102 protein-coding genes, 1 pseudogene and 1 riboswitch are annotated in these 105,788 nt (G+C 44.4%); of the genes and pseudogenes, 56 read left to right on the top strand and 47 right to left on the bottom strand.

What is annotated here, in order from left to right:
* Positions 1–109: 109 nt before the first annotated feature.
* On the bottom strand, positions 110–1,165 hold the full coding sequence (locus FC83_RS15170; protein ID WP_235184328.1) for a dicarboxylate/amino acid:cation symporter: 1,056 nt from the start codon (positions 1,163–1,165) through the stop codon (positions 110–112).
* A 476-nt stretch (positions 1,166–1,641) separates the two neighbouring features.
* Between FC83_RS15170 and FC83_RS15165 the strand changes: the two genes are divergently transcribed.
* The 6 genes from FC83_RS15165 to FC83_RS15140 are packed head-to-tail and all read left to right on the top strand — an operon-like array spanning position 1,642 to position 6,486.
* Positions 1,642–1,953, top strand: coding sequence for a PTS sugar transporter subunit IIB (locus FC83_RS15165; RefSeq protein WP_035454383.1), 312 nt, complete (start codon positions 1,642–1,644; stop codon positions 1,951–1,953).
* Positions 1,954–1,994: 41 nt separating this feature from the next.
* The gene (locus tag FC83_RS15160) at positions 1,995–3,347 is read left to right on the top strand and encodes a PTS sugar transporter subunit IIC (RefSeq protein WP_035454380.1); all 1,353 of its coding nucleotides are present in this window, start codon (positions 1,995–1,997) and stop codon (positions 3,345–3,347) included.
* A 12-nt stretch (positions 3,348–3,359) separates the two neighbouring features.
* Positions 3,360–4,451 carry a DUF871 domain-containing protein gene (locus tag FC83_RS15155; RefSeq protein WP_052004851.1) on the top strand — a complete coding sequence of 364 codons (1,092 nt, stop codon included), beginning with the start codon at positions 3,360–3,362 and terminating at the stop codon, positions 4,449–4,451.
* Positions 4,452–4,467: 16 nt separating this feature from the next.
* Positions 4,468–4,818, top strand: a complete 351-nt coding sequence (locus tag FC83_RS15150; RefSeq protein WP_052004850.1) for a PTS sugar transporter subunit IIA — start codon at positions 4,468–4,470, stop codon at positions 4,816–4,818.
* Between the two features lie 2 nt (positions 4,819–4,820).
* Entirely contained in the window at positions 4,821–5,735 is a 915-nt protein-coding gene (locus FC83_RS15145; RefSeq protein ID WP_035454375.1) for an N-acetylglucosamine kinase, read from the top strand.
* Positions 5,736–5,739: 4 nt separating this feature from the next.
* Positions 5,740–6,486 carry an alpha/beta hydrolase gene (locus tag FC83_RS15140; protein WP_035454373.1) on the top strand — a complete coding sequence of 249 codons (747 nt, stop codon included), beginning with the start codon at positions 5,740–5,742 and terminating at the stop codon, positions 6,484–6,486.
* Between the two features lie 51 nt (positions 6,487–6,537).
* Here the strand turns inward: FC83_RS15140 and FC83_RS15135 are convergent, their stop codons facing one another.
* The 5 genes from FC83_RS15135 to FC83_RS15115 form a co-directional block, all read right to left on the bottom strand.
* A complete protein-coding gene (locus tag FC83_RS15135) occupies positions 6,538–8,010 on the bottom strand; it encodes an ABC transporter substrate-binding protein/permease (protein ID WP_035454371.1) in 1,473 nt (490 codons plus the stop codon).
* Between the two features lie 150 nt (positions 8,011–8,160).
* A complete protein-coding gene (locus FC83_RS15130; RefSeq protein WP_420805639.1) occupies positions 8,161–9,624 on the bottom strand; it encodes a 6-phospho-beta-glucosidase in 1,464 nt (487 codons plus the stop codon).
* 6 nt (positions 9,625–9,630) lie between these two features.
* Positions 9,631–11,637, bottom strand: a complete 2,007-nt coding sequence (locus FC83_RS15125) for a beta-glucoside-specific PTS transporter subunit IIABC (RefSeq protein ID WP_057002960.1) — start codon at positions 11,635–11,637, stop codon at positions 9,631–9,633.
* Between the two features lie 133 nt (positions 11,638–11,770).
* Positions 11,771–12,604: a PRD domain-containing protein gene (locus FC83_RS15120; RefSeq protein WP_035454368.1), complete on the bottom strand. Its 834-nt coding sequence runs from the start codon at positions 12,602–12,604 to the stop codon at positions 11,771–11,773.
* Positions 12,605–12,829: 225 nt separating this feature from the next.
* On the bottom strand, positions 12,830–13,588 hold the full coding sequence (locus FC83_RS15115) for a hypothetical protein (RefSeq protein WP_035454365.1): 759 nt from the start codon (positions 13,586–13,588) through the stop codon (positions 12,830–12,832).
* A gap of 234 nt (positions 13,589–13,822) precedes the next feature.
* Here FC83_RS15115 and FC83_RS15110 point away from each other — a divergent pair, with 234 nt between their 5' ends.
* Positions 13,823–14,815: an ornithine cyclodeaminase gene (locus FC83_RS15110; RefSeq protein ID WP_057002959.1), complete on the top strand. Its 993-nt coding sequence runs from the start codon at positions 13,823–13,825 to the stop codon at positions 14,813–14,815.
* A 58-nt stretch (positions 14,816–14,873) separates the two neighbouring features.
* Here FC83_RS15110 and larE read toward each other — a convergent pair whose 3' ends face one another.
* From larE to larA, 7 genes are read right to left on the bottom strand one after another with little or no spacing between them, the layout of a single operon-like run.
* A complete protein-coding gene (larE, locus tag FC83_RS15105) occupies positions 14,874–15,707 on the bottom strand; it encodes an ATP-dependent sacrificial sulfur transferase LarE (RefSeq protein ID WP_035454362.1) in 834 nt (277 codons plus the stop codon).
* A 23-nt stretch (positions 15,708–15,730) separates the two neighbouring features.
* Positions 15,731–16,024, bottom strand: coding sequence for a hypothetical protein (locus FC83_RS15100; RefSeq protein WP_035454359.1), 294 nt, complete (start codon positions 16,022–16,024; stop codon positions 15,731–15,733).
* An 11-nt stretch (positions 16,025–16,035) separates the two neighbouring features.
* The gene (gene larD / locus FC83_RS15095) at positions 16,036–16,752 is read right to left on the bottom strand and encodes a D/L-lactic acid transporter LarD (RefSeq protein ID WP_035454357.1); all 717 of its coding nucleotides are present in this window, start codon (positions 16,750–16,752) and stop codon (positions 16,036–16,038) included.
* An 18-nt stretch (positions 16,753–16,770) separates the two neighbouring features.
* Positions 16,771–17,247: a nickel pincer cofactor biosynthesis protein LarC2 gene (gene larC2, locus FC83_RS17570; protein WP_081763139.1), complete on the bottom strand. Its 477-nt coding sequence runs from the start codon at positions 17,245–17,247 to the stop codon at positions 16,771–16,773.
* Positions 17,220–18,053 (bottom strand): nickel pincer cofactor biosynthesis protein LarC, encoded by an 834-nt coding sequence (larC, locus tag FC83_RS15085; protein ID WP_035454355.1) that lies wholly within the window; start codon positions 18,051–18,053, stop codon positions 17,220–17,222. Before larC ends, larC2 begins: the two co-directional genes overlap by 28 nt.
* Complete coding sequence (larB, locus tag FC83_RS15080) at positions 18,050–18,811, bottom strand: nickel pincer cofactor biosynthesis protein LarB (protein ID WP_057002958.1); 762 nt, start codon at positions 18,809–18,811, stop codon at positions 18,050–18,052. The genes larC and larB overlap by 4 nt, the downstream gene beginning before the upstream one ends.
* Positions 18,812–18,826: 15 nt before the next feature.
* Entirely contained in the window at positions 18,827–20,101 is a 1,275-nt protein-coding gene (larA, locus tag FC83_RS15075; protein WP_057002957.1) for a nickel-dependent lactate racemase, read from the bottom strand.
* A gap of 219 nt (positions 20,102–20,320) precedes the next feature.
* Between larA and FC83_RS15070 the strand changes: the two genes are divergently transcribed.
* The 5 genes from FC83_RS15070 to FC83_RS15050 all read left to right on the top strand — a co-directional run bounded on the left by FC83_RS15070 (position 20,321) and on the right by FC83_RS15050 (position 25,107).
* Positions 20,321–20,986, top strand: coding sequence for a Crp/Fnr family transcriptional regulator (locus FC83_RS15070; protein WP_035454352.1), 666 nt, complete (start codon positions 20,321–20,323; stop codon positions 20,984–20,986).
* A gap of 96 nt (positions 20,987–21,082) precedes the next feature.
* The gene (cbiM, locus tag FC83_RS15065) at positions 21,083–22,072 is read left to right on the top strand and encodes a cobalt transporter CbiM (protein ID WP_057002956.1); all 990 of its coding nucleotides are present in this window, start codon (positions 21,083–21,085) and stop codon (positions 22,070–22,072) included.
* Entirely contained in the window at positions 22,056–22,871 is an 816-nt protein-coding gene (locus tag FC83_RS15060; protein ID WP_057002955.1) for an energy-coupling factor transporter transmembrane component T family protein, read from the top strand. The genes cbiM and FC83_RS15060 overlap by 17 nt, the downstream gene beginning before the upstream one ends.
* Positions 22,871–23,584 carry an energy-coupling factor ABC transporter ATP-binding protein gene (locus FC83_RS15055; RefSeq protein ID WP_035454343.1) on the top strand — a complete coding sequence of 238 codons (714 nt, stop codon included), beginning with the start codon at positions 22,871–22,873 and terminating at the stop codon, positions 23,582–23,584. The genes FC83_RS15060 and FC83_RS15055 overlap by 1 nt, the downstream gene beginning before the upstream one ends.
* 386 nt (positions 23,585–23,970) lie before the next feature.
* Positions 23,971–25,107, top strand: coding sequence for a vitamin B12 independent methionine synthase (locus FC83_RS15050; protein WP_057002954.1), 1,137 nt, complete (start codon positions 23,971–23,973; stop codon positions 25,105–25,107).
* A gap of 163 nt (positions 25,108–25,270) precedes the next feature.
* On the opposite strand, the gene FC83_RS15045 is transcribed toward FC83_RS15050, so the two are convergent.
* On the bottom strand, positions 25,271–25,654 hold the full coding sequence (locus FC83_RS15045; protein ID WP_035454341.1) for a DUF805 domain-containing protein: 384 nt from the start codon (positions 25,652–25,654) through the stop codon (positions 25,271–25,273).
* A gap of 289 nt (positions 25,655–25,943) precedes the next feature.
* Between FC83_RS15045 and FC83_RS15040 the strand changes: the two genes are divergently transcribed.
* Genes FC83_RS15040 through FC83_RS15030 form a run of 3 tightly spaced genes read left to right on the top strand, consistent with a single transcriptional unit; the run spans position 25,944 to position 28,270 of the window.
* Positions 25,944–26,822, top strand: coding sequence for a DegV family protein (locus tag FC83_RS15040; RefSeq protein ID WP_035454339.1), 879 nt, complete (start codon positions 25,944–25,946; stop codon positions 26,820–26,822).
* Positions 26,823–26,852: 30 nt separating this feature from the next.
* Positions 26,853–27,479, top strand: a complete 627-nt coding sequence (locus FC83_RS15035) for a GNAT family N-acetyltransferase (RefSeq protein ID WP_035454337.1) — start codon at positions 26,853–26,855, stop codon at positions 27,477–27,479.
* 23 nt (positions 27,480–27,502) lie between these two features.
* Entirely contained in the window at positions 27,503–28,270 is a 768-nt protein-coding gene (locus FC83_RS15030; RefSeq protein ID WP_035454334.1) for an amidohydrolase family protein, read from the top strand.
* A gap of 112 nt (positions 28,271–28,382) precedes the next feature.
* Here FC83_RS15030 and FC83_RS15025 read toward each other — a convergent pair whose 3' ends face one another.
* The 7 genes from FC83_RS15025 to FC83_RS14995 form a co-directional block, all read right to left on the bottom strand.
* Positions 28,383–29,498 (bottom strand): PTS fructose transporter subunit IIC, encoded by a 1,116-nt coding sequence (locus tag FC83_RS15025; protein WP_035454331.1) that lies wholly within the window; start codon positions 29,496–29,498, stop codon positions 28,383–28,385.
* A 50-nt stretch (positions 29,499–29,548) separates the two neighbouring features.
* Complete coding sequence (locus FC83_RS15020) at positions 29,549–29,863, bottom strand: PTS fructose-like transporter subunit IIB (RefSeq protein ID WP_035454395.1); 315 nt, start codon at positions 29,861–29,863, stop codon at positions 29,549–29,551.
* A 20-nt stretch (positions 29,864–29,883) separates the two neighbouring features.
* A complete protein-coding gene (locus FC83_RS15015) occupies positions 29,884–30,348 on the bottom strand; it encodes a PTS sugar transporter subunit IIA (protein ID WP_035454329.1) in 465 nt (154 codons plus the stop codon).
* Between the two features lie 244 nt (positions 30,349–30,592).
* Positions 30,593–31,294 (bottom strand): fructose-6-phosphate aldolase, encoded by a 702-nt coding sequence (locus FC83_RS15010; RefSeq protein ID WP_057002953.1) that lies wholly within the window; start codon positions 31,292–31,294, stop codon positions 30,593–30,595.
* Positions 31,295–31,554: 260 nt separating this feature from the next.
* Positions 31,555–32,265 (bottom strand): TIGR00266 family protein, encoded by a 711-nt coding sequence (locus FC83_RS15005; protein WP_035454328.1) that lies wholly within the window; start codon positions 32,263–32,265, stop codon positions 31,555–31,557.
* An 86-nt stretch (positions 32,266–32,351) separates the two neighbouring features.
* Entirely contained in the window at positions 32,352–33,305 is a 954-nt protein-coding gene (locus tag FC83_RS15000; protein ID WP_035454324.1) for a sugar-binding transcriptional regulator, read from the bottom strand.
* A gap of 13 nt (positions 33,306–33,318) precedes the next feature.
* Positions 33,319–34,086, bottom strand: coding sequence for a DeoR/GlpR family DNA-binding transcription regulator (locus tag FC83_RS14995; protein WP_035454321.1), 768 nt, complete (start codon positions 34,084–34,086; stop codon positions 33,319–33,321).
* 185 nt (positions 34,087–34,271) lie between these two features.
* Between FC83_RS14995 and FC83_RS14990 the strand changes: the two genes are divergently transcribed.
* The 11 genes from FC83_RS14990 to phnW all read left to right on the top strand — a co-directional run bounded on the left by FC83_RS14990 (position 34,272) and on the right by phnW (position 46,394).
* Positions 34,272–36,620, top strand: coding sequence for a formate C-acetyltransferase (locus FC83_RS14990; RefSeq protein WP_152537764.1), 2,349 nt, complete (start codon positions 34,272–34,274; stop codon positions 36,618–36,620).
* A gap of 30 nt (positions 36,621–36,650) precedes the next feature.
* Positions 36,651–37,442 (top strand): radical SAM protein, encoded by a 792-nt coding sequence (locus tag FC83_RS14985; protein WP_035454316.1) that lies wholly within the window; start codon positions 36,651–36,653, stop codon positions 37,440–37,442.
* 193 nt (positions 37,443–37,635) lie between these two features.
* A complete protein-coding gene (gene murQ / locus FC83_RS14980; protein WP_035454314.1) occupies positions 37,636–38,532 on the top strand; it encodes an N-acetylmuramic acid 6-phosphate etherase in 897 nt (298 codons plus the stop codon).
* 139 nt (positions 38,533–38,671) lie between these two features.
* Complete coding sequence (locus tag FC83_RS14975) at positions 38,672–39,862, top strand: NADH-dependent flavin oxidoreductase (RefSeq protein ID WP_057002952.1); 1,191 nt, start codon at positions 38,672–38,674, stop codon at positions 39,860–39,862.
* A gap of 107 nt (positions 39,863–39,969) precedes the next feature.
* Positions 39,970–40,782 (top strand): Cof-type HAD-IIB family hydrolase, encoded by an 813-nt coding sequence (locus FC83_RS14970; RefSeq protein WP_057002951.1) that lies wholly within the window; start codon positions 39,970–39,972, stop codon positions 40,780–40,782.
* A gap of 216 nt (positions 40,783–40,998) precedes the next feature.
* Positions 40,999–42,036, top strand: coding sequence for a phosphate/phosphite/phosphonate ABC transporter substrate-binding protein (locus tag FC83_RS14965; protein WP_035454312.1), 1,038 nt, complete (start codon positions 40,999–41,001; stop codon positions 42,034–42,036).
* Positions 42,037–42,051: 15 nt separating this feature from the next.
* On the top strand, positions 42,052–42,783 hold the full coding sequence (gene phnC, locus FC83_RS14960; RefSeq protein ID WP_057002950.1) for a phosphonate ABC transporter ATP-binding protein: 732 nt from the start codon (positions 42,052–42,054) through the stop codon (positions 42,781–42,783).
* 14 nt (positions 42,784–42,797) lie between these two features.
* The gene (locus FC83_RS14955; protein ID WP_057002949.1) at positions 42,798–43,613 is read left to right on the top strand and encodes an ABC transporter permease subunit; all 816 of its coding nucleotides are present in this window, start codon (positions 42,798–42,800) and stop codon (positions 43,611–43,613) included.
* The gene (locus tag FC83_RS14950) at positions 43,600–44,466 is read left to right on the top strand and encodes a PhnE/PtxC family ABC transporter permease (RefSeq protein ID WP_052004844.1); all 867 of its coding nucleotides are present in this window, start codon (positions 43,600–43,602) and stop codon (positions 44,464–44,466) included. The genes FC83_RS14955 and FC83_RS14950 overlap by 14 nt, the downstream gene beginning before the upstream one ends.
* Positions 44,467–44,494: 28 nt before the next feature.
* A complete protein-coding gene (gene phnX / locus FC83_RS14945; RefSeq protein WP_057002948.1) occupies positions 44,495–45,319 on the top strand; it encodes a phosphonoacetaldehyde hydrolase in 825 nt (274 codons plus the stop codon).
* Complete coding sequence (gene phnW, locus FC83_RS14940; RefSeq protein WP_057002947.1) at positions 45,288–46,394, top strand: 2-aminoethylphosphonate--pyruvate transaminase; 1,107 nt, start codon at positions 45,288–45,290, stop codon at positions 46,392–46,394. The genes phnX and phnW overlap by 32 nt, the downstream gene beginning before the upstream one ends.
* A gap of 110 nt (positions 46,395–46,504) precedes the next feature.
* Here phnW and FC83_RS14935 read toward each other — a convergent pair whose 3' ends face one another.
* Positions 46,505–47,053 (bottom strand): TetR/AcrR family transcriptional regulator, encoded by a 549-nt coding sequence (locus FC83_RS14935; protein ID WP_035454310.1) that lies wholly within the window; start codon positions 47,051–47,053, stop codon positions 46,505–46,507.
* 140 nt (positions 47,054–47,193) lie between these two features.
* Here FC83_RS14935 and FC83_RS14930 point away from each other — a divergent pair, with 140 nt between their 5' ends.
* The 5 genes from FC83_RS14930 to FC83_RS14910 all read left to right on the top strand — a co-directional run bounded on the left by FC83_RS14930 (position 47,194) and on the right by FC83_RS14910 (position 51,200).
* The gene (locus FC83_RS14930) at positions 47,194–48,318 is read left to right on the top strand and encodes an alpha/beta fold hydrolase (protein ID WP_035454307.1); all 1,125 of its coding nucleotides are present in this window, start codon (positions 47,194–47,196) and stop codon (positions 48,316–48,318) included.
* A gap of 4 nt (positions 48,319–48,322) precedes the next feature.
* Positions 48,323–49,243: a DMT family transporter gene (locus tag FC83_RS14925; RefSeq protein ID WP_035454305.1), complete on the top strand. Its 921-nt coding sequence runs from the start codon at positions 48,323–48,325 to the stop codon at positions 49,241–49,243.
* Positions 49,244–49,486: 243 nt separating this feature from the next.
* Positions 49,487–49,885: a helix-turn-helix domain-containing protein gene (locus FC83_RS14920; protein WP_035454302.1), complete on the top strand. Its 399-nt coding sequence runs from the start codon at positions 49,487–49,489 to the stop codon at positions 49,883–49,885.
* Positions 49,886–49,896: 11 nt separating this feature from the next.
* Positions 49,897–50,223, top strand: a complete 327-nt coding sequence (locus FC83_RS14915; protein ID WP_035454299.1) for a hypothetical protein — start codon at positions 49,897–49,899, stop codon at positions 50,221–50,223.
* A 77-nt stretch (positions 50,224–50,300) separates the two neighbouring features.
* Positions 50,301–51,200, top strand: coding sequence for an aldo/keto reductase (locus tag FC83_RS14910; protein ID WP_035454296.1), 900 nt, complete (start codon positions 50,301–50,303; stop codon positions 51,198–51,200).
* A gap of 56 nt (positions 51,201–51,256) precedes the next feature.
* Here FC83_RS14910 and FC83_RS14905 read toward each other — a convergent pair whose 3' ends face one another.
* Both FC83_RS14905 and FC83_RS14900 read right to left on the bottom strand, forming a co-directional pair.
* The gene (locus FC83_RS14905) at positions 51,257–51,682 is read right to left on the bottom strand and encodes a flavodoxin family protein (RefSeq protein ID WP_052004840.1); all 426 of its coding nucleotides are present in this window, start codon (positions 51,680–51,682) and stop codon (positions 51,257–51,259) included.
* Positions 51,683–51,729: 47 nt separating this feature from the next.
* A complete protein-coding gene (locus tag FC83_RS14900; RefSeq protein ID WP_035454294.1) occupies positions 51,730–52,338 on the bottom strand; it encodes a TetR/AcrR family transcriptional regulator in 609 nt (202 codons plus the stop codon).
* 93 nt (positions 52,339–52,431) lie between these two features.
* Between FC83_RS14900 and FC83_RS14895 the strand changes: the two genes are divergently transcribed.
* From FC83_RS14895 to ribH, 13 genes are all read left to right on the top strand, one after another.
* Complete coding sequence (locus FC83_RS14895) at positions 52,432–53,838, top strand: MDR family MFS transporter (protein WP_081763137.1); 1,407 nt, start codon at positions 52,432–52,434, stop codon at positions 53,836–53,838.
* Positions 53,839–54,552 carry a DUF4811 domain-containing protein gene (locus tag FC83_RS14890; protein ID WP_057002946.1) on the top strand — a complete coding sequence of 238 codons (714 nt, stop codon included), beginning with the start codon at positions 53,839–53,841 and terminating at the stop codon, positions 54,550–54,552. It abuts the gene before it with no gap.
* A 213-nt stretch (positions 54,553–54,765) separates the two neighbouring features.
* On the top strand, positions 54,766–55,737 hold the full coding sequence (locus tag FC83_RS14885) for an NAD(P)H-dependent flavin oxidoreductase (protein ID WP_052004831.1): 972 nt from the start codon (positions 54,766–54,768) through the stop codon (positions 55,735–55,737).
* 222 nt (positions 55,738–55,959) lie between these two features.
* Positions 55,960–56,901 (top strand): Dyp-type peroxidase, encoded by a 942-nt coding sequence (locus FC83_RS14880; RefSeq protein ID WP_035454289.1) that lies wholly within the window; start codon positions 55,960–55,962, stop codon positions 56,899–56,901.
* A gap of 204 nt (positions 56,902–57,105) precedes the next feature.
* Positions 57,106–59,820 (top strand): HAD-IC family P-type ATPase, encoded by a 2,715-nt coding sequence (locus FC83_RS14875; RefSeq protein ID WP_156405616.1) that lies wholly within the window; start codon positions 57,106–57,108, stop codon positions 59,818–59,820.
* A 158-nt stretch (positions 59,821–59,978) separates the two neighbouring features.
* Positions 59,979–60,347, top strand: a complete 369-nt coding sequence (locus FC83_RS14870; RefSeq protein WP_035454286.1) for a GntR family transcriptional regulator — start codon at positions 59,979–59,981, stop codon at positions 60,345–60,347.
* Positions 60,340–61,209, top strand: coding sequence for an ATP-binding cassette domain-containing protein (locus tag FC83_RS14865; RefSeq protein ID WP_035454283.1), 870 nt, complete (start codon positions 60,340–60,342; stop codon positions 61,207–61,209). The genes FC83_RS14870 and FC83_RS14865 overlap by 8 nt, the downstream gene beginning before the upstream one ends.
* Positions 61,209–61,940 carry a hypothetical protein gene (locus FC83_RS14860; protein ID WP_035454281.1) on the top strand — a complete coding sequence of 244 codons (732 nt, stop codon included), beginning with the start codon at positions 61,209–61,211 and terminating at the stop codon, positions 61,938–61,940. Before FC83_RS14865 ends, FC83_RS14860 begins: the two co-directional genes overlap by 1 nt.
* A gap of 104 nt (positions 61,941–62,044) precedes the next feature.
* A complete protein-coding gene (locus FC83_RS14855) occupies positions 62,045–62,230 on the top strand; it encodes a DUF6440 family protein (protein ID WP_057002945.1) in 186 nt (61 codons plus the stop codon).
* Positions 62,231–62,427: 197 nt separating this feature from the next.
* Positions 62,428–62,560: riboswitch (FMN riboswitch) on the top strand.
* Between the two features lie 144 nt (positions 62,561–62,704).
* Positions 62,705–63,751: a bifunctional diaminohydroxyphosphoribosylaminopyrimidine deaminase/5-amino-6-(5-phosphoribosylamino)uracil reductase RibD gene (gene ribD, locus FC83_RS14850; RefSeq protein WP_200868878.1), complete on the top strand. Its 1,047-nt coding sequence runs from the start codon at positions 62,705–62,707 to the stop codon at positions 63,749–63,751.
* Positions 63,751–64,359: a riboflavin synthase gene (locus FC83_RS14845; RefSeq protein WP_035455772.1), complete on the top strand. Its 609-nt coding sequence runs from the start codon at positions 63,751–63,753 to the stop codon at positions 64,357–64,359. The genes ribD and FC83_RS14845 overlap by 1 nt, the downstream gene beginning before the upstream one ends.
* Positions 64,346–65,560 carry a bifunctional 3,4-dihydroxy-2-butanone-4-phosphate synthase/GTP cyclohydrolase II gene (locus FC83_RS14840; protein ID WP_035455770.1) on the top strand — a complete coding sequence of 405 codons (1,215 nt, stop codon included), beginning with the start codon at positions 64,346–64,348 and terminating at the stop codon, positions 65,558–65,560. The genes FC83_RS14845 and FC83_RS14840 overlap by 14 nt, the downstream gene beginning before the upstream one ends.
* A gap of 1 nt (position 65,561) precedes the next feature.
* A complete protein-coding gene (gene ribH, locus FC83_RS14835; protein WP_035455767.1) occupies positions 65,562–66,029 on the top strand; it encodes a 6,7-dimethyl-8-ribityllumazine synthase in 468 nt (155 codons plus the stop codon).
* 76 nt (positions 66,030–66,105) lie between these two features.
* On the opposite strand, the gene FC83_RS14830 is transcribed toward ribH, so the two are convergent.
* A complete protein-coding gene (locus FC83_RS14830; RefSeq protein ID WP_057002944.1) occupies positions 66,106–68,064 on the bottom strand; it encodes an FAD-dependent oxidoreductase in 1,959 nt (652 codons plus the stop codon).
* A 400-nt stretch (positions 68,065–68,464) separates the two neighbouring features.
* Between FC83_RS14830 and FC83_RS14825 the strand changes: the two genes are divergently transcribed.
* The 4 genes from FC83_RS14825 to FC83_RS14810 all read left to right on the top strand — a co-directional run bounded on the left by FC83_RS14825 (position 68,465) and on the right by FC83_RS14810 (position 72,567).
* On the top strand, positions 68,465–69,238 hold the full coding sequence (locus FC83_RS14825) for a sunset domain-containing protein (RefSeq protein ID WP_052005072.1): 774 nt from the start codon (positions 68,465–68,467) through the stop codon (positions 69,236–69,238).
* Complete coding sequence (locus tag FC83_RS14820; RefSeq protein WP_057002943.1) at positions 69,235–70,080, top strand: DNA/RNA non-specific endonuclease; 846 nt, start codon at positions 69,235–69,237, stop codon at positions 70,078–70,080. Before FC83_RS14825 ends, FC83_RS14820 begins: the two co-directional genes overlap by 4 nt.
* 110 nt (positions 70,081–70,190) lie before the next feature.
* Positions 70,191–71,954, top strand: a complete 1,764-nt coding sequence (recQ, locus tag FC83_RS14815) for a DNA helicase RecQ (protein ID WP_035455761.1) — start codon at positions 70,191–70,193, stop codon at positions 71,952–71,954.
* 43 nt (positions 71,955–71,997) lie between these two features.
* Positions 71,998–72,567, top strand: coding sequence for a hypothetical protein (locus tag FC83_RS14810; protein WP_035455758.1), 570 nt, complete (start codon positions 71,998–72,000; stop codon positions 72,565–72,567).
* 106 nt (positions 72,568–72,673) lie between these two features.
* On the opposite strand, the gene FC83_RS14805 is transcribed toward FC83_RS14810, so the two are convergent.
* The 8 genes from FC83_RS14805 to FC83_RS14770 all read right to left on the bottom strand — a co-directional run bounded on the left by FC83_RS14805 (position 72,674) and on the right by FC83_RS14770 (position 82,350).
* A complete protein-coding gene (locus FC83_RS14805; protein ID WP_057002942.1) occupies positions 72,674–74,503 on the bottom strand; it encodes a sigma-54-dependent Fis family transcriptional regulator in 1,830 nt (609 codons plus the stop codon).
* Positions 74,504–74,772: 269 nt separating this feature from the next.
* On the bottom strand, positions 74,773–76,050 hold the full coding sequence (locus tag FC83_RS14800) for a dihydrolipoamide acetyltransferase family protein (RefSeq protein ID WP_035455755.1): 1,278 nt from the start codon (positions 76,048–76,050) through the stop codon (positions 74,773–74,775).
* Between the two features lie 12 nt (positions 76,051–76,062).
* Positions 76,063–77,106, bottom strand: a complete 1,044-nt coding sequence (locus tag FC83_RS14795) for an alpha-ketoacid dehydrogenase subunit beta (protein WP_035455752.1) — start codon at positions 77,104–77,106, stop codon at positions 76,063–76,065.
* 20 nt (positions 77,107–77,126) lie between these two features.
* Positions 77,127–78,095 carry a thiamine pyrophosphate-dependent dehydrogenase E1 component subunit alpha gene (locus tag FC83_RS14790; RefSeq protein ID WP_057002941.1) on the bottom strand — a complete coding sequence of 323 codons (969 nt, stop codon included), beginning with the start codon at positions 78,093–78,095 and terminating at the stop codon, positions 77,127–77,129.
* Between the two features lie 27 nt (positions 78,096–78,122).
* The gene (gene lpdA, locus FC83_RS14785) at positions 78,123–79,472 is read right to left on the bottom strand and encodes a dihydrolipoyl dehydrogenase (RefSeq protein WP_057002962.1); all 1,350 of its coding nucleotides are present in this window, start codon (positions 79,470–79,472) and stop codon (positions 78,123–78,125) included.
* 228 nt (positions 79,473–79,700) lie between these two features.
* Positions 79,701–80,639 carry a cysteine synthase A gene (gene cysK, locus FC83_RS14780; RefSeq protein WP_035455749.1) on the bottom strand — a complete coding sequence of 313 codons (939 nt, stop codon included), beginning with the start codon at positions 80,637–80,639 and terminating at the stop codon, positions 79,701–79,703.
* A 16-nt stretch (positions 80,640–80,655) separates the two neighbouring features.
* Entirely contained in the window at positions 80,656–81,459 is an 804-nt protein-coding gene (locus FC83_RS14775) for a homoserine O-acetyltransferase/O-succinyltransferase family protein (protein WP_035455775.1), read from the bottom strand.
* 510 nt (positions 81,460–81,969) lie between these two features.
* Entirely contained in the window at positions 81,970–82,350 is a 381-nt protein-coding gene (locus FC83_RS14770) for a hypothetical protein (protein WP_156405614.1), read from the bottom strand.
* A gap of 323 nt (positions 82,351–82,673) precedes the next feature.
* On the opposite strand from FC83_RS14770, the gene FC83_RS14765 reads away from it, so the two are divergent.
* A complete protein-coding gene (locus FC83_RS14765) occupies positions 82,674–84,341 on the top strand; it encodes a DUF2325 domain-containing protein (protein ID WP_057002940.1) in 1,668 nt (555 codons plus the stop codon).
* A 203-nt stretch (positions 84,342–84,544) separates the two neighbouring features.
* On the opposite strand, the gene iscB (FC83_RS14760) is transcribed toward FC83_RS14765, so the two are convergent.
* The 4 genes from iscB (FC83_RS14760) to argJ form a co-directional block, all read right to left on the bottom strand.
* Positions 84,545–85,852, bottom strand: a complete 1,308-nt coding sequence (gene iscB / locus FC83_RS14760) for an RNA-guided endonuclease IscB (protein WP_057002939.1) — start codon at positions 85,850–85,852, stop codon at positions 84,545–84,547.
* 294 nt (positions 85,853–86,146) lie between these two features.
* On the bottom strand, positions 86,147–86,428 hold the full coding sequence (locus tag FC83_RS14755; protein WP_152537729.1) for a hypothetical protein: 282 nt from the start codon (positions 86,426–86,428) through the stop codon (positions 86,147–86,149).
* Entirely contained in the window at positions 86,385–86,621 is a 237-nt protein-coding gene (locus FC83_RS14750) for a hypothetical protein (protein WP_035452643.1), read from the bottom strand. Before FC83_RS14750 ends, FC83_RS14755 begins: the two co-directional genes overlap by 44 nt.
* Before the next feature lie 412 nt (positions 86,622–87,033).
* Positions 87,034–88,194, bottom strand: a complete 1,161-nt coding sequence (gene argJ / locus FC83_RS14745) for a bifunctional glutamate N-acetyltransferase/amino-acid acetyltransferase ArgJ (RefSeq protein WP_035452640.1) — start codon at positions 88,192–88,194, stop codon at positions 87,034–87,036.
* Positions 88,195–88,622: 428 nt separating this feature from the next.
* Here argJ and FC83_RS17510 point away from each other — a divergent pair.
* The 3 genes and pseudogenes from FC83_RS17510 to FC83_RS14735 form a co-directional block, all read left to right on the top strand.
* Positions 88,623–89,372 (top strand): annotated as a pseudogene (locus FC83_RS17510) (transporter substrate-binding domain-containing protein); the annotation flags it as partial.
* A 6-nt stretch (positions 89,373–89,378) separates the two neighbouring features.
* The gene (locus FC83_RS14740) at positions 89,379–90,824 is read left to right on the top strand and encodes an amino acid ABC transporter substrate-binding protein/permease (RefSeq protein WP_236700849.1); all 1,446 of its coding nucleotides are present in this window, start codon (positions 89,379–89,381) and stop codon (positions 90,822–90,824) included.
* Entirely contained in the window at positions 90,821–91,558 is a 738-nt protein-coding gene (locus FC83_RS14735; protein WP_035452639.1) for an amino acid ABC transporter ATP-binding protein, read from the top strand. Before FC83_RS14740 ends, FC83_RS14735 begins: the two co-directional genes overlap by 4 nt.
* A gap of 176 nt (positions 91,559–91,734) precedes the next feature.
* On the opposite strand, the gene FC83_RS14730 is transcribed toward FC83_RS14735, so the two are convergent.
* The 7 genes from FC83_RS14730 to FC83_RS14700 all read right to left on the bottom strand — a co-directional run bounded on the left by FC83_RS14730 (position 91,735) and on the right by FC83_RS14700 (position 99,673).
* On the bottom strand, positions 91,735–92,562 hold the full coding sequence (locus FC83_RS14730) for a carbohydrate ABC transporter permease (RefSeq protein WP_035452636.1): 828 nt from the start codon (positions 92,560–92,562) through the stop codon (positions 91,735–91,737).
* Positions 92,543–93,421 carry a carbohydrate ABC transporter permease gene (locus tag FC83_RS14725; RefSeq protein ID WP_035452635.1) on the bottom strand — a complete coding sequence of 293 codons (879 nt, stop codon included), beginning with the start codon at positions 93,419–93,421 and terminating at the stop codon, positions 92,543–92,545. The genes FC83_RS14730 and FC83_RS14725 overlap by 20 nt, the downstream gene beginning before the upstream one ends.
* Entirely contained in the window at positions 93,421–94,647 is a 1,227-nt protein-coding gene (locus FC83_RS14720) for a sugar ABC transporter substrate-binding protein (protein WP_035452634.1), read from the bottom strand. Before FC83_RS14720 ends, FC83_RS14725 begins: the two co-directional genes overlap by 1 nt.
* Before the next feature lie 299 nt (positions 94,648–94,946).
* Positions 94,947–95,897 carry a zinc-binding dehydrogenase gene (locus tag FC83_RS14715; RefSeq protein ID WP_035452633.1) on the bottom strand — a complete coding sequence of 317 codons (951 nt, stop codon included), beginning with the start codon at positions 95,895–95,897 and terminating at the stop codon, positions 94,947–94,949.
* Positions 95,898–96,225: 328 nt separating this feature from the next.
* Positions 96,226–96,768: a GNAT family N-acetyltransferase gene (locus FC83_RS14710; RefSeq protein ID WP_035452632.1), complete on the bottom strand. Its 543-nt coding sequence runs from the start codon at positions 96,766–96,768 to the stop codon at positions 96,226–96,228.
* Between the two features lie 264 nt (positions 96,769–97,032).
* Complete coding sequence (locus FC83_RS14705) at positions 97,033–99,114, bottom strand: MFS transporter (protein WP_152537728.1); 2,082 nt, start codon at positions 99,112–99,114, stop codon at positions 97,033–97,035.
* Positions 99,115–99,205: 91 nt separating this feature from the next.
* Positions 99,206–99,673, bottom strand: a complete 468-nt coding sequence (locus tag FC83_RS14700; RefSeq protein WP_035452630.1) for a MarR family winged helix-turn-helix transcriptional regulator — start codon at positions 99,671–99,673, stop codon at positions 99,206–99,208.
* 298 nt (positions 99,674–99,971) lie between these two features.
* On the opposite strand from FC83_RS14700, the gene FC83_RS14695 reads away from it, so the two are divergent.
* The 3 genes from FC83_RS14695 to FC83_RS14680 all read left to right on the top strand — a co-directional run bounded on the left by FC83_RS14695 (position 99,972) and on the right by FC83_RS14680 (position 102,382).
* Positions 99,972–100,211, top strand: coding sequence for a helix-turn-helix transcriptional regulator (locus FC83_RS14695; RefSeq protein WP_035452627.1), 240 nt, complete (start codon positions 99,972–99,974; stop codon positions 100,209–100,211).
* Positions 100,208–100,579, top strand: a complete 372-nt coding sequence (locus tag FC83_RS14690) for a hypothetical protein (RefSeq protein ID WP_052004619.1) — start codon at positions 100,208–100,210, stop codon at positions 100,577–100,579. The genes FC83_RS14695 and FC83_RS14690 overlap by 4 nt, the downstream gene beginning before the upstream one ends.
* A gap of 564 nt (positions 100,580–101,143) precedes the next feature.
* Positions 101,144–102,382 (top strand): RNA-guided endonuclease TnpB family protein, encoded by a 1,239-nt coding sequence (locus FC83_RS14680; RefSeq protein ID WP_035452625.1) that lies wholly within the window; start codon positions 101,144–101,146, stop codon positions 102,380–102,382.
* A gap of 590 nt (positions 102,383–102,972) precedes the next feature.
* On the opposite strand, the gene FC83_RS14670 is transcribed toward FC83_RS14680, so the two are convergent.
* From FC83_RS14670 to FC83_RS14660, 3 genes are all read right to left on the bottom strand, one after another.
* Positions 102,973–103,197 carry an ABC transporter ATP-binding protein/permease gene (locus FC83_RS14670; RefSeq protein WP_161633797.1) on the bottom strand — a complete coding sequence of 75 codons (225 nt, stop codon included), beginning with the start codon at positions 103,195–103,197 and terminating at the stop codon, positions 102,973–102,975.
* Between the two features lie 99 nt (positions 103,198–103,296).
* A complete protein-coding gene (locus tag FC83_RS14665) occupies positions 103,297–103,884 on the bottom strand; it encodes a YdeI/OmpD-associated family protein (protein ID WP_035452615.1) in 588 nt (195 codons plus the stop codon).
* Positions 103,885–103,984: 100 nt separating this feature from the next.
* Positions 103,985–104,863: a magnesium transporter CorA family protein gene (locus tag FC83_RS14660; RefSeq protein WP_035452614.1), complete on the bottom strand. Its 879-nt coding sequence runs from the start codon at positions 104,861–104,863 to the stop codon at positions 103,985–103,987.
* Positions 104,864–105,278: 415 nt separating this feature from the next.
* Between FC83_RS14660 and iscB (FC83_RS17505) the strand changes: the two genes are divergently transcribed.
* Positions 105,279–105,788 (top strand): RNA-guided endonuclease IscB (gene iscB / locus FC83_RS17505; RefSeq protein ID WP_236700848.1); only part of this gene is annotated, 510 nt, incomplete at its 3' end.

Raw genomic sequence — 105,788 nt, 5'->3', positions numbered from 1 at the left:
TAGAATTTCTGAGATTTTTGTTTTTCATCGGTGCACTTGACAGGGACCCTATCAGTTAAACACAACTGAGATTGTATTTTTTAACTTCAATATTAATCGTTGAAAATTTTTAATTTGTCACTGGCTTGGCATGATGCACCGATGCCAAAGATCCTTCAGATTTGGCAACCAACGTAGAAGCGACCATAGAGCTGGTGACGTTGGTCATGGTCCGGGCCATATCCACAAAGGCATCGATCCCGGCAAAAATACTGATCAAACCAACTGGGGGTCCTAAAGTCACGAACATTGCAGTAGCTAACATAATACCCCCGCCAGGTACTCCAGCGGTCCCCAAGGAAATGATTGGGCATAACAAGATAATGACAATAGCTTGAGCTAAGGAAACTTGACCGCCCATAGAATGAATGGCATAAACGGCTAATAATGGTGGCCAAACGCCCGCGCAACCGGACATCCCCACAGTGGTACCTAGAGAACCCACAAAGTTGGCGATATTTTCTGGCACGCCCACATTCTTAGTCACACAAGTAACGTATAGTGGCAATGTCCCAGAACTGCTTCTAGAGGAAAAAGCCATGACTTGAGCCGGCATCACACCTTTGAAGAAACGAATTGGTGACAGTTTGCCTACAAAACGCAATAACAAACTGTCGGTCACAAAAACGTGGAAGAAACAGCCAACAAAAGCTAATAGAATAATCGTAACTAATGGTTTCAAGGCGTTCAAATCACTGGTACCCATGGTATCAGCCATCAGGCAAATAATGGAATAAGGTAATAAAGAAATAACAACGCGAATAATAGCATAGACAATGGCATGACAATCATCAATAAATTTCTTGAAAGTTACCATGGCGCCTTCGTGTTTGCCAGACAAGGCGACAACCGCGATTCCCACAATAATTGCAAAGAAGACCACTGGAATAACTTTCCCTTCCGCCATGGATGCAAATAGGTTATTAGAGAATAAATCCGTGATTACTTGGGTAAAAGGTGGAATCTTAGCTGCCTTAAATCCAGCCACAATACTCAAGTGACTACCTTGCCCAATACCCGAAACAACGGCAATGGTCATCCCTACGATTGCTGCTAGTAAAGTCTGGAATAGCAGCCAAAAGATGGATTTACCCCCGATACTCTTTAACTCCGACAAGGACTTCATAGAATATATACTCTTGATCAAGGATACCAATAACCAATGCTAAAACCGACACGAATGTAAAATTAGTACGTTTTTTCACCAAATATATAATGTAACAAGCTATGACGGCAACTAACAAGGTCAATAACTCTAAACTGACACTACCCATGCCCAACACCTCCAAATATGTTTTAATCGCTTTCATGTTACATCTTTCACAATTGTATGTAAATAATTTTTAGAACAAATTAATTTTTGTTAGTCCCCACCACAGAAAAGCCTTGCTTTTTTCTAATTTTTTTGTCTCTCAAATATCTGTAACAACGCTTATCAAATCAACCTGATGGCCGTTAAACCGTGCCTATCCTTATCCTAGGAAAATATAAGCTTGAATTAAATCCTAGACTGACTTAACAATTTTTCTGGCGTTTCCTTGACCAGTTTTAGGCGGTGCCATATACTTTTCTTGTAAGATAATTCTTGGAGGTGTTTAGCTTATGAATATTTTATTATCTTGTAGTGGTGGCATGAGCTCTTCTATTATTGCCCAAGGCCTAGTGGATGCCGCCAAAAAGCGCGGTCAAACAATTACCGTTGACCCCACTGGCACCGATAGTGTCGCTGATGATTTAGACAATAAAAATTATGATATCGTTTTATTAGCGCCGCAGTCCGTTTACCGAAAAGCGGCCATTGAAGCTGAAGCCAAGGAACATGATAAGCAGTTTTTGATGATCCCAAGAACAATGTACAACCCCATTCAAGCCAGCGCACTACTGGACTTAATTGAGCAGTCACTGCACAAATAGGCAATTAAAAAAACAAATAAATTTTTCTGGGGGAATAGCGTATGGCTTTGAATTCAGATAAAATTACCGAGAGTATGGCCAAGGTTGCCGGGAATCGCTACCTGACTGCAATTCGTGATGGGATGGCAGTCATTATTCCTGTGGCAATCGTTGGCTCTTTTTTTACCCTCATTTCACAATTACCCTTTGCCTGGTGGACTAAGCTGATCAAACCTTTGGCCAGCGCTTTAGCCACACCAGTTTCATTTTCTATTGGTTTCATGTCCATTTACGCCTGCTTTGCCATTGCCAGTCATCTGGCCGCGACTTATAAAATCGATCGCACCTCCAGCGGCGTGGTAGCAGTAATGGTCTTTTTGACCCTGGCGATTCAACCGGGGACCCTTACCCCAAAGTTAGCCAAATTGGCCCATATCACGGCCGGTTCCGTCTTTCCAGCCCAAAACTTTGGGGCCTATGGCTTATTTACCTGTATGTTGTCGGCCATTGGCACAGTGGAAATCATTCGTTTCTGTCGGGCTAGAAACTGGGTCATCAAGATGCCCAAAGGGGTTCCTACCGCCGTCTCTGCCTCTTTCGTGGCATTGATTCCAGCAGCAATTGTGATTATTTTAGCTTGGGTAATCCGGGAAGCCTTGCATTTTGACGTGAACCAATTCTTGCTCACCGTCTTATCTCCATTAGGGCACTTTGGTAAGGACAATTTTCCCTCTGTCATCGCCCCAATCTTGTTAAACTCTGTTTTTTGGTTATTTGGGGTCCACGGTTCTGCCATTGCGACGCCCATTTTTTGGCCCTACTGGTATCCAAACCTAAACGCCAACATGGCCGCTGTCGCTCATGGTGCCACGGCTGCAACGGCGCCCCATTATATGACGGAGCAATTTTTCCAGTGGTTCGTTTATATCGGTGGTGCCGGGGCAACGTTAGCCCTTTGTATCTTGCTAACTTTTTTCTCCAAATCTGCCATGGGTAAAATGATGGGTAAAGTTACCATTATCCCGGGCCTATTTAACATCAACGAACCCATTATCTTCGGATTGCCCTTGGTTTTAAATCCTTACTTTGCTATTCCTTTCATTTTGGCACCGCTGGCCATGGGGGTCATCACTTGGCTGGCCACCATCATGCATTTGGTGAACCGAACCATTGCTTTAGTGCCCTGGACCTTGCCGGGACCAATTGGCGCCTTTATGGCCACTGGCTTTGATTGGCGGGCCATTATCTTAGCACTATTCAACATTGGCGTCGCCATCGTGATCTACTGGCCTTTCTTCAAAGCTTGGGATCGCAATCAATTGAAACAAGAACAACAGGCAGCAGCAGCTGATGCTAAAAACAGCAATAGTGCTGCTGCCAATACCACCATAGACACAACATCGGCAACAAATTAGGAGGCCCAAATTTTGGCATTAGGTTTATCAATTTATCCCAACAAAAGTTCATTTGAAGCAAATGCCACCTATCTAAAAAAAGCGGCAGACCTAGGCTATCAACGTATTTTCACCAGCATGTTAGACGTGACCGCCGACAATAAAACTGAAATACTAGCCACTTTTAAAAAAATCATCACTTACGGGAATTCTCTGGGGCTGAAAACCACCATTGACGTGAACCCTCGTCTTTTCAAAGTACTAGGGATGGATTATCATCATTTAGATTTGCTGGCCGACCTTGGTGCCAGCGCCATTCGCTTAGACGCCAATTTTGATGGCTTAACTGAATCTTTGATCAGCTTTGAAGAGCCACAATTAGACTTAGAATTAAATATCAGTGCGGATACGGGTAATATCGCCAATATTTTATCCTACCGACCCAATTTACGGCGTATTTCTGGCTGCCATAACTTTTACCCCCAGCGCTATACGGGCTTGGGCCTAGACTTCTTCACCAAATGTTCCACCATGTACAAACACATGGGTTTAAAGACTGCAGCCTTTGTCACATCCCAAGCAGCTACTTTCGGCCCCCACGTCTTTGCCGATGGCTTACCCACCCTGGAGATGCATCGGGATCTAGACATCGCCATCCAGGCGAAGCATCTATTTGCCACTGGGTTGATCGATGACGTGTTGATTGCAAATGCCTTTGCCAGCGATGATGAACTCAAGGCCTTAGCCGCCGTTAATGAGGACCAATTGACATTAAAAGTCGACACCATCCCAACACTCAGTACCAATGAATATGATATTTTATTCAAATACCAACATTTTAATCGGGGCGATATCAATGATTACGCGATCCGCTCCACCTTTGTGAAATTGGCCTATATTCATCACGCGATTCCCGTCAACCATGCCGTGCCGCAGTTAAAACCGGGCGATATCACCATTGGCAATGATAATTTTGGCCAATATAAAGGCGAATTAAATATCGTTAAACAAGCCATGCCTAACGAGCATCAATTAAAAAATGTGGTGGGCCATGTGACCGCTGCTGAAACGTTTTTAATCGATTACATCAGGCCTTGGTCTAAATTTAGATTTACAAAAAATTAATTAGGGAGTGTGCCTGTTGGAAAGTTCAGAAATTGAAAGTATCGCGTTTGACGTCATCAGTAACGCTGGTGCTGCCAAAACAATTTTAATGAAAGTTATCAGTGACTCAGAAGCTGGTGATTTTGATGATATTGATAACCAACTCAAAGAAGCTAATAAATTATTAAAACAAGCAGCGCAAGCTCATTTTAAAGTAATCACTGCTGAAGCCCAGCAAAAGGGACCAGGTTTTAGTTTGTTGTTGGTCCATGCTGAAGACCAGCTGATGGCCACCGAATCCATTCGAGATTTGGCCCAGAATTTTATCAAAATCAACCGACGCTTAAATCAGCTGGAGTCTAAACAAAATTCAAAAGGTCGTGACTAATTTTGCAAAATCCATATAATTGCATTCTAGGCCTGGATTGCGGCGCCACCCACACCGATGGTTTTATTTTTAATGATCAGGGTCAGGTTTTAGGCTCAGTTCGGGGTAAAGGAGCCAACTTAGTCGTCAATCAACGGCAAGCTACTACCAATCTCCGCGAAGCCACCCGCAAATTATTGGCCCGCATTCCGGCTCAATTTCATTGTCGTTTAATTGTCTATGGCATTGCTGGTATAAATGTCAACGGGGTTCCCAAGAACTTCGCCGCCGATCTGGGTATTACAAACTATCCGCATTACTTTATTTCCGATGCACAACTAGCTTGTCTCAGTGAACTTCAGGGTGAAAACGGGGTTCTGGCGATTGCCGGCACTGGCTCTGTGGTGATGGCCCAAAATCATGGCCAGTATTATCGGGTTGGCGGCTGGGGCCACTTGCTGGGAGATGAGGGCAGTGGTTTTCATATTGGCAAATTAGCTATTTTGCGCTTGACCTATGAATACGACCATGGCGAAACCTCCGATTTTGCTAAAGCCGTCTACCACACCCTCGGTGCCACCACCATTTTTGAAGCAGTTCGCTGTTTTTATAATGTTCAAAAAAGTGATGTAGCTAAGTTGAGTCAGGTTGTCTTTGCTTTAGCTCAAAAAAATGATATCGTTGCTTTACAACTACTCAAAACGGCCGCTAGGGACCTAGCTCAACAAATTAATCTGGCCATTGCCAAATCCAAATTACCAGATCCCGTTCAGCTCGTTCTATCGGGCAGTCCGGTGGAAAACAATCCCCTCTATTTGGATATCCTCATGGATTACCTTAAAGCCGATCACCAGATCGATCTACAGCCAAAAGCCAATTTGAATAATGCCAAGGGTGCTTATTACTACGCCCAAACCTACCATAAGGACGGTGCTTAAACTTATGACTGTTTTAACCGCAAACACCTATTCACAAACCCTCAATGCTTTTTCTAAAACAAATATTATTATCCCGAACGATTATGAAGCTAATCCTGCCGCCACTTTATGGTTATTAAATGGCTACGGCGGTGACGAGCAATCCTGGCTGTTACATACGGCTATTATGGACTTTGCGGAAACTTATCACTTAGCGGTGATCATGCCCAATGGCCAAAATAGTTTTTATGTGAATGCTGGGGTGTTGGCCTACGAGGATTACTTCATCCAAGAATTCATGCCTCGGATACAAAAAATGTTTAGTTTGCCCACAGATCAGGCCAAAAACTATATCATGGGCAACTCCATGGGAGGGTTCGGTGCTTTGCGGTTTGGGTTGACCTATCCAGATAAGTTTCAAAAAATTGCTGCTCTGTCAGGGGTGGTCAATCTGCCCAACTTCTTCAATAATCCCGACTTTCCAGTACCCAAATCAGAAGTTGCGGTATTATTCCCAGATGATACGATGTTTGCGGATCAGAATAACTTAGAATTCTTGTTCAATCAGTTAAGCGCCGCCCAACAAGCCACGCTACAGTTTTATACCAGTTGTGGCACGGGGGATTCCTTATTTAAAGATAATGAATACTTGGCCCACCGCTTTTCTCGGGAACTAAATTACGTTTGGCGCCCGGTTGCTGGCGATCATAGCTGGCCGGTATGGGCGGCGCAACTGGATCAGGTCTTAGCTTGGTTGGTGCAAAATGACTAAGAAAAAAACATTGCCGTTAACCTTTGCAGGTCAGTGGCAATGTTTTTTTGACTAATGAATTCGTTTTTCCACGTGGCGCAATATGCGGGATAACGTGAAAATGATGATGAAGTACAGTAGAATCGTCACTGCAATTGGCGCCACACCCCGATAAGTTTCGGCTTGCACGATCCCCATTTGATAAATCAATTCTGTCACCCCAATAATAGACACGATGGAGGTATCTTTGATCAAGGTAATGAACTGATTGCCCAAGGATGGCCAAATGGACTTCAAGGCCTGGGGGAAAATAATGAAGCGGTACATGTCGGTATTTTTAATCCCTAAACTTTTAGCGGCTTCATATTGCCCATCGGAAACCCCTTGAACCCCACCCCGGACAATTTCGCTGATATAAGCGGAAGTATTCACAGAAATGGCAATGATCCCGGCTAAGAGTGCCGGGATATTTAACAAGGCGCCTAGACCAAAATAGATGAATAATACTTGGGCCATCAAGGGCGTGTCCCGGAGAAATTCTGTATAGATAATGGCGATCCATTTCAACAGCTTGGTTTTACTGATACGCATGGCCGCTACTAAAATACCCAAAATTGCCCCAAAAACAATCCCCACAATGGACATTCCCAAGGTATATTCAATCCCTTTAGCAAAGAACTGCCAATAACTGACCATCGAGGTACTCTTGTCATCACTCTTTAAATACTTCCCGGCGGTCTTTAAGTATTGCCGTTGAATCAAATGACGCTTTTGAATTTTAGTAATGGACTGATTTAAAGCAGTTTTTAAAGAATCCGCGCCTTTAGCCACGGCAATGGCATTCCCGGCTTGGGTTTGATCAGTGGTAAAATCACCGTTGATCGTGGCTAGACTAGGATCACTGGTAGCATAAGCTGTGGCCGAGGCGGTGCCTTTCACCACGCCGTCGACTTTATGGGTCTTTAAAGCCATGATCAAATCCGCTGCACTGCCCATCCCCACTAGCTTGGCGCCAGGCATTTGTTTCTTGATCAAATCATACTGTAGGGTCCCAGTTTCAGCCCCAACGGGTTTGCCGGCAAAGGACGCTTTGTTCTTCAAGGTGGCGGCGTCATTGCGGTTGATGATGATACTTTGGGATTCCGTGTAATAAACATTGGTAAAATCCACACTTTTGGCCCGTTCTGGGGTGGGACTGAGGCCGGAGAGGATCATATCGACTTTGCCAGTCTCCAAAGATACCAATAAAGAACTAAAAGACAGGGGTTTAATTTCCAACTTGACCCCTAAATCCTTGGCGATTTGTTTACCAATCTCAATATCCATCCCCACAATGGTCTGCTTACCGTTGACGTTGGCTTGAAACTCATAGGGCGGATAATTAGGGGATGTCCCCATCACCAGGACCCCTTTTTTCTTGATCTGGGCTAAGGTGTCATCTGGTGTCGTCGCCGCTTGAACTTGGTTAGCGGCTGTTAAATTCAAGCCAATTGTTACCAGCAGAACTGTCACAATCAGCATGATAAATTGTTTTGTTTTAGGCATTATTACGAACTTTCTCCCATCTTTTTAAAATTATTGCGTCTTTATGTAATTACAACCTGTCAATTATACATTTATATACATATTTATTCAAAGCAAAAAAGTCATCTACCACGAGATGACTTTTTAGCTTTAAATTTGCGTGATCATTTACTATTGAACAACTTCTTGATGGTGTTCTAAATCTGCGCCATTGGTGGCAATGACCTGTTTATACCAGTCAAAGGAATCCTTCTTATAGCGCTGATTGGTGCCATTGCCGGCATTGTCCCGGTCCACATAAATATACCCATACCGTTTGGCCATTTCCCCAGTGCTGGCCGATACTAGATCGATGCAGCCCCATGAAGTATAGCCCCAGCAAACCACGCCATCTTTAAGAGCCAGACCCATTTGCTCGATATTCTCGGCTAAATAAGCGATGCGATAATCATCGTGAACTTTAAAATCAGGCGTTAATTCATCCTTTTCCCCTAAACCATTCTCAACCACAAACAATGGCAGTTGATAACGATCCCAAATATTATTCATGGTGATCCGCAAGCCTACGCCGTCAGTTTGCCAACCCCAGCTAGAAGTTGGCAAATATGGATTTTTCAAGCTCTTAAAAACATTACCCTCGCCGGTCTCAACATTCACTGCTGGGTCAGCACTGACCAGACGGGATGAATAGTAACTAAAGGAAATGAAATCCACCGTATGCTTCAAACTGGCTTTATCGTCTTCAGTGATGTCGATATGGATGCCTTTTTCTTTAAATAAAGCCAAGGCGTAGTTTGGATAATAGCCTCTGGCCTGCACATCAATAAAGAAGTAGCCTTCCCGATTAGCCTGTAGGGCTTCTAACACATCGGCTGGATTGGGGGTGTTGGGATAAGTATCCCCGGCAGCTAACATGCAACCCACTTGGAAATCCGGATCAATTTCATGGGCCAGTTTCGTAGCTTTAGCCGAAGCCACCAACTGATGATGGGCCGCTTGATATTTCGCCGTCAATGCGGCTTGATCTGTTAACTCACTGACATCCATACCGCCGCCTAAAAATGGAATATGCAAAATCATATTGATTTCATTGAAAGTTAACCAATAACGTACCAAATGGCGGTATCGCTTGAAGATCACTTCGCAGTAATTGAGATAAAGATCAATTAACCGCCGATCTTGCCAGCCGTTATATTTATCCAATAATGCTAGCGGGGTGTCAAAGTGGTTGATAGTCACTAAAGGTTCAATCCCTAACGCATGGCATTTAGCAAATAAGTGGTCATAAAAAGCAAGCCCTGCTTTATTCGGTTTTTCATCATCCCCATTGGGAAAAATCCGCGGCCAACTAATGGATGTGCGGAAAGTCTTGAAGCCCATTTCCGCCATCAGTTCCAAATCTGATTCAAAATTGTGGTAAAAATCAATTGACTCATGGCTAGGATAATAATCATAGGTTTTTTGTTCAGCTGTCTTAGGATTCATCAATGCATCCCAACGCCCGAAGTCGGCCGTGGGTAAAATATCCACTAAGGATTTACCTTTACCGTCCGTTAAATAAGCCCCTTCACATTGATTGGCAGCAACCGCGCCGCCCCATAAGAAATCATTTGGAAAATTAGTCATTTTAGTGATCCTCCTTTAGCTTAAGTTTAGAATTTCATCATCTGGGGTAACTGTCCCCGTTGTTTTCAGTGGCTGAACCTCATGATATTTGGTCACATTAGTTACCACGATTGGGGTAATGGTATCCAGGCCAGCGGCTTGAATAGTCTCTATCTCAAATTCCAAGAGTAAATCGCCCTTTTGAACATGGTCACCTTCTTGAATATGGGCAGTAAAGCCTTTCCCATCCAGTTGCACCGTATCCATTCCCACGTGGATCAAAATCTCCGCACCGCCATCGCTATTAATACCAATGGCATGTTTGGTTGGGAACAGTAATTGAATATCACCAGACACCGGGGCAAAAATTTTACCAATGGTTGGCTTAATCGCCACCCCAGTTCCCATGGCCCCGGAGGCAAAGACGGGATCATTGATCTCATCCAATGGCATAATAGTCCCGTTTAACGGACTGTGCATCACTTCTGGTTGATTGTACGTAACTTCTGGTTGGGTCACCGCTACGGGTGCTTTGGTTTCGGCCATCATTTCTAAATTGGCCCCTTCTAATTCCGGTCCGGCATCTGTTGTATCCGTCGTATCGGCTTTATCAGTATCTTCAGCTTTTTCTTTGGCTAGGAACAGGGTAAGGAAAAAGGCCACGGCAAAGCCGACGACAGCGGCTAATAAAGCCCCATAGAATGGTAAGCCGATGGTTTCTCCTGGTTTAAAGAAGGTCAAGAGCGCAAAGACGCCTAAGCCCCCCATGTTATAAGCCACGGTATGGAAAATACCTAACAAGGCACCACCCACACCAGCCCCGATCAGACTGGCATAAAATGGTTTTTTACGGGGCAAGGTAACCCCGTAAATAGCGGGCTCGGTAACCCCGAAAATCCCGGAAACGAAGGCGGAAATGCCTAAACCTTTAACTTTTTTATCCTTGGTCCGTAGCACAACAGCTAGCACGGCTCCAATTTGACTCCAAGATGCGGCAAAAGTTAAGGCTAAAATAGAATCCACCCCATTTTGAGCGATGTTATTCATGGCTACTGGGATCAAGCCCCAATGTAGGCCAAACATCACCATCACTTGCCAGAAACCACCCAGCACCACGCCGGCAATAACTGGACTTAATTTCACCAAACTTTGAATGGCAAAGCCTAAACCTTGGGCCACCCAAGTTGTGGTTGGGCCAATGATCAAGAAAATTAACGGAATGGCAATTAAGAGCGTGAACAATGGCACTAAGAAAGCTTTTACCACGGTAGGAATAATCTTTTGTAATCGCCGCTCAATGATAGCGGCAAACCAAACCCCCACGATCACGGGAATCACCGAAGAGGTATAGCTCATCATGATCAACGGAATCCCGGCAAAGGTCTCATATACTGGTGAATTAAAGGGCGTGCCTCCGAATAAGGTGAACAGCGGCGTGGCCTTGCCCATGGCAATGGGCGCCATGGCCACAATGGTGGGATAAACCATCACCGCCCCAATGGTCAACCCTAGAAATTCATTGACTTTAAATTTCTTAGCGGCACTGTAACCCAACATGACTGGTAAGAAATAAAAGAAACTATCCGAAATCGCAAACAACACGCGATACGTCCCTTCTCTTTCAGTGAGCCAGCCAAATTGCAGACATAATGCCAGCAACCCCTTCAGCATACCGGTGGCTGCTAAGTAGCCCAATAGTGGAGAGAAAATACCGGAAATCAAATCCACAAATTTATTGAATAAGTTCGTTTTTTCCCCTTCAGCTTCACTGGGTTCATCAGTCGCTTCATTTTTGTTGATATCACTCACAGCCAGCACCGCATCGAACACATCACCTACGGCGTTACCGATAACCACTTGGTATTGGCCACCGCTTTTGACCACACTGACGACCCCATCTAGGGCTTCAATGGCTGCTGTGTCGGCTTTATCTTCATCTTTGAGTCGAAAACGCAGGCGGGTCACACAGTGGACTAAACTGTTGACGTTCCCTTCGCCCCCCACGTCTTTGACGATTGATTTAGCTAAGTCTTCGTACTTCATGGTTTTTGCCTCCTTTAATGTTTTCAGAAATAAAAATAGCCCAACTAACCCGTCAATATGCACAGTTTGTTTGCATACTGACGGCTTAGCTGGGCTGATGCCTGGTCGAACCAGTGACACGCCGATTGATAAATTACTGTTTTTGCATAAAACGCATGAGATGTAACGTTAAAAAGACTTTTTCCGAATCTCCAATTTGCCAGCCGGTTTCAGCCGTTAAATATTGAACCATACTGCTGGCAACCTGAAAGGCTTGGCCATACTTGTCCTGGGTCAATTTTACAAATGCTGGATCCAATTGGTTAATTTCAGTATCGGTCCCTTTCATATAACGAATCAAAAACAAACGTAAATGCGACACGAAACGATTGTAACTAAATGAGTCTTGATCCAATACAATACGATATTGAAATTGCACAATATTCATTAACTTTTTGATCAGTTTTATTAAGTACAGGGTTTCGTCAATGGTGCTTTGATTCTCGGCATCAATAAAGTGGTAGGTTAGAAAAACAGCTTCATTTTCAGGCAATTTAATTTCAAAAGCCTGTTCAATCTTGGGAACAACTTGCAATGCTAGTTCATATTCCTTAGGAAATAACTTTTGAATCTCCCAACGCACGGCCTCCGTGGGCATCTGAATTTTAGCCTCGGTCCGCTGGAGCATAAACGCTAAGTGATCCGCCAAACTAGCATAATCATTGATGGATACTTCTTGGGTTAAATTAGCCGCGATGAATTCTAAAATATCATTGGTTAAATTTAACACCTGGGTATCCGTCTGGGTCAAAGTGGCCAGCGCTTCGTCGGCAATGGCTTTATAACGATTTTGGATGGCCGCTTCATCCACCACATCGCCCTTCTTACAACCAAAGCCAACCCCTTTACCTAATACGACCCATTCCACTTGATGATCATCAAAGACTAAGGCCGCATTATTTCCAAAACTTTGTAACACCTTTAGCATTAATCTGCCCTCCCCGTAACAACAAAAGCCAACTCAAAACATTGATACCCAAGGCCGACAGTCTCGTGCAGTAGTTTTGAATTGGCTTATGCCTGGTCGAACCAGTAACATGCTCTTTATAGTCTAATATTACCAAGGAAGTGTAAGCGGTGTCAACCTAATCACTCACCTATCATGGAATTCTAACTTTAAGAACCATAAACGTCGTAATATCACCCAGTCTGGCTAGATATCCCGATGGCTTTGGCTTAATTTAGCCCACTGGGTATCGGAACCAAGTCTAATGTAGAATTCATCATTGTGCTTCATGACGCCAAAGGCCCGGTAATAACCATACCCATTACCATCTAGATCAGGCAATGTGCCGGTTTGTTGGCCACTATCATCATAAAGGAGCGTCCCAGCTTTGAAAATATAAACATTATAGATTAAGACAACATCCTTAGCGTTGACCCATTGATTATCCCCTAAATCTAACCGACCCAGACTGCCATCGGGTCCAGTGACCGCATAGCCGGTGACGGCCCAATCCTGAATACTCGTGTCCAGATTGCCGGCAACTTTAGACAATTGTGGGTTGTTGTAAACCTTAACTTGCTTACCATCTGTGTATGCTTCCAGAATATCATAACGGCCACGATCCACTGATATGGGATTCACGTGAAAGAATACCTCTCCATCTTTGACCCATTGATTGTCGCCTAGGTCAAAGGCGCCAAAGAAGTTATTGCTTGGGTATGCAAAGACTTCCCGATTGACTTTCCAAGTGGTGATAGTCTTATCTAGGGTTTGGCCAGTGGGTTTGGTGCAGGCTGGATCACTATAGACCACTGCGGGAAAGCCATTGGAAGTCACTGTGGTTGGATTCATGGGCACCTGAATATCCAGCGCCGCCAGTGCAATATTGGCTTTGAATCCCAGCAACCCCAAAAACAACGCGCCCAGAATAACAAATAATTTAACAAACTGTTTTTCATTTTTCATCTTAATGCACCTCTTTAAGACCAATAATAATCCTATCACGAATAATTTGAAATCCTTTTTAAATTAAATAACTATCAATGCTGGTTAATAGCCAATTCTTACTGGCGTAGACAAAGACCCGGACAAAGTTCTATAGTCATAGCAAGGCAATCAAGTCTGATATGGCCTAGCTATGCTTTTAGAAAAAACCATTTTAATAACTATCGACTTTTACAATAAAGGAGGACTTTATATATGCGCTATCTATCCAAAGCCAACATTCAAAGTCTATTTACCATGACCCAAGCTATTCAAGCAGATAAGTTAGCTTTAAGCCTGTCTACTAAAGGGGATACCACCATCCCCTTGCGAACGAATGTGGATATTCCAAAATATAACGGGCAAAGCCTAACCATGCCCGGTTATGTGGGTGGCGCCAGTCCGGCCCTGGGTATTAAGATCATTTCAATTTATCCTGATAACCTGGCCAAGGACCTGCCCAGTTCGCCGGCGACGATGATTGCCCTGGATGCGAAAACCGGGATAGTCTCAGCTATTTTAGATGGCACTTACTTGACCCAACTACGAACTGGGGCGGTTCAAGGGGCAGCAACGGACCTGTTAGCCCGCCAAGATGCCAAAACAGCTCTGCTCATTGGTCCCGGCGGGCAAGCCATGACCCAGCTGGAAGCCATGCTGACGGTGAGAAATTTAAAATTGGTTTATATTTTTGACCGGGATCAAAAACGGGCTCAAGCTTTTGTACAGCGTGCCAAGACGAATTTTCAGACTAAATTTACCACGGCTTTTGCCACCGTGACTTCCCCCAATGAGGTGGTGGCTAAAGTAGATATCATCACCACTGTGACTACTGCTAAACAGCCCACCTTTGATGGCAGTTTGGTCCAACCGGGTACCCACATTAACGGGGTAGGTGCTTATACGCCAGCGATGCAGGAACTCCCGGTGGCCGCTTTGCAAAAAGCTGACCATATCTTCGTCGATACACTGGCTGGGGCCTTAGCAGAAGCTGGCGATCTAATGATGCCGTTGGCAACTGGTGAACTGGCCAAGTCCGCCATTGATGGGGAATTAGGGGCCTTAGTCAATCAAGACATCCCCGGGCGCCAAAGTCCTACAGATATCACAGTCTTCAAAACCGTCGGCACCGCCGCCTTAGATATCGTGGTGGCTGATCAAATTGTCAAAGCCGCTGAAGCCCAACATATTGGCGTTGAATTGCAATAAAAAATGGTAACCTCCAGGCAAATAAGTCCTGAGATTACCATTTTTTGTTTCAATTCAATTAAGCCATTAAGGCAGCTTTTTGGGCTTCAGATAAACTGTCATTCATCCGACCGCTCTTAAAGCCAGCTAAATCAACGGTTACAAACTTGAAGCCTAATGCTTTTAATTGAGTATCGATGGTCGCTTTTTGGGCCAACAAATCAGCCATCAATTCTGCCGGCACTTCAATACGGGCGATGGTTTCGTGGTAACGCACCCGAACTGTAGGAAAACCGGCATCTCGCAATAACTTTTCAGCCGCCATAACTTGTTGAATCTTAGCCACGGTTAAAGTGGTGTTATAAGGGAAGCGGGAAGATACTGAACAGCTGGCAACTTTATTCCAGTTGTTTAAGCCTAGCGTTTGGGCCAAGGCTCTAACGTCTGCTTTGGTAAATTCAGCAGTTTGTAAAGGGCTCTTGGCACCAGCCTCATTACGGGCCACTAACCCTGGACGGAAATCTTTCATGTCATCCATGATCATGCCATCTAAAACGGCGTCGTATCCTAATTCGGCAGCCAACGCATTCAAGCGGGCATAAAACATCTTTTTACTATAATACCAAGTTTCGGGGGTGTTGTTGGCAATGTGTTCATCTGCTAAGTAATCTAAGGTCACAGCTTTCGTCTTAGCACCCAGATCCTGAGCTAAAACCATAGCTTTATCGAATTCTTCATCGGTAAACAATTCAGAATTGGCCACCACAGCTAAAACGTGGTCAGCCCCTAAGGTTTCTAAAGCTGCTTTTAAAACTAAGGTACTGTCAATACCGCCAGAAAAAGCCACGATAACTTGGTTAAATTGTTGCAAGGATTGACGTAATACTTTTTCTTTAAGACTTACTGTTTTCATAATAAAAACTTCCTTTTAATTTTTTAAATAACCCGTTCCAATTGTTCTATTTGTTTGCGAACTTGATCCACTGGGTATAACGACATGGCATCTAGGCCCTTGAGCAATTGTAAATTGATGTTAAACGCATTTTGAATAAAGTCTGTTAATGCTTCTACCGAGTCAGCTTCAACTTGGTGGACTTGTTGTTGCAAACACGTCAATTGTTGGTTTGCTTCTTGTAAGGCATTGCCGATGGTGGCCGCATTGGTGGCAGTATAAGCCAGTTTCAGTAACAGAATGATCCGTTGTTGAATATCCTTTGTATCGATTGTCATCACCTCATTGATTAACTAATGCCGAAGAATCCGTGCATGAATAAAGCCGCGCATAGACCACCCAAAAATGGGGCAATTCCTGGAACTAAAATGCCATATTGCCAATCAGAATTGGCTTTGTTTTTAATCGGCAAGATAGCGTGGGCAATTCTTGGGCCCATATCCCGGGCTAAATTCATGGCAAACCCAGTGGTGCCCCCCATCCCCATGCCGATGGCCCAAACTAATAAACCAACGGCAATGGGCACGATACCTGGTGTTTTCACTTCACTGATGGCTAAAATAGAAGCGATAAAAACAAAAGTGGCGAAGAATTCCACAAAGAAGTTGCGGGGTAAGTTACGAATCCCCGGCGCTGTTGAGAAAATATTGCGGATCACCACGGGATCAATGTCACCTTCTGAGGCTTTAAAGTGGTCAGCGTGCATGATGTAGACGATGACTGCGCCGATGATGCCCCCTAGCACTTCGGCCAAAGATAGTGGGACAAAATGAGCCCAAGGAATATTGCCTAAGACGCATTGGGCCAGCACCATGGCTGGGTTGATGCAGACATTGCCGAAGATAAATAAGGCGATGGAAATCCCAAATCCCCAAGTGGTAATGGCAAAAATATGCCCAGATCCGCGGTATTTAGTTTCTTTTAAAACTTCGTCACAATGGACACCCACCCCAAAGACGATCATCAGGGCCGTGCCCATAAATTCCGCTAATAATTGATGTATCACGATGAAACCTCCAAATAATTATAAATTCTGATAGACAGCTTGGTAAACTTGTTGTAATGTTAAGTGTTTTGCAACGGCAATTTTTTGACAGTCCTCATACTCTGGGGTTTTCTTCGTAATATCTTGGTAACGCGCCACTTTGATGCGCACTGGTCCTAAAGACGTGGTTAACGTTTCAAAGTGCCGCCGCATAATTCGCCGCTGCCAGGTTTGCAACCGGACCCCCATGGTACTGGTATGTTTTAAAATGGTATAAATCATGGCCTCTTGATCACCAGGATCCACCAAGACATTTAGTTCAATACCGGGACGGTTCTTCTTCATTTGGATCCCTGAAAAGAACACGTCGTAAGCCCCTTGTTCTAGTAATAACGGCATCACTGGTGCCAACATTTCTGGCGTCTGGTCATCAATATTGGCACTGATCATTAAAATATCATCTTGATTGTCAGTGACGACTTTTTGGGTTAATGGCTGGCGTTTTTTTTTTCGCAAATTAAGACCCGCAAGGCATTCAATTGTTTAGTTTGGCGTTTGCCAAAGCCATAACCTATTTTTTGAATAGTCCAATCTGTCGGTACCGGTCCAAAGTCCTGAACTAAGGCCTTCACCACACCCATCCCCGTGGGCGTGATCAACTCAGTGGGCACATCCATTAATTGCCGCACCGGAATCGCGGTCCCCACCCGCATCTGCATCACAGCTGGGACAGGTACGGGCATTTTGCCATGGGCCACTTCAATGAACCCGGTGCCATCCACTAATTCTGAGGCCCGTACTTCATCGATGCCTAGCATTTCTAAGGCCACAAAAATCCCCACAATATCCACAATGGAATCCAAGGCCCCCACTTCATGGAAGTGCACTTCGTCAACTGGCATGGCGTGGACCACCGCTTCAGCCTGAGCAATATCTGCAAAAACTTGATTAGCTTGGGCCTTAACCGTGGTACTGAGCTCACTGGCGTTAATGATAGCTTCAATATCCTTTAAATGACGCACTTCACCATGATGGTGATGACCGGCAGCCTGATGGTGGTGATGCTGATCTTCAGAGTGGTCATGGTGGTGTTTGGTTTCAACAAAACCCTGGTCTTTTGTTCCCTGGTCCAGGACCACATCAAAATCGGTGCCATAAATACTGCTATGGGCAACGCGTTTTGCCGTCAGCTCAAAACCAGTGACTTTCAATTTGGCCAATTGGGCTTTAAAAGCCGCAAAATCCAGGCCCAAATCTAACAATGCTCCCAGCAACATGTCGCCGCTGATGCCGGAAAATGTATCTAAGTATAAAGTTGTCATGCCTTACCTCCTTGGCTCAAATGATTGATCATACTGGCGGAATAAGCGGCGCCAAAACCGTTATCAATATTGACCACCGTGATCCCGGAGGCACAACTATTGAGCATGGTCAGCAAAGCCGTCAAGCCTTCAAAATTCGTGCCATAGCCAATACTCGTGGGCACAGCGATCAAGGGCGTATCAATCAAGCCCCCCACCACACTGGCCAGCGCCCCTTCCATCCCAGCGATAACAATGACCACTTGGGCTTGGCGAATCTCAGTCAAATGGGCAAACAGCCGATGAATCCCCGCAACACCCACATCGTAGATACGTTGGACCCGATTGCCAAAGGCTTCCGCAGTCACAGCAGCTTCTTCAGCCACGGCCATGTCCGAAGTTCCCGCCGTCACAATGGCAATACTGGTGCTGGTAGTCGCCATGACCTGGACGTTTAAGACCACACAGCGCGCTTTAGCATAGTAGACAGCTGCCTTGATAACTTGGTGGATGGCCACAAATTTCTCAGGTGACACCCGGGTGCACAGGACATTTTGCTGATGACTTTGCAAGGAGTACATAATGTCAATAATTTGTTGGGCGGTTTTGCCTTCCCCATAAATCACTTCTGGATAACCGTTACGCTTAGTCCGAGCTAAATCCACTTTCGCGAATCCTAAATCATCCGTGGTGCCACTGGCCAAGAGGGCTTGAGCAGTGGTGGTATCTATTTTTTGATGGGCAACCGCTTCGAGGATCGCCTTTGTATCTGTTGCCATATTTAACGTCATCCTTTATTTAACAATGACCCCTAAACCGTCGGGAATGACGGTCACGTGGGCATCTTTACCTTCAAGGTCATAAGCTTTTTGTAACGCCTCATCAAATGATTTGGCCAAATCCATATGCATGCTGGTAACTAGTTCTGGATCTACTAAATCGGATACCAAAATCACATGGTGGTGTACTAAGATCCGGGCTAGAATTTGCGAAGTCCATTGATCCGGTACTGTTTCTAGGCGCGGTGTATTGATGGCTGCCTGTAAGAACTCGTCAGGATCATTCACGTCTGCAATATTATGATAAAAACCAACCCCGCCGTGGCCGTCGCGACAACCAGCCACCATGATGATGACGCCGCCTTCTTTATTCGTAGCTTCCGCAGCGGTCATCCCTTTAACGGCTTGGTAAATGTTTTGATCCAAGGGATAGCCCCCGTTGGTGGAAATGGCGATATCACAGCCTACTTTATCCACATGGGACAGGGATTCCACAAAATCGCAGCCTTTTTTATGGGCATTGACTAAGTCACCGGCAAAGGATCCGATGATTTTTTTATCTTCATCCAAGACCACATTGATGATGAACTTTAACCCAGCTGTTCTAGCGGCATAAACCATGTCTTTATGAACGGGATTGTGCATTAAATTACCGGTCCGGGAATAATGGGAATCAATAAATTCCCCGGAGTGATTAGCCATGATGGTCTTGTAAGAGGCCACCCCAGGTAAAACGGCTTTACGGCCCCCGGAAAAACCAGCGAAGAAATGGGACTCGATGAAACCTTCAGAAATCAATAAGTCGGCATTGACCGCTACTTTATTGATAATGCAATCGCCCCCGGAAGGCAATTGGCCAATTTTCACCACGGAACTGTCATCTTGGGAATCGTGCATGACGATTTCTTCGTTGTTGACAATATCTTCACCATACTTGTTGACCAGTTCTTCATGGGTCGAAGCCCGGTGAAAACCAGTGGCCACCAAAATTTGGATATGAGCATCCGGTTCAACTGAGCGGATCCGGCGTAATAAAATTGGGGTAATGATGTGGGACGGTACCGGGCGGGTATGGTCAGAACTAATAATGACGATGTTATGTTTACCCTTCACCAAGGTTTCCAGCGTGGGACTGTCAATGGGATTATCTAAAGAGTCCTCCACTGTTTGTTGTTCGGTTTTTGGATTTTGATATGTAGCAGCTTTTGACACAAGTTTGCCAGCAAAATTTTGATCAGCTATGTCAACCGTTAAGGTTTGCTGATCGTAAGGTAACTTAATCGATACCAAGTTAAAACTCCCCTTCATGATTTAATGAAAATAGTTGTGGAAAACACTTTTATATTTATACGCTTATTGCTGAAAACGAACTAGCGCATTTTAGTCCCACAAATATACGCCTGAAATGAGGTTCACAAATGTTAACATTTTCTTTGGTTTTAAGGGTATAATTAAAAACTAATTTTTGAATTACAAAAATTCAAAATATGGGAAGGAAATCTGAGTGCAATGGTCTTATCAGATATTGAATTTTTAATTAATTTTTTAGAAGAGCGTCACGTTACCACTATTAAGAAGCGGCGGCATACTTATTTGACCTATCATGGCCTGGAGGAGCGCTACACATATGTGTTAAAACACGGTATCATCAAAAATTCCATCATTTTGCAAGATGGCCGGGAGTTTAACCTGTCCTATATCACCAAACCCGATGTTATTTCATTATTACGAGATGAGATCTCAAAATTCACCGATCAACCTTTTAACGTGCGCATCGAATCTGAAGAAGCCACGTTTTATCAAATTGATCGGGTTATTTTTTGGGAATATGTGAATTCAACCCCGGAATTACAAAACTATGTCAAAAACTATTATCGTAAAAAACTATCCGAAAACATCTATCGCCTCCAGCGAATGATGATGAATGGTAAAAAAGGCGGTTTGGCCGCTTTTCTTTACAGCCTTATCGACTTATTTGGCATTCAAAATAAAGATGGTATCCTCATTGACTTTGTGGTGACTAATGAAGACATCGCCGGCTTTTGTGGTATCAGTTCCCGCAGTAGTGTGAACCGCATGCTCAGCCAGTTGCGCCAGGACCAAGTGATTGATTTTTCCGGGCATCATATCGTGATCAAAGACGTGAGTTATCTCCTGGATAACATTGCCAATTAAGGTATTTGTTATCATTTGTATACATATTTAGTCACGGCAATATCGGTATTGTCTGTTACAATTTAATGCTGAAAAGATAAATTTTTGGAGGTTACCATGCATATTCCTGATAATTATTTAAGCCCACAAACCTGTGGGGTATTACTGACAGCCATGGCGCCCATCTGGATCGTATCCCTAAAAAAAGTGAAGACGCAAATTGCCGAAAAAAAAGAAACCATCCCCCTGGTTGGTATCTGCGCGGCTTTGGCCTTTTTAGTCATGATGTTTAATGTGCCCATTCCCGGAGGAACCACAGCCCATGCGGTGGGGGGGACAATTTTAGCGATCCTCATAGGGCCCTGGGCGGCGTGTTTAGCGTTATCAGTGACGTTATTTATTCAAGCCTTTCTTTTTGGGGATGGGGGAATTTTAGCCTTTGGGGCTAACGCCTTTAATATGGCTTTTTTAATGCCCTTTATTGGTTATGGCATTTTCAAACTGGGGGCCCAATTGAAACATCCTAAAACCGGCGCTTTTGTAGGGGCTTATGTGGGTATTAACTTTGCGGCCCTCATGGCGGGCATTGAGTTGGGTATTCAACCCTTAATTGCCCATAACAGCGCCGGTCAGCCCTTGTATGCCCCCTATGGTTTGGCTATCACAATTCCAGCCATGTTATTCGCCCACTTAGTGGTGGCTGGTTGGATTGAAAGCTTATTAACGTTATTTATCTATAACTTCGTTGCCAAAAATGCGCCCCAGGAATTATATGAGCATCAAAATCAGGGCGGTTTGGTAAGAAGTTTTTGGATCTATTTATTCAGTGGCTTAGCCCTATTATCGCCGCTGGGATTATTGGCCTCCGGGGATGCTTTTGGGGAATGGGACAATCAAACCTTGCTGCGGCAACTACAAGCCAGTCATATCAGTCAACATTTGCCCAGCGGCATGGCCAAGGGTTTTCATTTTTCAGCGCTGTTTAGCGACTACACCATCAAGGGTCTACCCCTACCAGTGGGCTATATCCTAGCGGCTGTCACGGCCATTATCTTGATCCTTTTACTCACAAAAGCTTGGAGTGGTGCCCATGAACGCCTCAATTGAACTACCAAACTGGCTGCAGCAAAACCAGTCAGTCACAAACCCCAGCACTAAAAAACACGTTTATAATCCCCTTAACAAGAACTTAGGCTGGCTGCAACATTTGTTGACTCAGTTGAACGCCCCTCAAAACATTCACCAAACCCAGCAACAACCTTGGTTACAAGTGGTCAATTTAGGCATCATGATCCTACTGCTTTCTTTGGCCCAAAAGCCCTTATTAATTTGGCTCTTAGCTCTAGTATGGCTGGTACGGCTTTACCGACTATCGGCGCTACAGTTGTATCAATTTGCCAAACGTCTAGGCCAAATGAGTGTATTTTCAGTCCTATTCATTTTACCCAGTTGCTTTTTAAATTCCTGGAGCCTGGGTCTTTGGCTATTATTCAAAACAGTGTTGATCTTGGGCCAGGTGGCTTTGTTTTTGCAAGAGATCACCTGGGTGGACTTTATCAAAGCCCTACGTCAACTCCACGTACCGCCACTTTTTGTATTAGCCTTAAGTATAACCATCAAATATTGTCATATCTTAGCCACTTATTTAGTCCAAGTCTTATGGGCGATTGAATTGCGCCGGGCCACCAGCGTACCCACACCCTTTTACCAAACTGCCAAAATCATGGGGCGGCTATATTTGACCAGTAAACGCTATGTTTTAGCCGTTTATGAAGCCATGACCTTAAGGGGCTACCACGGTCAAACCACCAAGGTGGAACACTTGGCCCTGTCAAAACACGATTGGCGTATATTAGGATTAGATTTAAGTCTGATCATGATGTATTGCCTAGTCTGGAGCTACTAATGTTTAAATTAAAAAATATCTCATTTACATATGATGCCACCCAAGCCCCCAGTTTAGCTGATATCAATTTAACCATCACCCCAGGGGATTTCGTGGCACTGATGGGTCCTAATGGGTCAGGCAAGTCCACTTTGTTCAAAATTCTAACTGGCCTCTTAAAACCCCAAACGGGCACCTATTATTTTGAAGACAAGGTGGTCAATTCAACGGATCGCTGTCAAAATCACTTACATCAACGGATTGGTTTTGTCTTTCAAAATAGCGATGTCCAGCTTTTCAATGATACGGTCTTTGAAGAACTGGCTTTTGGCCCGAAGCAACAAGGTTTAGTCAGTGACGCAGTTAATCAGCGGGTAACGGATATCTTAACGCTCTTAGGCATCGAAGCACTAGCCCAGCGCGTACCCTATCAACTTTCTGGTGGGGAGCAAAAACTAGTGGCTTTGGGCAGTGTTTTAACTATGAATCCTGCCGTCATCATTCTAGATGAGCCTTATAATGGGTTATCCATGGCTTATCAAACCAAATTAACGCAACTGCTCCAATCCTTAAACGCCGCGGGTAAAACAATTTTAGTGGCCAGTCATAATTTCCAGCAAATCGCTGAATTGGCCAATCGGGTCGTGGTTTTTAATGCCCAACACCAATTAGTTTTAGACACCGCGCTAAGTGCTTTAACCGCCCCACAGGAAGCGGATTTACGCCAGCTTTGATCCAGTGACTTCAAACTTTCAATCGGATTTACCCATTGACAAATCACCGTAAATAAATTATATTTTCATTAGAATAAATTAACGATGTCATGAGAAACATTTTGAAGAGTAGAGTAAGCATCGGCCCCAGCAACAGAGACCCTGACTAGTGAAAACAGGGCTGGTTTAAGATGACGAAAATGAGCTCGGAATAGTGCTGTGCCGGTTCACGCTGGTCCAGCGGTCGCAACCGTTAACTTGCCGGAGTATCAATTGGTACTTTGAGCTGTCCTGGGCGACCAGTGACACGAACTAAGGGTGGTAACGCGATGCATTCGCCCCTTGATTGCTAAATATTGGCAGTCAAGGGGTGTTTTTTTTGACATTAAAATCTGGAGGTAAATTATATGACAGCATCAACTTTAACAACAACCAAAGCGCCATTTCGGTATGATTTAGTAGGCAGTTTATTACGCCCAGCAGCTTTAAAACAGGCCCACAGTGATTTTGAGGCCGGCAAAATTGACCAAGCCCAATTAGAAACCGTTCAACATCAGGAAATCAAGCGGGTGGTTGAAAAACAGGCTGCTTTAGGTTTCAAAGATGTGACCGACGGCGAATTCAGCCGGCGCTGGTGGCATTTGGATTTCTTATGGGGCTTAACGGGTGTCAATAAAGTCCCTAAGGGCAATCACTATGGTTTTAAGGGAGAGGCTTTGACCTCCGATGATGTCACTTTAGTTGGCAAAGTTGCTTATAACCCTGAACATCCCTTCTTCAAAGCTTTCCAATATCTAAAAAGTGTGACCCCTAAAGGTATTGTCCCGAAGCAAACCATTCCTTCGCCTTCGTTGATCATCCGGGACAACTTAGTCCACAATGTGACGGATTTTTATGACAATCGCCAAGATTATTTAGATGATTTGGCCAAGGCTTATCATGAGACGGTTTTACATTTCTATGAATTAGGCGCCCGTTATATCCAATTAGACGACACCTCTTGGGCTTACTTGATCGAACAACTAAATGACACCAAAGACAAACCGGCCGAACATGCCAAATATGAAAAATGGGGCGAAGAATTCACGACTGTCCTCCAAGCCATCTTACAAGATCTACCCCAGGACTTAACCGTCACCACCCATATTTGCCGGGGTAATTTCCATTCCACCTTCTTATTCACCGGTGGTTATGCCCCAGTCATTAAATATTTGAAACAACTGCCTTATGCTGGTTTTTTCTTGGAGTACGATAATGAACGTTCTGGGGACTTCTCACCATTGGCTGAACTCCATGCCGGCCAGCCCAATAGTCGCCTGGTTTTAGGCCTGGTTACTTCTAAAACGCCTGAACTAGAAACAGAAGCGACTTTGAAACAACGTATCCAAGAAGCTACCAAATATGTGCCTTTAGAAAACTTAGCCTTATCTACCCAATGCGGCTTTGCATCCACAGCTGAAGGTAATAAGCTGACTGAAGCCCAACAATGGGCTAAATTAACCTTGGTTAAAAAAGTGGCCACGGCTGTTTGGGGTCAAGCTTAATATAATCCACCCCTAATCCATTAAAAATAGCCAATATAAACAGGCACCTAATTTCAATTGACCTGAAATTAGGTGCCTGTTTAAAATTTTCTCACTAGAAAATTAATTTATTAAAATATGTCTGAAACGCTTGGTAACCAGTCCCATTCATAATTTTTCGCTGTTAGTGCACTTCTGATTGATTCTTTGGCCAGCGCGTCTCGGCCTTACTAGGCAGCAAAAGCAAGACTAGATACCAAATGGCCCCGATCAAAGGGACTAATTGGATAAAAATCCACCAATTACTGCGATTGGTATCGTGGAGGCGCCGCGCGGTTAGCGTAAAATTGGCTAACCAGACCACCAGTAAATAGATACCAAAGGTAATTGAGGCTCCCGTCAGCTGCAAATTGAACTTCTCAGTTCGAAGGTATTCAGTACTGCCAGTTGCGTAGGCCATTAAAATCGTGATGATGATAATGCCAAAATACGGCACCCAAAACTGCTTTCGCGTGGCACTGGCGCTAAACACAAACATTTTTGTAAAAAATTCTTTGATTGACTGCATCTATATCATTCCCCCAAATTTTGAATCAGTAGCTTGTCAGACACAGCTACTATACTAATCTTAGCACGTTGCTTAAATAGTTGTCGATTTTTAAGGATTCGCTGTTACGTTGTGCCTTGCACAGTCAGAGCACCCCCGTAAATCCACTATTCAGCGGTCAGCATCATTTTAAGGTTATTTTTCGTCTTAACCACACCCTAACTAGATATTGAGCCCTGCCCGTATCTTTTTTTAAGCGACACTGATAGACTTAATTTAGCGTAATAATATAAGGGAGGAATTTTATCAAATGTCATTCATTTTAAGTTGTGAATCCACAGCTGATCTGAGCCAGGCACACTTCGATGCCCGTCAGATCCATTATGTGCCGTTCCACTTTTCCATTGATGGTAAACAATATCTTGACGACTTGGGGCAATCCATCCCCTTTGATGAGTTTTATGCCGAAATGGCCAATGGGGCCCAGACTGAAACATCACAAGTCAACGTTGCCGAATTCATTCAATATTTCACCCGCTTCCTAGAAGCTGGCCAAGATATTTTGCACGTCTCCTTATCAAGTGGCCTGTCCGGAGTGATGAATGCGGCCATGGTGGCTAAGGAACAATTGGACGCCAAGTATCCCCAGCGCAAAATTGAAATTATCGATTCTCTGGCAGCCTCTTCAGGCTATGGGCTGCTGATGGATAAATTGGCCGATTTACGTGACGCCGGCAAATCCATTGATGCGGTTAAAAGTTGGGCTGAAGAAAATAAACTAAGCGTCCATCACTGGTTCATCTCCACGGATCTCAGCTACTATGTCCGCTTGGGCCGCTTGTCCAAAGTATCCGGCTGGTTCGGCACCCAATTTCATATCGTGCCCTTATTAGATATGGATGCCACCGGTCACTTAACCCCGAGAAAAAAATTACGGGGTAAAAAATTGGCAGAAAAAGCGCTGGTGGATCAAATGGTGGCCCATGCTGAACAAGGCACTGACTACAGTGGTAAATGCTATATTTCTCAATCAGCTTTTTATGATGATGCCAAAAATGTGGCAACCATGATCGAAGCCCGGTTTCCAAAATTAAATGGTCCCGTTGAAATCAATCACATCGGAACAACGATTGGCTCCCATACAGGTCCCGGAACGATTGCCCTGTTTTTCTGGGGTGACAAGCGCTAAATTTTAGTTTAATTGTTAGGGAGGTGTGCTATGGCACTTTCAAATTATCAAATCAAACCCATCCAACCGGCTGACTATCCGGCAATTGAGTACTTGACCCGGGAAGCTTTTTGGAATGTTTATCAGCCTGGGGCCACCGAGCATTACATTGTCCATCAATTTCAAGGCCGGCCGGAATTAATTGCTGATTTGAATCTGGGGCTGTGGGTCAATGATCAGATCATCGGTCATATTATGTATGTAAAAGCCCAAATTAATTTAGATGCCGGCCAAGTCTTACCAATTGTGACCTTTGGGCCTTTGAGTATTGCGCCTAAGTACCAACACCAAGGCTACGGTGGTATTTTACTTCAGAATTCCATGAAACGAGCCACCAACTTAGGCTACGCCGTGATCGCCATTACCGGTAATTTGGATTTTTATGGCCGGTTTGGCTTTGTGGTGGGCAGTCAGCTGGACATCCATTATGCTGCTGAACCCCGAGAGCAAGTTGTGCCTTATTTCTTGATACATGAACTTATTCCTGGCACCTTGAACGGACGCTCTGGGACTTATGAAGACCCGGTTGGCTATACGGTCGATTCCAAGGCTGTGGCCGAATTCGACCGACAATTTCCGCCTAAGCAAAAATTGAGACTACCCGGTCAACTCCAGTAGCACTGGCCTGAAAGGACATCGTGATGCAAAAAATATTTGACAGTCATTTTCATATTATTGATCCCGCCTTCCCTTTAATTGAAAATAATGGCTTTTTACCCGCACCTTATACCACCGAGCAATATCTAACACAGCTCCAGGAATTGGGCTTGACTGCCACAGGTGGTGCCGTGGTGTCGGGTTCCTTTCAAGGCAATGATCAAACTTATTTTGAGCCAGTTCTAAAAGCGCTGGGGAAAAATTTTGTAGGCATCACCCAATTACCCACCGATACCACTGATCAAGCAATCCGCCGTTTAGATGGGATTGGGATCAAGGGGATTCGCTTTAACTTTTACCGGGGGTTAGGCACACCTTTAGCAGATGTACAAACATTAGCTCGGCGGGTTTATGATCTATGCGGCTGGCAAACCGAGTTTTATTTGAATCTGGCTACGGCTGACCCGGCCCTGTTAAAACTAATTTTGGCTTTGCCTAAGGTCTCCATTGATCATTTAGGGATGGCCAAAGTCGCCAACGATGACCTCAAGCGCCTATTAGCCGCGGGTATCCCGTTACGGCTCACTGGCTTTGGTCGGGTTGCTTATAGCCGTGCTGAATTGACCGCGTTAATTCCGGGATTGTATCAGGAAAATCCTGACGGTCTAATTTTCGGCAGTGACTTACCTGGCACCCGGGCTAAATATAGTTTTACCATGGCAGACGTGGATTTGGTTGCTGAAGCTTTACACCATGATCCAAAAGCTATTGAAAAGGTGTTACGATCCAACGGCGAGAATTGGTACTTATGATAGAACAATAGCCAAATAAAAAGAAAGTCCTTTAATAGCAACTTTCTCTTGGCTGATTGTAGAAAAAACGGCGTAACTTCAAATTACGTCGTTTTTTATTGTCCGGATTATTTTATAGTACTTTCAAGTCGTCCAATTGAAAATCATCATTGTCGTCGATTTCTGCCTTAGCATCCGTTGCGACAGTACTCACATTTTTCTTTAAGGCAATGACTATTGTTGCCGTAATTGCCACACCAATTAACGAGGCCAATAGGTAGGCCCATGGTTTTTGTGCAACCAGTGCCACGATCCAACCACCCCAAGGTGCTGGATTACCAGCGGCTAAACCCATAGCCGTTGCACTGGCTACTGAAGCGCCAATAATGTTTGCTGGAATGACCCTTAATGGATCACCCGCTGCAAATGGGATAGCCCCTTCAGAAATACCAACCAGCCCCATGACAATTGCCGCTTTCCCAGATTCACGTTCTTCTGTCGTAAATTTTTTAGGGGCAACAATTGTCGCTACACCCATGGCCAGTGGCGGCACACAGATAGCGACGCCGATTCCTGCCATAATAACCATGGCCGAATGACTTGGTAACCCAGTTGATGCATTGATCGTGCCTACCATGGCAACGCCAAAACTGTAGGCAACTTTGTTAACTGGACCACCCATATCAAAACCAATCATTGCACCTAAAACTAAGCCCAAAATAATTGAATTTCCTGTACCTAAACCGTTCAACCAAGCTGACAAGGCCTTCATCAAATTAGCAATTGGTAACCCAATCACCCATTGCATAAAACCACCAACAATAATTGTACTAACTAAGGGGATAATGAAAATCGGCATCACTGATTGGAGTGCACTGGGCACTTTAATCCGCCGAATAAAGAATACCGTGATACCCGCTAGTAATCCTGAAATAATACCGCCGATAAATCCGGCACCAATTGCATTGGCTAAATAGCCGCCAATGATACCAGGTGCTAACCCTGGTCGATCTGCCATGGAATAGGCAATATAACCAGATAGAATTGGCACCATTAAACCTAATCCAGCTGTTCCAATCCCGGCTAATTTTGCCAAGGCCCCACTAGTTGGTACTGCCGATTTTCCAGAAAATAGCACACTCAATGCCAATAAAACACCACCAGCTACAACAAATGGAATCATATAGGAGACACCTGTCATTAAATGTTTCTTAGTATCTTTCATCAGTTGTCCTAATTCATGCCACATTATTTTCACCTCTTAATAAGACTGACCTGTCTCTTCAATTGTATTAGCAACTACACTTCAGCTAATTTTGCCATGAGTTTTTTAACAATAATTGGAGATTTCCCAATCAAATCACCAGACGATACCCGCAGTACTAATTTGCCTTTGAACCGATCTTCATTTTTGATTCCAATGTCATTGGTTAAAATGACGACATCCGCGGCCTTAATGGCTGCCGTAGATAATTGATTTTCAATGCCAATTTGCCCCTGTGTTTCAACATGTACGTCACAGCCGGCAGCTTTAGCAGCAGTTTCTAAACTTTCAGCGGCCATATACGTATGGGCAACGCCAGAAGGACAAGCTGTAACGCCGACAAGATTAATTGGTTTTACTTCGTTCATGTCTATACCTCCAATGCTTTCGTTAAAGATTGACTAATAAGATCGATAACCTCTTGAGCTGTTTGACTAGTTCTGATTTTATTTCTAAAGTCCTCATGTATTAAATTTCTGGATAATGCTGATAACAGCCTAAGGTGTTCATCGCCCTTACTACTTTCCGGAACGGCTAATTGAAATATCAAATCAACTTTGCCACCATCCAGAGAAGCCCAGTCAATAGGTTCATGCAGCCTTGCAATCGCAACTGAAATATCTTTGACAGCATCCGTTTTGCCATGGGGAATTGCAATGCCGAACCCAATGCCAGTTGTTGTTAATGTTTCGCGTTTAATCACATTTTGAATATATCCTTCAAGATTGTTCAGGCGTCCCGCTTTATTCAATAGTTGACCCAATTGTCGAATTGCATCGTTTTTATCTTGTGTCTTTAAATCAAGATTAATGATATCTTTAGTCACTATTTCCATATTCGAACCCTCCAATACTTTTGCCTCTATGACATTAGCATACTTGATCTGGCAGCAAAGCTAAATAATTCCCAGATATATAAAGCGCTTTCATTTCATGCAATAGCGTTATCTCACGACTTTGCCAACTAATTAGGGACTAACATAATTCATTTTATGCACATATGTGCAATTCTAACTTAAAATTTAATCCTTCAGAACGTTTGGATCTAGCCTGAAGGATTTTGAGAACAATATCGTATTTTTAAATTTGCGGTGTTTCCGTCGGTAAACTTGCTACCGTTTGGTGGGCCCCAAAGTTTTCTTCCCAATCTTGGGTAAAATCAGCAACGGCTTGGCCAATGGCTGGCATCCCCAAACCGGATTTCAAAATGTCTACGCCCATAGTCACGGCTTGGGCCCCACAGGCTAACGCGGTAGTTACCTGGGCAACATTATGAAAACTGGCTGCCAAGATTTTAGTATTCGCTTGATTAGCGTTAATGGCATTGGCAAACGCCTGCACAACTGCAGCAGCATCAATGTTCATATTTGCCATCCGATTATAATAAGGGGCAATATAATCAGCCCCAGCTTGAATTGCCAACAGCCCTTGGAATTCAGTATAAATTGCTGTCGCTGTAATGTGGACACCTTCATGCTTCAACTGTTTAATTGCCGTTAAGCCCGCTTCATTAGTTGGTACTTTAATGAATACCTGGTCATCGATTTCTTTTAAAATCATATGGGCATCAGCAATCATCGCTTCGGCAGTTTGTCCAACAACTTGCACGTGTAAACTTTTATCTGGTCCTAAAATATGCCGAATTTGGCACATGTGATCAAAGAATTCAAAGTGGCCTTCTTTTTTACAAATCGTTGGATTAGATGTCACACCACTCAAAGGTATGATGGCATTATATTTCTCAATATCTGGTATATGCACTGTGTCTAGTAAAAATTCCATGTCCAAACTCCCTCTCGTCTTGTTGATAGTTACACAATAACAGCGACCAACAAATTTTTATATGTTTTCTGAGCCGTTTTTTTACAAATAGGGTTTTAATCCAATGGTTCTGCACCGTTCACTTTTTCGGTACGATTGTATTTGCACATATGTGCAAATACCGAATTGATAATTGTTGAAATTTTAAGACACAAAAACCCGAGCATGATTTTCATTTTCCAAAAATCATGCTCGGGTTTTATTTGGACTTAATCTAATGTTTAGTTGCTACCGCTATTGTCTGGAAAATACGGTTGCAATAAATTAGCCAGGCCTTCAATACTTCGGGTCTGAATCAGAATTGTACCCGTGCCTTGAAAATGGTTCACTAAGCCTTCCCCCGTCTTAAACCCAAAGGTGCCACTGGCAACTTCAATATTATAGTTCAGGCTTTGGCTCCAGGCCACGACGTTGCTGTTGTCCACGACATATTCATCATCACCTTGTAGCTCAACCGATATAATATCAGCATAACCTGACACTAAAAAGGTCCCGCTGCCTTCTGTCTCCATGACGAAAAGCCCACCGGTACCGCCGAAAACCGCGCCACTCAATTTTTGCCGGACCATTTGATAGCCAGTGCCCTCATCTGAGGCTAAATACGCACTAGTATTCAAGCGCCACTGCTGAGATCCATCAGTCTTCAATTCCCGGATCGCCCCCGGGTTAGCTGGTGCAATCAATAACTCACCGTTATCGGAATTACCGGTGGCCGTTGTAATAAAGAAGCTTTCACCACTAGTGACCGAGCGCCCCAATGCGCTCAACACACCACCAAAGCCCTTTTTACCATTGCTATTCATATGGCCCTCCAAGGCAACTTGACCATTATGGGCAATCATCGAGCCCCGCTCAATTTGAACTTGTTCACCCTTATGCAGATGTAATGTCACCGTGGGAAAAGCAGTGTCTTTAGAAATTGTGTAGTCCAATCATTCCAGCTCCTCTTAAAGTTTATTTTAGCTTAGTATAGCAAATAATTTACTAGCCCGCTGATTATGACCACTTGGTAAAACAACTATTTTGATGAGATTTCTAATATACGGGTTGCCGTTTCCTCGTCAGTGATCAAGGTATTTAAAATCCCCATGGCTAACAGAGCCTTGATAGAAGGTGCTTTAGTCAAAGACCGTGCCACCCCTATTGCATTGGGGACTTGGCGCAGATTGTCTAGCGGCACGGCAATGGTCCGATCTAATAAGCTACCCGTCAAAATTTTGCCATGACGATCAAAAAAAGTACAACAACAATCCCCAATAGCCTGACGTTCCCGCAACAATACGCGGTCTTCGTCAGTTAGTAAATCACGCCAACGACTGGCACTATTGGTTAACGGTCCCCCTATCCCCACAAACGCAATATCTAGATGCGCCCATAGCCGGCGAATATCACTGAAATATTGGGAATTGATAATGCCATCCCGAATATACTTTGATTCTTGAACCGCCGCTGCATCTACAAATAAGCTTTTACCACCAAATTGCCTGGCCGCATCATACACAATGCCATTCACATGATATTGAGAATTTGAAGGACTAGGTCCGCCAACTAAGGGGACAAAGGTGGCTTCTGTTTTCACTGGATTTTGTAATTGGCCAATCATCCCCACCAATACAGAGCCCCAGGCAAATCCCACGATATCCTTGGGTTTAATGATCCGTTTCAAGTACAAAGCCGCTGCTAGGGACAGGCGTTGATCTTTACTTTTGTTGCTTTCTTTGGGATAGCTAGGAATAATGAGAATATTTTTAAGCTGAAATTTCTCTTTTAAAGTCATTTCAAGGTCAAACAAGTCTGTATCGAAGTCGTTAATTTTAATACTCACAATCCCTAAATCCTTCGCTTGCTTCAACATACGACTAATCGTGGTCCGATAAATATTCAATTCCTTAGAAATTTCAGCTTGGGTGTAGTCTTCGATAAAATACAAATATGCCACTTTCGCTAATAGGCGTTTCTTATCATTATTCATCCCTATCCTCCCCTCAACGTACGGCAATCACATGGGTTAGTTGACTGATTTTTTGATAGTCTTTTGAATCTGGATCCAAATTGGTAATGACATGGTCCACTTGATCCCAAGTTCCCACCTGAACCAAAGATGAAACTTGAAATTTAGACTTGTCGATCAACAAAACTTTATTGGTGCTATTTTTCATTAATTGGCGTTTCATTTCCGCATCCCCAAAACTAGAAGAGCAAAAACCAGCGCGATCGGCGACCCCACTTGAACCTAAAAAACAATAATCTAGCTGTATCTGGGCGTAAGTTGCTTGGGGGGAAGTCCCTTGAAAGGACATGTCTGAGACATTGTAACGACCCCCGGTACTATAAAGGGTATTCGTTGTGCTCTGCAATGCAATTAAAGACAATAGTGAACTGGTGATAATCGTCAAATCCGGGACAGTGCTTAATAAACGGGCAAAAGTTGACACCGTACTCCCCTGATCTAAGCCAATGGTTAACGGCCGCTTAGGTAATAAATCAAAAGTCGTTGCGGCAATCTTTTCTTTATCAGCCTGATGAATATCGGTTCGTTGTGCCACTGGCGTCAAAGGTATATTTGGCACCAAGACAGCTTTCCCAAATTGTTTGATTACAAGGCCCTGCTGACTTAATATCTCAAGGTCTTTTCGAATCGTTTCGTCAGACACTTTAAACTGGGTAACGAATTCTCGGATTTTTACACTTTTTTTAGCCCGTAACATGGCTAACATCGCTTCACGACGTTGTTGTATCTGATCAGCTTTCATAATGTCTCTCCATTAAATTTATTGATGCTTTCATTATAAGGCAATTCCAATTAATTTCCAAATAAATATTGGCACTTTTGTGCAAAATTAGGCTATTTTTGCCTTAAATCCAAGTTTTTCTTGGAACTTTTGCAAAAATAAGCTATACTAATCTTGAAATTAAGTTACTAGGAGGGCTGATCATCATGGCTTCAACGTTATCCAAAACAATTCCCAGTTTTGAAAGTGTGCGACCGCATTCCCTTTTGCCAGAAATGAAGCAACATCTATTTGCCCAAAAACGTCAGATTTCCTTGGAAAGGGCCAAACTTTATACTGAAAGCTATCAAAAAACTGTTGGCGAACCTACGATTATGCGGCGGGCCAAAGCAACCGTACACATATTAGACAATGTTCAAATTAGCATTCGGCCAGGGGAACTTCTTGTTGGTAACCGAACGATCCGCCCCAGAAGTGGTATTTTGTCTCCGGAAATGGACCCTTATTGGATCATGAAAGAAATTGACACCATTGCCCAGCGACCCCAAGATGAATTTGAATTTACAGCGGCTGATAAGACTTATTATCGGGAAAAACTCCTCCCCTATTGGACCAATCAATCCATGAAAGACTTTATCAACGCCAAAATCCCTGCCGACGTTAAACAAGCTGAAGATGATTTAGTGATTAAATTAAACCAGACTGATAAGGGCCAAGGTCATATCATCATGGACTTCCCCGTGATTTTAAATCATGGTATTCAATATCTCTTGGATTTAGTTCAAACACACATTGATCAACAACCGGCCAATGATTTCTATCAAAGTGCCCAATTAGTATTTCAAGGTATGCAGCGTCACTTTGAACGTTACGCACAATTAGCCGAAACCATGGCGCAAGATCCAGCAACCCCTGCTTATCGCAAGATTGAATTGCAAGAAATGGCGGCCATGTGTCGGCGCTTAAAAACAAAAGCCCCAAAAAGTTTCTATGAGGCCTTACAACTTCTGTGGCTGACTAGCATTGTTGGTCAATACGAATCCAACGCTTCTTCATTATCCTTAGGCCGGATGGATCAGTACCTATATCCTTTTTATCAGATGTCCCAAAAAGCCCAAGTCCCAAAAACATTTCTGCGGGAAGTCTTAGGTGACTTCTACCTGAAAACGAACGATGTGGTCTTGTTAAGAAGTGCTGAAAGTGCTAAATGTTTTGCCGGCTTCCCAACCGGTTATACCGTGGCGTTAGGGGGTCTAGACAAATATGGACAATATGCGGTCAACGACTTATCCTATCAAATGTTAGACCTCTACCAGGCCATCCAACTCCCCCAGCCAAACCTGTCTGTCCGGATCAACACGCAGATCCCCCAGCGCTTCTTGATGAAAACTTGTGAGACCATTCGCTACGGCACCGGAATCCCAATGCTGTTTAATGATGAAGTCTGTGTCCCAGGTTTTCTAAGCAAGGGCGTTTCTTTAGACGATGCCAGAGATTATGCCGTGGTGGGTTGTGTTGAAACTACCATTCCTGGTAAAACCTATGGCCTCCATGATATCGCCCTATTCAACTTATTGCGCATTATGGAATTGGCCCTTTATGATTTGGAAAATGATCCCACTGTGACCTATGCTAAATTACGGCAACATATTCTGGATAAGATTGATGCTTATGTGAAAATCGTGACCACCGGCTCTGATGTGGTGGACTTGGGCCATCGTCAGTTCGCCCCGACGCCTTTTTTATCCGCATTGATCGCAGATTGCCTAAAAAATGGCCAAGATGTCACAGCCGGTGGGGCCCGTTATAACTTCTCTGGGGTGCAGGGTATTGGTGAACCCAACTTAGCGGATGCCTTATATGCCATTAAACAAGTCGTCTTTGAAAATCACGAGTTGACCTTCAAAGAACTCGTGACTCACTTAGCGCATAATTTTGCCGGTGCAACTGGTGAAGCCTTACGGCAACACTTGATTCAAGATGTTGACAAATATGGTAACGACAATCCTGAATTGGACCTGGAATGTGCCAAGTTCTTCCGGCACTATGCCCTGGAACTAGGCAAATACCGTAATATTCGCGGCGGGGAATTTAACGCCGGTGCCTACACGGTTTCCGCCCATATTCCTTTAGGTGAAGATGTGGGTGCCACCCCAGATGGCCGCAAAGCCCATGAGCAATTAGCCGATGGTGGCTTGTCTCCCATGGTGGGCCGTGACAAATTAGGTCCAACCGCCGTCTTAAAATCTGTCAGTAAAATAGATAACACCCTCGCCGTCAACGGCAGCTTATTAAACTTAAAATTTTCACCGAATACCTTAAAAGGCCCCGCTGGCTTGAAAAAGTTCGCTGATTTCTTAATGGCCTTTACCCAGTTGAAAATTCGCCATGTGCAATTTAATGTTCAATCCAAAGAAACGTTGCTTGACGCCCAAAAGCATCCTGAAAACTATGCTGGCCTAGTAGTCCGTGTGGCCGGTTATAGCGCCTTCTTTGTAGATCTGAACAAACGGATTCAAGACGATATCATTCGGCGGGCTGAACACACACTTTAATGATCAGCAATCTTTTGGGAGGTTTTTAAAATGGCGGCAGGTGACCAAGGTTTAGTATTTAACATTCAACGCTACTCGGTGCACGATGGTCCGGGTATTCGTACGATCATATTTCTCCAGGGCTGTCCTCTGCATTGTCCTTGGTGCAGTAATCCTGAATCTCAAGGGGCGGTTAAACCCCTGACTTGGGTTAAAAATGGGCAAACAGAGACCATTACCAAGTGGTTAACCGTGGCTGAAGTCATGGCAGAGATTGAAAAAGATGAAGTCTTCTACCGTAACTCTGGGGGTGGTGTGACCCTTTCTGGAGGTGAATGTCTCATGCAAGCAGATTTTTCAGCTAATATTTTAAAGGCGTCCCAGGCATTGGGGATTAGCACGGCCATTGAAACCACTGGTGCGCTACCACTAACAGCCATCCAAAAGGTCTTGCCCTATACTGATTATGTGTTATTCGACTTAAAAATAATGGCTTTACAAAGATCCAAACAAATCATTGGTGACAATACCGCTTGGGTTAAAGCCAGTTTTGAAGCGGCTTTAGCGGCTGATGACACGACGGTCATCCCTAGAATTCCGCTGATTCCAGGTTTTACCACCCCCTGGGATAACCTTCAACAGATTGCTGACTATGTGACCAGTCTAGGTATTCGAGAAGTTCATATTCTTCCCTTCCATCAATATGGCAGTCAAAAATACGATTACCTTAAATGGCCCTATACTTTAAAAGACACCCCTTTATTAACAGCTGCCGAAGTCAGTCACATCCATGATTTCTTTGCAGCCCGTGAAATCAAAGCGGTGGTCAGTGGTCTAGAATAAGCTAAGTTAAATTAGTTCCTGTCTAAATAAATCAACTAGGTTGTCTGAAGTTGATTTATTTTTTTAGTCATCATTTCCTAAATCCAACCAGTTGATATGCTAGACTTGAAATATCCTCATGATGACTTACGATAAACCTATCACTTATTAACCCAGCATTAACGTCTCGTTCAATGAGACACCGGAGGTTTTTATGTTCGATTTAAATAAATTAATGACTGAATCACGTAATGATAAATCCCAGCATTTAGATGACATGTCCATCGCCGCTATTTTAAAACTAATGAATGCCGAAGATCAGACCGTCCCCCAAAATGTGGCTAAAGCTTTGCCGCAAATTCAAGCTGCCGTTGAAAAAATCGTACACAGCTTTCAACACCAGGGTCGCTTATTTTATATTGGCGCCGGGACTTCGGGGCGCTTGGGCGTGTTAGATGCGGCGGAGTGTGTCCCCACTTTTGGCACCGATCCTGAAATGGTCCAGGGGTTGATTGCTGGGGGGATGCCCGCCATGACGACCGCCGTGGAGGGGGCTGAAGACGACCAAAACTTAGCGGCAACTGCCCTAAAGGCCCGGCAATTAACCCCCCAAGATACGGTGGTGGGTATCGCTGCCAGTGGCCGCACCCCTTATGTGCTGGGCGGCCTAGATTATGCTGCCCAGATTGGCGCCAGTACCATTAGCCTGGCCTGCAACCAAGGGGCTTGCATTAGTCAACACGCCCAAATCGCCATTGAAGTGCCGGTGGGCCCAGAAGTGTTGACCGGATCTACCCGCTTAAAATCCGGGACAGCGCAGAAATTAGTTTTGAATATGTTGTCCACCACGGCCATGATCAAAATTGGTAAAGTTTACCAAAATTTAATGGTGGACGTGCGCCCTACCAATGCCAAATTAATCGAGCGGGCCAAACAGATCATCATGGCCGCTACCGACTGTGACTATGCCACCGCTGAACGCTTTTTTAGCGCCAGTGATCAAAATGTTAAACTTGCCATTGTCATGCTGTTAACGGACTTAACCAAAACAGAGGCCCAAGCCCGCTTGAACAAAGCCCAAGGATTCGTTGGAAAGTCCTTGGAAAAATAACTGTATTTACCCCATCTAGCCAGACTTCTACCCGGAATTTGCCGGTATAACTGGTGCCTGAACCGCCTATACTGATTGTGATTCATTTAACATTTACCTATGCTCAGGTATAATGGGACGTGAAAGGGGCGTTTTTATAATGACAAAATACAAATTTTTAGAACCGTATTCATTTCCGAACAAACCAATCACACTGAAAAATCGGATGGTCATTCCGCCAATGACTGAATGTATGTCTTTTCATGATGGCAACGTGACTCAAGATGAACTAGACTATTATGCCCAACATACTGGTGGTGTGGGGTTATTTATCACGGCGGTAGCTTATGTCAATGAACTGGGCAAGGGTTTTGAAGGCGAATTGAGCATTGCCGATGATAAATATCTCCCTGGTTTGAAGAAACTGGCCAGTGCCATCCAACAAAACGGCACCAAGGCCATCATTCAAATCTTCTCAGCCGGCCGCATGAGCAGTACCGCTATCTTACGGGGCCAACAGCCAGTGAGTGCCAGTGCCGTCAAAGCTTTACGGGCTGGTTCAGAAACACCACGGGCATTAACGGAGCCGGAAATTGAAGAAACCATTGAAGATTTTGGCGCCGCCACAAAAAGAGCCATTGACGCTGGTTTTGATGGGGTGGAGATCCATGGCGCCAACACTTATTTAATCCAACAATTCTTCTCCCCTAACTCCAACCAACGGACGGACCAATGGGGCGGTAGTTTCGAAAATAGAACCAAATTCCCATTGGCAATTATTGCCAAAGTTCACCAAGTTGTTGCTCAATACGCTAAAAAGCCATTTATCGTCGGTTATCGTATTTCCCCAGAGGAAATCGAAAAACCCGGGATTACCTTTGAAGATACCTTGAAATTCGTGGACATTTTAAAGGATCAACCAATTGATTACTTACATGTTTCCATGGGCGACGTTTGGCGTAAATCCCTGAACGATCCTAAGGTCACCACGCCTTTGAACGAAACGATTCAACAACATCTGCAAGGTAAAGTTCCCATGATCGTCGTGGGGGATGTGCAAACACCACAGGATGCGGAAAAAGCAGCTGATGCTAACTTTGAACTCATTGCCCTAGGTCGCCAGATTTTACGGGAACCCCAATGGGTGCAAAAAGTCGAAGCTGACGATGAAAAATCAATTCGCTACGCCATTTCACCAGCTGATCTGGACGAATTAGGTATCAAACCACCATTCCTAGATATCTTGTTAGCCCTCACCGGCCCCAATGGCATCCCGTTAACCACCGCGCAACAAGTGGACCGCCAAGATGCCAATGCTGGCTTGGACCACTTCTTAGGTGGCGGGGAATAACTTAACAATTGCACGGCTAGCTTAGGTTTAAGACCAAGTTAGCCGTTTTATTACGCCCTGAAAACGGCTATACTTATATTATCTTTTTTTCGAAAGGAAGTTCCGCCATGATTAAAGCCATTGCCCTGGATATGGACAACACTTTACTGAATTCGCAAAAACAAATCAGCCCGTTAAATCAACAGGTTTTAAAAAAATTACATCAACAAGGTATTCAAATCATCCTCTGCTCGGGTCGCGCTTTTGGCGCGTTAGAACCCTACTTAAAAACCCTTGACCTATTAAGTCCTGAAGATGTCTGTGTCTGTTTTAATGGCGGGTTAGTTCGAAAAACTGGCATTCATGAGGTGATCGCCGTTCAAAGTCTCAGCAAAAATGAGATTCAACCTCTGTACGACCTGGCCAAAACCCACCATTTTCCTTTAGATATATTGGCAGAAGATTTAGTGTATTCTTTGGTTGAACTGGGTAAATCGGACTATCAAAAGTTCTTGGGTACTTTAATGCCCTTTAAGGATACTAACTTTGCCGCCATTCCTGAGGCTGGTAAATACTTAAAAGTTGTTTCTGAAGCACCAACTAGCACTTTGTCCCAAGCAGCCCAATTAACCGCTGACTTGCCCGTGACCCAGACCCGCTCCCGGGCTACCTTGCTGGAATTCTTACCCCAGGGTGTGAATAAACAAGTGGGGTTAGCAGCGGCTTTAAAACACTTTCACTTGACGTCGGCAGAATTAATGGCCTTTGGGGATGAAGATAATGACAAGGAAATGCTGACCTATGCCGGTATTGGGGTAGCCATGGGTAACGCCGTGCCAGCCATTTTGGCATTGGCCGATCAAGTCACCGCGACCAATGATCAAGATGGGGTAGCAAAGGCATTAATGACAGCATTTCAATTGACGCCACAAGATCTATAACTAATCACCTAGCAACAATCCCTGTTGTTTTGTAAATTTTATGTATTTTTATACAGTCCGGCGCATACGCGCGGGGCTATTTTTGATGGCCACATTACGTCGGCAGCGTTTACAAAATAGTTTGAAAACTTATACCTGCCTTTTACAGAAAATGCGCCGGTGTTTTACATTACCTTGTTATCCTTGTTCTTGTACGAAAAACAAGGAGGAAAAGAAATGAGTCACTTGCAGTCCCACAAATCCAAATTCACCATCTTACTAATGAGTTTTTTGGTGTTAATCGGTAGTTTTATTGGTTTCATCGCCCCAGCCCACCCCGTTAAGGCCGCTTCAAACACCCTGACGGTGGTGTTTATCCCCAATGATTCCGTGAAAGAAGTGGAACCTGCCCGAGAAGCTTTGACCAAAGCCATCAGCAAAGCCACCGGGAAAAAAGTTCAGATTCAAACCACAACTGATTACAACATCGCCATCCAAGCCATTGCTTCCGGTAAAGCGCAATTAGCGTTGCTAGGACCCGATGGCTATATTCAGGCCCGGAGCCAGAACAAAAAAGTTGAACCGATCCTGACTTATTCTGGCAAGTCCGGGACTTTAAAAGACGCCTATTATCACAGTTATATTATGGTGCCGAAAAACAAAGCCGCTGAATATAAAAAAGATGGGCAATATAGTTTAGACAAGATCAAAGGTAAGAAAATGGCTTTTGTGTCCAACACCTCAACTTCCGGTTTTGCGGTACCAGCAGGCGCTATCAAAACCCAATTTAAGTTAAAAGATACTGACCAGTTATCCCAAAATGGCAAGTTCTTCTCTAAAGTCACTTTTGCCGGGTCTCATCAAGGTTCCGCGTTGAGCTTATTCAAAGGTGACGTGGATGTGGCGGCTTTTGATGATATGGATTTGACTCAATATGGCAAATTTATCAATGGTAACGAAAAAGCTGGTTCAATTTTTAAAGTGAACAAAAAAGCCTCTGCGCCTTTCCAATCTGTACCCGGAAAGGAAAGCTTAGCGATTGCCGCTTATGAAGTCCAAAACGAACCCTTAGTTGCCAATGGCAGCCAAATCAGCAAAGGTGATATCGCCAAGATCCAAAAGGCCTTGACCGCCAAAGCTGTTACCAATGATCCCCATTTCTTCGCCCCAGAAAATGCCAAGCAACGGGGTCTGTTCACCAAAGATGGTCAAACCCAATTCGTGAAAGTCACTGATAGCTGGTATAAACCAACTCATAAAGTTTTAGGGAAATAATGGAGGTTATCATCAATGTTAACTGTTAAAAATTTAACCAAAACCTACAATGGCGCCAAACGTTCCCTGGAAATGGTGTCCTTCACCGTGCGTCCGGGAGAAATGACCGCCATCATTGGACCTTCTGGCGCTGGGAAAACAACGATTTTACGCAGCATCAATCAATTGATCCCAGACGATTCAGGAGAAATATTTTTAGATGATCAAGACATTCGCCAACTCAACAAACAAGGTCTGCGCCGGGTACGCCATCGCATCGGGATGATTTTTCAAAATTATAATCTTGTGGACCAATTAACGGCCATCGAAAATGTTTTACACGGCCGCCTAGGGGCTAAATTAGCCCTGGCTGGTATGTTGTCCCTTTATTCCCGGGAAGAAAAACAAGAAGCCTTGGACTTACTGGCGGAAATGGGCTTGGCCGATTTTGCCTATAAGCGCTGCAGCGACCTATCCGGGGGACAAAAACAACGGGTGGGGATCGCCCGGGCCTTGATGCAACATCCCAAGATCATTTTGTGTGATGAGCCCATCGCTTCTTTGGACCCCAAGTCCACCACCCTGGTCATGGATATCTTGAAGAAACTAACCACCACTCAAGACATCAGTATTTTGATCAACTTACACCAAGTGGATATCGCCAAAGCTTATGCCGACCATATCGTGGGCATCAATCAGGGCCTAGTGGTCTTTGATGCCGATGCGGCGGCTTTGTCCAATGAAGCCATTCAAGAAATTTACGCTTAGAAAGGAGATTGGCTATGCTACAAAAGCAAACCACCAGTACCCGCTTCTTTCGAACGAAACTCACCAAGGCCCTGGCTTTGGTGGCCGGCATCATTGTGCTTTACATCGTGACAGCTTTGACCCTGGGATACGACCTCACGTCCTTTGGGGCCATTAGCCAAGGTTTTGCCTGGTTGTTCCATTATTTCATGCCCACCGGTAACGTCTTACAGTTCCTTGGAGCCATCGTCACCCAAATTTTTAGAACTTTCTTAATTGCCGTATGTGCTACCACCGTGGCTTCAGTCTTCGCCATTATTTTAGCCTTAGTGGGGGCCAAAAATGCCGGCCTTATCCCCGTGATTGGGATTTTCATTAAGGGCCTAGCCTCTTTCTTGCGTAACATCCCCCTAGCCGCCTGGGCCTTGATCTTAGTCTTTTCCTTCAAGCAAAATGAACTCACTGGTTTTCTTGCCCTGTTCTTCATGAGCCTCGGCTTTTTGACCCGAGCCTTCATTGAAACCATCGAAGATTACGGTACCGACACCATCAAAGCCTTAGAAGCAACCGGGGCCACTTATCCGCAAATCGTTTGCCAAGCGATTCTACCGGCTTTGGCCGTACCCTTGTGTGAATGGGTCTTGTATATGATCGAAAACAATATTCGTGACGCGGTCCTCGTTGGTTTGATCACCGGATCTGGCATCGGCTTTTTATTCGACCTGTACTTCAAGAGCCTGCGCTATAATGCCGCTGGCCTCGTCGTTTTAGGCGTTGTGGTCCTTGTGATTGCTTGGGAAATCCTGTCCATTCAACTAAAGAAAAGGATTGAACATCATGCGAAAGATTGACGTATTAGAAAATCAAAATTTACCTGGAGATTTCAAAGCCCGGCCAAAAACAATTTCGATTTTAAAAATCAAATTACAAGACCATCAGCGCTTGAGTATTTACTTGATCTTAGGCAGTTTGTTCTTAACCACTGTCTTAGCCCTACCCACCTTGATCCCCGCCAAATTCAATTTGGCTAGCGCCCTGGCTGGCTTTTTCGACAACCTTAAGATCATGTTCTTACAACCTAATTTGGGGGATGACACCTTTCAAGCCCTCTTAAAGGGGCTGGGCCAAAGTATTGCCCTAGCCGTTTTGACCACCATCATCGGGGCGATTTTGGCCTTTGGCTTCGGTCTCATGGCTGCCCGCAACTTGGCACCCGTCTGGTTGTCCACCATTGTTCAAAGTGTCATGGCCTTCATTCGGGCCATCCCCACCATCATTTGGGTATTGATCTACAGTATCACCTTGGGCTTGGGGCCAAATGCCGCTGTCCTAGGCTTGACCTTTCACAGTGTGGCCTATTTAACTAAGGTCTATGCGGACAGTTTTGAAGACATTGCGCCGGAAGTACTCAATGCCTTACGGGCCACAGGGGCTGGTTTTTTAGCCCTGGTCTTCCAAGTACTTGTGCCTTCCAGTATGAAACGCCTGCTCAGTTGGACCTTCATCCGCTTTGAAATCAACTTTGCCGATGCGGTGGCCGTTGGTGCCGCCGCCGGTGCTGGCGGGATTGGTTACCAGTTGTTCATGGCCAGCAATATTTACTTTAACTTCCATGAAGTGGGGACCTTGGTTTACTTAGTGTTAGCCTTTGCGTTGGTCTTGGAATTTGTTTCCTACCAAATGCGGACCCGCTTGATGAAATAACCTCAATCATAAAAAGGATGTGCCCCATATGCGTGTTGAAGCAGTTGTATTTGATTGGGCTGGAACTACCGTAGATTTTGGTAGTTTAGCGCCGATTTTGGCTTTCAAAGCCGCCTTTAAAGACTTTGGCATTGATGTTTCTGATGCCACCATTCGCCAAGATATTGGCTTAAATAAATTAGCCCATGTGCAAAAAATATTAGCCGACTCAGAGGTTCAAAATCTCTGGCAAGAAAAAAATCCTGAAATTGATTTAGAATCCGCCGTAGATGAAGTCTACGCCCGTTTTCAGAAATTGATCGATCACCACATTGCGGCCACGGCCCAATTGACCCCGGGGATGCCCATTGCCTTAGCTTATTTAGCAGCCAACCATATCAAAGTGGCTTCCACTTCTGGGTATACCCAACCGATGATCGCCACTGCCTTGGCCGCTACGGCACCCCAAGGTTACGCCCCCCTAGTGAATATCACCTCTGAATTAACCGCCGGGGTGGGTCGGCCAGCACCGGATATGTTAAACCTGGCCATTCAAGAACTTGGTGTCTCTGATCCCCAGGCCGTCATTAAAGTGGGGGATACCATCAATGATATCTTAGAAGCCAAAAACGCTGGGGCCATTGCGGTTGGTGTCATCAACAGTAGTAATTTAATTGGCTTGTCCGAACCCCAGTGGTTGGCCTTAGATATGGACCGACAAGCGGAACTTGCCACAGAAGCCCGCAAAATCTTCACCCGCACAGGCGCAGACTATGTGATCGCCACCATGGCGGAATTACCTGCACTAATAGACAAAATTAATACATTAGGAGTGACTGATCATGAAAATGTTGTTGACGCCCGGACCAATTAGTACCACTGATACCGTTAAACGGGCTATGTTAGCCGACTATGGCACTTGGGATTCTGACTACTTAAAATTAACCGAAAAAGTTCGCAGCCAATTGGTGGCCGTTGCTAATGGCAATGCTAATTACGCCAGTATTTTATTGCAAGGCAGTGGGACTTATGCCGTGGAAGCTACTTTGGGGTCAGCGATTCCCAAACAAGGGGCAGTTTTACTGTTAGCCATTAACGGTGCCTATGGCCAACGGATGGCTGAAATTGCCGATTATTTAAGCATCCCCCACATCAATGTGGTTTTTGAAGACACAGAAGTGATTGACCCCGCCCAGATTTTAAAAGCGGCCGCCGATCATCCAGAGATCACCCACTTCGCCATGGTCCACTGCGAAACCACGACGGGTATTCTGAATCCCATTGAAGCGATTATCCCTAACTTAGCCGCCCAAGGCATTGTCACCATTGTGGATGCCATGTCTAGTTTTGGCGGGGTACCCCTGAACGTGGTGAATCTGGGCGTGGATTACGTCATCAGTAGCGCCAACAAATGCCTGCAAGGTGAGCCCGGTATTGGCTTTGTCATTGCCAAACAAACCACTATTGCCAAAACCCGGGGCAATGCCCGCTCTTTGGCCTTAGATTTGTTTGATCAATATGATACCTTTGAAAAACATCCGGGCAAATGGCGTTTCACTTCCCCCACCCAAGTTTTAGCAGCCTTGGCAGAGGCTTTGCAGGAATTAAAGGCTGAAGGTGGCGTGCAAGTTCGCTACCAACGCTATATCACCAATCAACGCTCCCTAAGCGCTGGCATGGCAACTTTAGGCTATGAACCCCTGTTAGATGCCACGGCCCAATCGCCAATCATTACCACCTTCAGATATCCGGATGCCGATTTTGATTTCCAAAACTTCTACGATTTCTTGAAAAAACATGATTTCCTGATCTACCCTGGCAAACTCACTGAAATTGATAGTTTCCGGGTAGGTAATATCGGTGCCGTTTATGAGACCGACATCGCCCGCTTCTTGAGCATCGTCAAACAATATGACGGCGCCACCGTGGCAAAAAAACTCGTCAAATAAGTTGAATTTTATTCCTTTTGGCTAAACGTTTCTCTAAAAGATGTCCAGAAAAGAGGCCTCAGAAATATCTGAGGCCTCTTTTCTGTACATTGATACATTCCAAATTCAGTTTATTCATAAAAAATTAGATTTTGGATGTCATTTAAAGACTCAACAATCTTAATATCCAAGCCATTTTTCAACGAATATGATAAAAAAACCATGGATACTGCGACATATAAATCAGTTAAATAATCAAGTGGCAGCTTTTTTATTTGACCTTCAAGATGACTTTTATGGATATAGCTGGAGAATTTATCGTGGAGTATTTTTTTAAATAACTCGGATAAATCGCTTTCCGGCGTATGGACTGCAAAAAGCGCTAAAATTTGAGGGGCATTTTGGGATAAGAATTGTGAAATTTTGATTAAGGCATCTTTAATATCTGCTGCATCTAGTCTTTCCCTTAAAAAGTGGGCTAAGGAATCTGTAAAATATTGGTTGACCTTACTCAGTAATTCGTATTTATCAACATAATGTCGATAAAATGTAGTTCGACTAATTTCAGCAATACTGCAAATTTGATTAATCGTTATCTCTGTAAAAGCTTCTTGTTCAAGTAGTTCAAACAGCGCATTCCAAATATGAGTATCCGTTTTACTGATTTGACGATATGCCATATTGACCGCCCCTTACAATATAAAAGTTACAATTCGCTGTTCTTTGTTGCAAGTGTTACAAATTGCCATTATTTGCAACTCGTATCTATCGGCCCCCGTTGTTAGAATAGCATCATAAATAACAAGGAGGAACTAATCTTATGTTTAAAACATACACTAACAATGAGCAGTTTAATTTTCAAATCAATCGATTCATGGAACCCTATTACAATGATCCTGAAATTCAAGCAACAATTAAAACGGCAGTTGCGCAAATTAAAGATCAGGAAAGTTGGTATCAGGTTTGGGATAAAATGGGCGTTACTGCTGAAAAAAATGCAGAAAATGCCCTTGCTTCAGCCTATTATCAATTAGCTGATTTCTTCTTACCAGAAGCTGACGTCAGAAAAAAAGAAACGTATGCCGCTTTTAAAAGAACATTTTACAATAGTATCGATACCTCAAACATCGAATTTGAAACTGTCCCTTATGAAGAAGGGACTTTACCAGTCGCTAGAATTAAGCAACCCAACGCAACCAAAACACTTTTATTCCATGGCGGATTTGATTCATATTTAGAGGAGATCATTCGCTTAACCCTTGATGAAGGATTGACCAACCTAAAAGATTATAATTTCATCTTATTTGAAGGGCCGGGCCAAGGTAAAGCATTGAAAGATGGTATACCTATGACCTACCAATGGGAAAAACCAGTTTCCGCTATCCTTAACTACTACCATTTAGATCATGCGGACCTGATGGGCATGTCCTTAGGCGGGTATCTAGCAATGAGAGCTGCTGCTTTTGAACCCCGTATTGAAAAAGTAATTGCATTTGACGTTTATTATAGCATGTTAGACTCTTTTACAATGAAACTGCCTAAGCAAGCCTTAGCCATAATCGAAAAAATCAACAATCCAATTATCGCTACTGAAATTAATCATAAGTTAGCCTTAGCTGCGATTAAAAACGTTGATCTTGATTTTAAGATTAGAAAAGGTAACGAAATTATGGCCACTAGCAAGGCTTCAGATTTAATTAAGAGCGTCAAAAAATATACACTAAAAGGTGTCGAAGATAAAATTACTCAAGCTGTCTTATTGCTCGCTGGTGACCATGATATGTACGTGCCTACCCCAACATTAGCCTATGAAGCAAACTTATTAATAAATGCCAAATCCGTTACAAAACAAATGTTTGATGAAAAAAGTGGTGGCGAACGTCATTGCCAAGTTGGCAATAAATCCGTTGCTTTTGATAAAATTATTCAGTTTTTAAAGGGTTAATCTCATGCTTGTCGCCACACTTGGCATTCTTATTGGAATAGGCCTCCCACTGCAAACAGCAATCAATTCAAAGTTAAAAACAGCAACAAAATCCCCATTCATAGCATCTTTTATTTCGTTTACGATTGGCTGCGTGGCTTTATCGTTACTTGTTATCACTATAAAGCCCAATTTAAATTCCGTCCAAATTTCCCACCAACCACTATGGTTATGGATTGGTGGTGTACTAGGTGCGATCTTTTTAACCGGAAATATTTTGTTGCTACCTAAAATTGGTAGTTTTCAGACGGTTTTAATGCCAATTATTGGGCAAGTTGCCATGAGTATGATCATCGACAGCCTCGGCTTATTTGATAGTAAAGTGATACCATTCAATATTCTAAAATTGATTGGTGCAACTGTTGTTTTATTGGGTGCTACAGTCACCATCTATACACCTCAAAACCGTGCCGTCCGTGTTCCTAAAGCAAATAAAAAATGGAGTCTGAGAATTTGTGGCATCCTAACCGGGATATTTAGTGCAATGCAAACAGCCATTAATGGTCATTTAGGAATTGTATATGGTTCGTCCTTATTTGCCGCAACAATTTCTTTTCTCGTGGGTTGGCTCTGCTTATTAGCGCTGATACTCATCAAAGACCATTCTGTGATTTCCGCGTTGAAGTTACACGTCTTTAGACAGCTACCTTTATGGTCTTGGCTAGGAGGCATTATAGGGGCATCCTTTGTTTTGGGAAACGTCGTAATGATGCCTATTCTAGGCACTGGATTATCAATCACCATTGTTTTAACAGGACAACTACTTGGTAGCATTTTGATCGGAAATTTTGGCTGGTTCGATGTCCCCAAATCTGCTATCACCCGTAATGAAATAATTGGTCTACTGCTGATCATTTCCGGGATTCTAATCATGAAATTGTTTTAAAACCTAAGTAATAATTTAACAGCCTATCATAAATGAACAATCCCCCCAAAGTTAAAGTGAAAAGTCTTAACTTTGGGGGGATTTATATTTTCATATAAAATGAGTGCTTTCGGTTATGGTTATTTTCCTACCAAAATATGAATGTAAAAGCTTTTTGACAGCTTTGTCAAAGATTTTTGATTGCATTTACTGTTGAATTTGCTTTAATGGGGTTAAAGACTTCTAGAAATTCGAGGTAACGCCATGGCAATTGGGAAACGTCTGCAAGAACGACGCAACGAATTAGCAATGACTCAAGACTTTGTGGCTGATCAATTAGGTGTTTCACGCCAAACTGTGTCTAACTGGGAAAACGGGCGCAGTTATCCTGATATCGAACGTGTGCTGCAGCTGTCCGAGCTTTACCACCTTTCTTTGGACAATCTATTGAAGGGCGACGCCACAATGGTGCATCACTTAAAAACGCAAACAACGATCAATCACTTTTTGAAATTGTTTATCTTGTTGATGGCCCTAAATATCAGTTTGATGGTTGTCTTGTTGCTGTTAAAAACCACCACCACGCTGCTATATGCCTTGATTTTTGCCTTAATTGGGATTAATACTTTTTCAATCTTCTATTTAATTATTAAAAAAATTTGAAGGTGATTGTTATGAATCTGCTATCCTTATTGCTGATCTGCGTTGGCATCATTGTCATCACCAGTTTCTGTTTGATGTATTATATGTACCATTTGGTCCTAATCGATGCCACAAGTCGCAATATCACCCATCCCAAATTCTGGTCAGTGCTTAGTTCCGCCAATCAAAATGGTGGTGGCTTACTGATTTACCTATTCAAACACCGAAACACTGCTAGCCTACTCAAACCGGTCGACCAACAAAAAATCGCATCAATCAAAAATAAAATTTATTGTTTGTTGGCTGTGGACTTAGCGGTGTTTCTGATACTGATTGCCCTGTTATGCCGCTCAGTTTAAAACTACCGCTTCCTTTGACCATTTTCTGAAAATCATTTATACTAGACTTGTAAAATCAAGAAAGGAGTTTTTTCTCAATGATTGATTTTAAATTAGCGCATACTGTGACCTTTAATGATGGTCGCAAGATACCTCAAATGGGTTTAGGGGTTTGGAAAGAGGACAATGCAGCTGCTAAAAGATCCGTGGAACAAGCACTGCATGCTGGTTATAAAATGATCGACACTGCCAAACAATATGGCAATGAAGCCGGTGTTGGTGCCGGTCTGAAAAGTGGCCTGAAAGCCAATAATTTACAGCGATCAGATATTTTTGTCACCACTAAAATCTTTAACGGTGATCAGGGTTATCAGTCTACCTTAGACAATTTCAAGAAATCTTTGCAACATTTGCAACTGGATTATGTGGATCTGCTGTTGATTCACTGGCCGGTTGACCATAAGTACAAAGACACTTGGCGGGCCCTTGAAGAATTGCAACGCCAAGGTTTGGCTAAATCAATCGGGGTTTCAAACTTTGACGAAGCACGGCTTAAAGATTTGCTCAGCGATGCCAAAGTAATCCCAGTGGTAAATCAGCTGGAATTCAATCCTTTGAATCAACAACAAAAAATTCGCACCATGATGGCTGACTTGAATATTCGCCTAGAGGCTTGGTCCCCATTGGGCGGCGGGGCAGCTTTGAACAATCCTGTGATTGTGCAACTGGCCCAAAAATACCAGAAGACACCTGCCCAAATTATTTTACGCTGGGATATTCAACAACTAGTCATCACTATTCCTAAATCTACCCATGAAAAACGTATGGTAGAAAATAGTGAAATTGATGATTTTAAGTTAACTGATGCGGATATGAAAGCCATTGCTGCGTTAGACCAAGAAAAGAAGAGTCTTTGGTATGATGATTTCAAGTGGCACAATCCCAATATTCCTGAATATGATACCGTTCATTCATGGCCGGATTCACCAAAAGATTAATTTTTTATAAACTAAAAGCGTTACAGCTCGTAATTTTTGCGGGTTGTAACGCTTTTTTAACGGGCCAATTTAGCTACTGTTGCTTTGGCATAAGCAGCGGCAGCAGCACATTCGGCAGCGTTGGGGTGAGATTCATTGATGACCCCCAGGGCACCCCGGCCCATATAGCCCCGGTCCACGATTTTGATGCGGTCATCCCGCAAAGCACGTTTCGTCTGAGGCTCGATGGACATCTTCCAGTTACTGGTACTGAAAACAGCGATTTGCTTGACTTGTTCATAGGACAGCGTATGGATAAAGTCCCGGAGATGTTTATCTAATTGCGAGGCAATATAAGGCGCCCCACCAATAAATAAGAGATCTACTGGTTCTGTGATCGGCGTATCTACAGAATAGGCCTTGGTATCCACCGCTTCTGCCACTGCATCAGCCAACTTCTTCGTACTGCCTGACTTTGAATAATACCGCACTGCAACTTTCATAATGTGTCCTTCCATGTTGCGTATTTAGGTCATGATACCATAAAAAACTAGGGGCGATGGTATTCGTGTTTGCTGAAAACGGGCATCAAGATATCATCTATAATTTCAGCCATCGCGGCCTGGGTTAATTTACCTTGGGCAGTAATGGCAGCATTAATCACCAATAACGCGGGTAAGTTTAAGACGCGGTCTGAAAATGACTGTCCAGTCAATTCTCCACGTTTTTCGGCTTGATGTAATATCTGCGTTACGCTTTTACGAATATAATTATTATCAATTGCATCAAGACGGTACATCATTTTCGCCACCGAAATATCCCGAAGTCGATCAACCCATAACCCCGCCAATTGGTCACTGGTGAGATAAGTCAGATAGTCAACGGCCTGCTCAAAAAACTGGCCTAAATCTGTCCGTAAGTTACCCGTATCCGGTATTTGAATATCTGGTTTCGGCCCGAACTTGGCCAAAGCGCTGACCACCAAACGGGCTTTATCAGCCCAGCGGCGATAAATGGCATTTTTATTGGTACCTGCAATTTTCGCCACCGCTTGGATCGTCAAAACATTATATCCCACTTGATTTAATAGCTGCCAAGTTGCCCTTAAAATAGCATCTTCTAGGACTTTCCCCCGTCGTCTAGTTTGTTTTTTACCCAAAATTATAAAACCGCCTTGCTTTTCTGAAACAATGCGTTTATTATACAGGGTACTCCAGTACCTTAAATAAAAAACTAAGCGAGGTCAAATTTCATGCAAACAACTAGTGCCAAGGATCTTTTAAAAGTGGCCACTATTTTAGTCATCGGTGCCATCGCACCCATGTTAGATACCACCATGACCAACATTGCCATTACCACGATTATGAACGATTTAAATACAACTGTCGACATTGCTCAATGGGTAACCACGGGCTATGTTTTAGCTTTAGGTATCATGGTTTTATTCACCGGCTGGGCGGTGGATAAATATGATGGCAAGCAATTATATGTCTGGGGTCTGATTTTATTTTTACTTGGCTCCATCATGTCTGGCCTAGCCAACAACATTGATATCCTCATGATCGGCCGCGTCATTCAAGGGGCCGGCTCCGGGATGGTGGTCCCCTTGATCACTACCCTATTGGTCCGGGCCGCCAATGGGCAAAACCTGGGCCGGCTCATGTCAACCGTGGGCTTACCCATGGTATTAGTCCCCATCTTAGGCCCCACGGTGGGTGGCTTTATCATCAATCAATTGGACTGGCATTGGATTTTTTACATCAACATCCCCATCGTCTTGATTGCTTTAGGCTTACTTTGGCAGCTCATGCCCAGCTTTCCGCCAGTGGCTACTACTAAAAATTTTGACATCGTGGGGTTTGTGCTGTTAGGCGGCATGTTTAGTGCCTTACTGTTAGGCATCGTCAACCTCAGCAGCAGTGATAGTCTTTCAGCGCTAAACGTCTTATTACCCCTATTCATTGGCTTAGATTTACTAGTGGCTTACGTGGTGTATGCTGCTAAATTCCCAAAACGGGCATTGGTAAGTTTGCGTTTATTTAAAACACCAAATTTCTCCGGTTCCGCCGTCATTTTATTGATGTCCGGCATTGCCGTCAATGGGGCCATGTTCTTGTTGCCCATGTACTTACAAAATATCCGGGGTCTCAGTGTGGTTTGGTCTGGGTTATACCTGGTGTCCCAAGGCTTAGGCATGTTGATCACCAGAACCCAAGTGGGGAAATTCACCGATGCCATCGGCGCCCGCTGGGTGGTCCTGGTATCAATTGCCGTAGCCATTGCCAGCACCCTGCCCTTTGCCTTCTTTGATGCTGATACCAATAAATATTTAGTACTGGTCATCTTATTTGTCCGAGGGATTGGCCAAGGGGGCTTGACCATCCCCGTGATGTCTGATGCGTACATCGGCATCCCCAAAACCCTCATCAGCGAAGCCACAACAGCCTCCAGAATGCTGCAAAACGTGGGCGGCGCCTTTGGATCGGCCATCCTAGCCACCGTTATCCAAAATCAAACCAATGGGCTGGTGCCCACGGTCACCCATTTAACCACTGCCTACCACAGTGCTTTTATCTGGTCCGTGATCCTAACCGCAGCCGCCGCCATACCAGCCTGGTTCCTGACCCATCATAAACCAGTCGCAAAGGAGGCAATCTAAATGCTCATCATTATTAGTCTATTGTGTCTCGTCGGCATTATTGGCCTGGCCGTCAGCACCAAGTTCAAGCACCGCCTGGGCATTGGCGCAGTTTTAACCATTGTTTTATTGCTGGCCCAAACTTTATTACTGCTGGATACCCATACCCATTGGGGGACTAACCTGCAGACGACCCAAAGCCAACAGACCATTGCCTCCTTAGTCAGCTTCCCCGGTGATAATCAAGTGTTGGCCTACCGCAACGTGGGCAGTGGTAAAACACGCAAACAAATTTACATCTACAAACCAAGCTCTAGAAGTAATAAAAAATTGATGACTTATGCCGATAAAGTCACGATTCTTTTAGAACGAAGCCCCCAGGCAACAGCCCACCGTATCAAGGCAGTCACCCGCTATCATTACCATAATACCTGGGCTAAAATATTATACGCCTGCGTCTTGAATGACCAGCAAGTTCAAAAAACCACCATTACCTTCCAATTACCTGCCCACTGGTTTGTCTTATCCACCCAGGATCTCACCAAAGCCGGCAAGCACTTAAAAGCCCAACAGACTCAAATGAAGGCAGCCGTTGCCAGTGAAGTTCAGGCCTACTTGGTAAAACATCCCAATCAAGGGGCTGATCCAGGTGATATTCAAAAAGTCGAAACCCACTTTTTGCAACAATATACTGCCAAAGATTTGACCCGGTACAGCGTCAAAATCAACCATTGATCCGCTCAAAGCCACCTACTAAGCCAATTAGCAAGTGGCTTTTTTCAGTTGTGAAAATCATAGCCCTGATGTCAAAATTTCCATGACGTTAATTTAAAATTTTCGGTCGACATCCCCTTATTTATCGATATAATAAAGTTAGAACATATCAGGAATCGCTTTCATGATTTGTGAGCTAATTCCCAATCCAATATAAGGAGTTCTATGTTTATTATGACAAAAACCGTCACAGAGATTCTAAATACCAAATACCCTTTGATTCAAGGACCCATGGCTTGGTTGACCGATGCCAAATTAGTGGCTGCTGTTTGTAATGCCGGTGGTCTTGGGGTTTTAGGTACCAATGCTGGTCAAAATACTGTTACCCGGGATGCCACTGAAAATGCCGAACGATTGCGGCACCAAATTCATAAGGTGAAAAAACTCACCGATAAGGATTTTGGTGTTAATATCTTGACCGCATCTCCCGATGAAAAAATCGATGATGATCCTTTTATGAAGGGCTTTTTAGATGTGGCCTTTGAAGAACATTTGAAATACTATGTGGTGGTTGGCGCCCCTAATGAAGCGGTCTTTCAAGCCATCAAAGCCCATGATGGCATCATTATCTTCCGCCCCATGACCCCAACCATTGCCACGATGGTTCAAGCCGAAGCTTTAGGCGCTGATATCTTAGTTGCCACCGGTCGCGATGAAGGTGGCATTTTACCTGCCCAAGAATATGGGACTTTTACCGTAGTCCCTACCATGGTAGACGCTGTGAGCATCCCCGTCTTAGCTGCTGGCGGCATCAATGATAAGCGCGGTGTCAATGCCGCTTTGGCCTTAGGGGCGCAGGGGGTCTTTATTGGCACACGCTTTTTAGCCACAAAAGAAGCCCCAACAGCTGAAAATGTGAAAGAATTAATGATCAAATCTACCTATCACGACCTAACCCAAGTCTCCGCGTCACAACGTTCCTTAAAAACTGGTGCGGCGCAAAAATTAGCCCAAGACTATCAGCAAAATCATGATGGCCCTAAGATGGATGAGGCCATCAATGCCTTAGGTGGTCTATTGCCAGCTATGGTCAAAGGTGACGTGAACGCCGGTATCATCACCAGCAATACCGGCATTGATTTAATCCGAGACATCCCAACCGTGGCTGAGCTTATCGATCGCCTCATGGTTGACTATAAAAATTAGTATCGAAAAAAATAAACTGATTCAGGTAGTCGTCCGATATTGTGACAGCTAAATGACCAATTAGCCCACGGTTCACAGGCACTTGATCCCGCCTTAAAAACAAGGATTTTTAATGTGAACCTCTGCGCATATGTGTACCTTTTCCCGTGATTTGGCGTTACAATCATACTCGGCTATGGTAAAATTATTAGGTTAGAATAATTCTAATTTGGAGGCGTAATAATGACCATTGATTTACGTGATGTACAAGATGTTTATAAAGATGCTGGTTCAGATATTATTTTCGCGACCCTAGACTTAAAACGCGCTGATCCTGCCAGTGACAAGGCGGTAATTGCTGATTTAGCTGAGCACTTACCCGCATTCATTAACAGTATGAATATCCGCTATCCGGATGCCAAATTAGCCGTGGCTTTTGGCTTATCTAAAAAAGCCTGGGACTATCTTTTTCCTGATACCCCAGCCCCTAAGGAACTGGAAGAATTCCAGCCAGTAGTTGGACCTAAATACACAGCCCCAGCCACACCAGCTGACCTATTCTTTCACATTCGCTCGCAAAACTCTGCCGTGCCTTTTGAATTAATGTCTGAAATCATGACCATCATTGGCGATAATACGGTGACCCTAGATGAAACCCATGGCTTCCGTTACTTTGAAGGCCGGGCCATCATTGGCTTTGTGGATGGGACTGAAAACCCAAGTGCTTTAGATACCCCAGAATATGCCATCATCGGCGATGAGGACCCAGCTTTTGAAAATGGCTCTTATGCCTTTGCTCAAAAGTATGAACACAATCTAGATGCTTGGAATGATTTGACCACTGAAGACCAAGAAAAAGCCATCGGTCGCCGCAAGTTCACCGACATCGAATTAGACGATAAGAAAAAATTAGACAATGCCCATAATGTGGTCTCTCAAGACAATAAAGATGGCGTTGAACACAAAATCGTCCGGATGAACGTGCCCTTCAGTAATCCTGCCGAAAAACAAAACGGTACATATTTCATCGGTTATGCCCGTCACTGGGACATTACCAAGCGTATGTTAAAAGGCATGTTTGACAACTCTGACCGCCTATTAGACTTTTCTACCCCAACGTCTGGAGAAGTATTCTTCATCCCCGCTAAATCTCTATTGGGTAAAATCGCCGATGACGAGCTTTAAAACACAATTTATTAAATAACCCGTCACGCTTCAATACCGCCAAAAATCATCTGAAATTTCAGGTGACTTTGGCGGTTTTTTTAATGCCCATCAATTGACTCAATACCACCATCCGCCCCAAGTCCCTTGACAGTTTAAGTAGCCTTAAATTAAAATATTTATATAGCTTAACAATATTTTAATTTAAAGAATGGAGAATGATATTTGGAAGATGATATTAGTCAGAGGTCGCCAAAAAGTGTGACTAACGAAACCGTTGACAGTTTGACCGCAGAACTTGAGGTGCCCCCCGGATCCCAGGGCCTAAGTACAGCTCTGTCCCAGGAACGTTTGGCCAAATTTGGGCCCAATCGCCTACAAGGCCACACCACCCCTAAATGGTTGATTTTCCTACGGCAATTCAACAACTTGATCATTTATATTTTGGTGGCCGCCGCTGGCTTAACAGCGGCCATGGGCCATCTCACGGACACGGCCATCATTGGCTTAGTGATCATCATCAACGCCTTGGTGGGGTATTACCAAGAGGCCAACGCCTCAGATGCCCTAGAGAAAATCAAAAATCTTTTGGCACCGATGGCTACCGTTTATCGGGATGGTATTCGCCAAGATGTGCCTTCAGAAGCACTGGTCTTAGGGGACTTAGTTTACCTAGAGGCCGGTGATAATGTGCCCGCTGACTTACGTTTGGTCAGTGCCGATAATCTCCGGTTGCAAGAATCTGCCTTGACCGGCGAAGTTGATGCCGTGGCCAAACAAACCCAAGCCCTTCAAGGGGACATCCCCCTAGCCGAACAAACCAACATGGCCTTTGCCTCCACCGCTGTGGCGGCGGGCAGTGGCTTGGGCTTGGTGGTGGCCACGGCTGACCACACTGAATTGGGTAAAATTTCCCAATCCGTGGCTAACGTTCAGAAGAGTAAGTCTCCCCTCATGCGGGAAATTGACGGTCTGGGCAAGGGTATTTCTTGGGGGATCATGGGCTTTTCCGTCTTGCTGTTTCTACTGGGCATGCTCACCGGCCAATACACCATGGGGACTTTAGCCCTGGCCATTGTCACCATGGTGGTGGGCTCGATTCCTGAAGGCCTGCCTGCTACAACGTCGGTTATCTTAGCCATGGGTGTGGCCAATATGGCTAAAAAACACCAAACTTTGGTGAAGAGTTTACCGGCTGCGGAAACACTAGGCTCCGTAGATGTGATTGCCACGGATAAAACTGGTACCCTGACCAAAAACGAAATGACCATCACCCAAATTATCACGCCACAAACGACTTACCGGGTAACCGGCAGCGGTTATGCCCCTGAAGGCACCTTCAAAGTTGCTGACAAAATCATTACGCCCAGCCAGCACCCCGACTTGCGCCAACTTCTTGAAGCGGGCTTTTTGGCTAACGACACCACTTTGACCCAGACAGCTGGGCAATTCACCATCAATGGTGAACCTACAGACGGCGCGTTTTTAACTGCTTATCACAAAGCTTTTCCGGACAAGCCAGCGGTTCAAGCCTTGGATCTGCTGCCCTTTGACTCGGATTACCGCTACATCGCCCGTTTGGTCAAAACACTCACAGGGGCTACCAAGCTCTATGTCAAAGGCGCCCCGGATAAATTGTTTGCCATGGCTGCAGCAGGTGATCCGCATTTTGATCGCCGCGCCTATGAAGCCTTGACCAAACAGCTCAGCCAGCAGGGTCAGCGGGTGATCGCTGTGGGTGAAAAACCCGTACCGACTAATACCACCGCGGTCAGCCATGACTTATTACAAGCTGGCATCACTTTCCTAGGGTTAGCGGTCATCGTGGACCCGCCTAGAGATGATGTCATTGCCGCCATTCAAGAAATGCGTCAAGCTGGTGTCAAAGTGAAAATGATCACCGGTGACAACCCCGATACTGCGGTGGCCATTGCCAACCAATTGGGCCTAGCCGACAGTCCCCACGCGGTGACCGGCTTAGAGTTAGCCGCCCTGCCGGAAGCAGAACGCCAGCAAGTCATGACCCAAGCCGACGTTTTCGCCCGCACCACTCCCAGCGATAAATTGGCGATTGTCAGTGCCTTACAAGCTGCTGGCAAAGTCACCGCCATGATGGGGGATGGGGTCAATGATGCCCCGGCTCTGAAAAAAGCCGATATTGGCGTGGCCATGGGTATGGGTGGTACCGATGTGGCCAAAGATGCGGGGGATATGATCTTAACAGACGATAAATTCTCCCGGATGCAAACCGCCATCGGTCAAGGCCGCCGCATCTATGCCAATATTAAGAAAAGTATTCTCTTTTTACTGCCCACCAGTTTTGCCGAGGGTTTAATTATCGCCTTCACCATTTTAATGCAGCGGCAAATGCCCCTGCAGCCCAGTCAAATGCTCTGGATCAATATGGTGTCCGCCATCACCATTCAGTTCGCCTTCATTTTCGAACCGGCGGAATCTGGCTTGATGCAGCGCCCACCCCGGACTAGCAATGCCAGTTTGTTGAACAAACACGACATTTTCCAAATGATTTATGTCTCGGTATTGATTGCCGGCATTGGCATCATCGCTTATGACTGGCTCCTCAGTGCGGGGGTGGCCAATGAAATCACGGCTAGTACCATGATGGTCAATATCATTGTCTTGAGTAAAATTTTCTATTTGTTCAATATTCGGACCAATGCTTTGGTGATTTCTAAAAATTTCTTCAGCAATCCCATGGCCTTTGTCATTATTGGCATCATGCTAGGCTTGCAATTGATTTTGAACTACGTGCCTTTCATGCAAGGCATTTTCCATACAGAACCTTTAACCTGGTTAGAATGGGGGATCGCCGTGGCTGTGGGTATCTTGATCTTAGTGATCACCGAGTTTGACAAAGTCATTCGCCTAGCCCACCGGCGTCAAAAAGGTAAAACGCCTCTGGCTGAATTATCTGAATAACCCATTTCGCAACACATTCATCACGAATGTGTTGTTTTTTCTACCATTAGTCAAGAGAAAGTTGCTATTAAAGGACTTTCTTTTTTTATTGTCAAAATAGCAGCTGGGTGTTATAGTTAATTACGTAAGTAACTAACTAACTAAGGAGGCGGCTCAGGATGTTCCATTTTAATGATGAGGAGTCCATTTATCAGCAAATCGCCGATCAACTCATTGCCGCCATTATGACTGGCACCCTGGCAGAAGGGGATCAAGTACCTTCTACAACGGCGATTGCCAAGGGTTATCAAATTAATCCAGCCACGGTATTAAAGGGGATGAATCAATTGGTAGATTTACATTTGATTGAAAAAAAACGGGGTCTGGGGATGTTTGTTCGAACCGGCGCCCAACAACAGGCGCGAGCCATGCGCCAAGCAGCTTTTAGCCGGGATTTCATCAAACCACTGCTGCAAGAAGCCAAGCGCTTAGAGCTGACTAACGACCAATTATTAAAACTCATTCAGGAGGCGACCAGCAGTGACTAAATTAGAATTACAACACGTTCAAAAGCGCTTCAACACTGGGATGGTCCTACAAGATATCAATTTAACCATTGACCAACCACAAATTTATGGCTTGTTTGGCCGCAACCAGGCTGGGAAAACCACCCTTTTTCGCTTAATCACGCAACAGATCTCTCCTGATAGCGGGGCAATCTTACTGGACAATCAATTATTACGGCACAATTCAAATCGGGCTCAAGAAATAACCTTAAGTACACAAAACAGTGTCTTTGCCCCGAATCTCACGTTGGCAGAAATTTTAAAATGGGCCCAAAAATTTCAGCCTACCTTTCAGCATAACGCCGCTAAAAGGGCAGCCATTGCCATGGGTCTAAATTTGAATCAACTTTATGGCCGCCTATCCACTGGTGCCCAAATTATGTTTAAGACAATTTTTGCGCTAATGACCTCGGCGGAAATCGTCTTGCTAGATGAGCCCACCTTGGGCCTGGATGCCGCCGCCCGTGATAAAATCTATCAGTTAATTATCGATAACTTTACCGACCATCCCCGCAGTATCGTGATTGCTTCCCACTTGATCGACGAAATCACCAATTTAATCACGCAGGTTTTAATCTTGAACGATGGGGTCATTAGTGTCGATACGCCGTTAGATACATTGCTGGCCCAAGCCTACATCCTTAGTGGCCCAGAAAACACCATTAAGGCCTTAAGTTTGCCGGATAAATTAAAGGTAACTACTTTATTGGGAACGACAACTGTTTTGGGTCAAGGTACTTTGCCCAAATTACCTGCAGACGTTACCCTGAAACAGCCCAATTTGCAGAATTTATTTATCGGTTTAACCCAACCGGAAAATACCATGAGAGGAGTAATATCATAATGAAAACCAGTCTACAATACTTATGGCGCCGTCAGCGTTCAGCCATTTTGATCTATGTCCTGGCCATCATCGCTTTTTTCGCCTTTAATATCATCTCAATGGCATCAGCCGCCCACAGTTTCCCCCAATCCCTAAGCTTAGCCCAGTACCAGCAACATGCTGTTGGCAATAATTTGTCTAATGCCGCGTTTTGGGAATTATTCGGCTTGATGTGCGTTTGGAGCCTGCCCCAGCGCCACTTAGATCCAGAATTGGCCCAGCTTTTTCAAAACAGTCAACAACGCTTTAAAGCATTTACCTATGGCAGTCTTATTTTGGCCCTGCTGGCTAGTCTGATGTTAAGTCTGTATGCCATTGCCAGCTTTACCCCGTTGACCCAAACGGTAGCCAGGTCCTTAACGCCCTGGTTTCAGCCAATTTTCTTCTTTATTTGGAACACTGTTTTATTTTGGCTCATTTTACTCCTACTAAATCGCATCCGTACTTGGCAAACACGGTCCTGGGGTATTTTGGCAATCGGCTATGTCATTATCTCCATCACCACCGGTTATATCTATCGAAATAACGCCGAAAGTGGCCTTTGGCAGATCCTGAATTTCCCAAATAGCCAGCCCCTATGGACCTTGCTGGGTTTGATCCTGCTAGTGGCACTAACGATTCAGTGGCAAAGTCAGCACCTCATGCTAGTTGGCAATGGCCCCCGCCAAAGAGCCACGGCTGATAAAATTTAAGCCCTGCTTTAAAGACGACCAAACCCAATTGGACTTGTGTCCTTTGCCGATCCTCCATATACTGAAAACATACCTACTATTCAAAATACTTGGAGGGCTTAGCTATGGCAAAAAAAGAAACCCGGTTTCAGGCAGATTCCTTAACTTCTCAAGGTACCATCATGACCCATGTGATCACGGATAAGACGACAGGCGTCCAATATTTGTTGGCGATTTCCCCTAATATGGGTTCTGGCTTGACCGTATTGGTGGATGCCGATGGTAAACCTTTGCTGAATAAAGTCGACTAGGACGAGTTGCCTTGCCTTTTTGGAAGTACCCTATAATTGTTAGACAAGCTGAGCTATACTTTACCAGTCTAATAATCGTAGGATACTTTTTTGATAAACCACTTAATTTTTGATAATAATATAATCATTATAAATTATTAAAATTTCTAACTTGCATCTTTAAAAAAATTGTCGTACACTTGCTTCAACAACTGAATAGATTTCTTCGGGGCAGGGTGTAATTCCCGACCGACGGTGACAACCCTTGGGTTGAAGTCCGTGACCCGCGTGAGCGGTGGACCTGGTGTGAGTCCGGGACCGACAGTAAAGTCTGGATGGTAGAAGAAGAAAAACTAAGTATTTCTCACGACCAGTGGCGTTTTTTTGGCGCATATTCTGGACTTTTTGTGAAATCTTATTTAGTTATTATTTTTGCCCCGCAAATGACTTGCGGGGCTTTTTTTGTACCAAATTGCAGAAAGGTGTTGAATTTTCATGACTGATTTTGAATATATGGCCCTGGCCTATCAACAAGCTGCCAAAGGTCAGGGGCTAACTTGGACCAATCCCTGTGTAGGGGCAATTCTGGTGAAACAAGGGCACCTGCTGGCCATGGGCTACCACCATAGTTTTGGCCAGCCCCATGCAGAAGTCGATGCCCTGCAGCACTTAGCCGATCCCAAAGCCGCAAAAGGCGCCACCATGTACGTGACCTTAGAACCCTGCAGTCATTTTGGTAAAACCCCGCCCTGCGCCAAAAAGTTGGTGGCGGTGGGTATCAAACGGGTGGTGATCGGCCAACAAGACCCCAATCCCCTGGTCAGTGGAAAGGGTATTGCTATCTTAAAAGCAGCGGGGATCCAGGTGACAGTCCTGCAGTATCCCGACCAGTTAAACACGACTTACCATTTCTTTTACCGCCACCAACGACCCTTGATCACGTTAAAATACGCCATGAGTTTGGATGGCAAAATCAATGGCGCCCCGAATCAACGCACTATCCTCACAGGCCAAGCTGCCTATCAAGACAGTCAGCAGCTGCGGGCGGCACACCAAGCCATCCTCATCGGGGAAAATACCTTGACTGTGGATAACCCAGCTTTAACCGTCCGCCACGTCAAAACAGCTCACCCACCCATTCGCATTATCCTAGTTCGCCAGGCCGACACCTTAAGTCACGATTTACAGCTGTTTCAAACCAAAATACCGATTTGGCTGCTAGCCAGCCAGCCTAGTCGGCAGGATTGGCCAGATCACGTCTCGGTTTTTCAAGATGATCACTGGACGCCCCAGGCAATCATGGCCTTTTTATACCGTCAAGGGGTACAAAGTCTACTGGTGGAAGGAGGCAGTCAGATCCAAGCAGCTTTCACCGCCGCCAATCTCAATGATTGCTTAGTGGTTTACTTAGCACCGTTAATGCTGGGAGGCGGCGGTCTACCCGCTGTTTTTGGCACCTCCCAGACCCAGCACACGCCCTTTCAAATCACCACTCGACAATTGGATTCAGACATCCGCATCGATGCAAGGAGGAATTTTTAATGTTCACTGGTATTATTCAAAGTATTGGTACCATCGCCCACATTTCCCAACACCAAGACACCGCCCAACTCCAGATCAAAACCCCCTTAACGCAGCAGTTACATAGCCCGGTGGGGGCCAGCATTGCGGTCAATGGCGTTTGCTTGACCATCACCGCTCTAAAACCAGATGGCTTTGAAACCGAAACCATGCCAGAAACCATGGCCCGTACGAATTTAGGCCATCTGACACAAAATGCCGCCGTTAATTTGGAACCTGCCTTACAGGCTAATGGTCGTTTAGATGGCCATTTCGTCCAGGGCCATGTGGATACCACCGCCACCTTGATTACCAAGACGGCCATTCAAAATGCCCAAGTCCTCACCTTTGACATTGACCCAGCCTTTGCCCCTTATATCGTGGAAAAGGGATCCATTGCCATTGACGGGGTGAGTTTGACCCTCACGGCCGCCACCCGGACCACTTTTAGCGTGAGTTTGATTCCCCACACCTTAGAAGCCACTATCCTGGGACAACTGCAGACTGGGGACTTGGTAAACATTGAAACGGACATCTTGGGAAAATATTTACAACGCCAACAGGAGGTATTAGCTAATGCGTCAAACTAACGTTAATCAACGGGTCGAAATCGCTTTAGCGGCTTTAAAACAAGGCCGGTTGATAATTGTCACCGATTCGGAACACCGGGAAGCTGAAGGGGATATGGTGGGCTTGGCACAATTTGCCAGCCAACCAGCGGTCAATACCATGGTCACCAAGGCCCGGGGCTTATTATGTGTCCCCATGAGTAGCGCCTATGCCCAGCGGCTTGGTTTAGGGCCAATGCTGGCCCAGGGCAACGATGCTTTTGGCACCGCCTTCACGGTGAGTGCCGATGCCGTCCAGACTACCACCGGTATTTCGGCCCAGGATCGGGCCACCACGATTCAAGCCTTGGCCGATTCTGATACTACTTGGGGGGACTTTTACCATCCTGGTCACGTCTTTCCCTTGATTGCTGACGACCAGGGTGTTTTAGCTCGACCAGGCCATACGGAAGCGGCCGTGGATCTGGCTAAATTAGCCGGCGCCAGTCCGGTCGCTTATATTTGTGAAATTCTCAAAAAGGACGGCACCATGGCCCGGCGCAAGGACCTCAAACCTTTTGCCGAGGGGATGCAAATGCCATTACTGTCCATCCAAGACATTCAAACTTACCGCTACACCCACGATGCGGCGGTGGCCGACTTGGTGACCCAAGTCCATTTACCCACGGCCTATGGTGATTTTGAGTTGACTGCCTTTGATACCCACAATGGTCATGAACCCACCCTTTTAATTTCCAAGGGCCAAATTAAAGGTGCCAACCCCTTATTATTGCGGATTCATTCGGAGTGCTTCACCGGAGACGTCTTGGGTTCTAAGCGCTGCGATTGTGGTGAGCAATTAGCTCGGTCGCTGCAGACCATTGAAGCGGCGGGCACTGGTGCAGTCCTTTATTTGCGCCAAGAAGGCCGGGGCATTGGCCTGGCCAATAAATTACGGGCCTATAAACTCCAAGAAGCGGGCTTAGATACCGTGGAAGCCAATGTGCACTTAGGCTTTGATCCCGATCAGCGGGATTACGGTTTAGTAGCGGCCATTTTGCATAAATATGCAGTCCATAGTGTGGCCTTGCTGACCAATAACCCGGATAAAATCCAACAATTAGAGCAGCTGGGGATAGTGACCACACGACAGCCTTTGGAAGTCCCGGCCAATCCCGAAAATCGGGCCTACTTAGTGGCCAAGAAACATAAATTCCATCATTATTTAAAGGAGGTGCAGTAAAATGCCTACTTTTCAAGGTCCTAAAAATGGTGCGGATCAGCGCATTGGTATTGTGGTGGCGCAGTTTAACGAATTGGTCACTGAGCGCTTAAAAGCCGGCGCCCTAGCCGAGTTACAACAACTAGGTGTATCGGCTGACAATATCACTGTGATCTCGGTCCCCGGCGCCTTTGAACTTCCCCGGGCAGCCCAGCAGATGAGTCTTTCCGGCCGTTTTGATGGCATCATTGCTTTAGGTGCTGTGATTCGGGGAGAGACCGACCACTACCAATATGTCTGCAGCCAAACCGCTGGGGGTTTAGCCGCCGTATCTTTAAATGGCCCCATCCCCGTGATGTTTGGTGTGTTGACCACCGATACCTTGGACCAAGCAATTAACCGGGCCGGTGGCAAGGTTGGGAATAAAGGCCGGGACTGTGCAGCTGGTGTATTAGAGATGATCGGACTCACTAAATTATTAAAGGCCTAACAAAAACGCAAGTCCCCTGCTTTGCCAGCGGCGGACTTGCGTTTTTGACATTATTTTATAGAAATAAGTAGTTCGCTTAAACAGGTTGATAGGTGTTAAAAGCAGCCGCTTTGGTAAAGCCATCTTTCATGGCGTCGGCAATGGACCGACCTAAATTGGCATCCCCGATCAACTTCAAATCTGCAAAAGCTTGGACAAACGGTGCCATGGCAGCTTCATCCGGGTGCACGCCTAGGGCCAAGACGACCGTATCTGCAGCCACTGTGGTGGTTTCACCCGTGGTGCCGTTCACCAAAGTCACCCCTGCGGCCGTGACGGCGGTTAGCCGCTCATCGGTCATGATCGTGGGTTCAAAATGACTCAAGCCCGCCATGATACCGGCGATGGCCGCCGAATCAGCACCAGGGCCCACCTTTTGTTGCATTTCAGCAATGGTGATCTGATGACCTTCAGTGGCCAATTTCATGGCGACCTCTAAACCGGTCATCCCGGAGCCAATCACCACCACGGACCCTTTGACAGGTTCTTGGCCAGCCAAGTAGCCTTCAGCAGTAACCACGTGATCACCATGAATGCCTGGCAAGTCAGGAATAATCGATCTCGCCCCAGTGGCTAAAAATACCCCCACCGGACTTAAGCCTTGAATACCCGTGACCGTAGCCTTTTCACCCAGATGGAAATGAATATTATCCCGGATTTGGACTTGATTAATCAATTGTTGCTCAAATAAGGCAATCTTTTCTTTGTGGGCCGGCACACTGGCAATGGTCAAAGCCCCACCTAATTTTGGCCGTTGTTCGAACAATTCCACTTGGAAATTCCGATCCGCCAATGTTTCAGCCGCAGCTAGCCCCCCAGGGCCACCACCGATAATTGCCACCGTTTGGCCAGCCCCATTTTTCGGTAGGTGACTGAATTCCCGTTCGCGACCCAGTCTAGGATTAACCGCACAAACTACATGCTTACCTTGCATCACCGCTTGAATACATAATAGACAACCAATACAAATAGTAATTTGATTAGCTTGGCCGTGTTTAGCTTTCAGGGTCCAATTGGGATCCGCTAAGTTGGCTCGGGCAATGCCTACAAAGTCTGACGCCCCATCCGCTAATAATTGTTCAGCAACCGCTGGGGTTTTAATGTTATCCACGGCAATCACCGGAATTTTGACTTGTTTTTTAATGGCCGTGCCCAGATTGGCTTTCCAGCCTTGGGGATAGTTGCCCGGTTCAATGATGGTTTGCTGACTCTCATAAATACCACTGGAAACATTAATAGCATCAGCCCCATAGTCTTCCAATGCCTGAGCAATGGCAATGGAATCTTCGATTTTCAGGCCACCCTCCACGAATTCATCGGCCGAAATACGCACGCTGATGGGAAGGTCTGCGCCACAGGCTGCTTTGATCCCAGTGATAATCTCGTGAAGTATCCGCAGGCGATTTTCCAAACTACCCCCATATTGATCACTACGCCGGTTGGCATAAGGCGACAGAAATTCATTCAATAAGTACCCATGGGCGGCATGTAATTCCACACCATCGGCGCCAGCAGCTTGGGCAATCGTAGCACCGTTAATAAACTTTTGAATCAAATCTTTGATTTCAGCCACGGTTAAAGCCCGGGGGACTTCTTGTACCTGTTTATCGGCAATGGCCGATGGGGCTACCATTTGCTGGCCGCCTAACAGGCGGGAACTGGTCTCCCGGCCAGGATGGTGTAGCTGGATAAACAGTTTACAGTCATACTTGTGGACCGTATCCACTAAACGTTGCAATTGGGGCAATACGGCCGGTGACGTCACCGATAGCTGCTTTAATGTACCCACACCAGTTTCATCATCGATGCGGGTGATCTCCGTGATGATTAGCCCCACACCGCCTTTGGCCCGTTCTTCATAGTAACGAATGATATCGTTACTGGCCTCACCATTTAGCCGGGCCAAATTAACGCCAATTGCCGGCATGACCACCCGGTTCTTAATGGCCAGCTTACCAATATGGCCCAATGTGAATAATTTATCAAATTCAGGCATTTCTTATCCTCTCCTTATCTAATCAACGACATTGCATGCCCATACAATACCACTTTTCAAGCCAATGGTGAAACCAAAAAGCTCTATTTGAACGAATAAAATGACGACAAATTAAACATTGTGCACAATGTCTCAATTGAGCTTAATTTTATTGACGCACTGCTACTAACTGTTAGATTGTAAGCCGTTAAGGCTTTAAAAAATGATTGCTGGTAAAACGTTGCTAAATTCCCGTTTTCCGCAAGTTTGATAAGTATTTTAATCCCATAAATTAAGTTTATTATTAAGCTATCTTCAGGTAAACTTATGATAGTAGTCAACCAATTGATAGGTCCCTTTCTCGGGAGGACGGGCTGCGACTTTCATTTCGGTTGCATTAAATTAAATGTGGAGGTTTAAAATGAAAAAGAAATCTGGGACAGCCGTTGTATGGAACGGCCTGTTGATCATTGGGGTGTTTGCTATTTTGGTCCGCCTGGGGGCTATCGTTGCTCTGCTGGTGGGCTTAGCCGGCTTTGGGCTATACCTATACCAATATTTAAAACTTCGAAAAACACCACCGGCTCCAACTTTAGTCCGGCCAGCGCCCGGTAAGTCAGCACCAGAAACATCAGAATCTAACCAGTTGGCACCTATTTATAAACAGTGGTGGCTGTATTGTTTGATCCTGGCCGCTATTTTATTTGCCGGGGCACTGCCAAAAAATAATTCGACGGGGTCTAAAACCAGTACACCCACCAGCAAGATGGTCTCTGAAAATAAAGCTGACGCCAAGAAACTGGCGGCGGCCAAGGCCACCTCTAAAAGTCTGGCTGCCGTTGCGGAACAGCAGTCATCTGAAAGTGCATCACTAGCCGCGGCGGCCACAACAGCACAGTCAGCGGCGGCTTCTGAAACGGCAGCTTCTCAAAGTCAGGCAGCTGCCCAAGCCCCTCAAAATGGGCCCACCCAACCGGATCAACAAGCCCAGCAAACCGCCGCAGCGGCCACACCAAATACAGCCAGCCAAAAGGGCAACATGACCACAGCCACGGGGCAAATTATTGGCAACGCCAATTCCAAAATTTATCATGTTCCTGGTCAAGCGGGTTATCGGATGAATTCAGCCAATGCAGTGATTTTCAACAGCGAACAAGATGCCCAAAATGCCGGGTATAGAAAGGCCTTACGATGAGAAAAAAAACCCTATATTTCCTAACTTTACTAGCTAGCCTCAGTATTGGCCTGAGTGCTTGCAACAGTGAGTCTGACAATTCTGCTTCTTCCGATGCAACCAGTAGTAGCCAAACACTAAGTAGTCTAGAAGAAGCAAATTCCCAAAAAGCCTCAGAAATTTCCAAAAATCAGACCAAACTGGACCAAGAAAAGGCTAGCCTGGCTCAAACTACCAGTCAAGCTGACACCCAATCTGAAGCGACCCCAGCGGCAACGCCCACCCAATCGGACTTAGCCAGCTTAGATTTTACGGGTGAACAAGAGATCACGGTAAATAATAATGACCCCGCCTTTTCTACCCAGGACTTATCCCTAGACAAAGGCGCTTGGACAGCCTTTTCAGATTTGGACCACTTGAATCGGGTGGGGGCGGCCAATGCCCTGTTGAATAAAAGTTTAATGCCCACGGCTAAGCGCAGTGCTTTAACCTGGAATCCTACTGGCTGGCATAACAAGCGCACCAATCATGGGTGGCTGTATAATCGCAGTCATTTGATTGGCTATCAGCTTTCTGGGGAAAATAATAATCCTAAGAATCTGATGACCGGCACTACTTCTTTGAACACACCGGAAATGTTGCACCATGAAATGGATATTGCTTATTTCTTGAAACAAAGTCCGGATAATTATGTGCGCTATGAAGTTCATCCAATTTTTCGTGGGGATGAATTGCTGGCCCGGGGAGTACAGATGCGGGCACAATCGGTGGGTAGTGACAAAATTCACTTCAATGTTTATATCTTTAATGTCCAAACCGGGTATACTTTAAATTACAATGATGGTACCAGCCAAAAGCAATAATCCTTAACCATTGTGTTGGTCCGCGAAAATCGTTAGAATTGTGACAGAAGCTTCGGCAGAATTTAACGTATTTATATATAAGTCACAATTTTAGAAAGGTACTTACCCTAATGACCCCTCAAGAACTTTTAAAAACGAAATTTGGTTACGACAGCTTTCGCCCCGGCCAACAGGCAGTGATCGACGCCATTTTGAAGCATGAAAATGTGCTGACTATCATGCCCACTGGGGGTGGTAAATCCCTCTGTTATCAAATCCCAGCATTGTTATTAAAGGGGTTGACCCTGGTGGTCTCGCCATTGATCGCCTTGATGAAGGATCAAGTAGATGCTTTAAATGAAAATGGTATCCCCGCCACCTTTGTCAATAGCAGTTTGGATTTCAGTGAGATCAACGACCGCCTCAACCAAGCCCAAGCTGGCGCCGTTAAGTTGTTATATGTTTCCCCAGAACGTTTAGATTCCGGTGCCTTTGCCCAATTGGCCGCCCTGCCCATTGATCTGGTGGCTGTGGACGAAGCCCATTGTATCTCCCAATGGGGCCATGATTTTCGCCCCAGCTATTTGGCCTTAACGGACCGGTTAAAACAACTGCCCACCCAGCCCACCATTGTGGCCCTCACAGCCACAGCAACCCCCCGGGTGGCTGAAGATATTAAGACCCGCTTAGGCATTACCCAAGAAGTGAAGACCGGTTTTCAGCGGGATAATTTAGCCTTTAAAGTGGTGAAAGATCAAGACAGCGACCGGTATTTACTGGATTATCTGAAATTAAACGCGGATCAATCTGGCATTATTTATGCTAGTACCCGTAAAGAAGTGGAACGGCTTACCAAACTACTGCAAAAACGCCACTTCTCTGTGACCATGTACCACGGGGGCTTAACCCCTGAACAGCGCCGCCACAACCAAGAGGACTTCTTGTATGACCGAGCTCAAGTCATGGTGGCCACCAACGCCTTTGGCATGGGTATTGATAAAAGTAACGTGCGCTTTGTGATCCACGATGCCGTCCCCGGTAGTCTAGAGGCTTACTACCAAGAAGCCGGCCGGGCTGGACGGGATGGCCTGCCCAGTGAAGCTATTTTGTTATTCAAATTGGCTGATGTGCAAACCCAGCACTTCTTTATCGACCAATCCGATCGGGATGAACAAAGCAAGCAACACGAGTATGAAAAACTGCAAATGATGAGTCAATATGCCAATACGGAGCAATGTTTGCAACAATTTATCTTAAACTATTTTGGAGAGACAGGGCCTAAATGCGGTCGCTGTAGCAATTGTTTAGATACTCGGGAATCCCAAGACATCACCGTTGCCACCCAAAAAGTCTTGTCTTGCGTCTATCGGATGCATGAACGCTTTGGGAAAACGTTGGTGGCCCAAGTTTTAGCCGGCTCCAAAGACCAAAAAGTGACTAAAATGGGGTTTGAAACCCTGTCTACCTATGGCATTATGGCCAACCAAACTAAAAAAGCCATTGCCGAATTGATCGACTATTTGACTGCTGCCGGCTACTTACTGGCTGACGGGGGCCAATACCCTGTCCTTAAAATCACCGCTCTGGGCGCGGCGGTCTTAAAGGGAGAACAAACCGTGACCCGCAAAGTCGCCGTGACCGCCACCAAGAGTTTGCCGGTGAATAATGAACTCTTTGAACAATTACGGCAATTGCGCCGGCAGTTGGCGGAAAAACAAGGTGTCCCGCCATTTGTCATTTTTTCAGACAAAACTTTGTCGGACATGTGCAGTCAAATGCCTAGCACTGATTCAGAAATGTTGGATGTTAAAGGCGTGGGTGAGAGTAAACTGACCAAATATGGCAGTCAATTCTTGAAAATTATTGCCGACTATCAAGCTGGCGTGACCGCATAGATACTTTATCCAAAAATAACAATCAAACTTGGGAGGTTTGAATATGAAATTCAAAAAAATTTTAGGGACTGCGTTATTGGCGTTGCTGTTCAGTACGGTGGGCCTACTGGCAAAACCAGACACGACCCAAGCCGCGTATTTCCGGCCGGAAAATCAATACAATGTTTACGACAGTACCGCTACGGTAACGGGTTATTGGGGGGCTAATCTTTTCAGCGGTTATGACGAAGCCAGCCACCCCTTCTTACGCATCCTACCCAACGGTTCCCAATGGCGGGTCTTTGGCTATGTGAAAAACGGCGATACTTATTGGTATGACTTGGGGGATAACCAATACGTCCAAGGCAGTCAAGTACGGGTGCCGGTGGCCACAGCTGGGGATGCCATTTTAAATGTGGCCGCTAAATATGGCGAAAATCCCAGTAACGACTATGGCTGGGCCCATATGTTAAACGGTGGTAGTGACACCTGGTATTACAATGGATCTTGGGGCTCACCTTACGTCGCCGTTGACGAAGCTTACTTCCCCGCCGGCGCTACTGGCGTCATTAGAACCCGGGAATTCGTGGTCTATCCTAATGGGGATGCTTTTCAAGTGAATAGTTTCTTCTAAAAAATAAAAGAGTCGTTATCGGAGAATTGATTTCTCAAGATAACGACTTTTTTTGATTGACCAAATGCCAACTAGCCCAGCTAACTTGATACCAATAAAACACAACTTAGCGTTTCACCTTCAAATGATACTGCTTCATGCGCCGATATAAGGTGGAGCGGGACATCCCCAATTCCAAGGCGGTTTGTTGTAAATGATAGTCATTTTGATCCAAGGCCATGACGATCCGGTCCATTTCACTCAGCCGCTGGGAAACTTGGGCACCACTAACTGCAGCGCCCACCGGTTCTGGAACAGATGCAGGTGTTGGATTGCTAGGGCCGGCAAATCGGCCCATATTCAAGGCCTCTTGTAACTGAGCCAACGTTGGTTTAGTTTCTCGAAAATATAAATATAAACGCTGTAAGAAATTATTGAATTCCCGAACATTCCCCGGCCAATGGTAAGTCTTTGCCACCTGCAATAACTGGTCCACCCACGAAATTTGCCACTGGCGTTGCTGACAAAAGTTATCTAGCAAAGGCAATAAATCTTCCAGGTGGGCCCGCAGTGGCGGTACCACTAGCCCACACACGTAAATGCGATAGAACAGATCCATGCGAAAGTCACCGGCTTGCACCAGTTCCCGCAGATCTTGATTGCTGGCAGTTACCAAACGGAAATGAATTTTCTCCTTTTTATCACTACCGATAGGCGTCACCATGTTGTCCTCCAACACCCGCAATAAGGCCGACTGCATCTTGGCCGACATACTGTTCACTTCATCTAAAAACAGGGTCCCACCCTGGGCTTGATGGATCTTGCCAATATAACCCTTGCTGCTGGCCCCGGTAAAGGCCCCCGGCGCGTAGCCAAATAATTCACTTTGTAGTAAATCATCATTTAAAGCCCCGCAATTCACCGTCACTAAGGGGCCGGCTTTAAAAGGGCTATTATTGTGCAAGGATTTGGCAATAACTTCTTTGCCACTACCCGTCTCGCCGAAAAGATGGATGGGGACATCACTAGCTGCCGCCAATTGCACTTTCGCTAAAAAATCTTGATAAACCGGACTTTGGGTGGCAATACCAGAATAATAAAATTTCTGGGGACGGGCTACGCTTTGGGTCACGCTATACTGCCAACCAATTTGCTGCTCGCCTTGATAAATCGGTTGGGGTCGAGATAAATTGATGTGATTGCTTTCTGTTGGTAGCACTTTGCCCACTTGAATCCCCTCTAGGGCGGCCAAGTGCCCTGGTTTATGACATACCCGCTGTTGGAGGTCACAAATCACCGTCGGACTATGGGCATTGTCTAAGGTATATTGTAAAATGGCTTGTTGGGCCAAAACCCGTTCTTGCATTAAAGCCACCGACATCTTTTGGGCAATCATACTGATCAATTGTTTCCCCTTTTCAACGGGAAAAGTATTATGGAAGGACAAATCAATAATGCCCCGACATTGTCCAGTTTCATCAGTGATCACATCCGCAAAACAAGTCCATTTTTGGGATAACGTGACATAATGCTGATACCGGGACACGGCGGATACTTTGCGATGAATCAAAGCCAGCCCAATGGCATTGGTACCCACCTGGCGATTGGTCCAAACACTGCCTTCACCAAAGCCGATTTCATCGGCTTGGCGTTGTACTTTGAGACTGCCGGTGCGTTTTAAAATACGGCCCTGGGCATCCGCTAAGACCAATAGGGGATCGTCGCTGGGGTCTAACCAAGCTTTCACGGTTTGAAAAGCCGCCGCAAATTCTTGGAGAATATCTTGTTTTTGTTCCTTGGCCAATTCCCGATAATCCACCACTAAAGTGGCCTTGGCCTGATAGGGATTAATATTAGATTGGGCACACTTATACCAAGAATCCGCAATATCCGGTGCTAAATTCCCTAAATCCACCGGTTCATGGGCCACAAAACGGGCCCAAGTTTCCTTGTTCATGTCTTGCACCATCCTCTTAGAACTAGACCAATGATTATAAACTATTACCTTATCGGACGTTACAGCTTGCACATTTTGCCATGTATGCGCTTTCTATCTGTATTATAAATAATTAGAACAGTTTAACCAACCCATTTGACTCACCAATAGCCACCTAAAACCTTTACGCTCAGGGGTTCACGTGCTGTAAACGCCAAAAAACTACGACCCGGCAACTTAGAATCATTATTGCGGTCGTAGTTTTTCAATTCAAATTTTTTAATTCACAATTAGAGAATTAACTGATAAGGCGCTTGTAAATAGTTGGCAATCTTATCTAAGAAAATAGCTGCTTGTTGGCCATCGATAATCTGATGATCAAAGGTTAAGCTCAACGGTAATTCCGGTTGGGCAATCACCTTTTGCTGGTCATCCAACACCAATTGTTGTTGCAAAGCACCCACCCCTAAGATGCCGATTTCCGGTGAATTAATGATTGGGGTAAAGTATTCAATGTGTTCATGCCCCAGATTGGTGATGGTAAAGGTAGAACCGGTGTATTCATCTGGTTTTAACTTCCCATCTTGAGCTCGGCTGGCTTTATCCTTTAAGCCTCGTCCTAGTAGTGTTAAGTTCATATTTTGCGCTTGTTTCACAACTGGCACGATCAACCCATCTGGCAAACCTACCGCTAAACCAATATTCACATCTTCAACTTTGGTATAAGTGCCATCTTGATACCAAGCGTTCATTTCCGGGGTAGCTTGCAGGGCTAGGATCACTGCCCGGGCCAACAGCGTGGTCAAACTCAATTGGCCATCAGCTAACGGTTCGGTGAACTTGCCCTTGAGTTCACTGCGAAAAGCCATCAGCGCGGTGATATTCACCCGTCGTTGCAGCGTCACGGTGGCCGTGGTTTGGACACTGTGCATCATATTTTTAGCAATGACTTGGCGCATCCCCGTCAAGCCAGCACCAGCCACATAACCCGGAACGCCGCTGGTGGTTGCTGGCGTGGCTGGGGCCACTGGGGCAGCTACCGGTTCAGGGGTTGCTGGTTGAGCACTTGGGGTGAAGTTGGCCACGTCTCGGCGGGTAATCCGGCCATGGCCCCCAGTCCCTTGAATTTGCGTATAATCGATGCCTTTGTCGGCAGCGATTTTTTTAGCCAGCGGGGTAATGAAGATCCGCGCCCCCTCAGCAGTGCTTGGGGCGACTGGGGCTTGGACTGGTGTGACAGGTACTTGAGGTGCTGGCGTACTTGGGGCAGTTGCTGGTGTTGCCGCCGCTGGTTCAGGGGCCGCACTGCCACCAGCTGCGGGCGCTTCATCGGCAGCGCCGATATAGCCAATGGGTTCTTTGATAGGTACCTCATCGCCTTCTTGGGCCACAATTTCGGTAATCACCCCACTAGCTGGGGCTTCCACGTCATAAGTCAACTTTTCAGAAGCAATCGTTGCTAAAACGTCGCCTTCCTTGACCGCGTCCCCCACTTGCTTATCCCAAGAGACCACCGTCCCTTCCGTCATGGTCAAACCTAACTTAGGCATTACAATTGCTGTTGCCATCTCGTCACCCCCTTAAGCCTTAACGACTTTTAGATCATCAATAATTTCACTGGCTTCGTCCAGGACCCGTTTCACACTTGGCATATAGAGTTGTTCCAAATTGCTGGCAAATGGCACTGGGGTTTCAGGGGCCGTGACCCGTTTCACCGGACCGTCCAGATAATCAAAAGCTTTGTCCGTGACCACTGCGGCAATATCCGTAGCTGTGCTGTTTCTTGGATGGGCTTCATCAATGACGATCAAGCGGCCAGTTTTTTGAACGGACTGGATCACCGTTGCTTCATCCCATGGAGCGACAGTCCGCAGATCGATGACTTCCACTTGAATACCTGATTTAGCTAATTCGTCGGCCACCGCTTCAGCGACTTGGACCATCTTACCAATCGTTACAATGGACAGATCTGTGCCGGCTCTGGTAATGGTAGCTTTGCCAATTTCTACTTTATAGTAGCCTTCTGGCACATCGCCCTTCATCCCATAAAGGGTTTTATCCTCAGAAAAGACGACGATATTATCTTCTTCAATGGCTGCTAATAATAAGCCTTTAGCGTCATAAGGATTAGACGGCACCACGACTTTGACCCCAGGAATAGAGGCAAACAGGCCATAATAGGAACCGGAATGTTGGGCGGCGCCGCTGGCACCAGCCCCGTGGGTGGTCCGGATGGTTAAGGGTACTTTGGCTTTGCCCCCAAACATATACCGCATTTTAGAACCTTGGGCTAAAATGGTGTCCAAACAGAAGCCCACAAAATCGTTAAACATTAATTCTGGCACTGGTCGCAAACCGGTGATGGCTGCACCCACGGCCGCACCCATATAACCCATTTCAGAAACGGGCGTATCAATGACCCGCTCCCGTCCGAATTTTGGCATCAAACCCTTGGTGACCCCAAAAACGCCGCCCCAAGAGTCTTCGTTTTTATCCGCTAAGTGTTTCACCTTAGCCCCGCCGGCCACATCTTCACCCATGATGAATACGCGGTCGTCTTTTTCCATAGCTTGTGTTAAGCCTTCATTAATAGCTTGCATAAAGGTAATTGGTTTTCTGGACATGACTTTGACCTCCTCTGTCTTTAGTCGGCGAATACGTCTTCGTATAGGGATTCAGGATCTGGCAAGGGGCTATCTTCGGCAAATTTCACGGCAGCTTCAATGTCATCGGTGGATTGTTGTTCAATTTGATCCGCTTCAGCAGCAGTGAACAGGCCTTCAGAAACCGCATAAGCCCGAAATTCTTGAATATCATCCCGTTTTGCAAAAGCTTCTTCTTCTGGGGAGTCATATTTATAAGTTTGTTGGTCCCCTTCAAAGTGCCCATAGTTCCGATAAGTCTTGCATTCGATCAACGTGGGGCCATCCCCTTGACGAGCCCGATCAATGGCCCGGCCAGCGGCTTCAAAAACCGCCATGAAGTTCTTGCCATCTACCCGTTCGCTGGGCATGTCATAAGCTTCAGCCCGTTGTGCGATAGTTTTGGCAGCGGTTGCATAAATCTGTGGGGTAGCTTCGGCAAAATTGTTGTTTTCATTGACAAAAATCACTGGTAATTTCCAGATGGAGGCCATATTCATGGCTTCATGGAAGTTGCCTTCATTGTTGGCTCCGTCCCCGAAGAAGCAGACAGCCACATCATCAGTCTTTAAATATTTGTTCCGTAAGCCAGCGCCCACGGCAATTGGCATGCCCCCGGAAACCATCCCGTTGGCCCCCAGCATCCCTTTATCCACGTCAGCAATATGCATGGAACCACCTTTGCCGTTATTCAAACCAGTGGCTTTGCCATAGATTTCAGCCATCATGCCATTGACATCACAGCCCTTGGCAATACAGTGACCATGGCCCCGGTGGGTACTGGTGATGTAATCCGAATCTGTTAAATGACTGCATACCCCAACGGCAACGGCTTCTTCCCCGGCATATAGATGCACGAATCCGGGAATTGCGCCGGTCAAGAATACTTTATGCACCCGATCTTCAAAATGACGGATATCATTCATATATTTGTAGGCAGTTTTTGCCAAATCTGGTGTTAATTGTTTCATTATCATGAACCTCCTATTTAGTTCGCATCAGGAATTTACAGATTGACCGAGCAAGGTGTTGGCACTATCCCCGATCAGTTCAGACAAGGTTGGATGGGCAAAAATTGAATTGGCGATTTCATCCACAGTTCCTTCCGCTTGAGCTGTGGTAATTAACGTGTGAATCATTTCAGTGGCATTATGCCCGGCGATGACGCCCCCGAGAATCTGGTGGTATTTGGTCTCACTGATCAGTTTGATAAACCCGGTGGTGGCCCCGGTGGCAATGGCCTTGCCGTTGGTGGCAAAAGGCACTTGGGACACTTTGACGTCATAACCTTGATCTTTGGCTTCTTGGACCGATAGGCCGAAGCTGCCGACTTCTGGCTCCGAGTACAAACAGCGGGGCACAAAATTAGGATCCACCGGGTCTTGGGGTTGCCCGGCAATGGCCGAGACAGCTTTGATGCCTTCCGCACCGGCCACGTGGGCCAGCATATAACCCCCAATCAGATCCCCGATAGCATAAATATGGGGAATACTGGTTTGATAATGGTCATCCACACTGACCACCCGGCCCGCATCGTCTAGCTTTAAGCCCAGGCTGTTAGCCACTTTCAAATCAGCCCGCCGGCCGGTGGCAACCAGGAGTTGGTCGAAGTGATAAGCACTCCCATCCGCTAATTGCACACTTTGGGGGGTAACTTGATCAATGGTCACGCCGATTTTCCAAGTGATGTCTAATTCAGTCAAACGGGCCTTGATCAAGTTCCGGGCGTCTTCATCGATCACTAACAACATATCCGGCGCCACTTCCAGTAAAGTCACCTTGACCCCTAGGGGTGCCATGGCAAAGGCCAGTTCCACGGAGATAATCCCCGCCCCGATAATGACCAATTCCTTAGGTAGTTTGGTGTTGCTAAAGAATTCATCGGTGGTGACGTAATTAGCTTGATCTAACCCCGGAATTGGTGGGACAAAGGGATGACTGCCGGTGGCTAATAAAATATTTTGACATTCATAGGTTGTCCCAGCCACCACCACGTGATTGGCATCTAAAACATCCGCCGTCCCCTCAATATAATCAATTTTGTGTTTCTTAAATAGGAACTGGACCCCCATTTTTAACTGCTGGACCACTTGGTCTTTATGGTCGACCAATTTTGGAAAATCCACTTGGTTGATCTCCATATCCAGGCCATAGGGTTTGGCAGCAGCCACGGTTTCCGCCCATTTGCTATGTTGCAGGTAGGCTTTAGAGGGGATACACCCCACGTTCAAGCAGGTACCCCCTAGATATTTCTGCTCAATGACCGCCACTTTTTGACCTAACTCAGCGGCCTTGATGGCTGAAATATAACCCCCAGGTCCGGCCCCGATAATTATCAAATCATACATATTTAAGTTCACCATCCTTTGACTTCAGGTTCTTTGGTTGACACTTATCTATAAGCAAGTACCGTGCCAAAGTTATAAAGCTGCTAATTCAAGGTCTTTGTAGCAGTCTTGTGTCAAGCCCGTGTCAGGATGTGTCAAACTGATGCAATTTGTGGCAACCTTGTGTCAGGCCCTTTCTGCCCACAAAAAAACCGACTCAAAAATCGAGTCGGCTAAAAATTTAATAGCTTATTTAAATAAATCAGTACTTAAGTAACGTTCCCCATTATCTGGGACAACTGTTACCACCGTGTGACCCTTGCCTAACTTCTTAGCAATTTCAATGGCCCCGAAGATATTGGCCCCAGCTGAAATGCCTGGTAAAAAGCCCTCTTTATGACTCACTTCATGGGCGGTGTCAATGGCTTGGTCACTAGTAACTTCCACAATGTCATTGTACAACTTGGTATCCAAAACATCTGGGACAAACCCGGCACTGATCCCTTGAATCTTATGTTTGCCGCCGTGGCCTTCCTTCAAAATTGGTGACTCAGCAGCTTCCAAAGCAAAGATTTGCACATCAGGATCCACCTTACGCAGGGCATGCCCCACACCAGTCAAAGTACCCCCAGTACCGACCCCAGCTACAAAGGCATCTGGGGCTTTGCCCCCAAAGGCATTGATGATTTCTTGACCAGTGGTCTTTTCATGAATATCTGGGTTAGCTGGATTCTTAAATTGCATTGGCAAGTAGTACCCATTTTCAGCGGCTAAGCTCTCCGCATGTTTAATGGCCCCCGGCATGCCATCAGCACCTGGTGTGAGGATCAATTTAGCCCCATAACCTTGCATCAATTTCCGCCGTTCAATACTCATGGTCTCCGGCATGGTGATAATTAATGGGTAGCCTTTTGCAGCGGCCACTAAGGCCAAGCCAATCCCGGTATTCCCAGAAGTAGGTTCCACAATGGTTTGCCCAGGTTTTAAGCGACCGTCTTTTTCAGCAGCCTCGATCATAGCTAAAGCGATCCGATCTTTGACAGACCCGCCAGGATTGAAAAATTCCAATTTTACATAAACATCGGCAGCGTCAGCGGGGACCACTTTATTTAATTTCAAAAGTGGGGTGTTCCCAATTAATTCAGTGATGTTAGTGCTTGCGTTAATTGCATTTACAGTTTCAGTCATAATATAATTACCTCCATTAATTCGCGTTTTGAGCAACAGTTTTAAGCCAATTTTCAAAAAATTTGGCTTGGGTGTCTTGCCACGGAAAATTCGTAGCCGTCAACACCGCAGTTTGACCTGAATCCATTTCAGGTCGCCGGTAATGGATCTCCGGATGACCGGTGATTTCCCGTTGGTATTCATCCTCCAAACCGCTGGCTTGGTATTCCAAGTGAGAAAAAAGAAATGCTTCATTTTGAATTTTATTTTGAACCAGAAATAGTTCGTCTCGAACCGTGGTGGCTTGAACGACTAAGTCTGGGTGGATCCGCAGTTCAGATAAATTGGATTCCGCATACCGGGCATGGGGGGCGAGAAAACCTTCTTTTAACCCGGCTAACAAGGGACTTTCATGTAAGATTTCTTGGGGATAGACCCCAAATAATTTTTGGGGCAATAGATGTTTTTCAATGCCATAAAGCAAGTTTAAAGCCACCATAGCCCCCCAACATAGATATAATCTCGTGGGGACTTTTTCCAATACCTTAAACAAAGCTTTTAGCTCTTCAAGATAAGTCACATCTTCAAAGGGAATCGTTTCAATAGGTGCCCCAGTGATGATAAAGGCATCGAGTTTGGCGACAGCTTTTAAATCCAAGGGCTTTAAATTTGCTTGGACGTTTTTCGGGATCACTTGGTCCTTATATTTGGTAGTGGGATAGTAAAAGTGCAAGCGCACGGGAATATTTTGTGTGGTTAAGGCCTGACGAAAATCAGCATTCGTAGCAGCTTTATCGTGCATGACATTTAAAATGCCAATTTGTAAAATTCGCTGGGACATTTGATTCACGCCTTTCATTTTTTAATTCCAAGTTTACAATATCAACAGGCTACAAGACCTCCGCTGGTGCAATCACCAGTGTATCGAATACATTTGGGCATAAAAAAGACTCCTATACATTAAAGGTATACCTAAAAAACAGGTACTGCAACAAACAGCTAGACGGGCAGAAAATAGCGGCACTGATTGCCGATTTCTTCACCGATCCCCTTAGTAATGTGTTAGAGTCAACAACAACAATATTCAGTTTTAGACGTGCATAAAGAAGCAACGCCACGTGAGCCCGCAAAAATAACGTACATTGATTCTGTCATAAATGCTGGGTTCATCACGCAACGCTCCTTTCCGTTCTTTTAAGATGGGGTAAGTATAACAAGTAACAAATGAGATGTCAATGAGAAGATTAAATTATTCATAGGGTTTTTGATATTGGCAATATAAAACGACGCTACACTATGTGCAACGCCGTTATTTTTCAATGGTTCTGTCGTTCTAATGACCTAGATTAGATCATGGCTGTAAAACTTTCTTTTGTTTCCGGACTTGGTAAGTATAAATTAGACCAATTATCAAGGTATCGAATAATAGCCGATTGAATTGGAGCATGCCCGACCCGTTGATCCCCAAAATACCCAGTTGCGTCCAGGTGCTGATCAATGGCGTATAGCCAAACTGGAAGAAATATGACCCAAGACCAATTACATATTGCATGACATCCAAGCCAATAATCGCCAGGGCGCCGTAAGCCAGTGATCTGTAAAATAATTGGGCCTCATCTGAATTTAGTTTCTTGGTAAGGATCAACCAGGCTGTATGCCCAAGTTTGACCAGATAACCAAGGGCTAATAACCCAATCGCTAAAAATACAATCGTAAAAAGTAGCTGCATCATCATAACCTCCCTTTATTGTCCGTCCTCAAAATTGCTGCTCCCAACAAACAACTGTAGTGATTGAAAATGAGGGTACTTAATGTGTATTAACTCACTAACATACCTAATACTCGGGCAAACCAGCAGCGTTTATTCAGAAGTGAATAAGTTGTTAGCCAGTAGCCTGGCTGGGTTTATCATTAAGTACTCACTCTAATGTAAGCGTATCAAGTTTTAAATTAGCTGTCAATGAGAAAGCGGTCAAATTAATCTTACTGTTTTGTTTTGTTCAATTTATTGAAATGATATACTTGTAATATCATAAATTTAAGGAAGGTGATTAAATGGCCAATGGTATCAGTCGTATATTGATTCAAGCCCGAACAGCTAAGGGCGTTCCCAAAACCCAAACTGCTAAAGATCTTGGGGTGGCCTACTCCACATATTTTGACTGGGAAAGCGGTAAAAGAACCCCTAGAAATGATAAGCTATTCATTCTGGCTAAATATTTTAATATCCCCCTGGCTGAGTTGCGGGCCCAGGCACAACCAAGTACACCGGTGAAAAAAATCCAGGCAAAGTCCACTCCAGCAACAACGACACCAACGTCAGTACCTGCAACAACACCCGCTACAGGCAGTGTAACTTTAGACAGTAAACAACTGGTTTTAGACATTTTAAGAGAACAAACGACCCGACTTTCTCAAGATATGACCCCAGAAAACGTGGACGCCCAAGAAGCCGAGTTAAAGAAATTCATCAAGATTTTCAAGAAAATATCAGATCTTAATTTTGTAGAGACACAACATCTCATCACCGACGTACCACAAGTTACGAAAGCTATACCTGATAATACTTCAACTCATAGTGCACCAGTAGAACCAGTAGAAAATACAGTTACCCCAGCGCCTGTTGAAAAACCGATCCAACCTGAAACAGCGACAGTCGCTGATATTGAATCACCTGATAAGTCTGAAGTTAAGCCGGCACAAGATACGCCAGAAACCGAACCGGTTGCAACGACACCAGTACAGACCAAATTACCTGTCGCAGCACCAACTGAACCAGTTGATAATGTTCCTGAAGAAACCGATAGTGATACCTTGAAAGTTGGTTGGCGAGCTGGTCATAAAGTATTTATTGGCCGTTTCCGCCGGGGACTATCTGGTGGCTGGGTCGATAAAGAAATTCGCATCCCGGAAGTTATCCTCCGGCAAATGAATCCACCGCTGGAAAATGGGGATTGGGTGCAAGCCAAATTAATCAGTGACTTAACGTCATCTGATAAGCGCTATCTGTTTTCCCTGGAAAAATCGGATCCGCAACCTTCTAATATTCGCGAAGTGACATTCAAACCTGTTCGCTATCGTTCTGACATTCGGCGTTTTGAGGTGGAATTTAAAAATGACCGGCATGAATTACCGGTCACGATTGTTTTCAAAGATACTGATATTCTTAAAAATAGAATCAGCACTGGCGACTACGTAGATTTAGCCTATTATGAAGGTAAAGAAAGTGACGCCCGGATTCGTTGGAAGTATAGTTCCGCCGAGGCTGCCAAAAAACGGCAATCTATTTTCTTCCAGAAGAAACCAGCTTCTGAAACGACTACTCCTACCCCAGCCGTTCAAAAACCAGCCTCGAAGAAAATCAAAAAGAAAGGCCCTACCAAGCAAAAAATATTTGCGGACAAGGTCTTCTTGTTGGTGGGTGGTTATATGAAGAGTGTTGGTAATAAGTTCAAGAGTGTCATTGAAGAACGCGGCGGCAGTTTTATGCATTACGATAAAAAGAATCAATCTAATAGTTTACGACGTGATATTGATAACGCTGATTTCATCGTTGTTTATACCCCCGAAGTGTCCCATCAACAAATGTGGGTCGCCAAAGACTACTCCAAAGTAAAAGACAAACCAATTTATTTTGCAAAAACATCCACTGAGATTAATCTATTGCAGAGTTATAAACGTAGTGACCTGTTTAAAGACCGGAATATAGCGTCTGAAATTTAAATAATTGTATTATAATAATCGAGGAATTACACTGTTAATAAATTGTGATTCTTCGATTTTGTTTTGGTCGAAAGATAAATAATTTAATTATTATTAAATTAATGGAAAATTTGAAAACTAACCGGTTATAAGCTTTTAATAAAATTGTGCGGAAGTCCTCTGGTTTTAACCAGGGGATGGATAGCACTAACTTTCGTAGAAAGTTAACCCGCCATCGTATAGACTGCGGTGCGGATCTCAGCAACGTTCCAATTATTTTGGTGCCGGATCACTTTGAGTTTGCTTAGATTGACCTGTTTATATTTTGGGTCGATAGTCAAATAGTGGTTGCCTCCATCTTTCACATAACAAGTCGTTTTGCCGCTGAACCCGCTGATATTCCCTTTTTGCCCGCCAGGTAATTGCACATAGTCATTGAGATAAAATCCTTTTGAAAATTTCGTATTCTTATCATTACGTTTACTCGTAATATTGGGTGTTTTACGACCTTTACGAGCAGTTGCTTCGTGCAGGGAGCGCTTCTTTTTGCGGAATTGGTGGAATATCACTACAGCTGTGGGTTGTTGCGCGATGTTTTGGATGCCGCTGATAGTTACAGCGTCATTGTAATGGGCTTTTGGCAGCTCTAACTTGGCTCGGTCTAAAGTCGTCTGGGCCCCATATTGAAAGCTGGCTTCTGGAAAAGCCTTGAACAACCGGCGGCGCAGGATGTTCATAAAAGTAGCGCCCTTTAGAGAACGGTAACTTTGAAATTTCTTAGCCAGCAGGGCATAGAGCTTGCCACCAGGCTGGTGATTAGCCTGGGTATGACAAGTAGCACACACCGTGAGCAGATTACTCACTTGGTTGGTGCCCCCAGTAGAGCGGTAAATGATGTGATGGATCTTTAGTTTTGGGTCTTTGGTTTTGCCATGGCATATCTGACAGGTATAGTTATCCCGGTCTAAAACATACTGCTTAGCCGTTTCATAGCCATATAAGTCGCCTTGCTGATAGCCTAAGCCGGTGATACCTGGCTGTTTCATCTTAGCCATGTCAAACTTACCTACTTCGATATGCAATTCTGCCTTTGGCAGGACGGCTTGCAGGCGCTGGATCCAGTGGATATTGTGCTGGGCTTTACTGGCGACTGATGGGGGTAACCAGCCCGTAGGTTTGGCCCGGTTCAGAAAACGAGCCGGTCGGTAGCGGGTATTACGAGCCCGGCGGCCATGGCGATAGTCTCTTCTAGTATTCAGCAATTTATGCACATCTTGGCGCAGGCTGACCTCACCTTGGAATAGGACTTTATCCTGAGATGTAACAGCCAGACCGATATGATGCTGTCCAGAATCTACACCGATTGAGACAGGTTGTCTATAACCAGTTGAGCCAAACAATAGTTGAATGGTAAAAGGTTCTTTCTTGACAACTTTGGCTCTGCCAGCCTGTAAAAGCTTACGACACTTTTGTTGTTTACAGGGCATCAGTGGCTCGCCCTGGCGATTGATGACAAATACGCGATTTTGCATGATGCCCTCCTTCTGATGAGTGTTATTCGTCAGGTAAAGTGACCTGACCACGGCGTCAAGTTCATCAGACTTGAGTTCGTGAGGGTACCCTTCGACAAGGTTATCAAGGCTTAACCGCTGACGAGCAGCAGTTTTCTCACGGGTTGACGGTCCCATTGACCTTAGGACTGTTTACAGCGCCCGCACAGAGCTGGGAACTAGGGTATCATTCCCAGGTGTGATCACCAAGATAACGTAGTGCCTAAAAGACACTGAGTCTAGACAACCAGACTCGAAGCAAGTACTTCAAGCCCCTTACTTTAGTGAGGGGTCACGGTTGACCCAGGGTAACTCTAACACCTTAGTTGGTGCATCCTCGGCAATCAACGCTAAGTTCGTCAGATCCGGTGGTGTGCCTTGGGCAAAATGGTCAGTCAATCGTTTTACAATTTGCAGCACAATCTCGTCATCCCCTAATTCTTGGGCAACCCAATCTTTGACATCTTGAGCCAATACATATAGGCCGGCCAATGTCCGCGCCGCCAATGTATCCTCAGTCTTTGTCCGTTCTGCTTGAATTGCTCGGTGTGCAATCATCGGAAACCAGTCTTTGCGGATAGCCCACATAGCCTTCGCCGATTTCCTTGGCAAATGATTCATAATTTGGAGCGCCAGAGAAATGCGAAGTATAAATCGATTCGGTAATATGCGTCAAGCGAAGATCAATGATCTCGGCAGGTAATTCAAAAACCTCTGTATTTTCGAAACCCATTTTGATTGTTTTGAGCATAATTATTCCCACCTTCTAAAATAAACTCACGTGCAAAAGAGAAATAGCAATTGGTAACTCAACCGTGCCCTCATGGTGTGATTGTGCCGCAGCGCGCCACAAATACTGAGTTATCGTCACCAATACCGAGTGTGGCCTCCAACGGACTTAGATTGAGATAATCAGCATATTTAACATACTGAAAGTATACCAAAAACGCTATTTTTTTGAAAATGGGTTGCTTTAGATTCCATTTAGTATTTTTGAAGTCAAACAGAAGCTTTCTGTCAGCAAGCGTGGTGCCAAATATTTAATAGCTAATATATTCTAAAAAAACGAAGAATTGCTATCTCAAAAATAGCCATTCTTCGTTTTTATTTGAGCTGAATTCAATAAATTATTGTCGTCATGCCTTTTCCCCAATTATTTCATTTCAGCTGGTATAAGCACTGTTAATTTCAACATACTCTTTTGATAAATCACATCCCAAAACACTGACCGTTTCTGCGGCAGGTGCCATCCCCAAATCGATGTAGATGCTGACTTTCTCGTTGTTTTTAAGATATTGCTCAATATTCAATAGGTTCTTGGAATATTCATTGCCATGATCAAAAATTAAATAATCTCCAAATTTCAAGCTGAGGCTTTCGAAATTTAAACCGACTATTTGCGTTTTACCAATGGCCATCACCAAGCGACCCCAGTTTGGATCAGCGCCGTTAATGGCCGTTTTGACCAACGGTGAATTTACAACCGCCTTACCAATAATTTTGCCTTGTTGACTGTCCTGCCACCCTGTAACGTTGACCTCAATCACTTTTGTGGCGCCCTCTGCATCGGACACAATATCTTCAGCTAATGCCCGGGTCACTTCATTTAATCCGTTCTGAAAAGCGCCAGGTGCTACTGCCCCAGCTAAACCGTTTGCCATTAGTACCACGGTGTCACTGGTACTTGTGTCCGTATCGACACTCATGACATTAAAGGATTGATCGACCGCTTCTTTGAGCATGGCGTATAGCGTGCTCTTCTCGATATTGGCGTCCGTCATCATATAAACCAGCATTGTCGCCATATTGGGTTCGATCATCCCCGACCCTTTACCCACAGCTAAAATTGTCGCATCCCCAATTTTGATTGATCGAGCCTTGATTTTAGTATCCGTTGTGGAGATTGCTTTAACAAAGTCGTGGTAATCCGAGGTCAAACTCGCAGAAATATGATGGATTTTTGGTAAGATTTTTGCAATCGGCAACTGCGGCCCAATCACACCAGTGGCCGAGGGTAACACGTTTTGAGAAGCAATCTTTAAATCTTCAGCCACGGCCGCACAAATTGCTTCAGCATTGGCGCTGCCTTGCGCGCCGGTTGCCACATTGGCGATGCCGCTGGTCACAACTATAGCTTGCAATTCGTTATTGTGTAGCTTTTCTTGACCGATTGGAATGGAAACACCACATAGTTTGTTCTTTGTGAACACAGCAGCCGCATGACAAACGTTTTCTGCGACTATAATGCCTAGATCCTTTTGATCAGCCTTGATACCAACATGATCAGAAAAAAATTGAAATCCTTTAGGTAAGTTTTGTCCCATAATTGGCTCCTTATATACTTTATTTAAAATGAATAGCATCTGTTTAATGCGCATAAATAACTGATTATATGCATATTTAACGGCTATTTAGAAGGATTATTGTATAATATATCGTTAATTTACCCTAAATGCAGCCCTAAGTCAATCTTTACAAAAAGCTTTAGCTCTAAACATATTAAGTCAATTAACCATTATGTTGACTGTCTCATCATTTTTTGACGCGCTACAAAAAATACGTCATAAAATATAACATTTATAAATAATCGCAATTAGCGCCTTTTATTGCGGATTAATAGATAATTAAGCCTTAAATAAAAGGTTTTCATTAAAATATTCTTCTGAATTTATTGTACTTTTCTCATTCTAAGTGCTATTATCAAAGCATTAATTGTCAGCTTTTATAACATATGGGATAAGAAGGGGAAATTATGAAGCATCATAAATTACTTTTATTAAGTTTAATCACGTGTCTATTGAGTTTTTTAACTTTTTTCGCGGTTCACGCAACGCCGGTACAAGCTGCCGAAAAAACTTATACTATTGGGACTGACGTCACTTATCCACCTTTTGAATTTGCTAACAAAAGCAACCAGTACATAGGCATCGACATGGATTTGATGAATGCCGTCGCTAAAATAGAGGGCTTTAAAGTTAACATCAAACCTTTAGGCTTTAATGCCGCTGTCCAATCACTGGAATCTGGTCAAATTGATGGCGTGATCGCCGGCATGACCATTACCCCGGAACGGCAAGCCAAGTTTGATTTTTCAACCCCTTATTACAAAACTGGTGTCATCATGGCCGTCGCCAAGAATAGCGACATCACCAGTTTGTCCCAATTGCGAGGTAAGCGGGTGGCCCTAAAAACTGGGACTGCCGGCGCGACTTATGCCAATAGCCTCAAAGATAAATACGGTTTTACAACGGTCACCTTTGATGACTCTAACAATATGTACCAAGACGTCACCACTGGCAACTCGGTGGCTTGTTTTGAAGACCAGCCCGTCATGCAATATGGGATTCAACAAGGCTTAGGTCTGAAAATAGCCACCAAACCGGCCAATAATGGTTATTATGGCTTTGCGGTTAAGAAAAATGCCAATCAAGCGTTACTTAAGAAATTTAATGCTGGTTTCAAAAAATTAAAAGCCAACGGTACCTATGATAAGATCGTTAAAAAATATGTGGGTGCCAATAGTTCTGGGGAAACAACGACAACAACCCCGAAAACAAATCCAGCCGTAGCTGGCAAAACTTTTAATATTGGCACCGATGTCACCTTCCCACCCTTTGAATTTGCCAATAAACAAAACCAATATGTGGGCATTGACATGGATTTAATGCGTACCATTGCTAAGGAACAGGGATTTAAGGTAAATATTAAACCCATTGGCTTCAGTGCAGCTGTTCAAGCCCTGGATTCTGGTCAAATCGATGGGGTCATTGCTGGGATGTCCATTACCCCAGAGCGCCGACAAAAATTCGATTTCTCCACCGCCTACTACCAATCCGGCGTGGTCATGGCTGTTGCTAAAAAAAGTAATATTCAGCAATTAACCCAGTTAAATGGTAAAAAAGTTGCCGTTAAAACCGGTTCTGTTGGCGCTGATTATGCCAATAGTATTAAGAATAGGTATGGCTTCAAAGTCGTGACCTTCGATGATTCCGATAATATGTATCAAGATGTGGTCACGGGCAATTCCACGGCTTGTTTTGAAGATCAGCCGGTCATGCAATACGGCATTCGCCAGGGAACCAAACTTAAAATTGTGACCAAGCCCGTTAATAAAGCTGGCTACGGTTTTGCCGTTAAAAAGGGCGTGAACCAAGACCTACTTGCCGCCTTTAATAGGGGTTATCAGGATCTAAAAGCTAACGGCACCTATGATAAAATCAAGGCCAAGTATCTGGGGACAAGTACGAAAGCCTCAACTGTTGCCAAGTCCAATCAACCTGCCGCCACAACTGATACCGAAAGCCGTAGTTTCACTGGGCTGATTCAGCAGAACAAAGGGGCTTTATGGGACGGCTTTAAAGAAACGATTTTGCTGACAATTGTTTCAATTATCTTCGCCACCCTTTTTGGAATCATTGTGGGCTTGTTGGGTGTGGTCCCTAATAAAGTGGGCCAAGGTATTTCCAGCACGTTGATCTATATTTTTAGAGGCCTGCCTTTATTGGTCTTAGCCCTATTCATTTATACAGGTATTCCTAGTTTAACCGGGCAAAAGATTCCGGCGTTTATCGCAGGTGTCTTGACCTTAACCTTCAACGAAGGTGCCTATACCGCGGCCTTTGTCAAAGGGGGCATTGAAGCGGTGGATCCCGGCCAGATGGAAGCCGCCCGCAGCTTAGGCCTACCTTTTGGAAAAGCCATGGGCAAGGTCATTTTACCCCAGGGTATTCGGATCATGATCCCATCGTTTATCAATCAATTCATTATCACCCTGAAGGATACCTCCATTCTATCGGTTATTGGTTTACTAGAATTGACCCAAACCGGGAAAATCATCATTGCCCGTAATCTAGAAGGTTTTAAAATCTGGGCAATCATCTCAATCATTTATTTGATCATCATTACCCTATTAACCTGGCTATCCAATTGGGTTCAAAGGAGAATCAAATTATGAGTTTAAAATTACAAGTTACCGATTTAAAAAAGAATTTTGGCAGCAATCCGGTTTTGAAGGGTATCAGTTTAGATGTGAATGATAATGAGGTTGTGGTTATCATTGGGCCCTCTGGTTCTGGGAAAAGTACCCTGCTCCGCTGTTTGAATCACTTAGAAGTTCCTAACTCTGGCAAAGTTGTCATTGATAATGTGGATATCAGCGACCCCAAAACAGATATCAATGTGGTCCGCCAAAATATTGGCATGGTGTTTCAGCATTTTAACCTCTTTAAAAATTTATCAGTGGCCGATAATATCACTTTGGCCCCAATTGCCCTGAAACATGAAGACAAAGCCGTCGCCACGGAACAGGCCAAGGAATTATTGACAACCGTTGGCTTAGCCGAGAAATTAAATGCTAAAGTACAATCCCTGTCCGGGGGCCAACAACAACGGGTCGCCATCGCCCGGGCCCTGGCCATGAATCCCAAGATCATGCTTTTTGACGAACCTACTTCTGCCTTAGACCCGGAAATGGTCGGTGACGTTTTGGCAGTCATGAAGGATTTGGCTAAAAAGGGGATGACCATGGTAGTCGTCACCCATGAAATGGGCTTTGCCAAGGAAGTCGCTGACCGGGTTTTATTCGTGGACGACGGTCAAATTCTAGAAGAAGGCACGCCGGATCATATCTTTGAACACCCTGAAAATCCCTGTTTAAAATCGTTTTTGGATAAAATCTTAAATGTATAAAATCTCTGCTGAATTAAGCACTAGGCTGACTTGCACTACTGCTGATTAGTTCGAAGTTCAAAGCAGTGCTGAGCCGACAATTCAAAAGTCCCCCGAAAATGTCGCTGTAGCCAGACATTTTCGGGGGACTTATTTAAGTTTTATCTACAATTAATTTACTTAAAACGAAGCTGCTCTCACATTTGCCCAGCCTGTCGATTCAACCCACGAATCAAGTGTTTTTGAATCGCAATGAAAATCAACAGCGGCGGGATGATTGTGATCATTGAAGCGGCCATCTGAGTTTCCCAGGTGGTTTTATACAAATCCCGAAAATCTGTTAGCGCTTGGGGTAAGGTTCGCAGTGCTGGCGATGTTATCAAAGCATTGGCATAAACAATATCGCCCCAAGCCGTGATGAACGCAAATAACCCGGCAGTAATGATCCCCGGCAAACTAAGGGGTAATAAAATATGGCGGGTAGCTTGCCAGCGACTGCACCCATCTATCCAGGCAGCCTCTTCATAGATAACTGGAATTTGCGAGAAATAAGAATAAAGCAACCATACCGTCATGGGTAGCGCACTGGCGGTATTAGCAATGATCAAAGCAAGGCGCGTGTCCAAAAGCTGGCTTTGTTTGAAGATGAGATACATGGCATTGATCAAAATAACCGAGGAAAACATTTGCGTACAGATCACCAATACCAAAAATAATTTGCGGCCAATAAACTTAAATCTCGTGACCGCATAGGCTGCCAAAATACCAACAATGACACAGATCACCATGGTGGGTAATGCCACGGCTAAGCTGTTTAAAAACGGTCGAACGATACTTTTGCTGCCAAAAATGACCTGGCGATAATTACCCAGCTGTAATTTTTGAAACCATTGTGGTGGCCAACTGATAATTTGTTGATAAGTTTGTAACGACGTATTCAATAAAACTAGGACCGGGAACAGGGATAAGCAGATAAAAATCAACAATAATCCTGTGCGCAGCCCTTTACCGTGCTTGGTGGGCATGGGCTTTACCTCCCAACGTGTACACTGCTGTTAATCCCAGTAAGATAAGCACGGCAATCATGGTCAGCGTCGAACTGATGCCTAAATTAAAGCGACTAAAGGCTTCTTGATAAATCCGAATACTTAATGTTTCCGTGGCACGCATGGGACCACCTTGGGTCAAGACATAGATGACATTGAATGAGTTAAAGGTCCAAATTGTGACTAGCGTCAAGACCACCAGCAAAACCCGCTTAATGGATGGAATTGTGATGGCAAAGAATTGCCGCCAAGCCCCGGCCCCATCTAATGCGGCTGCTTCGTAGATATTTTTGGGGATAGCATCTAGTGCCGCCACAAAAAGCATGGCTAATAAGGGAATCCCCATCCAAGTATCCACCAGACTGACGCTATAAAATGCTGTTTCTGGTCGGGCTAAAAAAGCGATGGGTTGGCTGATGAGATGTAACTTTAACAAGAAGTAATTGGCATAACCATAGTTCGAATTTAAGATCCACTGCCAAATTGTTCCTGCGGCGACTTGGGGGATAGCCCAAGGAATCAAGATCAAAACCCCTAATATTTTTTTGAAATAGATCTCAGTATGCAGTAAGTAACCCACCCCAAAACCAAAGACCATTTTCAATACCACTGTGAGGACAGTGTACTTGCAAGTGATAGCCATCGTCTGCCAAAAAGTGGGGTCCGAAAAAACATTACCATAGTTTTTCAGCCCTACGAATGTTGTCGTATCAGCCAGAAAATTGACATGATTAAAAGATTGCCACATGGTCAAAAGAATGGGGTAGCCGTATAAACCTGCCAGTAAAATCAGACAAGGTAAGATTAATAGATAGGGTAACGGCCGTTTTTGTATCATTACTTTTGAACCTCTTGCTGGGCTGTCTTCAAAGCTTCCGTTGGTGTTTGCGCCCCGGTTAAAGTTTTTTGAACTGCGATGGTAAAACTCTTATTAAAGGTATCCCAATTTGGCACTTTTGGTTCTGAAATACCGTCATTTAAGATACTAACAAATGGTTGCATAAATGGCGTTTGGAACCGAGCATCTGTTTGTTCTGCCTTCGTCACCGGTAACCAATTATAGGCTTTGCTGATAGCCCGCTGCTGATCTGCTTGACCTAAAAATTGAATGAACTTGAAGGCGGCTTTCTTATGCTTAGATTTCGCTGAAACTGTGTAAGAATCTGTCACTAATGTCACAGCTTTTTGCTTGCCAGCCGGTAATTCGGCGACTTTATAAGGTGTCTTTTTAGCCCCCTTATCCAGCTCTTCTTTTTCCCAACCGCCGGAAATAAACATGGCTAAATCACCATTTTTAAATAATTTAACTTGGTCACCCCGGGCAGTATCCACCGGATCAGGAATAATACCCTTAAATTTCTTAAGGTATGTCAGGGCTTCAATATTTTGTGGCGAATCCAATACAAATTTGCCTTGTTGATTGACAATTTGGCCGTCGCCTTGGTAAATAAAGTTTAGCAGTTCATCGGTCCCGCTGGTGATATCCGTGGGGATGGCAAAACCATACATACGATTTTTTTCAGAAACGGTTTTAGCCGTTTGCAATAGTTCGTCCCAATTGGCCGGGGCATGGTCAATTAAATCGGACCGGTAAAACAACGCCCGCGAACTCAAAGACAGGGGAATGCCATATTGTTTGTTGTCGATTTGCCCGGTTGCCATGACACTTTGAATGCGATTCTGTTCATATTTCTTAGTCATATAAGGGGTTAAATCTTCCAAAACACCTGCCTCAGCAAACTGCCGCAACGAACGGGAACCTACCATTAAAATATCCGGAGATTGGCCAGCTTGGTATAACTTGACGATTTTTGAATTCAACTCATCCCAGCCCACGGATACAACTTTAATTTTGACATCAGGATTTGCCCGTTCATATTTTTTGATAGCCGCATTCACGGGTGCCTTTAAGTAACCCGCATCATAACCCGGTACCAACATCTGCAGCGTTTGCCGCTGACTACTGCTTTTAGCAGCATCCCCAGATTTTGAGGAACACCCTGACAGGGCCACAATCGCCCCCACGATAAGCATACTAACCAACACTTTTAAAAATTTCTTCATCCTATATGTATCTCCTTGTCCCAGCACCCCCGCAATTCTTGATCTAGTTTTCAACAAAATGTCGTGTTGTTCTATTGAAAATTAGCCCATTCCTCTAAAGCGTCCCAAGTATTTTGTGAAATGATTAACTAATAACTATTTTTAATTTTAGCTAAAAAACATTATTTGTCAACGCTTACATTTCCTGTTGCCGAATCCGTTATAATTTAAATCAGTCCTGCTCAGAACATTAAAAAACGAAGAACTGTCATCTTGAAAATGACGATCCTTCATTTTGATTCATCCGATATTAGCTATATTTACGGTTTCAACAAAATCTTACCGATATTCTGTTCAGATGTCATTAATTCATGGGCTTGGCGACCCTTAGACAGTGGTAAAATAGTCGGTTGGCTGAGTTTAATTTGATGATGTTCAATATATCGGAGCAAGCAGTTGAAACGAAATTGGCGAGCAGCAGCAGTAGTTAAATAATCCCATAGATCACCAGTTAGCAAGCTTTTAGATGCCGCTAACAAAGCTACGGGGTCAAGCTTGGGGGTTTGTCCGCCAGCCATCCCATAAAAGACAACTTTACCCCGATGTTTGATGAGTTCGAAGCTTTGATTTAGTGTGACCCCAGCTCCATCAAACACCGTATCAAACGTGCCTGCAAATTGATCTATCCATTCTCCGCTTCTGGAAAAGACCCGTTGCGCCCCATTTTGCAAACCAAGCTCGCGCTTTTCAGCGGTGGAAGCTACACCGAAGACTTGGACTTTATCTGCGGTTAGAATTTGTGTCAAAATCTGACCAACACCGCCGCTCACACCGTAAACTAACACTTTCTCATCAGGATGATTCATAGCTAAATCATGGGCTAAGAAATCCGCGGTTAATCCCTGCAACCCAATGCTAACAGCCAGTTCATCACTAATGGTAGTAGGTGGCTTAATGGCACTAGCTGCTGGTACGCGCACCATTTCAGCATTTGCAAATGGCACGTCCACAAATAAGACCCGGTCCCCGATTTTATAGTCCGTCACATCCTTGCCCACACCGACAACTTGACCAATCCCTTCATACCCATTGATCCAGGGGTCATGGTGTTCGATATGATAAGTGCCTTGACGACGATAAATATCTGCAAAGTTTAGCCCAATTAATGTCGTTTGAACTAGCAAATCCGTTGACCCATAAGTTGGATCTGGAACTTCACCATATTGCAATACTTCTGGGCCGCCGAATTTTTCAAAAAATAAGGCTTTCATCTTTGGATCACTCCTTATATATTTCAATCCAACAATATTTATATTAAAAGTCTAGCAATAAGACCCCTATGTTTCCTGTTCATCTTAATTATCCCGTAAAAATGTAGAGATATTAGCGTGGTTCCATCTGCCTCAGCGTCCCGCATTTTATATCACGATTCAATTCTCTTCTTGACTACTGCAATAACTTCACCCAGCACAAGAGCAGCAATAAGGGCAATACTAATAAATAACCACATAGGTAAATTACCCAAAAAATAAAAAAGGAAAAATGAGCGTTGGCAAAACTATGAGATCTTATCTTGCACAACACAAGAAACGATTATTTCTAATCGATCTTTGACACTCTCCAGTCTTTTCCCATATACAGCTTGTCGAAACGTTGATTATCTCTTCGTATGGCTTCTTTTGCTACGCCTTCTATTTCAAATCCATTCTTTTTGTAACAATAAATCGCAGTATCATTATTGGCAATAACATCCAACTCAACTTTATGTAAGTTCAATTCATGAAATGCGTAATTTAGCAGGAGCTGAATTGCTTCGCTGCCATAACTATTTTTACGATATTCTGCTTCGCCAATGCCTATTGTCATTGAAGCGACTTGATTATTCCATTCAATACTGTGAAGAGAAATAAAACCGATTAGTAGCTGATCTTGAGGGACGTATATACCAAATTGAATCATATCTGATGAATCTTCAAATGACTGAATTTGATTTCTATAAAACTCGGCGTTTCGTGGTTTTGCAAAATCTGTATCTAATCCCCTTAAATATTCTCCATCCTCACTCCATTTAGAAAAACTAGCCGCATCGTCCTCACTTAATGAGCGTAATTGAATTCTGTTACTTTCAAATAGTTTATTCATAAAAAAATATGCCCCTTAAATTATTAATACTTATGAATTACCAACCCATGACATAGATTCCAGATTTCTAAAGAGATAGGTTCCCTCTATTTAATTATGTTGCATGATCATCTGGCTTAACGTTTTTGAACAATAATTAATTGAAGTTACGTCAATGTTGTTTTCCCCAATCTTATAGTCAACTTGAATCATGCCAAATTCACTTAATTTAAATTGTATCATACACACTTACCGTTAAATATATCACGCTTAAATTAAGCCAATTTATTCAATGTGTTTTCGTTCGGTTAATAAGCCAACAAATGACAAACTAGCAATAATCCAAGCAGCTAACATAAATGTTTTGGAAAAGGCCTTTGTTAGCTGCTGATTTTTAGTAGTTTTAATTTTGATCAGCAGTTGTTCGATACGATTCGCAATATCAATTTTAGCGATTCCGCTATCAAGTTTCGTCATCTTCTGGTTGATTTCACCCTTTTCAGAAAGTGTCGTCGTCAATACAGCTTGTGCCTTTGCCAATGTATGCTGGGCACTTCCTGCACTGACACTACTTAATGCCTTAGAGAATGCCGCAGCATTGGTAACTTGTGGGTCGGTACCGGCTTGATAGAGTGCTATTAAAAACTTCAATTGGGTAATCAATTCATTCTTATTATCCGAATCTGGCTGTGATTGCACTTGAGCATATTCATTTCGATAACCTGCCAGGACACTGGGAGCATTGGGATTCTGCTTGATCAATTCATAGAGTACAACCTCAGTTTGGCTATTGGCCTGTGCCTGTCCAGACTGGACTTGATCAGCTAATCCAGAAACTGTATTTGGCTTATCCTTAAACTGCGTTGTCAACTCAATTAAGCCATGATGAATCTTTGCCAGTTGATTATTCTGAGGTGATTGCTCAGTTTCAGTTTTCTTCAGTTCATTACGAATCTCATGTTGCAATGATGTTTGAAAATTTGGATCAGCTTTTTCTTGCTTCGAATTTAAACTGGTCGTCAGTCGTTTTTGGATCAATCCAGAGAGGTTATCTGGCAATTGTTGCTTGGCAATCTGAACGACTGCCATATTTTTAATGTCTGTTTTAGCCGTTGCAACATTATGCGTCATCATACCCACCAATAAAGCAATCCCCAAACAAGTGCCTAATTGTCGTGCGGCGTTAACAATGCCCGAGGCGATCCCTGCCTTATTTTCCGGAATAAACTGAACCGCTGAAACAATCGATAAACAGGCAAACCCAAAACCCAAACCTAAAACAATCATGTACCCTATCATTAATTGTTTCGGCGTATTCGGCTTTAAAGTCGTCAGTAAAAATAAACTGGCGGCCATCAGGACCATTCCCACGGTAATGATGATTCGGTAGCCAATGTATACGGCTAGTTTAGAGCCGATCGGCATTGCGATCATCACTGTAATAGACATGAACATAATGATATAAGAAGCACTCAAGGCACTGTAGCCCCGCACATTTTCAAGAAAAAAATTAAAAATTAGCGACGAACAAATGATGGCAAAGCCACACATAAAATAAATAATCGCGGAAGCTGAAAAAGTAATTTCTTTAAATAAATGCAGTTCAATTAATGGTGCTTTACTGTGCTGCTCTATCCAGAGGAAAATCACGGCAGTTATTAATGTGCCAACCATCAAACTGAAACTAGCAATAGATGTCCAGCCCAGGTCATAGCCTTTAACAAGTAAAAAAGTTAACTGTGATAAACACAGCGTTAAGAAAATGAGGCCGCTGAAATCAATCTTTTTCGAAATTGTTGGGTCAAATGACTCCTTAAAACAAAATAACAAGAGAACAAATGTCAGCAGGACAATGGGCACATTTACAAAGAAAATCCATTGCCAACTCAAAAATTTTAAAATCACACCGCCAATTGGTGGCCCGGCAGCAGCGGCGACTGCCGTCACAGCACCAATGATGCCAACCGCCTGATTGGCATCTTTACGGCCAAATAGGCTCACTGATAATGGGATCATGATTGGGGTCACGATAGCACCGCCAATACCCTGAAAAAAGCGCATCCCAATCAAAATAGGTAACGTCTTGGAAAATCCGCAAAGTGCTGAACCTATCCCAAAGATAATCAGACCGAGTGCCATTAGTTTTTTACGACCAAATTGGTCTCCAAATTTTGAGGCCGGAATGATCACAATGGCCATCACCAACACGTAAATAGTACTGATCCAGTTCGTGTCTGTTAAATTTGAGTTAAACGCACTAGTGATATCCGGCAAAGCAATATTGGTGATCGTCGTGTCTAGAGTCACCATGAACATAATTAAGGACAATGTCACTAATCCGAAAAAGCTTTTTTTAGTTTTAATCACGTTGTTTAACAACTCCTTAGTCTTTTAATTCCGCATTATGTTTTATTGGTTAACTGTTTACATAGGAAACAGATAGAATAAAAAAATATTGCTATTTTTTTCTTTCTGTCGCTATTTCTAAAAATATTTTATCTGTCTCATTACCTATTTCTTCAAGCGTAGCAATCATTTCATCAGGCAGATCAGCATATAGTGCCGCAATGCGTCTGTTTAAACGCTTTGAATATGCCGCATGGGCTTTGTAAACCTGAATACCCTTATCCGTTAGGTTAAGAACCACTTCATTTTCAGTTTCCGGAGATACAGACTTCGTCACAAGCCCAGTTTTTCTTAACTGCTGGATGCGCTTAGAGACAGCACCTTTAGTAATGCCTAAAAGACCAGCTAGTTTTGTTACATTAATGTTTGGATTATTGCCAATGAATTCAATTGTATGTGTTTCTGATGGATGTAACCGCGTATCTGTTCCGTAATTGTATGGCGTTTTTTCAATTTCATTATAGCGATTTACGATTCTCAAGAATATGTCGCTTAGCTCTGATAACGTCTCTTTTTTCAAAATGACCCCTCGATTCTAAATTAGGTTTCTAATTCATTGTAATACAATCTGTTTCCATAGTAAACAGATTCCTTAGTAAACTTATAACAAACAAATTAGCTTAAATAACCATTGCCTATTTAAGGCAAGTAACCGGATCATATTATTCAAACCAAGCAATTACCATGTTGTTAGACCACCGCAACAAAAAATACCATCCAAAAAGTAAAATAAACTTTATTTTTTGGATGGTTTGATTTAAAATATCTTTAAAATGTAAAGTAGTCGACCACAAATTTGAATATAGGGATGTAATCACATGAGTCATGCTAAAGAAGAGGATGAACGGATCGATAATAAAGTCTATGAATACCGTGTACTTCGAAGATTATCTCAAACTGAGTTAGCCAAAGCAGTTGGCGTTTCCAAACAAACCATTTTAATCATGGAAAAAGGAAATTATTCACCATCATTAAAACTAGCATTTCGACTCGCGAACTATTTTGGCGTTCCAATTACCGATATGTTTACCTATAAGAAAGAGGGAAACAAGAAATGAAAATTCATTCAATATCTGATATTCCAGATTGGCTTTTCTTTCCTATCAAACAATGGGTTGAACAAAACCAAACGCATTTTAATATTTTTATTGGTGTCGCTACACTAATGGTACTATTTACACTTGGGTCATCTTGGATACTGGTTAAGAAAATTGGCAAGCAAGACGAGAGAACTACGCCAATTTATCTTCAAAGTATGAAAATGGGGCTCATTACTCTATTAATTTGTGAAGCCATCTTTCCCGTTCACTATCTAATACTCCAGTTTCGCTTATACAAGTATGGCTTTGCGCTGCTAGTCGTAGTGCTCTATCTGCTGCGGGCCTATCACGTTGAAAACCACGCGCTTAATAAGAAAATGAATTAACTGAAAAACACATGCTTCCTAATTTTATGAAGATTTTGTCTAGCCATACTTTTGAAAATTCAAAGATAGTCCTAGCCAATTTTTTGTCAAAGCATGCGAACATTTACCAATTCAACACTCATATACCTATTGATACGCACCAGCTTCTTAAAATAAAAATAAACGCTGCAGTGCTTAGACTTCTAGTCTAAATACTGCAGCGTTTTGCTATACCTATCAAAACATCGACTGATCTACTTCTTGCCAAACCAATTGCTTTTGATCTGCGCCTGAACCTGCTATATGGATATACCGATTAATCCCCACAAGCTCATTGGGTCGGTGAGAAACTAGGATGACCACGCCTTGGGCCATATATGCGCAGATGGTTTTTACAATTTCTTTTTCTAGGGCATAGTTCATGAAAATATCGGAAAGGAAACACGGGATTTCAATCCTGTGAGGAATTCCGATTGGATTTGAAGAACTCAAACAATTTATAAATGTGTGTATATTTTGAGCACGATTCTTTCTTTGTGGTTGTTATATAAGTTATAATAACTATAAGGAGAGTAGGTGTTCAAAATGCTGTTGAGTCTGACGGTCAAAGCTAAACTTAAGTTGGATAACGCTACGGATGCTGCTAAATTTCAGGAGACCAGTGAACAATATCGCTTAGCCTGCAATCATGTTTCTGAGTACATTTTTAACAATAGTTTTGAATTGAGTGTCCTCAAAATTCACAAAAAGCTTTATCGAGACTTACGGCAACGCTTTGGGCTGAAATCACAACTGGCCATCTCTGCGATCAAAACGACGGTTGCCCGTTATAAAACCGTTCAGACGCAGCTGCGACGCAAACCTATGGCTTACCCTACGGGTAGAAAGGACAAAAGGGGCAAAGAAATTTATCTAAAAGTTCCCAGAGACCTGAACTGGCTTTGGAAACCAATCCGTTTCAAGCGCCCACAAGCTGACTTAGTTCGTAATCGGGATTGGTCTATCGTCGCAAATGGTGAAAAGTTGTCCATCAATACGCTTCAAGGCCGGGTGAAAGCTCGTTTTGTGTTAAAAACTGGCTTTGAACAATATCTGGATGGCACCTGGGAATTTGGCGGGGCGAAGTTAATAAAGTCTGGTCCCAATTGGTTTTTACACATTGTGGTCAATAAGAAATTCCCTGAATTGGCCCGTACTGATATGCAGCACGTTGTGGGACTTGACCGGGGGATCCGGCAATTAGTCACCGCTTATGATGAGCAGGGAAAAACGACGTTTTTCAACGGTCAAGCCATCAACCGTAAGCGGCACCACTACAAAGCTCTGCGGACTAGTTTGCAAAGGCACAATACCAGAAATTCCAAACGGCGTATCCGTCAAATCGGCAATAGAGAGAACCGCTGGATGACTGATCTCAACCATCAGTTGTCTAAGACACTTGTTGCTAAATACGGACCAAATACCTTATTTGTTTTAGAAGATCTAGTTAATGTTCGCTTTGCCACAGAAAAGACGGTCAAAGATAAACGCTATGAGAAAGTATCTTGGGCATTTTACCAGCTGGAACAACTGTTGACCTACAAAGCTATCCAGGCAGGTGCTGCAGTCATTACTGTCAGTGCGGCATATACCAGTCAACGCTGCCCTCACTGTAGCGAGATCAAGAAGACGAACCGTAAGCGCCAACTGCATGCCTACCAATGTTCAACCTGCGGTTACCAATCAAATGACGACCGGGTAGGTGCCATAAACATTCAATACCTGGGTACCCAATATGTCGCTGGTGTGAAAAAGCCCAAACTCAAAAAAAGTGCGAACGGGTAAACCTGTTCAATTGCCGGTGAAGTCAATCATCGGGCTGTTGGGACCCTTAGATAAGTAAGACCCAGCAGTAAGTAACGCCAACACAGCGCGTGCTTATCACACGCAAACTACGTGGGAGACCGGAAGGTTGTTAGACCACATAGCGTTAGGCGTAAGTCTAAAGGTATCTATCCAGATGCCCTCGCCACTTGGTGGTGAGAGACAAACTCGGTACTTTAGTGCCGAGAATCATTGACCAAGTAGCCGGTGGACAATATCCTTTATGCTGAAGTGTTGGTCTGTTTCCAGTGCCAGTACCCGCTTAAAATAGGCTATTCTCAATTGTTTGCCATTTTTTATCACAAATGATGACAGTACCAAATCCAAGATGATCAGGCCACAAGTCAGCACAGGGATGCCGACTAACCCTGCGGACAGGGCTACCAAACTGCTAAAGTTTTTAGTCGGCAACACGTATTGAATCATATATTTCGTCAATAAAGGTGGTAATAGCAGCATTGCTGATCGTAGCAAGGTAATCAGCAAAATCGCTGTTTTTCGAGCTGGGTTTGCGGCCCAAATTTTCCGAAATATTTCAGATTTAGTTGAGGTCATGGGTCAGCAGCGAGGCATCGCAAAATATTGAGCACTTGTTTTTCGCCGCCCGATAAACTATACCCCTGGGGTGTGCCAATTTGGGTTTGAGCCTGTTGGGGAAATCTAGCGACCCATTTTTTATAGAAGCTAGCTATTTCAGGATTTGCAAAAGAAGCTGTCTCTAAAAAGATATTATCGGCAATAGTATCTGCTAAAATAATTGGTTGCTGCGGCACCATGCTAATGAGTCTATTGATACTGGGTTGGTTGAATGCCATAAATATTTTTTGGTTTTATCCATACACACACTCCGTGGATTTAAAGATTTTAACTATCATTCAATTTGCCATTAATCGACCCCCATCATCCCACTGCCCTATCAGTTTTTGTTGTGCACAGGCTGCTACAAACTTCGCTAACCGGGCCTGAAATAACTTGGTATCCCGTTTCTTGATTTGAATCGTATCGCAACGCACCCGTCGGTACAGCGGCGGACAAGTCTGAAAGAACGCCCACGCCTTTGGTTGGCGCTTTAAGGCATTGATAATTTTGGGATCAATTTTAAACTGACCTGGATCTAAATCTGGCAACAAGCGGGCCCCCGCTGGGGTCATTTTGCCTAGTCGAATCAGCCGCCGACAACGCTGTTTATTTAACTCGGACCACTGACTATGGGGATTTCTAGGAACCAGCCGTTGAGATGCTGGCTGTCCGGGTACGATAACCTTATAGGTACTATCGATCCAGCCAAAGCACAGCGCTTCTTCCACTGCGTCCACATACCAAAACGTCTGCGTATCCTTAGGAATACCCCGGGTCACATCAACCCAGCACTCATTTGCTGTATTGGCATGATGTTTGAGCCAGGTACGTAAGCCCTCACGATTCTTGACCTGTAAATGGTTCTCAGGATTTTTTACGGACATAACTACTCACTTCAATTTCTTATCCTTATTGTTCCACGTGAAACAATAGTCTGCTGTCTTATGTAATTTCATCAATTTTGCTGGTAATTCCTCTCAGAATTCATTTGATAAATTTCTTAATAATCATTGCCAGCGCAAACCACAAAACCGCCACAAATAGCAAAGATAACTGCCAGCCATAAGGACTGTGCTGCAGTGGTAAATTGACATTTTGGCCAAAGAAACCGGAAATTATCGTTGGCGCTGTCAACAGAATTGACCAAATCGTCAAGAATTTCATGGTATCATTCAGATTATTATTCAAGACATTATTATAGGAACCATCCAGTTGATTCAGATTTTGTTCTGTTAATAACAACATCTCCACAACCTGGGTAGCTTCAATCAAGACATCTTCTAGGCGTTCTTTTTCAGATTCACTGAAATCATGAAAGGTTATCAAAGCCTTGATTTGCTTAAGGGCAATGGTATTTTGCCGAGCAGCAGTGCTAATGTAGAGTGCGTTTGCCTCTAAATCAGATAGTGCGATCAATTCTTTGCGGGTGGTTTTATGATGTAATTTACCACTGGCTTGTCTGCGTTCAATATCCAGTGTTTCAGCCACCGGGACATATTTACCTGTCAGCATAAATAAAGCTTCCAATAAAAAGTCGTAAACTGATTTGGGTTCAGTTTGAACCAAACAATCAGATAATTCTTTTTTAGCCACCTCTGTCCCAAAGGTTAAAATCATTTTATCTTTAATAATGAATGTAATGGGTCTCGGATTATGATCCAGGCGTTGATTAGGCGCCGGCGGACAATTAAAGACCAGTAAAAAAGATTTTGTTAGATTATCATACTCCACATGGGCCCGCTCGTTTTTATCATAAGCATAACCTAATTGTTCAGAAGTCAGATGATAAGCTTCTTTAGCGCGGGCCTCGGAATCTGGTGTGGCCAAAGTAGTATGGTGCCATTGCCAATTTTTTACTTCCATTGTGTTTTACACTTCCTTTGCTTTATTTGGATTAATTAGCACATAAGTAGGATGTTCTAACCCGGTTGGTGGATAGTATTCAGTGCCAATGTATGTCAACCGTGACCCCTCACTAAAGTAAGGGGCTTCAAGTACTTGCTTCGAGTCTGGTTGTCTAGACTCAGTGTCTTTGAGGCACTACGTTATCTTGGTGATCACACCTGGGAATGATACCCTAGTTCCCAGCTCTGTGCGGGCGCTGTAAACAGTCCTAAGGTCAATGGGACCGTCAACCCGTGAGAAAATCAATGCTAGTCATTGATTAAGCTTTGATAACCTTGTCGAAGGGTAACATCATGAACTCAAGTCCGATGAACTTGACGCCGTGGTCAGGTATGTTCTACCTGACAATCAAATTTCATCAAAGGAGGGCATCATGCAGAATCGTGTTTTTGTGATCAACCGCCAGGGCGAACCGCTGATGCCCTGCAAGCAACAAAAATGTCGTAAATTATTACAATCCGGTAAAGCTAAAGTTATCAAGAAAGAACCATTCACTATTCAACTATTGTTTGGCTCAACTGGTTATAAACAACTTGTCTCAATCGGTGTAGATTCTGGACAGCATCATATCGGGCTTGCTGTCACTTCTCAGGATAAAGTTTTATTTCAAGGTGAAGTCAGCTTGCGCCAAGATGTGAAAAAATTACTGGATACCCGGCGGATTTATCGGCGTGGCCGCCGCAATCGTAACACCAGATACCGGCCGCCCCGTTTCCTGAACCGGGCCAAGCCGGCGGGCTGGCTGCCGCCATCGGTGGTCAGCAAAGTCCAGCACAACATCAATTGGATCCGCCGACTTCGGGCAGTCCTGCCTAAAGCAGAACTGCATATCGAAGTGGGCAAGTTCGACATGGCAAAAATGAAACAGCCAGATATTACCGCT

Origin of the sequence: Agrilactobacillus composti DSM 18527 = JCM 14202 (assembly GCF_001436375.1) — a bacterium.
Lineage (GTDB): Bacteria > Bacillota > Bacilli > Lactobacillales > Lactobacillaceae > Agrilactobacillus > Agrilactobacillus composti.
Note: the sequence above shows the minus strand (reverse complement) of the source record. Positions and strands in the feature narration are given on the sequence as shown.

Excerpts from the sequence above, each read along its gene's own strand:
- cbiM (WP_057002956.1), top strand. The coding sequence starts at position 21,083 with ATGCATATTCCTGATAATTATTTAAGCCCACAAACCTGTGGGGTATTA.
- FC83_RS15070 (WP_035454352.1), top strand. The coding sequence starts at position 20,321 with ATGGTCTTATCAGATATTGAATTTTTAATTAATTTTTTAGAAGAGCGT.
- FC83_RS15035 (WP_035454337.1), top strand. The coding sequence starts at position 26,853 with ATGGCACTTTCAAATTATCAAATCAAACCCATCCAACCGGCTGACTAT.
- FC83_RS14890 (WP_057002946.1), top strand. The coding sequence starts at position 53,839 with ATGCTCATCATTATTAGTCTATTGTGTCTCGTCGGCATTATTGGCCTG.
- FC83_RS15170 (WP_235184328.1), bottom strand. The coding sequence starts at position 1,165 with ATGAAGTCCTTGTCGGAGTTAAAGAGTATCGGGGGTAAATCCATCTTT.
- FC83_RS15115 (WP_035454365.1), bottom strand. The coding sequence starts at position 13,588 with ATGAAAAATGAAAAACAGTTTGTTAAATTATTTGTTATTCTGGGCGCG.
- FC83_RS14765 (WP_057002940.1), top strand. The coding sequence starts at position 82,674 with ATGGCCAATGGTATCAGTCGTATATTGATTCAAGCCCGAACAGCTAAG.
- FC83_RS15000 (WP_035454324.1), bottom strand. The coding sequence starts at position 33,305 with ATGAATAATGATAAGAAACGCCTATTAGCGAAAGTGGCATATTTGTAT.
- ribH (WP_035455767.1), top strand. The coding sequence starts at position 65,562 with ATGCCTACTTTTCAAGGTCCTAAAAATGGTGCGGATCAGCGCATTGGT.
- FC83_RS15040 (WP_035454339.1), top strand. The coding sequence starts at position 25,944 with ATGTCATTCATTTTAAGTTGTGAATCCACAGCTGATCTGAGCCAGGCA.
- FC83_RS14755 (WP_152537729.1), bottom strand. The coding sequence starts at position 86,428 with ATGATTGCACACCGAGCAATTCAAGCAGAACGGACAAAGACTGAGGAT.
- FC83_RS14680 (WP_035452625.1), top strand. The coding sequence starts at position 101,144 with ATGCTGTTGAGTCTGACGGTCAAAGCTAAACTTAAGTTGGATAACGCT.
- FC83_RS15110 (WP_057002959.1), top strand. The coding sequence starts at position 13,823 with ATGCGCTATCTATCCAAAGCCAACATTCAAAGTCTATTTACCATGACC.
- FC83_RS14825 (WP_052005072.1), top strand. The coding sequence starts at position 68,465 with ATGAAAAAGAAATCTGGGACAGCCGTTGTATGGAACGGCCTGTTGATC.
- FC83_RS14750 (WP_035452643.1), bottom strand. The coding sequence starts at position 86,621 with ATGCTCAAAACAATCAAAATGGGTTTCGAAAATACAGAGGTTTTTGAA.
- murQ (WP_035454314.1), top strand. The coding sequence starts at position 37,636 with ATGTTCGATTTAAATAAATTAATGACTGAATCACGTAATGATAAATCC.
- FC83_RS14930 (WP_035454307.1), top strand. The coding sequence starts at position 47,194 with ATGTTTAAAACATACACTAACAATGAGCAGTTTAATTTTCAAATCAAT.
- FC83_RS14735 (WP_035452639.1), top strand. The coding sequence starts at position 90,821 with ATGAGTTTAAAATTACAAGTTACCGATTTAAAAAAGAATTTTGGCAGC.
- FC83_RS14830 (WP_057002944.1), bottom strand. The coding sequence starts at position 68,064 with ATGCCTGAATTTGATAAATTATTCACATTGGGCCATATTGGTAAGCTG.
- FC83_RS14715 (WP_035452633.1), bottom strand. The coding sequence starts at position 95,897 with ATGAAAGCCTTATTTTTTGAAAAATTCGGCGGCCCAGAAGTATTGCAA.
- FC83_RS15160 (WP_035454380.1), top strand. The coding sequence starts at position 1,995 with ATGGCTTTGAATTCAGATAAAATTACCGAGAGTATGGCCAAGGTTGCC.
- FC83_RS14905 (WP_052004840.1), bottom strand. The coding sequence starts at position 51,682 with ATGAAAGTTGCAGTGCGGTATTATTCAAAGTCAGGCAGTACGAAGAAG.
- FC83_RS14975 (WP_057002952.1), top strand. The coding sequence starts at position 38,672 with ATGACAAAATACAAATTTTTAGAACCGTATTCATTTCCGAACAAACCA.
- FC83_RS14950 (WP_052004844.1), top strand. The coding sequence starts at position 43,600 with ATGCGAAAGATTGACGTATTAGAAAATCAAAATTTACCTGGAGATTTC.
- FC83_RS14805 (WP_057002942.1), bottom strand. The coding sequence starts at position 74,503 with ATGAACAAGGAAACTTGGGCCCGTTTTGTGGCCCATGAACCGGTGGAT.
- recQ (WP_035455761.1), top strand. The coding sequence starts at position 70,191 with ATGACCCCTCAAGAACTTTTAAAAACGAAATTTGGTTACGACAGCTTT.
- FC83_RS14885 (WP_052004831.1), top strand. The coding sequence starts at position 54,766 with ATGACAAAAACCGTCACAGAGATTCTAAATACCAAATACCCTTTGATT.
- phnC (WP_057002950.1), top strand. The coding sequence starts at position 42,052 with ATGTTAACTGTTAAAAATTTAACCAAAACCTACAATGGCGCCAAACGT.
- larC (WP_035454355.1), bottom strand. The coding sequence starts at position 18,053 with ATGACAACTTTATACTTAGATACATTTTCCGGCATCAGCGGCGACATG.
- FC83_RS14730 (WP_035452636.1), bottom strand. The coding sequence starts at position 92,562 with ATGCCCACCAAGCACGGTAAAGGGCTGCGCACAGGATTATTGTTGATT.
- FC83_RS14955 (WP_057002949.1), top strand. The coding sequence starts at position 42,798 with ATGCTACAAAAGCAAACCACCAGTACCCGCTTCTTTCGAACGAAACTC.
- FC83_RS14935 (WP_035454310.1), bottom strand. The coding sequence starts at position 47,053 with ATGGCATATCGTCAAATCAGTAAAACGGATACTCATATTTGGAATGCG.
- FC83_RS15135 (WP_035454371.1), bottom strand. The coding sequence starts at position 8,010 with ATGCCTAAAACAAAACAATTTATCATGCTGATTGTGACAGTTCTGCTG.
- FC83_RS14910 (WP_035454296.1), top strand. The coding sequence starts at position 50,301 with ATGATTGATTTTAAATTAGCGCATACTGTGACCTTTAATGATGGTCGC.
- FC83_RS15060 (WP_057002955.1), top strand. The coding sequence starts at position 22,056 with ATGAACGCCTCAATTGAACTACCAAACTGGCTGCAGCAAAACCAGTCA.
- FC83_RS15165 (WP_035454383.1), top strand. The coding sequence starts at position 1,642 with ATGAATATTTTATTATCTTGTAGTGGTGGCATGAGCTCTTCTATTATT.
- FC83_RS14720 (WP_035452634.1), bottom strand. The coding sequence starts at position 94,647 with ATGAAGAAATTTTTAAAAGTGTTGGTTAGTATGCTTATCGTGGGGGCG.
- cysK (WP_035455749.1), bottom strand. The coding sequence starts at position 80,639 with ATGACTGAAACTGTAAATGCAATTAACGCAAGCACTAACATCACTGAA.
- FC83_RS14920 (WP_035454302.1), top strand. The coding sequence starts at position 49,487 with ATGGCAATTGGGAAACGTCTGCAAGAACGACGCAACGAATTAGCAATG.
- FC83_RS15030 (WP_035454334.1), top strand. The coding sequence starts at position 27,503 with ATGCAAAAAATATTTGACAGTCATTTTCATATTATTGATCCCGCCTTC.
- lpdA (WP_057002962.1), bottom strand. The coding sequence starts at position 79,472 with ATGTATGATTTGATAATTATCGGGGCCGGACCTGGGGGTTATATTTCA.
- argJ (WP_035452640.1), bottom strand. The coding sequence starts at position 88,194 with ATGGGACAAAACTTACCTAAAGGATTTCAATTTTTTTCTGATCATGTT.
- phnX (WP_057002948.1), top strand. The coding sequence starts at position 44,495 with ATGCGTGTTGAAGCAGTTGTATTTGATTGGGCTGGAACTACCGTAGAT.
- FC83_RS14665 (WP_035452615.1), bottom strand. The coding sequence starts at position 103,884 with ATGTCCGTAAAAAATCCTGAGAACCATTTACAGGTCAAGAATCGTGAG.
- FC83_RS14795 (WP_035455752.1), bottom strand. The coding sequence starts at position 77,106 with ATGTCCAGAAAACCAATTACCTTTATGCAAGCTATTAATGAAGGCTTA.
- FC83_RS15045 (WP_035454341.1), bottom strand. The coding sequence starts at position 25,654 with ATGCAGTCAATCAAAGAATTTTTTACAAAAATGTTTGTGTTTAGCGCC.
- FC83_RS15120 (WP_035454368.1), bottom strand. The coding sequence starts at position 12,604 with ATGCTAAAGGTGTTACAAAGTTTTGGAAATAATGCGGCCTTAGTCTTT.
- iscB (WP_057002939.1), bottom strand. The coding sequence starts at position 85,852 with ATGCAAAATCGCGTATTTGTCATCAATCGCCAGGGCGAGCCACTGATG.
- FC83_RS15125 (WP_057002960.1), bottom strand. The coding sequence starts at position 11,637 with ATGAAGTACGAAGACTTAGCTAAATCAATCGTCAAAGACGTGGGGGGC.
- FC83_RS14990 (WP_152537764.1), top strand. The coding sequence starts at position 34,272 with ATGGCTTCAACGTTATCCAAAACAATTCCCAGTTTTGAAAGTGTGCGA.
- FC83_RS14985 (WP_035454316.1), top strand. The coding sequence starts at position 36,651 with ATGGCGGCAGGTGACCAAGGTTTAGTATTTAACATTCAACGCTACTCG.
- FC83_RS15140 (WP_035454373.1), top strand. The coding sequence starts at position 5,740 with ATGACTGTTTTAACCGCAAACACCTATTCACAAACCCTCAATGCTTTT.
- FC83_RS14695 (WP_035452627.1), top strand. The coding sequence starts at position 99,972 with ATGAGTCATGCTAAAGAAGAGGATGAACGGATCGATAATAAAGTCTAT.
- FC83_RS14965 (WP_035454312.1), top strand. The coding sequence starts at position 40,999 with ATGAGTCACTTGCAGTCCCACAAATCCAAATTCACCATCTTACTAATG.
- FC83_RS15050 (WP_057002954.1), top strand. The coding sequence starts at position 23,971 with ATGACAGCATCAACTTTAACAACAACCAAAGCGCCATTTCGGTATGAT.
- FC83_RS14845 (WP_035455772.1), top strand. The coding sequence starts at position 63,751 with ATGTTCACTGGTATTATTCAAAGTATTGGTACCATCGCCCACATTTCC.
- FC83_RS15055 (WP_035454343.1), top strand. The coding sequence starts at position 22,871 with ATGTTTAAATTAAAAAATATCTCATTTACATATGATGCCACCCAAGCC.
- FC83_RS14860 (WP_035454281.1), top strand. The coding sequence starts at position 61,209 with ATGAAAACCAGTCTACAATACTTATGGCGCCGTCAGCGTTCAGCCATT.
- FC83_RS14820 (WP_057002943.1), top strand. The coding sequence starts at position 69,235 with ATGAGAAAAAAAACCCTATATTTCCTAACTTTACTAGCTAGCCTCAGT.
- larE (WP_035454362.1), bottom strand. The coding sequence starts at position 15,707 with ATGAAAACAGTAAGTCTTAAAGAAAAAGTATTACGTCAATCCTTGCAA.
- ribD (WP_200868878.1), top strand. The coding sequence starts at position 62,705 with ATGACTGATTTTGAATATATGGCCCTGGCCTATCAACAAGCTGCCAAA.
- FC83_RS15025 (WP_035454331.1), bottom strand. The coding sequence starts at position 29,498 with ATGTGGCATGAATTAGGACAACTGATGAAAGATACTAAGAAACATTTA.
- FC83_RS15015 (WP_035454329.1), bottom strand. The coding sequence starts at position 30,348 with ATGGAAATAGTGACTAAAGATATCATTAATCTTGATTTAAAGACACAA.
- FC83_RS14925 (WP_035454305.1), top strand. The coding sequence starts at position 48,323 with ATGCTTGTCGCCACACTTGGCATTCTTATTGGAATAGGCCTCCCACTG.
- FC83_RS14670 (WP_161633797.1), bottom strand. The coding sequence starts at position 103,197 with ATGGTGCCGCAGCAACCAATTATTTTAGCAGATACTATTGCCGATAAT.
- FC83_RS14800 (WP_035455755.1), bottom strand. The coding sequence starts at position 76,050 with ATGGCAACAGCAATTGTAATGCCTAAGTTAGGTTTGACCATGACGGAA.
- FC83_RS14855 (WP_057002945.1), top strand. The coding sequence starts at position 62,045 with ATGGCAAAAAAAGAAACCCGGTTTCAGGCAGATTCCTTAACTTCTCAA.
- FC83_RS14915 (WP_035454299.1), top strand. The coding sequence starts at position 49,897 with ATGAATCTGCTATCCTTATTGCTGATCTGCGTTGGCATCATTGTCATC.
- FC83_RS14660 (WP_035452614.1), bottom strand. The coding sequence starts at position 104,863 with ATGGAAGTAAAAAATTGGCAATGGCACCATACTACTTTGGCCACACCA.
- larB (WP_057002958.1), bottom strand. The coding sequence starts at position 18,811 with ATGGCAACAGATACAAAGGCGATCCTCGAAGCGGTTGCCCATCAAAAA.
- FC83_RS14690 (WP_052004619.1), top strand. The coding sequence starts at position 100,208 with ATGAAAATTCATTCAATATCTGATATTCCAGATTGGCTTTTCTTTCCT.
- FC83_RS14970 (WP_057002951.1), top strand. The coding sequence starts at position 39,970 with ATGATTAAAGCCATTGCCCTGGATATGGACAACACTTTACTGAATTCG.
- FC83_RS14810 (WP_035455758.1), top strand. The coding sequence starts at position 71,998 with ATGAAATTCAAAAAAATTTTAGGGACTGCGTTATTGGCGTTGCTGTTC.
- FC83_RS14790 (WP_057002941.1), bottom strand. The coding sequence starts at position 78,095 with ATGAAACAATTAACACCAGATTTGGCAAAAACTGCCTACAAATATATG.
- FC83_RS15100 (WP_035454359.1), bottom strand. The coding sequence starts at position 16,024 with ATGACAATCGATACAAAGGATATTCAACAACGGATCATTCTGTTACTG.
- FC83_RS14840 (WP_035455770.1), top strand. The coding sequence starts at position 64,346 with ATGCGTCAAACTAACGTTAATCAACGGGTCGAAATCGCTTTAGCGGCT.
- FC83_RS14995 (WP_035454321.1), bottom strand. The coding sequence starts at position 34,086 with ATGAAAGCTGATCAGATACAACAACGTCGTGAAGCGATGTTAGCCATG.
- FC83_RS14710 (WP_035452632.1), bottom strand. The coding sequence starts at position 96,768 with ATGAATAAACTATTTGAAAGTAACAGAATTCAATTACGCTCATTAAGT.
- FC83_RS14775 (WP_035455775.1), bottom strand. The coding sequence starts at position 81,459 with ATGTCCCAGCGAATTTTACAAATTGGCATTTTAAATGTCATGCACGAT.
- FC83_RS15010 (WP_057002953.1), bottom strand. The coding sequence starts at position 31,294 with ATGGAATTTTTACTAGACACAGTGCATATACCAGATATTGAGAAATAT.
- FC83_RS14870 (WP_035454286.1), top strand. The coding sequence starts at position 59,979 with ATGTTCCATTTTAATGATGAGGAGTCCATTTATCAGCAAATCGCCGAT.
- FC83_RS14770 (WP_156405614.1), bottom strand. The coding sequence starts at position 82,350 with ATGATGCAGCTACTTTTTACGATTGTATTTTTAGCGATTGGGTTATTA.
- FC83_RS14895 (WP_081763137.1), top strand. The coding sequence starts at position 52,432 with ATGCAAACAACTAGTGCCAAGGATCTTTTAAAAGTGGCCACTATTTTA.
- FC83_RS14725 (WP_035452635.1), bottom strand. The coding sequence starts at position 93,421 with ATGATACAAAAACGGCCGTTACCCTATCTATTAATCTTACCTTGTCTG.
- phnW (WP_057002947.1), top strand. The coding sequence starts at position 45,288 with ATGAAAATGTTGTTGACGCCCGGACCAATTAGTACCACTGATACCGTT.
- FC83_RS14880 (WP_035454289.1), top strand. The coding sequence starts at position 55,960 with ATGACCATTGATTTACGTGATGTACAAGATGTTTATAAAGATGCTGGT.